Annotated in this window: 104 protein-coding genes (1 of these 104 running past the window's edge); 65 read left to right on the top strand and 39 right to left on the bottom strand. The window is 69.1% G+C overall.

Annotated elements, in window-relative coordinates:
• The first annotated feature begins 15 nt into the window (after window positions 1-15).
• The 4 genes from EZ313_RS23315 to recD all read left to right on the top strand — a co-directional run bounded on the left by EZ313_RS23315 (window position 16) and on the right by recD (window position 9,552).
• Window positions 16-162 (top strand): hypothetical protein, encoded by a 147-nt coding sequence (locus tag EZ313_RS23315; RefSeq protein WP_167772585.1) that lies wholly within the window; start codon window positions 16-18, stop codon window positions 160-162.
• 179 nt (window positions 163-341) lie between these two features.
• Window positions 342-3,890: an exodeoxyribonuclease V subunit gamma gene (recC, locus tag EZ313_RS14580; protein ID WP_135264012.1), complete on the top strand. Its 3,549-nt coding sequence runs from the start codon at window positions 342-344 to the stop codon at window positions 3,888-3,890.
• 23 nt (window positions 3,891-3,913) lie between these two features.
• The gene (recB, locus tag EZ313_RS14575; RefSeq protein WP_240788655.1) at window positions 3,914-7,552 is read left to right on the top strand and encodes an exodeoxyribonuclease V subunit beta; all 3,639 of its coding nucleotides are present in this window, start codon (window positions 3,914-3,916) and stop codon (window positions 7,550-7,552) included.
• A complete protein-coding gene (recD, locus tag EZ313_RS14570; RefSeq protein WP_135264010.1) occupies window positions 7,549-9,552 on the top strand; it encodes an exodeoxyribonuclease V subunit alpha in 2,004 nt (667 codons plus the stop codon). Before recB ends, recD begins: the two co-directional genes overlap by 4 nt.
• Here recD and EZ313_RS14565 read toward each other — a convergent pair.
• The 3 genes from EZ313_RS14565 to argH form a co-directional block, all read right to left on the bottom strand.
• Entirely contained in the window at window positions 9,520-10,203 is a 684-nt protein-coding gene (locus EZ313_RS14565) for a response regulator transcription factor (protein ID WP_135264009.1), read from the bottom strand. The genes recD and EZ313_RS14565 overlap by 33 nt on opposite strands.
• 10 nt (window positions 10,204-10,213) lie before the next feature.
• Window positions 10,214-11,539: a tetratricopeptide repeat protein gene (locus EZ313_RS14560; protein WP_135264008.1), complete on the bottom strand. Its 1,326-nt coding sequence runs from the start codon at window positions 11,537-11,539 to the stop codon at window positions 10,214-10,216.
• 193 nt (window positions 11,540-11,732) lie between these two features.
• Window positions 11,733-13,124, bottom strand: coding sequence for an argininosuccinate lyase (gene argH / locus EZ313_RS14555; RefSeq protein WP_135264007.1), 1,392 nt, complete (start codon window positions 13,122-13,124; stop codon window positions 11,733-11,735).
• 87 nt (window positions 13,125-13,211) lie between these two features.
• On the opposite strand from argH, the gene EZ313_RS14550 reads away from it, so the two are divergent.
• From EZ313_RS14550 to EZ313_RS14535, 4 genes are read left to right on the top strand one after another with little or no spacing between them, the layout of a single operon-like run.
• Complete coding sequence (locus EZ313_RS14550; protein WP_135264006.1) at window positions 13,212-14,252, top strand: sensor histidine kinase; 1,041 nt, start codon at window positions 13,212-13,214, stop codon at window positions 14,250-14,252.
• A gap of 16 nt (window positions 14,253-14,268) precedes the next feature.
• Window positions 14,269-15,012 (top strand): LytR/AlgR family response regulator transcription factor, encoded by a 744-nt coding sequence (locus tag EZ313_RS14545; protein ID WP_135264005.1) that lies wholly within the window; start codon window positions 14,269-14,271, stop codon window positions 15,010-15,012.
• Between the two features lie 39 nt (window positions 15,013-15,051).
• A complete protein-coding gene (locus EZ313_RS14540) occupies window positions 15,052-16,245 on the top strand; it encodes an AI-2E family transporter (RefSeq protein WP_135264004.1) in 1,194 nt (397 codons plus the stop codon).
• 23 nt (window positions 16,246-16,268) lie between these two features.
• A complete protein-coding gene (locus tag EZ313_RS14535; protein ID WP_135264003.1) occupies window positions 16,269-17,033 on the top strand; it encodes a TerC family protein in 765 nt (254 codons plus the stop codon).
• 6 nt (window positions 17,034-17,039) lie between these two features.
• On the opposite strand, the gene ppc is transcribed toward EZ313_RS14535, so the two are convergent.
• A complete protein-coding gene (gene ppc / locus EZ313_RS14530) occupies window positions 17,040-19,859 on the bottom strand; it encodes a phosphoenolpyruvate carboxylase (protein ID WP_135264002.1) in 2,820 nt (939 codons plus the stop codon).
• A gap of 82 nt (window positions 19,860-19,941) precedes the next feature.
• Here ppc and hemC point away from each other — a divergent pair, with 82 nt between their 5' ends.
• The 4 genes from hemC to EZ313_RS14510 are packed head-to-tail and all read left to right on the top strand — an operon-like array spanning window position 19,942 to window position 23,951.
• Window positions 19,942-20,844 (top strand): hydroxymethylbilane synthase, encoded by a 903-nt coding sequence (hemC, locus tag EZ313_RS14525; RefSeq protein ID WP_135264001.1) that lies wholly within the window; start codon window positions 19,942-19,944, stop codon window positions 20,842-20,844.
• Window positions 20,845-20,851: 7 nt separating this feature from the next.
• The gene (locus EZ313_RS14520; RefSeq protein ID WP_135264000.1) at window positions 20,852-21,616 is read left to right on the top strand and encodes a uroporphyrinogen-III synthase; all 765 of its coding nucleotides are present in this window, start codon (window positions 20,852-20,854) and stop codon (window positions 21,614-21,616) included.
• Window positions 21,616-22,692 (top strand): uroporphyrinogen-III C-methyltransferase, encoded by a 1,077-nt coding sequence (locus EZ313_RS14515; protein ID WP_135263999.1) that lies wholly within the window; start codon window positions 21,616-21,618, stop codon window positions 22,690-22,692. The genes EZ313_RS14520 and EZ313_RS14515 overlap by 1 nt, the downstream gene beginning before the upstream one ends.
• A 5-nt stretch (window positions 22,693-22,697) precedes the next feature.
• On the top strand, window positions 22,698-23,951 hold the full coding sequence (locus EZ313_RS14510; RefSeq protein WP_135263998.1) for a heme biosynthesis protein HemY: 1,254 nt from the start codon (window positions 22,698-22,700) through the stop codon (window positions 23,949-23,951).
• A gap of 82 nt (window positions 23,952-24,033) precedes the next feature.
• Here the strand turns inward: EZ313_RS14510 and EZ313_RS14505 are convergent, their stop codons facing one another.
• On the bottom strand, window positions 24,034-27,048 hold the full coding sequence (locus EZ313_RS14505; RefSeq protein WP_135263997.1) for an Rne/Rng family ribonuclease: 3,015 nt from the start codon (window positions 27,046-27,048) through the stop codon (window positions 24,034-24,036).
• Window positions 27,049-27,555: 507 nt separating this feature from the next.
• On the opposite strand from EZ313_RS14505, the gene EZ313_RS14500 reads away from it, so the two are divergent.
• From EZ313_RS14500 to EZ313_RS14485, 4 genes are read left to right on the top strand one after another with little or no spacing between them, the layout of a single operon-like run.
• A complete protein-coding gene (locus tag EZ313_RS14500) occupies window positions 27,556-28,578 on the top strand; it encodes an RluA family pseudouridine synthase (protein ID WP_135263996.1) in 1,023 nt (340 codons plus the stop codon).
• Window positions 28,556-29,218, top strand: coding sequence for an HAD family hydrolase (locus tag EZ313_RS14495; protein ID WP_135263995.1), 663 nt, complete (start codon window positions 28,556-28,558; stop codon window positions 29,216-29,218). Before EZ313_RS14500 ends, EZ313_RS14495 begins: the two co-directional genes overlap by 23 nt.
• A gap of 5 nt (window positions 29,219-29,223) precedes the next feature.
• Complete coding sequence (locus EZ313_RS14490) at window positions 29,224-29,586, top strand: Rieske (2Fe-2S) protein (protein WP_205960398.1); 363 nt, start codon at window positions 29,224-29,226, stop codon at window positions 29,584-29,586.
• Window positions 29,587-29,596: 10 nt separating this feature from the next.
• Window positions 29,597-30,586: a S49 family peptidase gene (locus EZ313_RS14485; protein ID WP_135263994.1), complete on the top strand. Its 990-nt coding sequence runs from the start codon at window positions 29,597-29,599 to the stop codon at window positions 30,584-30,586.
• On the opposite strand, the gene EZ313_RS14480 is transcribed toward EZ313_RS14485, so the two are convergent.
• Window positions 30,583-31,344, bottom strand: coding sequence for an SAM-dependent methyltransferase (locus tag EZ313_RS14480; RefSeq protein ID WP_135263993.1), 762 nt, complete (start codon window positions 31,342-31,344; stop codon window positions 30,583-30,585). The genes EZ313_RS14485 and EZ313_RS14480 overlap by 4 nt on opposite strands.
• Window positions 31,344-31,922: a Maf family protein gene (locus EZ313_RS14475; protein WP_135263992.1), complete on the bottom strand. Its 579-nt coding sequence runs from the start codon at window positions 31,920-31,922 to the stop codon at window positions 31,344-31,346. Before EZ313_RS14475 ends, EZ313_RS14480 begins: the two co-directional genes overlap by 1 nt.
• 26 nt (window positions 31,923-31,948) lie before the next feature.
• Between EZ313_RS14475 and EZ313_RS14470 the strand changes: the two genes are divergently transcribed.
• The 22 genes from EZ313_RS14470 (at window position 31,949) to nagZ (ending at window position 50,943) form a co-directional block, all read left to right on the top strand.
• Window positions 31,949-32,491, top strand: coding sequence for a YceD family protein (locus tag EZ313_RS14470; protein WP_135263991.1), 543 nt, complete (start codon window positions 31,949-31,951; stop codon window positions 32,489-32,491).
• 134 nt (window positions 32,492-32,625) lie between these two features.
• Window positions 32,626-32,808: a 50S ribosomal protein L32 gene (rpmF, locus tag EZ313_RS14465; RefSeq protein ID WP_027101192.1), complete on the top strand. Its 183-nt coding sequence runs from the start codon at window positions 32,626-32,628 to the stop codon at window positions 32,806-32,808.
• Between the two features lie 136 nt (window positions 32,809-32,944).
• A complete protein-coding gene (gene plsX / locus EZ313_RS14460) occupies window positions 32,945-33,994 on the top strand; it encodes a phosphate acyltransferase PlsX (protein WP_135263990.1) in 1,050 nt (349 codons plus the stop codon).
• The gene (locus EZ313_RS14455) at window positions 33,991-34,968 is read left to right on the top strand and encodes a beta-ketoacyl-ACP synthase III (RefSeq protein WP_135263989.1); all 978 of its coding nucleotides are present in this window, start codon (window positions 33,991-33,993) and stop codon (window positions 34,966-34,968) included. Before plsX ends, EZ313_RS14455 begins: the two co-directional genes overlap by 4 nt.
• 54 nt (window positions 34,969-35,022) lie before the next feature.
• Window positions 35,023-35,973, top strand: a complete 951-nt coding sequence (fabD, locus tag EZ313_RS14450; RefSeq protein WP_135263988.1) for an ACP S-malonyltransferase — start codon at window positions 35,023-35,025, stop codon at window positions 35,971-35,973.
• A 2-nt stretch (window positions 35,974-35,975) separates the two neighbouring features.
• The gene (fabG, locus tag EZ313_RS14445) at window positions 35,976-36,716 is read left to right on the top strand and encodes a 3-oxoacyl-ACP reductase FabG (RefSeq protein WP_205960432.1); all 741 of its coding nucleotides are present in this window, start codon (window positions 35,976-35,978) and stop codon (window positions 36,714-36,716) included.
• Between the two features lie 90 nt (window positions 36,717-36,806).
• Window positions 36,807-37,046, top strand: coding sequence for an acyl carrier protein (acpP, locus tag EZ313_RS14440; RefSeq protein WP_013902185.1), 240 nt, complete (start codon window positions 36,807-36,809; stop codon window positions 37,044-37,046).
• A gap of 7 nt (window positions 37,047-37,053) precedes the next feature.
• The gene (fabF, locus tag EZ313_RS14435; RefSeq protein WP_135263986.1) at window positions 37,054-38,298 is read left to right on the top strand and encodes a beta-ketoacyl-ACP synthase II; all 1,245 of its coding nucleotides are present in this window, start codon (window positions 37,054-37,056) and stop codon (window positions 38,296-38,298) included.
• Window positions 38,299-38,323: 25 nt separating this feature from the next.
• Complete coding sequence (locus tag EZ313_RS14430) at window positions 38,324-38,782, top strand: hypothetical protein (protein WP_135263985.1); 459 nt, start codon at window positions 38,324-38,326, stop codon at window positions 38,780-38,782.
• A complete protein-coding gene (gene rpoE, locus EZ313_RS14425) occupies window positions 38,779-39,414 on the top strand; it encodes an RNA polymerase sigma factor RpoE (RefSeq protein ID WP_135263984.1) in 636 nt (211 codons plus the stop codon). Before EZ313_RS14430 ends, rpoE begins: the two co-directional genes overlap by 4 nt.
• A 28-nt stretch (window positions 39,415-39,442) precedes the next feature.
• The gene (locus EZ313_RS14420) at window positions 39,443-40,039 is read left to right on the top strand and encodes a sigma-E factor negative regulatory protein (RefSeq protein WP_240788654.1); all 597 of its coding nucleotides are present in this window, start codon (window positions 39,443-39,445) and stop codon (window positions 40,037-40,039) included.
• A gap of 8 nt (window positions 40,040-40,047) precedes the next feature.
• The gene (locus EZ313_RS14415; RefSeq protein ID WP_135264659.1) at window positions 40,048-41,061 is read left to right on the top strand and encodes a MucB/RseB C-terminal domain-containing protein; all 1,014 of its coding nucleotides are present in this window, start codon (window positions 40,048-40,050) and stop codon (window positions 41,059-41,061) included.
• Window positions 41,062-41,154: 93 nt separating this feature from the next.
• Window positions 41,155-42,642 carry a DegQ family serine endoprotease gene (locus EZ313_RS14410; protein ID WP_135263982.1) on the top strand — a complete coding sequence of 496 codons (1,488 nt, stop codon included), beginning with the start codon at window positions 41,155-41,157 and terminating at the stop codon, window positions 42,640-42,642.
• A 506-nt stretch (window positions 42,643-43,148) separates the two neighbouring features.
• Window positions 43,149-44,960, top strand: a complete 1,812-nt coding sequence (gene lepA, locus EZ313_RS14405; protein ID WP_135263981.1) for a translation elongation factor 4 — start codon at window positions 43,149-43,151, stop codon at window positions 44,958-44,960.
• A 7-nt stretch (window positions 44,961-44,967) separates the two neighbouring features.
• Window positions 44,968-45,936 (top strand): signal peptidase I, encoded by a 969-nt coding sequence (gene lepB, locus EZ313_RS14400; protein ID WP_135263980.1) that lies wholly within the window; start codon window positions 44,968-44,970, stop codon window positions 45,934-45,936.
• 33 nt (window positions 45,937-45,969) lie between these two features.
• Window positions 45,970-46,332 (top strand): DUF4845 domain-containing protein, encoded by a 363-nt coding sequence (locus tag EZ313_RS14395; RefSeq protein ID WP_135263979.1) that lies wholly within the window; start codon window positions 45,970-45,972, stop codon window positions 46,330-46,332.
• A 4-nt stretch (window positions 46,333-46,336) separates the two neighbouring features.
• Entirely contained in the window at window positions 46,337-47,029 is a 693-nt protein-coding gene (rnc, locus tag EZ313_RS14390; RefSeq protein ID WP_135263978.1) for a ribonuclease III, read from the top strand.
• Window positions 47,026-47,982, top strand: coding sequence for a GTPase Era (gene era / locus EZ313_RS14385; RefSeq protein ID WP_135263977.1), 957 nt, complete (start codon window positions 47,026-47,028; stop codon window positions 47,980-47,982). Before rnc ends, era begins: the two co-directional genes overlap by 4 nt.
• A complete protein-coding gene (gene recO, locus EZ313_RS14380) occupies window positions 47,969-48,715 on the top strand; it encodes a DNA repair protein RecO (RefSeq protein ID WP_135263976.1) in 747 nt (248 codons plus the stop codon). Before era ends, recO begins: the two co-directional genes overlap by 14 nt.
• Window positions 48,712-49,464: a pyridoxine 5'-phosphate synthase gene (locus EZ313_RS14375; protein WP_135263975.1), complete on the top strand. Its 753-nt coding sequence runs from the start codon at window positions 48,712-48,714 to the stop codon at window positions 49,462-49,464. The genes recO and EZ313_RS14375 overlap by 4 nt, the downstream gene beginning before the upstream one ends.
• 16 nt (window positions 49,465-49,480) lie before the next feature.
• Window positions 49,481-49,888 (top strand): holo-ACP synthase, encoded by a 408-nt coding sequence (acpS, locus tag EZ313_RS14370; RefSeq protein WP_135263974.1) that lies wholly within the window; start codon window positions 49,481-49,483, stop codon window positions 49,886-49,888.
• Window positions 49,885-50,943: a beta-N-acetylhexosaminidase gene (nagZ, locus tag EZ313_RS14365; RefSeq protein WP_135263973.1), complete on the top strand. Its 1,059-nt coding sequence runs from the start codon at window positions 49,885-49,887 to the stop codon at window positions 50,941-50,943. The genes acpS and nagZ overlap by 4 nt, the downstream gene beginning before the upstream one ends.
• A 13-nt stretch (window positions 50,944-50,956) precedes the next feature.
• Here the strand turns inward: nagZ and lysS are convergent, their stop codons facing one another.
• Entirely contained in the window at window positions 50,957-52,492 is a 1,536-nt protein-coding gene (gene lysS / locus EZ313_RS14360) for a lysine--tRNA ligase (protein WP_135263972.1), read from the bottom strand.
• Between the two features lie 87 nt (window positions 52,493-52,579).
• On the opposite strand from lysS, the gene EZ313_RS14355 reads away from it, so the two are divergent.
• The 12 genes from EZ313_RS14355 to EZ313_RS14300 are packed head-to-tail and all read left to right on the top strand — an operon-like array spanning window position 52,580 to window position 66,314.
• Window positions 52,580-54,037: a lipid II flippase MurJ gene (locus EZ313_RS14355; RefSeq protein WP_135263971.1), complete on the top strand. Its 1,458-nt coding sequence runs from the start codon at window positions 52,580-52,582 to the stop codon at window positions 54,035-54,037.
• 11 nt (window positions 54,038-54,048) lie between these two features.
• Window positions 54,049-54,858 (top strand): aldolase/citrate lyase family protein, encoded by an 810-nt coding sequence (locus tag EZ313_RS14350; protein ID WP_135263970.1) that lies wholly within the window; start codon window positions 54,049-54,051, stop codon window positions 54,856-54,858.
• Window positions 54,855-55,409, top strand: coding sequence for a sugar transferase (locus EZ313_RS14345; protein ID WP_135263969.1), 555 nt, complete (start codon window positions 54,855-54,857; stop codon window positions 55,407-55,409). Before EZ313_RS14350 ends, EZ313_RS14345 begins: the two co-directional genes overlap by 4 nt.
• Complete coding sequence (gene asnB, locus EZ313_RS14340) at window positions 55,409-57,202, top strand: asparagine synthase (glutamine-hydrolyzing) (RefSeq protein ID WP_135263968.1); 1,794 nt, start codon at window positions 55,409-55,411, stop codon at window positions 57,200-57,202. Before EZ313_RS14345 ends, asnB begins: the two co-directional genes overlap by 1 nt.
• Complete coding sequence (locus tag EZ313_RS14335; RefSeq protein ID WP_135263967.1) at window positions 57,199-58,392, top strand: glycosyltransferase family protein; 1,194 nt, start codon at window positions 57,199-57,201, stop codon at window positions 58,390-58,392. The genes asnB and EZ313_RS14335 overlap by 4 nt, the downstream gene beginning before the upstream one ends.
• Complete coding sequence (locus EZ313_RS14330; RefSeq protein ID WP_135263966.1) at window positions 58,383-59,411, top strand: hypothetical protein; 1,029 nt, start codon at window positions 58,383-58,385, stop codon at window positions 59,409-59,411. Before EZ313_RS14335 ends, EZ313_RS14330 begins: the two co-directional genes overlap by 10 nt.
• Before the next feature lie 12 nt (window positions 59,412-59,423).
• Window positions 59,424-60,101 (top strand): class I SAM-dependent methyltransferase, encoded by a 678-nt coding sequence (locus tag EZ313_RS14325; protein ID WP_135263965.1) that lies wholly within the window; start codon window positions 59,424-59,426, stop codon window positions 60,099-60,101.
• Window positions 60,102-60,108: 7 nt separating this feature from the next.
• Complete coding sequence (locus EZ313_RS14320) at window positions 60,109-60,822, top strand: acylneuraminate cytidylyltransferase family protein (RefSeq protein ID WP_135263964.1); 714 nt, start codon at window positions 60,109-60,111, stop codon at window positions 60,820-60,822.
• Complete coding sequence (gene neuB, locus EZ313_RS14315; protein WP_135263963.1) at window positions 60,812-61,867, top strand: N-acetylneuraminate synthase; 1,056 nt, start codon at window positions 60,812-60,814, stop codon at window positions 61,865-61,867. The genes EZ313_RS14320 and neuB overlap by 11 nt, the downstream gene beginning before the upstream one ends.
• Complete coding sequence (gene neuC / locus EZ313_RS14310; protein ID WP_167772584.1) at window positions 61,867-63,006, top strand: UDP-N-acetylglucosamine 2-epimerase; 1,140 nt, start codon at window positions 61,867-61,869, stop codon at window positions 63,004-63,006. Before neuB ends, neuC begins: the two co-directional genes overlap by 1 nt.
• Window positions 62,996-64,507, top strand: a complete 1,512-nt coding sequence (locus tag EZ313_RS14305) for an aminotransferase class I/II-fold pyridoxal phosphate-dependent enzyme (protein ID WP_276606964.1) — start codon at window positions 62,996-62,998, stop codon at window positions 64,505-64,507. Before neuC ends, EZ313_RS14305 begins: the two co-directional genes overlap by 11 nt.
• Window positions 64,494-66,314, top strand: a complete 1,821-nt coding sequence (locus EZ313_RS14300) for a polysaccharide biosynthesis protein (RefSeq protein ID WP_135263962.1) — start codon at window positions 64,494-64,496, stop codon at window positions 66,312-66,314. The genes EZ313_RS14305 and EZ313_RS14300 overlap by 14 nt, the downstream gene beginning before the upstream one ends.
• Here the strand turns inward: EZ313_RS14300 and EZ313_RS14295 are convergent.
• Window positions 66,311-66,946, bottom strand: coding sequence for an LON peptidase substrate-binding domain-containing protein (locus EZ313_RS14295; RefSeq protein WP_135263961.1), 636 nt, complete (start codon window positions 66,944-66,946; stop codon window positions 66,311-66,313). The genes EZ313_RS14300 and EZ313_RS14295 overlap by 4 nt on opposite strands.
• 56 nt (window positions 66,947-67,002) lie before the next feature.
• On the opposite strand from EZ313_RS14295, the gene EZ313_RS14290 reads away from it, so the two are divergent.
• Window positions 67,003-67,545, top strand: a complete 543-nt coding sequence (locus EZ313_RS14290) for a YggT family protein (protein ID WP_135263960.1) — start codon at window positions 67,003-67,005, stop codon at window positions 67,543-67,545.
• A gap of 10 nt (window positions 67,546-67,555) precedes the next feature.
• On the opposite strand, the gene accD is transcribed toward EZ313_RS14290, so the two are convergent.
• The 17 genes from accD to EZ313_RS14205 form a co-directional block, all read right to left on the bottom strand.
• Window positions 67,556-68,428 carry an acetyl-CoA carboxylase, carboxyltransferase subunit beta gene (accD, locus tag EZ313_RS14285; RefSeq protein WP_135263959.1) on the bottom strand — a complete coding sequence of 291 codons (873 nt, stop codon included), beginning with the start codon at window positions 68,426-68,428 and terminating at the stop codon, window positions 67,556-67,558.
• A gap of 30 nt (window positions 68,429-68,458) precedes the next feature.
• Window positions 68,459-69,268, bottom strand: coding sequence for a tryptophan synthase subunit alpha (trpA, locus tag EZ313_RS14280; protein WP_135263958.1), 810 nt, complete (start codon window positions 69,266-69,268; stop codon window positions 68,459-68,461).
• Complete coding sequence (gene trpB / locus EZ313_RS14275; protein WP_135263957.1) at window positions 69,265-70,509, bottom strand: tryptophan synthase subunit beta; 1,245 nt, start codon at window positions 70,507-70,509, stop codon at window positions 69,265-69,267. The genes trpA and trpB overlap by 4 nt, the downstream gene beginning before the upstream one ends.
• The gene (locus EZ313_RS14270) at window positions 70,487-71,212 is read right to left on the bottom strand and encodes a phosphoribosylanthranilate isomerase (protein WP_135263956.1); all 726 of its coding nucleotides are present in this window, start codon (window positions 71,210-71,212) and stop codon (window positions 70,487-70,489) included. Before EZ313_RS14270 ends, trpB begins: the two co-directional genes overlap by 23 nt.
• On the bottom strand, window positions 71,209-71,991 hold the full coding sequence (truA, locus tag EZ313_RS14265; protein WP_135263955.1) for a tRNA pseudouridine(38-40) synthase TruA: 783 nt from the start codon (window positions 71,989-71,991) through the stop codon (window positions 71,209-71,211). Before truA ends, EZ313_RS14270 begins: the two co-directional genes overlap by 4 nt.
• Window positions 71,992-72,016: 25 nt before the next feature.
• Complete coding sequence (locus EZ313_RS14260) at window positions 72,017-74,770, bottom strand: motility hub landmark protein FimV (RefSeq protein ID WP_240788653.1); 2,754 nt, start codon at window positions 74,768-74,770, stop codon at window positions 72,017-72,019.
• A gap of 217 nt (window positions 74,771-74,987) precedes the next feature.
• Window positions 74,988-76,136 (bottom strand): aspartate-semialdehyde dehydrogenase, encoded by a 1,149-nt coding sequence (gene asd / locus EZ313_RS14255; RefSeq protein ID WP_135263953.1) that lies wholly within the window; start codon window positions 76,134-76,136, stop codon window positions 74,988-74,990.
• Window positions 76,137-76,218: 82 nt separating this feature from the next.
• The gene (gene leuB / locus EZ313_RS14250; protein WP_135263952.1) at window positions 76,219-77,307 is read right to left on the bottom strand and encodes a 3-isopropylmalate dehydrogenase; all 1,089 of its coding nucleotides are present in this window, start codon (window positions 77,305-77,307) and stop codon (window positions 76,219-76,221) included.
• A gap of 4 nt (window positions 77,308-77,311) precedes the next feature.
• Window positions 77,312-77,962 carry a 3-isopropylmalate dehydratase small subunit gene (leuD, locus tag EZ313_RS14245; protein ID WP_135263951.1) on the bottom strand — a complete coding sequence of 217 codons (651 nt, stop codon included), beginning with the start codon at window positions 77,960-77,962 and terminating at the stop codon, window positions 77,312-77,314.
• Between the two features lie 13 nt (window positions 77,963-77,975).
• Window positions 77,976-79,397, bottom strand: coding sequence for a 3-isopropylmalate dehydratase large subunit (leuC, locus tag EZ313_RS14240; RefSeq protein ID WP_135263950.1), 1,422 nt, complete (start codon window positions 79,395-79,397; stop codon window positions 77,976-77,978).
• A 130-nt stretch (window positions 79,398-79,527) separates the two neighbouring features.
• Window positions 79,528-80,838, bottom strand: a complete 1,311-nt coding sequence (gene gltA / locus EZ313_RS14235) for a citrate synthase (RefSeq protein WP_135263949.1) — start codon at window positions 80,836-80,838, stop codon at window positions 79,528-79,530.
• 30 nt (window positions 80,839-80,868) lie between these two features.
• A complete protein-coding gene (locus EZ313_RS14230; protein ID WP_135263948.1) occupies window positions 80,869-81,135 on the bottom strand; it encodes an FAD assembly factor SdhE in 267 nt (88 codons plus the stop codon).
• 7 nt (window positions 81,136-81,142) lie between these two features.
• Complete coding sequence (locus tag EZ313_RS14225) at window positions 81,143-81,847, bottom strand: succinate dehydrogenase iron-sulfur subunit (protein ID WP_135263947.1); 705 nt, start codon at window positions 81,845-81,847, stop codon at window positions 81,143-81,145.
• Window positions 81,848-81,903: 56 nt separating this feature from the next.
• A complete protein-coding gene (gene sdhA / locus EZ313_RS14220) occupies window positions 81,904-83,712 on the bottom strand; it encodes a succinate dehydrogenase flavoprotein subunit (RefSeq protein WP_135263946.1) in 1,809 nt (602 codons plus the stop codon).
• Window positions 83,713-83,716: 4 nt separating this feature from the next.
• Window positions 83,717-84,103, bottom strand: coding sequence for a succinate dehydrogenase, hydrophobic membrane anchor protein (sdhD, locus tag EZ313_RS14215; RefSeq protein WP_135263945.1), 387 nt, complete (start codon window positions 84,101-84,103; stop codon window positions 83,717-83,719).
• A gap of 20 nt (window positions 84,104-84,123) precedes the next feature.
• Window positions 84,124-84,558 (bottom strand): succinate dehydrogenase, cytochrome b556 subunit, encoded by a 435-nt coding sequence (gene sdhC, locus EZ313_RS14210; protein ID WP_135263944.1) that lies wholly within the window; start codon window positions 84,556-84,558, stop codon window positions 84,124-84,126.
• Between the two features lie 139 nt (window positions 84,559-84,697).
• Window positions 84,698-85,480, bottom strand: coding sequence for a GntR family transcriptional regulator (locus tag EZ313_RS14205; protein ID WP_135263943.1), 783 nt, complete (start codon window positions 85,478-85,480; stop codon window positions 84,698-84,700).
• A 207-nt stretch (window positions 85,481-85,687) separates the two neighbouring features.
• On the opposite strand from EZ313_RS14205, the gene EZ313_RS14200 reads away from it, so the two are divergent.
• Genes EZ313_RS14200 through EZ313_RS14185 form a run of 4 tightly spaced genes read left to right on the top strand, consistent with a single transcriptional unit; the run spans window position 85,688 to window position 91,007 of the window.
• Window positions 85,688-86,674 carry a malate dehydrogenase gene (locus EZ313_RS14200; RefSeq protein ID WP_135263942.1) on the top strand — a complete coding sequence of 329 codons (987 nt, stop codon included), beginning with the start codon at window positions 85,688-85,690 and terminating at the stop codon, window positions 86,672-86,674.
• A complete protein-coding gene (locus tag EZ313_RS14195; RefSeq protein ID WP_135263941.1) occupies window positions 86,671-87,669 on the top strand; it encodes an HpcH/HpaI aldolase/citrate lyase family protein in 999 nt (332 codons plus the stop codon). Before EZ313_RS14200 ends, EZ313_RS14195 begins: the two co-directional genes overlap by 4 nt.
• A gap of 23 nt (window positions 87,670-87,692) precedes the next feature.
• The gene (locus tag EZ313_RS14190; RefSeq protein WP_205960397.1) at window positions 87,693-88,394 is read left to right on the top strand and encodes a hypothetical protein; all 702 of its coding nucleotides are present in this window, start codon (window positions 87,693-87,695) and stop codon (window positions 88,392-88,394) included.
• A 27-nt stretch (window positions 88,395-88,421) separates the two neighbouring features.
• Window positions 88,422-91,007, top strand: a complete 2,586-nt coding sequence (locus EZ313_RS14185; protein WP_135263940.1) for a bifunctional aconitate hydratase 2/2-methylisocitrate dehydratase — start codon at window positions 88,422-88,424, stop codon at window positions 91,005-91,007.
• 52 nt (window positions 91,008-91,059) lie between these two features.
• Here EZ313_RS14185 and EZ313_RS14180 read toward each other — a convergent pair whose 3' ends face one another.
• Both EZ313_RS14180 and EZ313_RS14175 read right to left on the bottom strand, forming a co-directional pair.
• Window positions 91,060-91,686 (bottom strand): hypothetical protein, encoded by a 627-nt coding sequence (locus tag EZ313_RS14180; protein WP_135263939.1) that lies wholly within the window; start codon window positions 91,684-91,686, stop codon window positions 91,060-91,062.
• Window positions 91,687-91,714: 28 nt separating this feature from the next.
• Window positions 91,715-92,212, bottom strand: a complete 498-nt coding sequence (locus EZ313_RS14175; RefSeq protein WP_135263938.1) for a pyridoxamine 5'-phosphate oxidase family protein — start codon at window positions 92,210-92,212, stop codon at window positions 91,715-91,717.
• A gap of 162 nt (window positions 92,213-92,374) precedes the next feature.
• Between EZ313_RS14175 and sbmA the strand changes: the two genes are divergently transcribed.
• The gene (gene sbmA, locus EZ313_RS14170) at window positions 92,375-93,391 is read left to right on the top strand and encodes a peptide antibiotic transporter SbmA (protein WP_135263937.1); all 1,017 of its coding nucleotides are present in this window, start codon (window positions 92,375-92,377) and stop codon (window positions 93,389-93,391) included.
• Window positions 93,392-93,395: 4 nt separating this feature from the next.
• On the opposite strand, the gene EZ313_RS14165 is transcribed toward sbmA, so the two are convergent.
• Window positions 93,396-94,220 (bottom strand): helix-turn-helix domain-containing protein, encoded by an 825-nt coding sequence (locus EZ313_RS14165; protein ID WP_240788652.1) that lies wholly within the window; start codon window positions 94,218-94,220, stop codon window positions 93,396-93,398.
• A gap of 111 nt (window positions 94,221-94,331) precedes the next feature.
• Between EZ313_RS14165 and EZ313_RS14160 the strand changes: the two genes are divergently transcribed.
• The 5 genes from EZ313_RS14160 (at window position 94,332) to EZ313_RS14140 (ending at window position 101,286) form a co-directional block, all read left to right on the top strand.
• The gene (locus tag EZ313_RS14160) at window positions 94,332-94,742 is read left to right on the top strand and encodes a hypothetical protein (protein ID WP_135263935.1); all 411 of its coding nucleotides are present in this window, start codon (window positions 94,332-94,334) and stop codon (window positions 94,740-94,742) included.
• 70 nt (window positions 94,743-94,812) lie between these two features.
• The gene (serC, locus tag EZ313_RS14155) at window positions 94,813-95,895 is read left to right on the top strand and encodes a 3-phosphoserine/phosphohydroxythreonine transaminase (protein ID WP_135263934.1); all 1,083 of its coding nucleotides are present in this window, start codon (window positions 94,813-94,815) and stop codon (window positions 95,893-95,895) included.
• A complete protein-coding gene (locus EZ313_RS14150; protein WP_135263933.1) occupies window positions 95,888-97,075 on the top strand; it encodes a phosphoglycerate dehydrogenase in 1,188 nt (395 codons plus the stop codon). The genes serC and EZ313_RS14150 overlap by 8 nt, the downstream gene beginning before the upstream one ends.
• A 115-nt stretch (window positions 97,076-97,190) precedes the next feature.
• A complete protein-coding gene (locus EZ313_RS14145) occupies window positions 97,191-100,058 on the top strand; it encodes an aconitate hydratase (RefSeq protein ID WP_205960396.1) in 2,868 nt (955 codons plus the stop codon).
• A gap of 58 nt (window positions 100,059-100,116) precedes the next feature.
• On the top strand, window positions 100,117-101,286 hold the full coding sequence (locus EZ313_RS14140; RefSeq protein WP_135263931.1) for an FAD-dependent monooxygenase: 1,170 nt from the start codon (window positions 100,117-100,119) through the stop codon (window positions 101,284-101,286).
• Here EZ313_RS14140 and EZ313_RS14135 read toward each other — a convergent pair.
• From EZ313_RS14135 to EZ313_RS14115, 5 genes are all read right to left on the bottom strand, one after another.
• Window positions 101,283-102,338 (bottom strand): STAS-like domain-containing protein, encoded by a 1,056-nt coding sequence (locus EZ313_RS14135; protein ID WP_135263930.1) that lies wholly within the window; start codon window positions 102,336-102,338, stop codon window positions 101,283-101,285. The genes EZ313_RS14140 and EZ313_RS14135 overlap by 4 nt on opposite strands.
• A gap of 47 nt (window positions 102,339-102,385) precedes the next feature.
• Window positions 102,386-103,234, bottom strand: coding sequence for a tryptophan 2,3-dioxygenase (gene kynA, locus EZ313_RS14130; RefSeq protein WP_135263929.1), 849 nt, complete (start codon window positions 103,232-103,234; stop codon window positions 102,386-102,388).
• Window positions 103,231-104,493, bottom strand: coding sequence for a kynureninase (gene kynU, locus EZ313_RS14125; protein ID WP_135263928.1), 1,263 nt, complete (start codon window positions 104,491-104,493; stop codon window positions 103,231-103,233). The genes kynA and kynU overlap by 4 nt, the downstream gene beginning before the upstream one ends.
• Window positions 104,490-105,116 (bottom strand): arylformamidase, encoded by a 627-nt coding sequence (kynB, locus tag EZ313_RS14120; RefSeq protein WP_135263927.1) that lies wholly within the window; start codon window positions 105,114-105,116, stop codon window positions 104,490-104,492. Before kynB ends, kynU begins: the two co-directional genes overlap by 4 nt.
• Window positions 105,117-105,190: 74 nt before the next feature.
• Complete coding sequence (locus tag EZ313_RS14115) at window positions 105,191-105,511, bottom strand: YkgJ family cysteine cluster protein (RefSeq protein WP_135263926.1); 321 nt, start codon at window positions 105,509-105,511, stop codon at window positions 105,191-105,193.
• An 80-nt stretch (window positions 105,512-105,591) separates the two neighbouring features.
• Here EZ313_RS14115 and EZ313_RS14110 point away from each other — a divergent pair, with 80 nt between their 5' ends.
• Entirely contained in the window at window positions 105,592-105,972 is a 381-nt protein-coding gene (locus EZ313_RS14110; RefSeq protein WP_135263925.1) for a hypothetical protein, read from the top strand.
• 3 nt (window positions 105,973-105,975) lie between these two features.
• On the opposite strand, the gene argF is transcribed toward EZ313_RS14110, so the two are convergent.
• A complete protein-coding gene (gene argF, locus EZ313_RS14105) occupies window positions 105,976-106,926 on the bottom strand; it encodes an ornithine carbamoyltransferase (RefSeq protein WP_420849322.1) in 951 nt (316 codons plus the stop codon).
• A gap of 2 nt (window positions 106,927-106,928) precedes the next feature.
• Window positions 106,929-108,122, bottom strand: coding sequence for an aspartate aminotransferase family protein (locus EZ313_RS14100; protein WP_135263923.1), 1,194 nt, complete (start codon window positions 108,120-108,122; stop codon window positions 106,929-106,931).
• Between the two features lie 235 nt (window positions 108,123-108,357).
• Here EZ313_RS14100 and EZ313_RS14095 point away from each other — a divergent pair, with 235 nt between their 5' ends.
• Entirely contained in the window at window positions 108,358-108,666 is a 309-nt protein-coding gene (locus EZ313_RS14095; protein ID WP_135263922.1) for a DUF3579 domain-containing protein, read from the top strand.
• 117 nt (window positions 108,667-108,783) lie between these two features.
• On the opposite strand, the gene rpsT is transcribed toward EZ313_RS14095, so the two are convergent.
• Entirely contained in the window at window positions 108,784-109,092 is a 309-nt protein-coding gene (gene rpsT, locus EZ313_RS14090) for a 30S ribosomal protein S20 (protein ID WP_135263921.1), read from the bottom strand.
• Window positions 109,093-109,190: 98 nt separating this feature from the next.
• Here rpsT and murJ point away from each other — a divergent pair, with 98 nt between their 5' ends.
• Together murJ and EZ313_RS14080 are read left to right on the top strand one after the other, a co-directional pair.
• Window positions 109,191-110,756: a murein biosynthesis integral membrane protein MurJ gene (murJ, locus tag EZ313_RS14085; RefSeq protein ID WP_135263920.1), complete on the top strand. Its 1,566-nt coding sequence runs from the start codon at window positions 109,191-109,193 to the stop codon at window positions 110,754-110,756.
• Between the two features lie 60 nt (window positions 110,757-110,816).
• Window positions 110,817-111,674: a SirB1 family protein gene (locus tag EZ313_RS14080; protein WP_135263919.1), complete on the top strand. Its 858-nt coding sequence runs from the start codon at window positions 110,817-110,819 to the stop codon at window positions 111,672-111,674.
• 4 nt (window positions 111,675-111,678) lie between these two features.
• Here EZ313_RS14080 and EZ313_RS14075 read toward each other — a convergent pair whose 3' ends face one another.
• A complete protein-coding gene (locus EZ313_RS14075; RefSeq protein WP_135263918.1) occupies window positions 111,679-112,350 on the bottom strand; it encodes a GNAT family N-acetyltransferase in 672 nt (223 codons plus the stop codon).
• A 10-nt stretch (window positions 112,351-112,360) separates the two neighbouring features.
• A protein-coding gene (purM, locus tag EZ313_RS14070) for a phosphoribosylformylglycinamidine cyclo-ligase (RefSeq protein WP_135263917.1) crosses the window boundary here: on the bottom strand, window positions 112,361-112,748 show its 3' portion. It continues 659 nt past the right edge of the window; 388 of the gene's 1,047 nt are visible here — the last part of the coding sequence; its start codon lies off the right edge, out of view; the stop codon is at window positions 112,361-112,363.

The following is a 112,748-nucleotide window of genomic DNA, read 5'->3' as shown; positions in this document are numbered from 1 at the left end:
CCAGGAGAGATGGCCATGTTCGACGCACACGACCGGTTTGTTCCCCGCAGCGCCGACTTCGGGGCCGAAGATGCCGGCCTGGTGGGCACGCCGTATTTCAAGGTCGGCATCGCCGGTGCAGTGATCGCCTGGGCGGCCCTGATGCTGTCGCTTTGGTGGTGACGCCGGCGCTTTCGCGCCAACGAATGCGCGCGCCGACCGAATCGCCATCCTGACGCCGGATCCCTGCCCCGCACGAGCGGGTACGATGCCCGGGCGCCGCAAGCGGCGCTCGAGTTCGTTCCCGCGATGCCCTTTTCTCCAGCGACGATCCGGCTGATCCCTTCCGCGGAGCGCCCGCGATGACCCGGCGCCGATCCGCCCCTCCATCCGCTGACAGCGCGCAAGCCGCGTTCGACTTCGACGCGCCCGCTGCCCAGGGGTGGAGCGGCGGCTTCATGGTCGTCCACGGCAACCGGCCCGAATCGCTGCGCGACCTGATGCTGGCCTGGATGCGCGGCCATCCGCTCGCGCCGCTGGAGAACGAGCTGGTGCTGGTGCAAAGCAACGGCATCGCGCAATGGCTCAAACTGTCGCTCGCGGCGGACCCGGCCCACGGCGGCGCGGGCATCGCCGCCGCACTCACGACCGCGCTGCCCGCGCGCGCGCTGTGGGACGTGTATCGGGCGGTGCTGGGCCGCGATCGCGTGCCCGCCGAGTCGCCTTTCGACAAGGCGCTGCTGTCGTGGAGGCTGATGCGGCTGCTGCCGGCGCTGCTGGAGCGCCCCGAGTTCGAACCCCTGCGCCGCTTCCTGCGCGACGACGACGATTTGCGCAAGCGCCACCAGCTCGCGCTGCGCCTGGCCGACCTGCTGGACCAGTACCAGGTCTACCGGGCCGACTGGCTGGCGCGCTGGGGGGCGGGCCACGACGTGCTGCCGCGCGCCGACGGCCGCGGGCAGCCCGTGCCCGATGCGGTTCGCTGGCAGCCGCAGCTGTGGCGCGAACTGCTGGCCGACGTGGGCCCCGAGGGCGCGGCGGGCAGCCGCGCGGAGGTGCACCGCCGCTTCCTCGAAACCGTGGCCACGTGGCAAGGGCCGCCGCCCGCGGGCCTGGCTCGCCGCATCACGGTTTTCGGCATCTCGACGCTGCCGCGCCAGGTGCTGGAGGTGCTGCATGCCGCATCGCGCTGGTCGCAGGTGCTGCTGTGCGTGCACAACCCGTGCGAGCACGACTGGTCGCACATCGTGGCGGAGCAGGACCTGCACCGCGCGCGGCGGCAGGCGCGGCGTCCCGGGCTGCGCGGCGAGCCTCGCGACGACGCGCTGCACCTGATCACGCATCCGCTCCTGGCCGCTTGGGGGCGCCAGGGGCGCGACTTCATCCGGCTGCTGGACGACTACGACCAGCCCGCGCAATACAGCGGCCGCTTCGTGGCGATCGGCCAGAGGGTCGACCTGTTCGAGGCCGGGCCGCAGGACACGCTGCTGCGACAGCTGCAGGACGACATCCGCGAGCTGCGGCCGCTGGGCGAGACGCGCGAGCTCTGGCCGGCGGTGGACCCGGCGCAGGACGCATCCATCACGTTCCACGTTGCGCATGGCCGGCAGCGCGAGGTGGAGGTGCTGCACGACCAGCTGCTCGCCGCCTTCACCGCCGACCCGACCCTGCGGCCGCGCGACGTGATCGTGATGGTGCCCGACGTGGCCGATTACGCCGCGCACGTGCAGGCGGTGTTCGGCCTCGTGGAGCCGGACGACGACCGCCACATCCCGTTCGGGCTTTCGGACCAGAGCCAGCGGATGCGCGAGCCGCTGCTGGCCGCGCTGGACCACCTGCTCTCCTTGCCGCAGTCGCGCATCGCGGCCGGCGAAGTGCTGGACCTGCTGCAGGTGCCGGCGCTGCGCGAACGCTTCGGCATCGCCGAGGAGCAGTTGCCGCTGCTGCGTCAGTGGCTGGACGCGGCGGGCGTGCGCTGGGGCCTGCACGCGGACCACCGCGAGTCGCTCGGGCTGCCGGCGGGACTCGAACAGAACAGCTGGGCCTTCGGCTTGCGCCGCATGGTGCTGGGGTACGCGGTCGGGGCGGGCGAGGCCTGGAACGGCATCGAGCCGATGCAGGAGGTGGGCGGGCTCGAAGCCGCGTTGCTCGGCCCGCTGGTGCGGCTGGCGCAGTCTCTGGAAGCGCTCTGGCGCGCGCTGCGCGAGCCGGCCCCGCCGGCGGTGTGGGCGGCGCGGTTGCGGAGCCTTCTCGATGATTTTTTCGTTGCGCCGGATGGCAGTGCGGAAGGCCTCACCCTGCTGCGCGCGCGAACGGCGCTCGACGATTGGGAGCAGACCTGCGCCGGCGCCGGACTCCACGAGCCGCTGCCGTTGTCCGTCGTGCGCGAGCACTGGATGTCGGCGCTGGAGCCGCCGGCGCTGCAGCAGCCTTTCTTTGCGGGCGGCGTCACCTTCGCTTCGCTGATGCCGATGCGTGCGATCCCGTTCCGCTGGGTGGCGCTGCTCGGGATGAACGACGGCGACTATCCGCGCAGCCGCACGCCGATGGACTTCGACCTGATGACGGGCGACCACCGGCCCGGCGACCGGTCGCGGCGCGAGGACGACCGCTACCTGTTCCTCGAGGCGCTGCTGTCCGCGCGCGAGCACCTGCACATCAGCTGGGTCGGCCGCAGTGCGCAGGACAACCAGGAGCGCCCGCCTTCGGTGCTGGTGGCGCAGCTGCGCGACCACATCGCCGCGGGATGGTCGATGTCGCGTGCGCGCGATGAAACGAACGCAGGCGCGCAGCTGCTGGCGGCGATCACGGTCGAGCACCGGTTGCAGCCGTTCCATCCCGCGTACTTCGACGGCGGCACGCCGCGGCTTTTCAGCTATGCGCGCGAGTGGCGCTCGAGTCTTGAACCGGCCGTGGCGAGAGCCGGGACTGAGCTGCTGCCGCCCCTGGTTCCCACGCAGCCGCTCACGCTCAAGAAGCTCGGTGACCTGCTCAAGCATCCCGCGCGCGCGTTCCTCGAACAGCGGCTGAACGTCGCGTTCCGCGACGACGACCCGGTGGCGGAGGACGAGGAACCCTTCGTGATCGACGGGCTGCAGAACTGGACGCTGCAGGGCGAGTTGATCCGCGTGCAGCGCACGGCCGTGGACCGCGGTTTGCCGCGCGAGGACGCGATGCGTGCGCAACTGGAGCGCATCTCGCGGCGCGGCGAGTTGCCCCATGGGGCTTTCGCGCGGCAGGTCCGGGACGAGTTGATGGAGCCCATGGAGCGGCTGTTCGAGGGCTATGCGCGGGTGCTCGCCGAATGGCCGCAGCGACTGGACGATGAACCTGTCGCGCAGGACGAGCCGCTGCCGGTCGAGGACTGGCTCGACGCGTTGCGCAGCGATGGCTCGGGCCGGCGCGCCCGGCTCGTGCTCGACTACAGCGGCATCGTGGACAAGGGCTGCTGGCGGTACGAACGCCTGGTGCCGCACTGGGTGGCGCACCTGGCCGGGCACCTGGATGGCGAGCCGCTCACGACCATCGTGCTGAGCAAGGCGGGCACGGCCCGCTTCCAGCCGCTCGCGCCTGCCGAAGTGCAAAAGCACTGGGACGCGGTGCTGCGGGCCTGGCAGGAGGGCATGCGCAGGCCGCTGCCGTTCGACGTGCAGGTGGCGGCGGCGTGGATGCGCAAGCTGGAACGCGGCGATGAGGCGGCCGCGGAGGAAGCCGCGCGCGATTGCTATCGCACTCAGGTCGAGCCGGACGCGAAGGGGAACAGGCGAGGCGGCGCCGATGCCTTGCAGCGCGCCCATCCCGATTTCGAATCGCTCTGGGCCGGTGACGAGTTCAGGGAGTGGGTGCGAGAGCTGCTGCAACCGGTCAGCGATGCGGTGGGCACGCCGCCCACGAACGGGGGAAGCGAGTGACGAGCGCAGCACTGCCCCGCCCTTTGGATCCGCTCACGCTGCCGTTCGGCCGCAACGCGCTGATCGAGGCCAGCGCCGGCACCGGCAAGACGTTCACGATCGCCGCGCTCTACCTGCGGCTGGTGCTGGGCCATGGCGGCGAAGCCGCGGCCGGCCCGCTGACGCCGCCGGAGATCCTGGTCGTCACCTTCACCGAGGCGGCCACGCAGGAGCTGCGCGATCGCATCCGCGCGCGGCTCGCCGACGCTGCGCAAGCGTTTCGCCGCGACGCGGCCCAGGTCGAGCCGCGCGAGCCCGGCCAGGACCTGCTGCACGACCTGCGCGCCGCCTACCCGCCGCAGGAATGGCCCGCGTGCGCGCGCCGCCTGCAGCTGGCGGCCGAGTGGATGGACGAGGCCGCGGTGTCCACGATCCACGGCTGGTGCTACCGGATGCTGCGCGAGCACGCGTTCGACAGCGGAAGCCTGTTCACGCAGACCTTGCAGGCCGACCAGCGCGAGCTGCTCGACGAGGCGGTGCGCGACTACTGGCGCACGTTCTTCTATCCGCTGCCGCTGGAGGATGCGCAGCGGGTGCGCGAGTGGTGGGGCGGGCCGGACGTCCTGCGCGAGCGGCTGATGAAGCTGCTGCCGCACGTGGGCCAGTTGGCAGAAGCTCCGGAGCCCGCGCGGGCCTTGCTGGAGGCACGCGAAGCGTCGACCCGGCGGCTCGGCGAGTTGAAGGCGCCGTGGGCGCAGTGGGCTGATGAACTGCGCGGGCTCCTCGAGCGGGCTTGCGCGGCCAGGCAGGTGGACGGCAAGAAGCTCCAGCCGCGGTATTTCAATGAGTGGCTCGACAGGTTCGCGGCCTGGGCGCGAAACGAAGATTTGTGGCCGGTCGCCGAAGACAAGAAAGTCTGGGGGCGGCTGACACCCCGTGGCCTGGCCGACGCGTGGAAAAGCGGCACGCCTTTCGACCACCCCGGCCTCGCGGCCATCGAAGCACTCCCGGCCGAACTGCGCTCGCTGCCCGATGGCCGGGATCGCGTGCTGACCCACGCGGCCAGGTGGGTCGCGGGCCGGCTCGCGAAGGAGCAGCGGCGGCGCGCCGAGATGGGCTTCGACGACCTGCTCACGCAGCTGCATCGTGCGCTGCACGACCCGGCCAACGGCGAGCGGCTCGCGGCGCTGATCCGCCGGCAGTTCCCGGTCGCACTGGTGGACGAGTTCCAGGACACGGACCCGGTGCAGTACGGCATCTTCCGGCGCATCTACGGCGACACGCCCGATGCGTCGATGGTGCTGATCGGCGACCCCAAGCAGGCGATCTACGCCTTCCGCGGCGCCGACATCTACACCTACCTGGCCGCGCGGCGCGACATGGCGGGACGGCTGTTCACGCTGGGCACCAACCATCGCTCGTCGCAGGAGATGGTCGATGCGGTGAACCACCTCTTTGGACTTGCCGAGCGGCGCGCCGGGCCGGGCGCCTTCCTGTTCCGGGATGCGTCGCAGGATCCGCTGCCGTTCCTTCCGGTCGGCGCCCGCGGACGCAAGGAGCGCTGGCAGGTCCAGGGTGCGGACGCCCCGGCGCTCACTGCGTGGTGCCACGATCCTGGGGGCCGCGCACCGAAGGCCAGCGAGTACCGCGAAGCGATGGCCGGCGCCTGCGCGGGCGAGATCGTGCGGCTGCTGAACCTCGCGAAGCAGGGCGGCCAGGCAGGTTTCGTGGATCAGCATGGTGCGCCGCAGCCGCTGCGTCCTCGCGACATCGCGGTGCTGGTGAACAATCGCATCGAAGCGGCCTGCGTGCGGCATGCACTTCGCTCACGCGGCGTGCGCAGCGTCTACCTGTCGGAGAGCGACACGGTGTTCCGCACGGCCTCGGCCGGCGAGCTGCAGCGTCTGCTGCAGGCCTGCGCGGAGCCCGACGATCCGCGCCGGCTGCGCGCCGCGCTGGGCACGCGGCTGCTGGCGCTGGACTGGGCCGCGCTGGAGCGCCTGAACCAGGACGAGCTGCACTGGGAGGAACGGCTCCAGCAGTTCCACGAGTACCGGCGCCAGTGGCGGCGCCAGGGCGTGCTGCCGATGCTGCGCCGCCTGCTGCACGACTTCGGCGTGCCCGCACGATTGCTGGCGCAGGACGACGAGCGCCAGCTCACCGACGTGCTGCACCTGTCGGAACTGCTGCAGCACGCGAGCACGCTGCTGCAGGGCGAGCATGCGCTGGTGCGCTGGCTCGCCGAGCAGCGGGAGGACGACCTCGTCACGGCCGAGGAGCGCCAGCTGCGACTGGAAAGCGACGCCGACCTGCTCAAGGTGGTGACGGTGCACAAGTCCAAGGGGCTTGAGTACCCGCTGGTGTTCCTGCCGTTCGCCGTCGCGTGCCGGCGCGAGGAGGGGAACTCGCCGCCGCTGCGCTGGCACGACGAGTACGGCGCCGTGCGGCTCGAACTCGCGCCCGATGCACAGGCCGTGCAGCGCGCCGATCTGGAACGTCTGGGCGAGGACCTGCGCAAGCTGTACGTCGCGATGACGCGGGCGCGGCATGCCACCTGGATCGGGCTGGCGCCCGCCGAGGCCTGGGCGAACACCGCCATCGGATGGCTGCTCGGCGAGGGCCGCGAAGTGGCGCCGGGACAGTTGCGCCCGCTGCTGGAGAACGCGTTCGCCGGCTGCGATGCCGTCGCTGTTGCCACTCCGCAGCTCGAATCGGATGAAAGCTATGCCGCTGCCACCCGGCCGCCGCTCGTGCCCGGCGAAGAGCTGCATGCGAAGGCGCAGCGTGAGCGCTGGTGGATCTCCAGTTATTCACGGCTGCTGGCCGGGTCCGCCAACACGGCGGCTCCGCAGACGCCGGAAGAGGCGAACTACCTGGAAGAAGAGGGCGAGGAGGCTGCGCCGGCTGCGAATGCAGGTGGTGCAGACGCCGGAAGCCTGCATGCGTTCCCGCGCGGCGCGGCGGCCGGAACGTTCCTGCATGGGCTGCTCGAGTGGGCCGGGCGCGAGCGCTTCGAGTCCGTGGCGGCGGCGCCCCAGGGATTGCAGGCGCAGCTTGCGCGCCGCTGCCGCCCGGCGCCCTGGTCCGTGCACGAGGCCACGCTGCGCGATTGGCTGGCCGCGTGGTTGCGCACGCCGCTGGACCTTTTTCCGCTGGCGCCCGGCAGCATGCCGGTCGCCCCGGCAGCGCTTCGCGCCTACCAGGTCGAGATGGAGTTCTGGATCGGCGCGTCCGGCGTGAACGTCGCGGCCCTCGATGCGCTGGTGACCCGGCACACGCTCGGTGGGCTGGCGCGGCCTCCGGTCGCGCCGCAACAGCTCAACGGAATGCTCAAAGGCTTCATCGACCTGGTGTTCGAACACGAGGGGCGCTACTACGTCGCCGACTACAAGTCGAACTGGCTCGGGCCGAATGACGCCGCGTACACGCCTCGTGCGATGCGGGACGAGGTGCTCGGCAAGCGCTACGAGCTGCAGTACGCGCTGTACCTGTTCGCGCTGCACCGGCTGCTGCGCTCGAGGCTGCCGGACTACGACTACGACCGCCACGTGGGCGGCGCGGTGTACCTGTTCCTTCGCGGCCATGCGGGGGCAGGGCAGGGGCTGCACATGGAGCGGCCGCCGCGCGAGCTGATCGAAGCCATGGACCGGCTGTTCGCCGGGCACGCTGCGGAGGCCGCATGAGCGACGTGCTCGAAGCGCTGCGCGCCTGGGTGGATGCAGGCTGGCTACGCGAAGTCGATTACGCGTTCGCCGCGTTCATCGCCGCTGAAGCTCCGGACGCGCCCGGGCGGCTCCTGCTCGCGGCGGCTCTGGCCAGCCACCAGCTCGGCCGCGGCCACGTCTGCCTCGATCTGGCGGCATTGGCCTCGGATGCGGGCGAGACCCTGGCGCTGCCGCCCGACGACGAGGTGGACACGCTCGAGCCAGCGCAAGGGCTGCTGCGCGAAGTTGGTTCCACCTCGTTGCGCGAGTGGCGCGCGGTTCTGACGCAGCAGCACCTGGTCGCCGCCGGCGAGGGCGCCACGCCGCTGGTGCTGGCCGGCACGCGGCTGTACCTGCGGCGTTACTGGCAGCACGAGCAGTCCGTGCGGAAGGCGTTGCAGGCGCGGCTCGTGTCCGACGACGGCGCTGCGTCGCCGCCGCGGCTGCGCGGAGCGCTCGATCTTCTGTTCCCCGGCAGCGGCGAGGGCCCCGACTGGCAGAAGGTGGCCTGCGCATTGGCGACGCGCTCGCGCTTCGCGGTGGTCACCGGCGGGCCCGGCACGGGCAAGACCACCACCGTGGTCAAGCTGTTAGCGCTGCTGCAGCACATCGCAGCCCGGGGCGCCGATGGCGGTGCGCGGCGCCTGCGCATCCGGCTGGCCGCGCCCACGGGCAAGGCGGCTGCGCGGCTGAACGATTCCATCTCGCGTGCCGTGGATGCGCTGCCGCTGGCGCAGCTCGGCTCGCCTGAACTCATGCGAGCCGCGATTCCGTCGCAGGTCGAGACCGTGCACCGTCTGCTCGGCAGCTCGCCGATGCGGCGCGGCTTCCGGCACGACGAGCACAACCCGCTGCCGCTGGACGTGCTGGTGCTGGACGAGGCGTCCATGGTCGGACTCGAGGCGATGGCGGCGTTGGTCGCCGCGCTGCCGCCGCGCGCGCGGCTGATCCTGCTCGGCGACAAGGACCAGCTCGCTTCCGTCGAAGCCGGCGGCCTGCTGGGCGAGCTGTGCCGGCGCGCCGATGGCGGGCACTTCCTGCCGGAGACGGCGCGCTGGGTTCTGGACGCCACCGGGGAAGTCGTGCCGCCTGCGCTGGTCGACAAGAACGGCGAGCCGCTCGACCAAGCGGTGGTGATGCTGCGGCGAAGCCATCGCTTCGACTCGAAGAGCGGCATCGGGCAGCTGGCCGATGCGGTGAACGCCGGCGACGTGGCCCAGGTGCGGCGGCTGCGCGAGCAGGGCCGCGAAGGCGTCGCCTGGCGCGAGTTGGCGACCGACGCGGCGCTGCGGCCGCTGGTGCTCGATGGCGGCGAACCGGACGGGCGGGTGGGATTGCGGCATTACCTGGAGGTCGTGCAAGCGCAGCGGCCTGCCGCGGAGGCGGGTCCCGAGGCGTTCGAGGCCTGGGCGGCGAACGTGCTGGCCGCCTACTCGCGCTTCCAGCTGCTGTGCGCGGTGCGGCGCGGCCCCCATGGCGTCGAGCGGATGAACGAGCGCGTCGCGCAGCTGCTCCATCGCGAAGGACTGCTGCCGGCTTCGCAGGGCTGGTATTGCGGGCGGCCGGTGATGGTCACGGCCAACGACTATTCACTTGGCCTCATGAACGGCGACGTGGGCGTGACGCTGGAACTACCGGGGCCGGACGAGCGGGGAGTGTTGCGCGTGGCGTTCCCCTCGGGCGAAGGGCGCGTGCGCTGGGTTCTGCCCAGCCGGCTGCAGTCGGTGGAGACGGTCTTCGCGATGACCGTCCACAAGTCGCAGGGATCGGAGTTCGAGCATGTGGCGCTGCTCCTGCCGGAGCGGGATTCGCGCGTGCTCACGCGCGAGCTGGTCTACACGGGCATCACGCGGGCAAGACGGTGGTTCACCGTGGCCGGATCGGCGGGGTTGCTGGAAGTGGCGGTGCAGCGGCCGACGCGGCGCAGCGGCGGCCTGCTGCTGCGCTCAGACGAACAGGCTCACCAGCTTGGACCGTGAGGGGACGCCGAAGACGACGAACAGGCCGGAGATGTAGTTCTTCACCGTCCCGAGCTTCAACCCGGTGGCAACCACGATCTCCTGGTTCGTCTTGCCCTGCAGCACGAGGTCGAGGATCTCGATCTCGCGCGGCGAGAGCGTGTTCGCCGCCGATGGCGAGCGGCGCGTGGACGCGCTCGCCGCTGCGGCGTCCCTGCGCGCCTGGAACATCGGCTCCAGAAGGTCCGACAGGGTGGCGGCGAGCAGGGCCCGGTCGGCGCCCTTGTGCAGGAACTTCTCCGCGCCGAGCACGCAGGCTTCCGCCGCGACCGCATCGTCGAAGGCACCCGAGAGCACCAGGATGCGGCTGCGCGGAAACCGGCGCTTGAGCGTCAGCAGGGAAGCGAAGCCCTTGCTGTCGGGCAGGTTCAGGTCCAGCAGCACGAGCTGGATCGACCCTTCGAATCGCTCGTAGAGCGCCAGCGCCGCGGCGAGCGACGTGGCCTCCAGCACTTCGACGTCCTTGAAGGCGGAAGCGCAAACGTTCACGACCGACATGCGCACGAGGGCGTGGTCGTCCACCAGCAGGATGCGGCGGGGTCCGGCTTCCTTCACTCCAGGTGGGTCGAAGCGGGGGAGCTCGGCATCGAAAGGTCTGGATTGCGTCAACATGGCAGTGCCCTCAGGGGTTTGCGCGGACCGGGGCCACGCGGGTGGAAAGCCTTCTCACGGCGGGGCTGTGCGGCCGCCTTGAGGCCCGTTCGGCGACGAGCGCGGAAGCGATGGAGTCCTGTCCCGACCGGATCGCGGCTTCGATCAGGGTCAGGTCGATCAGGTCGCGCTGGGCATGGCTGCCGCCGAACCGGTGCGCGTAGTGGCGCAAGGGACGCAGCAGGTCCACCGTGTCCGAAAAGCGGCCGGAGCCGAATGCGAGGACGGCATGTGCGGCATCGAGACCGCACTCCTTCGCGAAGAGCGCCGCGTCGCCGCCGTTCAGGCTGGCGGCCTTGAGCGAGTTCAGCGTCTCGCGCTGGGCGCGCTCCCGGCCGGCGCCGACGAAGGCCATCATCGCGTGCCATGCATTGAAGGCGTAGTCGGCGACGGGACCCGCCGCCAGCCACTTGTCCGCGACGAGATCCCATCTGTTGCCGACGTCCACCCCGAGCAGCCGCAGCCGCCACAGGAGGGCCGACGCGTCCACGAGATCCAGGATCACTTGCGACCGGGAACCGAAGATCGGCCCGTCGAACAGGCGCAGCGCCTCTTCCGTGTCGCCCTGTTCTAGGTGGTACAGGGCGAGGTGCCACCAGTTGTGCACCGAGAACATGTTCTCCTTCGACCACGCCTCGATGCCGCCGCGCAGCCACCCGATGCCCTCCTCGGTCCTGACCTGCATCTCCATGACGTGGGCCACGGAATGCCAGGCCCACGCGTCCCGCGGCTGCAGTTCCACGGCCTGGCGGCCATACCGCTCCGCCTGCCCGTAGTCGCCCGTTTCCTCGAGGCCGAACGCATACATGCCGAGCACGGCGTGGTAGCCCGATCGGCCTGCGGACCAGGCGGGGAGCGCCCGGGCCACCCGGTCGCGCAACATGCGCGAGTCACCCACGTAGAAATCGATCAGGTGACCGGCCTGCAGCGCCAGGCCATCGGTCGGGTGTTCGGCGGTCAGTTCTTCGAGAACCCGGCCGGCGGCCCTCCACTGGCCTTGCGTCACCAGTTCGATGGCCCTCAGGTGACGGCGCTCCCGCTCGGTCGCCTTCAGCTTGCGGGCTGACCGGAGGCATTCCCGGGCCACGGGGATCCCCGAAGGCTCGGTGCCCAGCAGGTGCAGCCAGCCCTTGAGCGCGTGGCCCATCGGCATGCCGGGGCTGAGCTCCAGCGCCTTGTCGATGCTGGCGACGGGGTCGCCGATGTAGCACCTGAACTGGTGGCCGGCCGCCTCGTAAAACGACACGGCCTCTGGACTGGCGCCAGTCATGACCAGTCCGGCATCTGTTACTTCCATCCTCATCTCCTCGAAGTGCGAGTGACGAAAGTTTTAATGCGACCGCAGGGAAGTAGTTTGAAAGTTCTTTGATGCGTCCAGAATTTTTGTCATCCGGCGGGACGCATCCGGGTGACTGCCTGCGGCGTAGCCCGCCTCCGGCGGCCGAAAAAAAAGCCCGCGAGTGCGGGCTCTTGTTGCTTCGGAGGCCCGGTCAGCCCAGTCGCTGCCGGTGCCGGGCGATCTGCGCACGCACCTGCGCCGGCGCGGTGCCGCCTTGGACCTTGCGCGCATCGAGCGAGCCGCGCAGCGACAGCACATCGAACACGTCGGGCCCGATGGAGGCGTGGAACTGCTGCAGCGCCGCGAGCGGCAGCTCCGACAGGTCACAGCCCTGCTGCTGCGCCGCCTTGACCGCGCGCGCCACCGTCTCGTGCGCATCGCGGAAGGGCAGGCCCTTCTTGACCAGGTAGTCCGCGAGGTCGGTGGCCGTGGCGAAGCCCTTGCGCGCCGCCTGCTCCATGGCTTCCGTGTTGACCGTGATGCCGCCCATCATCTCCACGAAGATGCGCAGCGTGTCCTTGAGCGTGTCCACCGTGTCGAACAGCGGCTCCTTGTCTTCCTGGTTGTCCTTGTTGTAGGCCAGGGGCTGCCCTTTCATCAGCGTGATCAGGGCAACCAGGTGTCCCGCCACGCGGCCGGTCTTGCCCCGCGCCAGCTCCGGCACGTCCGGGTTCTTCTTCTGCGGCATGATCGACGAGCCGGTGGTGAAGCGGTCGGCGATGCGGATGAAGCCGAAGTTCTGCGACATCCAGAGCACCAGTTCCTCGGACAGCCGGCTGACGTGCACCATCGCCAGCGTGGCGGCGGCGGTGAATTCGATGGCGAAGTCCCGGTCGCTCACCGCGTCCAGCGAGTTCTCGCACACGCCATCCATTCCCAGCGCCTTCGCGACGGCCTGCCGGTCCAGCGGGTAGCTGGTGCCCGCCAGCGCCGCGGCGCCCAGCGGCAGGCGGTTGACCCGCTTGCGCGCGTCCGCCATGCGCTCGGCGTCGCGCGCGAACATCTCCACGTACGCCAGCATGTGGTGACCGAAGCTCACGGGCTGTGCGACCTGCAGGTGCGTGAGGCCGGGAAGGATCACCTCCGCGTTGTTCTCCGCCAGGGCGAGCAGCGCCTTCTGCAGTTCCGCCAGCAGCCCGGCGATCAGGTCGATCTCGTCGCGCAGCCAAAGGCGCACGTCCGTAGCCACCTGGTCGTTGCGGCTGCGGCCGGTGTGCAACCGCTTGCCGGCGTCGCCCACGAGCTGCGTGAGCCGCGCCTCGATGTTCAGGTGCACGTCCTCCAGGTCCAGCTTCCATTCGAAGCCGCCGGACTCGATCTCCTGCTGGATCTGCGCCATGCCGCGACGAATGTCCGCCACGTCCTGGGCCGGGATGATTCCCTGCGCCGCCAGCATGCCGGCGTGGGCCAGCGACCCCTGGATGTCGGCGCGCCACAGGCGCTGGTCGAAGCCCACGCTGGCCGTGTAACGCTTGACCAGGTCGCTCATGGGTTCGGAAAAAAGAGCCGACCAGGCCTGGGATTTGTGATCGAGTTGAGACATACGGGGGCCGCGCGGGTGGTGGGCGAGCACGGAAGCAGCTTCTGGCTCGGCAATTCACCAATAATTTGGGCTCCAGCCCGCCTCACGATGAAAGACTCGCAAATTTTATCGGCCTTCTCGGACCTGCCGGACCCGCGGCGGGTCGCGGCCGCGCGCCGCCAGGTGCTGCTGTTCGACGCCTGCCAGGTCGGCGTGGTGCTGCGCGCCGTGCTGTTCGTCGAGTCCGTGGTGGGGGTGGGCGCGATGTTCGGCGCGGCCGACACCCGCGAATGGCTGGTGCGCGTGGGCATCCTGAGCGGCGCCGCGCTGCCCGCCACGCTGGCCTGGCTGGTGGTCGCGTGCAGCCTCAAGCGGCTGCTGGCCCGCCTGCCCGCCTGGGGGCAGCACGTGTTCGGGATCGCGCTGGGGGCTCTCGCCGGCGTGTTCGGCTGCGGACAGGTCGCGATGGTGACGATCCAGGGCTCGGTGCCCTGGGTCGCTTGCGCGTTCTCGGGGGCGCTCCTGGCCAGCGCGCTGATGGTGGCCCTGGTGCTGCGCGCCAAGGGCCGCATGCCGGCCCAGACGGCGGCGCGGCTGTCTGAACTGCAGGCGCGCATCCAGCCGCATTTCCTGTTCAACACCTTGAACAGCGCCATCGCGCTGGTACGCGAGGACCCGGCTCGCGCCGAGACGATCCTGGAAGACCTGAGCGATTTGTTCCGCCATGCGCTCACGGAGCAGGGCGAGGCGGTCACGCTCAAGGAGGAGGTGGCGCTCGCGCGCCGCTATCTCGCCATCGAGGAGGTCCGCTTCGGCGACCGCCTGCGCGTCGAGTGGTCGATCGATCCGGCCGCCGGGTCGGCCAAGGTGCCGCCCCTGTTCCTGCAGCCGCTGGTGGAGAACGCGGTCAAGCACGGTGTCGAGCCCAGCGCGAACGGCGCGGAAGTCAAGATCAGCACGCAGCGCCGTGCCGGCACCGTCGTCATCAAGGTCACCAACACGGTGCCGGCGGGCCAGGGCCGGCCGGGGCACGGCGTGGCGCAGGACAACGTGCGCGACCGCCTTCGCCTCCTGCACGACCTTGAGGCGCAGTTCCGCACGGTGCTGAAGGACGGCATCTACCAGGTCAGGATGGAGGTTCCGGGATGAGCGCGGAGGTATTCAGATGATTGAGGGGCTGCGGGTTCTGGTTGTCGACGACGAAGCGCTGGCGCGATCGCGCCTTCGGACCTTGCTGGGCGACTGCCGCTCGCCGGCAGCGGTGGTGGCGGGCGAGGCGGCCAACGCGACGGAGGCCATGGAGGCCCTGCGCCGAGGCAGCTTCGATGCGGTGCTGCTGGACGTGCGCATGCCCGGCGCGGATGGGCTGGCCCTCGCGCAGGCGCTTCGCGGCACGTCGCTGGAGCCGGCCATCGTCTTCGTCACCGCGCATTCGGAACACGCGGTCGCCGCGTTCGACCTGGAAGCGGTCGACTACCTGACCAAGCCGGTGCGTCTCGACCGCCTGCAGCTCGCCTTGCAGAAGGTGGAGCGGCTGCTCGCCGCCCGCCGCGCGGCGACCGGCGACGGCGAGCAGACGCTGGTGATCCAGGACCGGGGTAGGACGGAGCGCGTTCCGCTGTCGGAGGTTCTCTATTTCAAGGCCGAACTGAAGTACATCACCGTCCGCACGGCAGGCAGAAGCTATATCCTTGACGCCTCGCTCAGCGATCTCGAGGAGCGCCACGCAACGCAGTTCCTGCGCATCCATCGCAACGCGCTGGTGGCCAGGCGGGCGGTGCGGGCGCTCGAAAAGCACGACGACCCCGAAGAGGGCGAAGGCTGGGCGGTGCGGCTCAACGGCATCGATGAGCTGCTGGCGGTGTCGCGGCGGCAGCTCACGGCGGTGCGGGACGCGCTGACGCGGTAGGGAGGGCATGGGGGCTCGGAACGGCGAGGCATTGTCCCCATGAACCAGGAGCAGCAGGTCGAAACGGTCCTCGAGGCGGTGCCGCCGCGCGAGGCGATCGATCCCACGGCCCCTCCGCACGTGGTGCTGCACGGGACGGCCGACGTCCGCAACCTCGCGCTTGTCGTGCTCGCCACCATCGCGGTGCTGGCCGTGCTGCGCTGGGGCAGCGCCTTCTTCATCCCCCTGATGCTCGGATTCGTCTTCTACTACGCGCTCTCGCCGGTGGTGGAGGCGATGGTGCACTTGCGAATCCCGCGCTCGCTTGGCGCCGGCGTGCTGATCCTGGCCATCCTGTTCGGCGGCGGTGCGGCGATCTGGTCACTGGCCGACGACGCCAATGAACTCATCGAATCGCTCCCCGCGGCGGCCGAGCGCGTGAAGGACAAGGTGCAGCAGCGCGCCAGCGGCAAGCCCACGCCGCTGGAGCCGGTGCAGAAGGCCGCGGCCGAACTGGAAAAGGCGGCGGAAGCCGCAAACAACAACGGCCAGGCGGGCCCGCAGACGCCGCGTGGCGTGCAGCGGGTGGTGGTGGAGAAACCGCGCTTCGACATCCGCGAGCACCTCTGGTCGGGCACCGTGGGGCTCGTCAGCCTGGTGGGGCAGGTCGTGCTGGTCACCTTCCTCACGTACTTCCTGCTCCTGTCGGGCGATATGTTCCGCCGCAAGCTGGTGAAGATCACCGGGCCCGGCCTGACGCAGAAGAAGCTGACCGTGCAGGCGCTGGACGAGATCAACGTGCAGATGCAGCGCTACCTGCTGGTGCAGCTGCTCGCGAGCGTGGGTGTCGGGGTCGCGACGGGCGCCGTCTTCGCATTGCTGGGGCTCAAGCACGCGGCCGTGTGGGGCGTGGCCGCCGGCATCCTGAACCTTGTGCCGTACGTCGGGTCGATCCTGGTCACCCTGGCCGCGGGCGTGGTGGCGTTCATGCAGGCCGGCGAGCTCGAGCTGCCCCTGATGGTGGCCGGCAGCTCGCTGCTGATCAACACGGTCGAAGGCTACCTGCTGGTGCCCTGGCTCACGAGCAAGGCCAGCCGCATGAACGCCGTGTCGGTGTTCATCGGCGTGCTGTTCTGGGGCTGGCTGTGGGGCGTGTGGGGACTGCTGCTGGGCATTCCCATCATGATGGTGATCAAGGCGGTCTGCGACCGCGTGGACCACCTCAAGCCCGTGGGCGAACTGCTGGGAACCTGACCGAAGAACCGGGGAAGAACGGGATGATGGAACTGCTGACCGATCCGCAGGCGTGGATCGCGCTGCTCACGCTGACGGCGCTCGAACTAGTGCTGGGGATCGACAACATCGTGTTCATCTCCATCCTGGTGGACAAGCTGCCGCCGGAGCGCCGCGAGACGGCACGGCGTATCGGCCTGTTCATGGCCATGTTCATGCGGCTGGGGCTGCTGATGGTGCTGGCCTGGATCATCGGGCTGACGGCGCCGCTGTTCACGGTGCCGCTGTTCGATCACGAGATCTCCGGCCGCGACCTGATCCTGATCGCGGGCGGCCTGTTCCTGATCTGGAAAAGCACAGGGGAGATCCACGCCTCGCTCACGGGCGAGGAGCACCACGAGCAGACGAAGGTTCGTTCCACCTTCGGGGCCGTCATCATCCAGATCATGCTGGTCGACGTCGTCTTCTCGCTCGATTCCATCATCACCGCGGTCGGCATGGTCGACGAGCTGGCGGTGATGATGGCCGCCGTGGTGCTGTCGGTGGGGATGATGATGCTGTTCGCCGGGCCGATCGGCCGCTTCGTGTCGGCGCATCCGACCATCAAGATGCTGGCGCTGTCGTTCCTGATCATGGTCGGCATGGTGCTGGTGGCCGACGGGCTGGAGTTCCACGTGCCCAAGGGCTACGTGTACTTCGCGATGGCGTTCTCGGTGGCGGTGGAGATGCTCAACCTGCGGCTGCGCCGCCGCATCACGGTGCCGATCGCCGACCGCCAGGAATACGAGCGCCGCGCGCAGCAGCGCTGACCGCCCTCAACCGGTATTGCGCAGCCCCGCCGCGATGCCGTTGATCGAGATGTGGATGCCGCGCTGCACCCGGTCGTCGGACTGGCCGGCGCGGTAGCGTCGCACCAGCTCCACCTGCAGGTGGTGAAGCGGGTCGATGTACGGGAACCGGTGGCGGATCGACCGCTGCAGCGCAGGGTTGCCGGCCAGCCGCTGCCGCTCGCCGGTGACCTGGGCCAGCGCATCCACGGTGCGGTGCCACTCGGCCTCGATGGCCGCGAAGATGCGCTTGCGCAGCCGCGCGTCGGCCACCAGCCCTGAGTAGCGCGAAGCCAGCGCCAGGTCGCTCTTGGCCAGCACCATGTCCATATTGGACAGCAGCGCGCGGAAGAACGGCCACTGGCGGTACATCTTCTGCAGCAGGGCCAGCGCTTCCTTGCGGGGCAGTGCCGGGTCGCCGTGCAGGAAGGCCTGAACGGCCGCGCCGAAGCCGTACCAGCCGTTGAGCGTCGCGCGGCACTGGCCCCAGCTGAAGCTCCAGGGAATCGCCCGCAGGTCCTCGATGCGCTGGCTGGGCTTGCGCGACGCGGGTCGCGAACCGATGTTCAGTTCGGCGATCTCGCGGATCGGCGTCGCGCCGAAGAAGTAGTCGGTGAACCCCGGCGTCTCGTACACCAGTGCGCGATACGCCTTCATGCTCGCGGCCGACAGCTTCTCGGCGGCATCCAGGAAGGCCTTGGGCGCGGGCTTGGTCGGCTGCAGCAGCGTCGCCTCCAGCGTCGCCGCGACCAGCGTCTCCAGGTTGCGCCGTCCGATCTCCGGATTGGCGTACTTGGAGCCGATCACCTCGCCCTGTTCGGTCAGGCGGATCTGGCCGCGAACGGTGCCCGGCGGCTGCGCCAGGATGGCCTGGTAGCTCGGCCCGCCGCCGCGGCCCACCGTGCCGCCGCGGCCGTGGAACATGCGCAGCTGTATCCGGTGGCTGGCCGCCAGTCCGTCGAACAGTTCCACCAGTGCGATCTCGGCGCGGTACAGCTCCCAGTTGCTGGTGAAGATGCCGCCGTCCTTGTTGCTGTCGCTGTAGCCGAGCATCACGTCCTGCTCGGCGCCCGAGCGCTGCACCATGCGCGCGACGCCCGGCAGCGCGTAGAACTCGCGCATGATCGGCGCGGCCTGGCGCAGGTCCTCGATGGTCTCGAACAGCGGCACCACGATCAGATCGGTGATGGCGGCGTCGTCGAGCGTGCCCCGCAGCAGTCCCACTTCCTTCTGCAGCAGCAGCACTTCCAGCAGGTCGCTCACCGCCTCGGTGTGGCTGATGATGTAGTGGCGGATCGCGTCGCGGCCGTACTGCGCGCGCATGCGCAGCGCCGTCTCGAAGATGGCGATCTCGCCGCGGGCGTGTTCGGAGTAGGTCGCACCCACCACGCGCAAGGGCCGCGCGTCGCACAGCAGGCGCATCAGCAGCTCGCGCCTCGCAGGCTCCGGCAGCCTTGCGTAGTCGCGCTCGATGCGTGCGACCGAAAGCAGCTCCGCGATGACCGCCTCGTGCTGGTCCGAACTCTGTCGCAGGTCCATGGTGGCGAGGTGGAAGCCGAACACCTCCACCGCGCGGATCAGCGGCTGCAGCCGATGCGTCACCAGCGCGCCCGAGTGGCCGGCCAGCAGCGAAGCGCGGATGGTGCAGAGATCCCGGTGGAACTCCTCGGCCGTTCGGTAGGGGTTCTGCGGGGGCAGCAGGTGCCGCGCCGCGTCGCCCCCCGTGAACTCGTTCAGCGTGGCGGCCAGCCGCGAGTACATCGCGGCCAGCGCGCGCCGGTACGGCTCGTCCTCGCGGTGCTCGTTGTGGTCGGGCGATCTTTCCGCGAGGTCCCTCATCTCGGGGGTGACGTCCACCAGCATCGCGGAGATCGACAGCTCGCGGCCGAGGAAGTGCACCTCCGTCAGGTAGTGCCGCAAGGCGACCTCGCATTGCCGGCGCAGAGCCTGGTCCAGCGTCTGGGCGCTCACGTTCGGGTTGCCGTCGCGGTCGCCGCCGATCCACATGCCCATCCGAAGGAAACTCGCCACGGGCTGCGAGCCCAGCTCGCGTTCCAGGTGGGCGTACAGGCGCGGGATCTCGCGAAGGAAAGTCGCCTCGTAGTAGGAGAGGGCGTTCTCGATCTCGTCTGCGACCGTGAGCTTGGAAAAGCGCAGCAGCCGCGTCTGCCACAGCTGCATCACGCGGGCCTTGATCTGCGCCTCGTTGGCCGCGAGCTCGCGCGGTGCGAGCGCGTCCTTCGGCAGCGCTCGCGACTTGATCTCGTCCCGCTCGGCCAGCAGCTGCGCGATCTCCCGCTCGGCGTCCAGGATGCTCTTGCGCTGCACCTCGGTCGGATGCGCGGTGAGCACGGGCGACACGTAGCTGGTCGCCAGCATCTGCGAGATGGCGCGCGGCGCGATGCCCGCCCAGCGGAGGCGCGCCAGGGCCACCTCGATGCTGCCTTCCTGCGTGTCGCCCGCGCGTTCGTGCACGGCGCGGCGGCGGATGTGGTGGCGGTCCTCGGCCAGGTTGGCCAGGTGGCTGAAATAGGTGAAGGCGCGGATCACGCTCAAGGCCTGGTCGCCGCTGAGCGTCTTGAGCAGGGACTTGAGCGCCTGGTCGGCCTCGTGGTCCGCATCGCGGCGGAAGGCGACCGACAGCTTTCGGATGCGCTCGACCAGCTCGAAGGCGGCCACGCCTTCCTGCTCGCGGATCACGTCGCCCAGGATGCGCCCGAGGAGCCGGATGTCTTCGACCAGCGGACGCTCGTTGTCGCGTGCGCGCCGGGCCGGCGTGTCCGGGGCGGCCGGCGTGGATGGGGCCATGGTCTTCTCCGCGCTGCTGAATTTTTGGGCAGCGCGGATGCTAGCATCGGCTCCCTTCGCAGATTGACAGGCAGGTTACGACGTGAGCCGGTTCACCATCGCCACCCGTGAAAGCCGGCTCGCGCTCTGGCAGGCCGAGCACGTGAAATCGCTGCTCGCGCAGCACGGTCACGACGTGTCGCTGCTGGGCATGACGACCAAGGGCGACCAGATCCTGGACCGCAGCCTCAGCAAGGTCGGCGGCAAGGGCCTGTTCGTGAAGGAGCTGGAGACCGCGCTCGAGCAGGGACGCGCCGACCTCGCGGTGCATTCGCTCAAGGACGTGCCGATGGACCTGCCGCCGGGCTTCGAGCTGGCCTGCGTCATGGAGCGCGAGGACCCGCGCGACGCGTTCGTCTCGCCGAAGTTCGACAGCGTCGAAGCGCTGCCGCAAGAGGCGGTGGTGGGCACGTCCAGCCTGCGGCGCGTGGTGCTTCTTCGCGCATTCCGGCCCGACCTGCGCATCGAGCCGCTGCGCGGCAACCTCGACACCCGCCTGCGCAAGCTGGACGAGGGCGGTTACGACGCCATCGTGCTGGCCGCCGCGGGCCTCAAGCGCCTTGGCCTTGCGCAGCGCATCCGGCGGGTGTTCGAGCCGGCGCAGATGCTGCCTGCGGCCGGGCAGGGCGCCCTCGGGATCGAGGTCCGCAGCGGCAGGCCCGACGTGGTGCAGGCGCTCTCGCCACTGGTGCACCGGACGACCTGGATGGCGGTCGAGGCCGAGCGCGCCGTGAGCCGCGCGCTGGGCGGCAGCTGTTCGATGCCGCTCGCGGCGCATGCCACGCTCGAAGGCGAAGTGTTGCGATTGGATGCCGCCTGGGGCGATCCGGACCAGCCCGGCCAACTCGTGCGGGCGAAGGCCAGCGGCACCGTGGGCAGCCTCGAGGAAGCCGCCGCGCTCGGCGCCGAAGCGGCGGCCCGCCTGCGGGCCGGCGGCGCGCATTGAGGCGGCGATGCGGGTGGTGCTGACCCGCCCCCGGCAGGAGGCTTCGCGGTGGGAGCAGGCGCTGCGCGCGCAGGGCCACGACGTGCTGCTGCTGCCGCTGATCGAGATCGGACCGGCGCACGACGCGGAGTCGCTGCAGCGCGCCGGCGCCGGGCTGACCGGGTACGACGCCGTCATGTTCGTCAGCGGCAGCGCGGTCCACGGCTTCTCCCGCGACGCGCGGCTGCAGGCTCCGTGGCCTGCTGGCACGCGCGCCTGGTGCACCGGTCCGGGCACCGCGCAGGCGCTGCTCGCCGCGGGTGTTCCGGCCAACCGCATCGATTCGCCGTCGACGGATGCCGCGCAGTTCGATTCCGAAACGCTGTGGACCCAGGTGGCCGCGCAGGTGCGGCCTGGTTTTCGCGTGCTCCTGGTCCGCGGCGCCGGTGCCGACGGGCGTGCATCCGGCCGCGACTGGCTCGCCTCGCAACTGCAGGCCGCGAATGCCGAAGTGGACACGGTCGTCGCCTACACGCGCCGTCCGCCCGTCTGGAGCGACGCGGAGCGGGCCACCGCAGCGGCCGCCGCTGAAGATGGATCGATCTGGCTGTTCAGCAGTTCGGAAGCCATCGCCAACCTGCTGCAATTGCTGCCGCACTGCTCGTGGTCACGGGCCCGAGCGCTCGCCACCCACGAACGCATCGCGCAGTCTGCGCGAGACGCCGGTTTCGGTGTTGTTTGCCTGTCACGACCGGCCGAGGAGGCCGTGATCGCCACCCTAGAATCGTCTTGATGAGTGCCGAGACTGAACGCGAGTCCCCCGCCGCACCGCCCATCCCCGCCCTGGAAACGCAGCCCGTCACCGCCGACGAACGCGGCGGCGCCCGGCTGCGCCGGGTCGCGTACGGAGTGCTGCTGGGCGTGTCCGCGCTCGCCCTGATTTCGAGCGCGCTGCTCTGGCAGAAGCTGTCCACCATCCAGGAGCAGCTGGCGCGCCAGAGTGCCGATGCCGGGACCAACGCGGTGGAGGCGCGCGCGCTGGCTCGCCAGGCGCAGGAGCTGGCCCGCGACATCGCCGCGCGCCAGGCCGTGCACGAGACGCGCCTGAACGAAGTGGCGCTGCAGCGCACCCAGCTCGAGGAGCTGATCCAGAGCCTTTCGCGGTCGCGCGACGAGAACCTGGTCGTGGACATCGAGGCGGGGCTCCGTCTGGCCCAGCAGCAGGCGCAGCTGACGCTCAGCGCCGAGCCGCTGCTGGCCGCCCTGCGCACGGCCGACCAGCGCCTGGCCCGCGCCGGCGAGCCGCGCCTCGCGCGCATCCGCAGCGCGATCACGCGGGACATCGACCGCATCAAGTCGGCGGCGGTCGCCGACGTGCCGGGCATCCTGCTGCGGCTGGATGAAGCGGCGCGTCAGGTCGACGAAGTGCCTCTGGCCAACACGGTCGGACCGGCCGCAGCCCGCGGCGCCACGCGCGCCGAAATGGCGGCGCCGGCGGCCGCTCCCAGGTGGTGGCAGCAGCTGCTGGCGGGCGTGCGCGACGAAGCGCGCTCGCTGGTGCGCGTCAGCCGGGTCGACCAGCCCGAGGCGGCGCTGCTCGCGCCCGAGCAGGGCTTCTTCCTGCGCGAGAACCTCAAGCTCAAGCTGATGAATGCGCGGTTGGCGCTGCTCTCGCGCCAGATCGACGCGGCGCGCGCCGACGTGGTGGCGGCGCAGGTCGCGCTGAACAAGTACTTCGATCCGTCGGCGCGGCGCACGCAGGCGCTGTCGGCCTCGCTGCAGCAAATGCAGTCGCAGCTGCAGGTCGTCGACGTGCCGCGCATCGACGAGACGATGGCCACGCTGGCCACCGCCGGCGCGGGACGCTGAGGCCGATGCGCGCCGCCCTCTGGCTCCTGGCCCTGTTCGGCATCGCCGTCGCGGTGGCGCTGTTCGCGGGCAACAACCAGGGCACGGTCACGGTGTTCTGGCCGCCGTACCGCATCGACCTGTCGCTCAACCTCGTCCTGCTGCTGCTGCTCGCCGCGTTCCTGTTCCTGCATGCGGCGCTGCGCGCGCTGGCGGCGCTGTTCAACCTGCCGCAGCAGGCGCTGCGCTGGCGCACGCAGCAGAAGGAGCGGGGCATGCACGCGTTCCTGCTGGACTCGCTCTCGCACCTGCTGGCCGGGCGCTTCATCCGCGCCCGCAAGTCGGCCGAGGCCGCGCTGTCGCAGGAAGCCTCGCTCAGTGCAGGCGGCGCCGCGCCGGCCAACGCGGCGCAGGTGCGCACGCTCGCGCACCTGCTGGCCGCGGAGAGCGCACAGGCGCTGCAGGACCGCGCGGCGCGCGAGGAGCACCTGAAGCGGGCGCTGGAACAGGCCGGCTCGCGCGAAGGGCAGGGGACGCACGAAGGCGCGCTGATGCGCGCGGCCCGCTGGTCACTGGAGGACCGTGAGCCGCAGGCCGCCATCGGCTGGCTGCAGGGCCTGCCCACCGGCGCCGGGCGCCGCACGCTGGCCCTGCGAATGAAGCTGAAAGCGGCGCGGCTGGCGCGCCACACGGGCGAGGCGCTGGAGACTGCGCGGCTGCTGGCCAAGCACCGCGCGTTCTCCGAGGTCGCGGCGGGCAGCCTGGTGCGCGGGCTCGCCGTCGACCTGCTGAACGGCGCTCACGATCCCGCGCAGCTCAAGCGCGCCTGGGCCGAGCTGGAGCCGGCCGAGCGCCAGATGCCGGAACTGGCCATCCATGCCGCGCAGCGGATGGCCGTGCTCGGCGGCGACGCGCACCTGGCGCGCGACTGGTTGCTGCCGGTGTGGGAGCGGCAGCACCAGCTGCCCGATTCGCTCAAGGTCAAGCTCGTTTGCGCGCTCGAAGAGGGACTGGACTCCATCGACGGCGCCTGGCTGGCGCGCATCGAGGCCGCGCAGCGAGCCAACCCGCGCGATGCCACGCTGCAGTACCTGGCGGGCATGGCCTGCATGAAGCGCCAGCTATGGGGAAAGGCCCAGCAGCTCTTGCGGCAGGCCGCGCTCGGCTTGCAGGACGCGCGGCTGCACCGCAACGCCTCCAGGGCGCTGGCGCAACTGGCCGAGGAGCGCGGCGACGAGGAAGCCGCAGCCGCGGCGTGGAAGCAGGCGGCGCAGGACTGAGGGAGATGCCGTCGTCCCCGCCTTCGCGGGGGTGACGATCGCAATGAAGAAAGGGAGCCGAAGCTCCCTTTCTTCTTGCCCCTTACTGCAGCGGCGCCTGAGGCGGCTGCTGCTCGAACGGCAGTTTCATGTCGCGAAGGTCGCGGCGCGTCTCCACCAGCACCAGCGGGCCTTCGTCGATCACCACCGCGGGCGGGCGCTCGCGCGGCACGCGGATCGGCTTGGGCTCCGCGGCGATGGCCGCCTGCACCGCGGCGATTTTGTCGGCGTCGGAGTTCACCCATTGCAGGCCGGAACTGGCCGCCACTTCAGCGAGCTGGTCCACCGGCAGCTCGAACGGCTGCACCTTCGGCAGTCCAGCCGGCGCAGCGGGCGCGGCGGACGGCTGGACTGCGATCGGCGCGATGGCCGCCGGGGCCCGCTGCTCGGCCGGGGCGGCGTGCGCGGACTCCTCCGAGACGAAGCCGGTGGCGTAGCGGGGACGGCGGTCGGACGACGGCTCGGCGTCGGCGCCGGTCGCTTCCGGCGCCGGCGCGCCTTCGTTGCTCGCCGTTTCCTCGCGGGCGCCGCGCTCGCGACGGTCACGGCCGTAGCGGTCGCGCGAGCGGCGCGGGTCGCGGCGGGCTTCGGGACTGGAGCCCTCGACCGCCTCGGCCTGCTCGCCTGCGCCCAGCAGCTGGACCGCGTCCTGTCCTTCGACGGCTGCGCCCTCGGTCAGGGTCTGCGGCACGCCCTCGCGCGGGCGGCGCTCGCCGCGGCGGCCTTCGCCACGTTCACCGCGTTCACCGCGTTCACCACGCGGCGGGCGATCACCGCGCTGCTCGGCGCCGGTCTGGGCGGCCTCGGCTTCCTGGCCGGGACGCGCTTCGTCGCGGCGCGGGCGATCCCCACGCGGCTCGCGCGGCTCACGTTCGGCGCGCGGCTCGCGGGGTTCGCGCGGTTCGCGCTCGGCGCGGGCCTCGCGGGCTTCACGAGGCTCGCGCCCTTCGCGAGGTTCACGCGTCTCGCGCGGCTCACGCGCCTCGCGCGGTTCACGGCCTTCCCCGCGCTCGCCACGTTGCTGGCGCTCACGGCGCTGCTCGTCGCCACCGCGGCCTTCACCCCGCCCGCGGCCTTCGGCAGGGCGGCCTTCCACGCCGCCGGCTTCACCACTGCGAGTGGGTTGCGCCTGCGCGCCTTCACCGGCGGCGGCGCGCTCGCGCCGCTGCTCCTGGTCGCGTCCGCGGCCTCCTCGATCGCGACCGCGTCCACCCCGGCGGCTTTCGCCTCCACGCTCGCCGCGAGTTTCGCGCTTCTCTTCCGCTTTCGCGGCCCCGGCCGCTGCAGCAGGCGCGGGAGCCGCCACGGGCGGCGGGCTGAAGAGGCTGCGGAACCATGCGAAGAAGCTCGGCTCTGCGTGCGGAGCAGGCGTCGGCGCCGGCGCAGGAGCGGGCGCGGCCGCTTGCGGCGCGGGCTCGACCGGCTTCTCCGGCCGCACCGGGGCGATCGGCGCCGGCGCGTCAGGCAGCACGCCCTTGATCAGCGGCTCCTGGCGGTTGGCGCGCTCCTGCGAGCGGCGCGTCACCTCGGTCTTCTCCTCGATGTCCTCGGCCATGTGGTAGCTGGCCTTGAGGTTGTCCAGGCGCGGGTCGTCGTGCTTCAGGCGCTCGAGCTTGTAGTGAGGCGTCTCCAGGCCCTTGTTGGGGACCAGCAGCACGTTCAGGCGCTGCTTCAGTTCGATCTTGGTGATCTCGGTGCGCTTCTCGTTGAGCAGGAAGGAAGCGACCTCCACCGGCACCTGCACGTGCACGGCCGCGGTGGAGTCCTTCATCGACTCTTCCTGGATGATCCGCAGGATCTGCAGCGCCGAGCTTTCCGTGTCGCGGATGTGGCCGTGGCCGCCGCAGCGGGGGCAGGGGATCGACGCGCCTTCGGAGAGCGCGGGCCGCAGGCGCTGGCGGCTCATCTCCATCAGGCCGAACTTGCTGATGGTGCCGAACTGCACGCGCGCGCGGTCCTGGCGCAGCGCGTCGCGCAGGCGGTTCTCGACCTCGCGGCGGTTCTTCGACTCTTCCATGTCGATGAAGTCGATGACGATCAGGCCGCCCAGGTCGCGCAGGCGCATCTGGCGCGCCACCTCGTCGGCGGCTTCCAGGTTGGTGCGGGTGGCGGTCTCCTCGATGTCGCCGCCCTTGATGGCGCGCGCCGAGTTGACGTCGATGGAGACCAGGGCCTCCGTGTGGTCGATGACGACGACGCCGCCCGACGGCAGCTTCACCTCGCGGGCGTAGGCCGACTCGATCTGGTGCTCGATCTGGAAGCGGGAGAAGAGGGGTGCGTCGTCCCGGTAGCGCTTCACCTTGGCGGCGTGCTCCGGCATGACATGCGACATGAACTGGTGCGCCTGGTCGTAGATCTCGTCCGTGTCGATCAGGATGTCGCCGATGTCGTTGTTGAAGTAGTCGCGGATGCAGCGGATGACCAGCGACGACTCCTGGTAGATCAGGAAGGCGCCCTTGCCGCCCTTGGCCGCGCCGTCGATCGCGTTCCACAGCTTGAGCAGGTAGTTCAGGTCCCACTGCAGCTCGGGCGCGCTGCGGCCGATGCCGGCCGTGCGCGCGATGATGGACATGCCGTTGGGGTACTCCAGCTGGTCCATCGCCTCCTTGAGCTCGGCGCGGTCGTCGCCCTCGATGCGGCGCGAGACGCCGCCGCCGCGCGGGTTGTTGGGCATCAGCACCACGTAGCGGCCGGCCAGCGAGATGAAGGTCGTGAGCGCCGCGCCCTTGTTGCCGCGCTCTTCCTTCTCCACCTGGACCAGCAGTTCCTGGCCCTCCTTGATCACTTCGTTGATGCGCGCCTGCGAGGGCGACACGCCGGGCGCGAAGTAGGTCTTGGAGATCTCCTTGAACGGCAGGAAGCCGTGGCGATCCTCGCCGTAGTCGACGAAACAGGCTTCCAGCGACGGCTCGACGCGCGTCACGACGGCCTTGTAGATGTTGCCCTTGCGCTGCTCGCGCCCTTCGATCTCGATTTCGTAGTCGAGGAGCTTCTGCCCGTCGACGATGGCCAGCCGGCGCTCTTCGGCCTGCGTGGCATTGATCAGCATCCGCTTCATTGCGTCACCTTCTTGTTCTCTCACATTCGACCCGCGGACGGGTCCACGATGCCGGGCAGACGCGGTGCGAAACGGGAAGCGGAAGCGGCGCGACAGCGCTGCCGACGGCCGGAAGGCCTAAGTCAGCAATCGCAGGGGCGGCGCGTGGAGGCGGGCGAGGCGGGGGGCCGGGCGCAGGATCGCAGGCAACAAGGCCTGGGGGGCGCGCAGCGGTTGCCGCGGCGGGCCGAAGCCGGCGGCCGGGGGCATCAGCCACCGCCAGCAGGCCAGGAGAAGCGCCATCAGCACAGGAGACTCGCTTGTCCGCCGCCAGCATGGACGCTGGCGGCTGTATTCCGGTTCAGGGTTTCGGTTCGCGTCGGCGGCATCGGCGCCTTGGCTGCCAGTTGCGTCCGTGCGGGCCCGCAATCTTGCGCCAAGGTCGACGACGGCATCGACCTGCCAGCGCTTCCCGGTGTAGTGGCGGACTAAACTCCAGCCAAATCAAACACTTACGGCGAAACGCTAGTGAAACGGATTATAGGGGGCGAGACGCCTTCCGCCAAAGCCGGAGTGAAAGGCATGCAGGCCGCAACGGCCAAAAGCCTGCAGGTCGGGGAGGAATCGGCCGGACAGCGGCTCGACAACTTCCTCTTGCGCGAGCTCAAGGGCGTTCCCAAGACACACGTCTACCGGATCATCCGCAGCGGTGAAGTGCGCGTGAACAAGGGCCGCGCGGCGGCGGACACGCGGGTGGAAGTGGGCGACGTCGTCCGGGTTCCGCCGGTGCGGCTGCCCGAGCGTGTGGAAGACGCGGCAGCGCGGCCGGCGCCCGCGCGCGAATTCCCGGTGCTGCTCGAAGACGACCACCTGCTCGCGGTCGACAAGCCCGCGGGCGTGGCCGTGCATGGCGGAAGCGGCGTGAGCTTCGGCGTGATCGAACAGCTGCGGCAGGCGCGGCCGGGCGCGAAGTTCCTGGAGCTCGTGCACCGGCTGGACCGCGAGACCTCGGGCGTGCTGCTGGTTGCCAAGCGCCGCTCCGCGCTCACCGGCCTGCAGGAGCAGTTCCGCGGTCGAGAGACCGGCAAGACCTACCTGGCGCTCGTGAACGGCGCGTGGCCGGCGCAGAAGAAGGTGATCGACCTGCCGCTGCACAAGTTCCTGGCGGGTGACGGCGAAGCCGCCGGCGAGCGCCGGGTGCGCGTCGTCGGCAAGGACGACCCGGAAGGCATGCGCTCGATCACGCTGGTGAAGGTGGCGCGCCGGCTCGGCGCGTTCACGTTGCTGGAAGTGACGATCAAGACCGGCCGCACGCACCAGATCCGCGTGCACCTCGCATCGCAGGGGCACCCGATCGCGGGCGACGACAAGTACGGGGACTTCGAGCTGAACAAGTCGCTGCAGCGGCAAGGCCTCAAGCGCATGTTCCTGCACGCGTGGCGATTACAGTTCCGCCATCCCGCCACCGCGGAGCCGCTCGCGCTGGAAGCGCCGCTGCCCGCCGACCTGCGCCAATTCGCCGAACGCCATGCCCAGCCCACGACGGTTTGACCTGATCGCCTTCGATTGGGACGGCACGCTGTACGACTCCACCAAGGTGATCGTGCGCTGCATCCAGCGCGCGGTGGTGGACGTGGGCGGCGCGATGCCGACCGAGCGCGCCGCGGCCTTCGTCATCGGCATGAGCCTGACCCAGGCGCTTGCGCGCGCCGCGCCCGACGTGCCGCCGGAAAAGTACGGCGAGCTAGGCGAGCGGTATCGCCACCACTACTACCAGCACAAGGACGACCTCAGCCTGTTCGACGGCGTGCTGCCGATGCTGCGCGACCTACGCGCGCGGCACCACTGGCTGGCCGTGGCCACCGGCAAATCGCGGCGCGGCCTGGACGAAGTGCTGCGAACCGAGGAACTGCACGGCGTGTTCGACGGCTCCCGCACCTCGGACGAGACGGCGGGCAAGCCGCACCCGCGCATGCTCAACGAACTGATGCGCGAATCCGGCGCCGAGCCCGGGCGCACGCTGATGATCGGCGACACCACGCACGACCTGGAGATGGCGCGCAACGCGGGCTGCGCAAGCGTGGGCGTGAGCTACGGCGCGCACGAGCCCGCCGAGTTCCACGAACTCGGTCCGGTGCACATCGCGCATTCCGTGCGCGACCTGCACGATTGGCTGCTGGCCAACGCCTGAGCGCCATGGAGCAGGTGCCCCTGTGCAACAGCAAGGACCTCGTGGACGGCGGCCTGGCCGTGCCTTTCGACGTCGTGTACGGGGGGTACACATGCCGTGCGTTCGCGATTCGCTGGAAAGGCTCCGTGCACGCCTACCTGAACCGTTGCGCGCATGTCGCGATGGAACTGGACTGGCAGCCCAACCGCTTCTTCGACGACACCGGGCAGTGGCTGCTGTGCTCCACGCACGGCGCGGTGTACCGGCCGGACACCGGCGCATGTGCGGGCGGCCCCTGCCGCGGCGGGCTTGTGCGCATCGAGCTGAGCGAGCGCGACGGCGTGGTGCACTGGCATACTGACTGGAACCTGCAACCCGTCTCCTTCTGACTCCCCCGACATGACCGACCCGCTGACTCCCGGTACGCCCGAACCCGCGCCGCCTTCCGCCACTTCCGGCCTCAAGCCCGGCTGGGAGCGCGAGACCATGGAGCGCCTGGTGTTCGAGACGCTGAAGGAGCAGCGCGCCGCGCGCCGCTGGCGTAACTTCACGCGGCTCGCCTGGCTGGTGTTCTTCATCTTCCTGATCTGGGCCGTGGGCTTCCGCGGCGCCGCGGGCAAGGACAAGTCGCTGCCCCACACGGCGGTGGTGGAAGTCAAGGGCGAGATCTCGTCGGACTCGGACGCGAGCGCCGAATTCATCGTCGCCGCCATGCGCGCGGCGTTCGAGGACCCGGGCGCGCAGGGGATCGTCCTGCTGATCAACTCGCCCGGCGGCAGCCCGGTGCAGGCCGGCATCGTCAACGACGAGATGAAGCGGCTCAGGGCCAAGTACAACAAGCCGGTGTATGCGGTGGTGGAGGAGGCCTGCGCTTCCGCGGCGTACTACATCGCCGCCGGCGCCGATCGCATCTACGTGGACAAGGCCAGCATCGTGGGCAGCATCGGCGTGCTGATGGATGGCTTCGGATTCACCGGGGTGATGGACAAGCTGGGCGTCGAGCGCCGCCTGATGACGGCGGGCGAGAACAAGGGCTTCCTCGACCCGTTCAGCCCGCAGACCGAGCGGCACCGCGTGCACGCCCAGGCCATGCTGGACCAGATCCATCGCCAGTTCATCGACGTGGTGAAGGCCGGCCGCGGCAAGCGCCTGAAGGACGGACCGGAGCTGTTCACCGGACTGTTCTGGACCGGCCAGCAGGCGGTGGACCTGGGTCTGGCCGACCAGATGGCCAACCTGGACTTCGTGGCGCGCGAGGTGATCAAGGCCGAGGAACTGGTCGACTACACCCGGCGCGAGAACGTGGCCGAGCGCCTGGCCAAGCGCTTCGGCGCTTCGATCGGCGAAGGCGCCATGCGCGCGGTGCGCGCGATCCCGGCGCTGCGCTAGACACCGATCAGGAACACGGCCGGCGTGTCCGAAGGCGGACCGCCGGCCTTTTGCTTCCACTGGGCCGCGGTGCGACAGGCCACCTGCGCGTGCGGCAACGTGAGGCCCGTGGCCACCGCCAGCCGCGTGCCCGGCCTCAGCGTTTCCAGCAACGATTGCCAGAGCGCTGCGTTGCGATACGGCGTCTCGATGAACAGCTGGGTCTGGCCGCTGCGCAGGGCGAGCGCTTCCAGCTCACGGATCCGCTGCGCGCGCGGGCCGGGCTGCTGCGGCAGGTAGCCGACGAAGGCGAAATTCTGGCCATTGAGGCCCGCCGCGGCGAGCGCCAGCACCAGCGACACCGGCCCCACCAGCGGCACCACGCGCAGGCCAAGCTCGTGCGCCGCGCGCACGACCGAGGAGCCCGGATCGGCGATCGCCGGCATGCCCGCTTCGCTCACGAGACCGATGTCGTGCCCGTCGAGCGCGGGGGCGAGCAGCGGCTTCGCATCGAAGCCGCCGGCGTGGTCGCCCTTCTTGTGCACATCGCGCGGGAGTTCCTGCAGGGACAGCGACTGCAGCGCTTGGGTGAGCGGCTGGACTTCGCCGACGCGCTTGAGATAGGCGCGTGTCGATTTCGCGTTCTCGCAGATCCAGTGCGACAGCCGTGCCGCGACTTCGAGCGTGCCCGCCGGCATCACCTGCGTGATCGGCGCCTGCTCTGTGCAGCCGAAATCCAGCGGCGCGGGGACGAGGTACAGCGTGCCCGGGCCGGCCATCAGGGCACCTGCAGCCCGGCGGCGCGCAGCATGCGGCAGGTGCGGATCAGCGGCAGGCCGACCAGGGCCGTCGGGTCGTCGCTGTGGATCGCGTCGAGCAGCGCGATGCCCAGGCCTTCGCTCTTGGCGCTGCCGGCGCAGTCGTACGGCCGCTCGGCCTGCAGGTAGCGCTCGATCTCCTCGTGAGAAAGCCGGCGGAATTCGACGCGCACCGGCGCCAGGTCCTGCTGCACGAGGCCCGAGCTTCGGCACACGACGGCCACCGCGGTCTGGAAGATGACGGTGCGTCCGCTCATGCGGCGAAGCTGGGCGGTGGCGCGCCCGTGATCGCCAGGCTTGCCGAGCGGCTCGCCGTCCAGGTCGGCCACCTGGTCGGAGCCGATCACCACCGCTTCGGGATGGCGCTGCGCGACGTCGTGCGCCTTTGCGAGAGCAAGACGCCGCGCAAGCTCCGCCGGGGGCTCGCCCGGCCGCGGCGTTTCGTCCACCTCGGGCGCGGCCACTTCGAAAGGCAATCCGAGACGGCCCAGCAGTTCCCGGCGATAGCGGGAAGTCGAGCCGAGGATGAGGGTTCGCACGGGGCGATTCTCTTACACTGACCCCGATGAAACGGCAGTTCAACGCGCAGCGGCTCGACGTGCAGGCGTTCGCCGAAGACGGCGCGGAGTTGTCCGGCCAGGCCGAACTGCGCAGCTTCGCGCGCCTGTCCGGGGAATCGGGCGGCCGAGGCGCCGAGCGCCCCGTGGAATGGAGCGCGCAAGGCGAATTGCTCAATCCCCGCCATGTCCACCCCGAAGTCTGGCTGCACCTCACTGCTTCGGCGGTGATGCCCCTGACGTGCCAGCGCTGCCTGGAACCGGTGGATGTTCCCGTGTCCGTGGAGCGCTCGTTCCGCTTCGTCGCCGACGAGGAGACCGCCGCCGCCGAGGACGACGAATCCGAGGAAGACCTGCTGGCGATCAGCCGGGCCTTCGACCTGCTGGGCCTGGTCGAGGACGAACTGCTGATGGAAGTGCCGGCCGTGCCCCGGCACGAGGTCTGCCCGGAGCCGGTGCAATTCTCGGCGGCCGATCCTGGCTTCGAGGAAGCGGCCCCGGCGGAGAATCCGTTCGCCGCCCTGAAGGTGCTCAAGGGCGGCAAGGGCTAGCCCGGCGCGGATCGTCTATAATGGCGGGCTTCGCGCCGGTGGCACTTGCATAGTGCGCCCGCGCAATCCCACCCACCCGATCAACAGCGCCAGAGCGGCTTTCCGCGGCGCCACGCAACTCCAGGAGCCCCGGCATGGCCGTCCAGCAAAACAAGAAGTCGCCCTCCAAGCGGGGCATGCATCGTTCGCACAACGCGCTGACGGTGCCCGGCATCGCGGTGGAACCCACCACCGGCGAAACCCACCTGCGCCACCACATCAGCCCGACCGGCTTCTACCGTGGCCGCAAGGTGCTCAAGACCAAGAACGACGCCTGATCGACGTCGCGGATGCAACGCCGCGGCGAGCATCGCGGCAAGAGAAGGCCCGCCGCTGCCTGCGCAGCCCGGGCCTTTTTTCCGGCCGCAGCAAGCGTAGCGGATCGGCCACGCGCCAAGCTCTACATTTGAGGACATGACGATCCTGTCCGTCGATTGCATGGGGGGCGACCACGGGCCGGCGGTGACGCTGCCGGCCTGCCGCCGGTTCCTGGACGAGCATCCCGAAGCCCGACTGCTGCTGGTGGGCGGCGATGCGCTGGGATCCTTCAACCACCCGCGCGCCACGCACGTGCCCGCCTCCGAGGTGGTGGCGATGGACGACGCCGTCGAGGTGGCGCTGCGCCGCAAGAAGGATTCGTCCATGCGCGTGGCGATCCAGCAGGTCAAGGAAGGCAAGGCCCAGGCGGCGGTGTCCGCCGGCAACACCGGCGCTTTGATGGCGCTTGCGCGCTACCTGCTCAAGACCGTCGACGGCATCGACCGCCCGGCGATCGCGTACCCGCTTCCCAACGCGAAAGGTGGCGCCACCACGGTGCTCGATCTGGGCGCCAACGTCGATTGCACCGAGCAGCACCTGCTGCAGTTCGCCGTCATGGGCTCGGCCCTGGTCGCCGCACTGAAGAACCAGGAACAGCCCAGCGTCGGCCTGCTGAACATCGGCGAGGAGATCATCAAGGGCAGCGAGGTCATCAAGCGCGCCGGCGAACTGCTGCGCTCGGCCGCCGCGGCCGGCGACCTCAACTTCCACGGCAACGTGGAGGGCAACGACATCTTCAAGGGCACCACCGACATCGTGGTCTGCGACGGTTTCGTCGGCAACGTGGCCCTGAAGACCAGCGAGGGCCTGGCCGGCATGATCGGCGGCTTCCTGCGCGAGGAGTTCTCGCGCAACCTGCTGACCCGGCTCGCGGCCCTGATCGCCTACCCCGTGCTGTCGTCCTTCAAGAACCGCGTGGACTATCGCCGCTACAACGGCGCGGCATTGTTGGGACTCCGCGGCCTCGTGTTCAAGAGCCACGGCTCCGCCGATGCTTTCGCGTTCAGCCAGGCATTGGCCCGGGCGTATGATGCAGCCCGAAACAACCTGCTCGATCGCGTCCAGGCCCGCATCGCACACGCCCGGCCCCTGCTGGCCGGGTCTCCCGCGGAACCGCAGCCGGCCGAGGCGATCGCTTCCGAATGAGCCGTTACTCGCGCATCACCGGCACCGGCAGCTACCTTCCGCCGCGCCGCGTGACCAACGCCGACCTCACCGCCGAACTGGCGGTCCAGGGCGTCGAAACCTCGGACGAGTGGATCGTGGAACGCACCGGCATCCGGGCGCGCCACTTCGCCGCGCCCGACGTCACCACCAGCGACCTGGCCGCGCACGCGGCGCGCCATGCGATGGAAGCTGCGGGCTGCGGCCCGGCCGACATCGACCTGATCATCGTGGCCACGTCCACGCCCGACATGGTGTTCCCCTCGGCGGCCTGCATCCTGCAGAACAAGCTCGGCATCGCGGGCTGTCCCGCGTTCGACGTGCAGGCGGTGTGCAGCGGCTTCGTGTACGCGCTCACCGTGGCCGACGCGATGATCAAGACCGGCAGCGCCAGGCGCGCGCTCGTGGTCGGCTCCGAGGTGTTCTCGCGAATCCTCGACTTCAAGGACCGCACGACCTGCGTGCTGTTCGGCGACGGCGCCGGCGCGGTGGTGCTCGAAGCATCGGAGACGCCCGGCATCCTGGCGACCGAACTGCATGCGGACGGCAAGCATGTCGGCATCCTCTGCGTACCCGGCACGGTCGCCGGCGGCAAGGTGCTGGGCGATCCTTTCCTGAAGATGGACGGCCAGGCCGTGTTCAAGCTCGCCGTCGGCGTGCTGGAAGACGCCGCACGCGCCACGCTGGCCAAGGCCGGCCGCACGGACGCCGACATCGACTGGCTGATCCCGCACCAGGCCAACATCCGGATCATGCAGGGCACGGCGAAGAAGCTGAAGCTTCCGCTGGACAAGCTGGTCGTCACGGTGGACCAGCACGGCAACACCTCGGCGGCCTCGATCCCGCTGGCGCTCGACGCGGCGGTGCGGCAGGGCAAGGTGCGCAAGGGCGACACGCTGATGCTCGAAGGCGTCGGCGGCGGCTTCACCTGGGGCGCGGTGCTGCTGGACTTCTAGCCCGCGCGCCCGCTTCATCTCTCTTTTCATTCCCCTCGACGGCAGGCACGCAAGATGAAACCGTTCGCATTTGTCTTTCCCGGCCAGGGCTCGCAGGCCGTGGGCATGCTGGACGCCTGGGGCGATCACCCGGCGGTCCGCGAAGTGATTGCGCAGGCGTCCGACGCGCTCGGCGAAGACGTCGGCCGCCTCATCAAGGAAGGCCCGAAGGAAGCCCTCGCGCTCACCACCAACACGCAGCCCGTCATGCTGGCGGCCGGTGTGGCGGCCTACCGCGCCTGGATCGCCGAAGGCGGTGTGGAGCCGGCCGTGGTGGCGGGCCATTCGCTGGGCGAGTATTCGGCGCTCGTCGCGGCAGGCGTGCTGAGCCTTGCCGACGCTGCGCCGCTGGTGCGATTCCGCGCCCAGGCGATGCAGGAGGCAGTGCCGGTGGGCGAGGGCGCAATGGCGGCCATCCTCGGCCTGGACGCCCAGAAGGTGGTCGAGGGCTGCGCCGAAGCGCAGCGCACGTTCGGCACCAACACGATGGAAGTCGTGGAGGCGGTGAACTTCAACGATCCCGCGCAGACGGTGATCGCCGGCAGCAAGGAGGCGGTGGACAAGGCCTGCGAGGTGCTGAAGGCCAAGGGCGCCAAGCGCGCGCTGCCGCTGCCGGTGTCCGCGCCGTTCCACTCGAGCCTGATGAAGCCGGCGGCGGATCGCCTGCGCGAGCGGCTGGCGCAGGTCGCTTTCAACGCGCCGACGATCCCGGTGGTGAACAACATCGAAGCGAAAGTGGAGAGCGAACCCGGCCGCATCCGCAACGCGCTGTACGAACAGGCGTTCGGCCCGGTGCGCTGGGTGGACTGCATCAAGGCGATCCAGGCGCGCGGCGTGCAGGTCGTGCTGGAGTGCGGGCCCGGCAAGGTGCTGCAGGGACTTTGCAAGCGCATCGACCCGGCGCTGGCCGCCGGGGCGGTGTACGACCCGGCCAGCCTGGCCGAAGCCAAGGGACTGCTGCAATGAGCATGGAAACTTTGAAGGGGCAGGTCGCGCTGGTCACCGGTGCATCGCGCGGCATTGGTGCCGCCATCGCCCAGGAACTTGCGCAGCGCGGCGCCACGGTGATCGGCACCGCGACCACCGATGACGGCGCGGGCAAGATCACGCTGGCGCTTCAGGCGCAGGGCGGCCGCGGCGTTCGCCTTGACGTCAACGATGCGGCCTCGGCCGAAGCCGTGATCGAGGACATCGTCAAGCAGCGTGGCGGCCTGCAGGTGCTGGTGAACAACGCCGGCATTACGCGAGACATGCTCGCCATGCGCCTGAAGGACGAGGACTGGGACGCGGTCATCGACACGAACCTGAAGGCCGTCTTTCGCATGAGCCGCGCGGTGATGCGCACGATGATGAAGCAGCGATACGGCCGCATCGTCAACATCACATCGGTGGTGGGCGCATCCGGCAATCCGGGCCAGGCCAACTACGCGGCGGCGAAAGCCGGGGTCGCGGGCATGACGCGCGCGCTCGCCCGCGAACTGGGCAGCCGCGGCATCACGGTCAACTGCGTGGCCCCCGGCTTCATCGAAACCGACATGACGGCCGCCTTGCCCGAGGATCAGCAGAAGGCGCTGCTGGGCCAGATCCCGCTCGGCCAGCTCGGCAAGCCGGCCGACATCGCACACGCCGTCGCCTATCTCGCTTCCCGCGAGGCCGGCTACGTCACGGGGCAGGAACTGCACGTGAACGGCGGCATGTTCATGGCCTGACGTTCAGGCGCCGCCTGCGCGAGCTCGGCGGTGCGAACAAGCTGCCAAGCTAAAATCGCGGATTCATTCAACAACCCCCAGAGGGAACCCATGAGCGATATCGAAGCACGTGTCAAGAAGATCATCGCCGAGCAACTCGGCGTGGAGGAGTCGCAGGTGACGAACGAGAAGGCCTTCGTGGCCGACCTGGGCGCCGACTCCCTTGACACGGTCGAGCTGGTGATGGCGCTGGAGGACGAGTTCGGCATCGAGATCCCGGACGAGGACGCCGAGAAGATCACCACCGTGCAGAACGCCATCGATTACGCCAACGCGCACCAGAAGGCCTGATACGACAATGAGCCGTCGCCGAGTCGTCGTCACCGGCCTGGGCTGCGTCAGCCCCGTCGGCAACACGGTCGCCGAATCGTGGGGCAACCTGCTGGCGGGCAAGCCCGGCATCGACTTCATCACGCAGTTCGACGCGGCCAACTTCGCCTGCCGCTTCGCCGGCGAGGTCAAGGGCTTCAACATCGCGGACTACATCCCCGAGAAGGAAGCCCGGCACATGGACCGGTTCATCCACCTCGGGCTGGCGGCGGCCTGCCAGGCGGTGGCCGACAGCGGCCTGCCCTCGGGTGAAGCGCTTCCGGCCGAGCTGGCCGAGCGCATCGGCGTCAACATCGGCGCCGGCATCGGCGGCCTGCCGATGATCGAGCAGACCCACGCCGAACTCACCAGCCGCGGCCCGCGCCGCGTCTCTCCCTTCTTCGTCCCCGCCTCGATCATCAACATGATCTCGGGGCACGTGTCGATCAAGTACGGATTCAAGGGGCCGAACATCGCGGTGGTCACGGCCTGCACGACGGGCCTGCATGCGATCGGCCTGTCGGCTCGCATGATCGAGAGCGGCGACGCCGACGTGATGGTCTGCGGCGGCGCCGAGTCTTCCGTGTCGCCTCTGGGCATCGGCGGCTTCGCGGCGTCGCGCGCGCTGTCCACCCGCAACGACGATCCCAAGACGGCTTCGCGCCCTTGGGACAAGGACCGCGACGGCTTCGTGCTGGGCGAAGGCGGCGGCGTGGTGGTGCTGGAGGAATACGAACACGCCAAGGCGCGCGGCGCGAAGATCTACGCCGAGCTGGTCGGCTTCGCCATGTCCGCCGATGCGTACCACATGACGGCGCCCGATATCGACGGCCCGCGCCGCGCCATGGTCGGTGCGCTGCGCAATGCCGGCATCAACGCCGACGAGGTCGACTACCTCAATGCGCACGGCACGTCCACGCCGCTGGGCGACCTGAACGAGACGAATGCGATCAAGGCCGCGCTGGGCGACCACGCGAAGAAGATCGTCGTCAGCTCCACCAAGTCCATGACCGGCCACCTGCTGGGCGGCGCGGGCGGGATCGAGTCGGTGTTCACCGTGCTGGCCGTGCACCACCAGAAGGTGCCGCCCACGATCAACATCTTCAACCAGGACCCCGAATGCGACCTGGACTACTGCGCCAACACCGCGCGTGACCGCAAGGTGAACTTCGCGGTGAAGAACAACTTCGGTTTCGGCGGCACCAACGGCACGCTGGTTTTCAAGCGGGTCTGATCCGGCCAACCTGCAAAGCCATCCCATGCACGGCGCCCCATCGGTGAGTTATCCGGTGGGGCGTTCGCTTTTTGCGGGTGCGCTTCTGACGGCGGCCTGGCTGCTTGGACTCGCAGGCGTCATCGCATTCGCGTGGCACGGCGCATCGCCTGCGCGTCTCGCGGTGGCCGCAGCCGCATGCATCGCCTGCGGCTGCTGGGCGGGCGCGTGGTGGCGGCGGCAGGAAGCGGGACTGCTGGCCTGGGACTCGGCCGCATGGTCCTGGTCGGCGGCGGGGCCGGGGGTGGAAGCGGGGGCTGTGCAGGTCGTCCTGGACCTGCAGTCGGTGCTGCTGTTGCGTTGGAACGCGCAGGGACGAACCCGCTGGATATGGGTCGAGCGCGCCCGCCTTCCATCGCGCTGGGACGCGCTGCGCCGTGCGGTATATTCCCGCGCCAACCCTGAGGCGCCGCCCCGGGCCGAGCCGCCTTCGGCCACACCATGACCCAGAGCCCGCCCGCCCCCGCGCCTCCCGCCGCCGACTCCGACCAGATGCTGGTGGCGCGCGCCGTGGCCGGCGACCAGCGCGCCTACGAACTGCTGGTACTGAAGTACCAACGCCGGATCGAAAGGCTGATCGGGCGCATGGTGCGCGACTCGGACCTGGTCGAAGACATCGCGCAGGAAACCTTCATCCGGGCCTGGCGGGCCCTTGGCCAGTTCCGCGGCGAGGCGCAGTTCTACACCTGGCTGTACCGGATAGCCGTCAACACCGCCAAGAAGGCCCTGGTCGACCTGAAGCGCGATCCGCTGGTTTCCGAGAGTGCGCTTCGCGGCGGCGACGACGACGATGAAACTTCCTCGGTGGAGAACGAACTAACCAGCCCGGAAACGCCGGAGACGGTGCTCGCCGCCAAGGAAATCGCCGCCACGGTCAACTCGGCCATGGAGGCGTTGCCCGAGGAATTGCGGCAGGCCGTCACGCTGCGCGAGATCGAAGGGCTGAGCTACGAGGAGATCGCGGAGGCGATGAACTGCCCGATCGGCACCGTCCGATCGCGCATCTTTCGCGCCCGCGAGGCGATTTCGGCCAAGGTCAAGCCCCTGCTGGAGAACCAGTCGGGCAAGCGCTGGTAGTCGCGAGGTGGTTGCGATGGACGACACGATGCAAGACAAAGAACTGATTTCCGCGCTGGCCGACGGCCAGCTGCGAGGCGACGCGTTCGCGCGCGCCATGCAGGCGTGCAGCGGCCGCGAGGCGCTGGACACCTGGCACGCCTACCACCTCATCGGTGACGTGCTGCGTTCGGGCGAGTTGGCCCGCGGCGCGTCCGCGGCGCCGTTCCTCCAGAAGCTATCGGCCCGGCTCGCGCAGGAGCAGGCCGGCGCGCGGCCGCAGGCGGCCACGCTGCCGCCGATCGCGGTGCGCAATTCCCAGGAGCCGGCGGCAAACGATGGCGCCTTCCGCTGGAAGATGGTCGCCGGCGTGGCTTCGGTCGCAGCCTTCGCCGCTGTCGGCTGGTCGATGCTCGGCGCGGCGGGCTCTCCCACCGGCCCGGTGCAGCAGCTGGTTGCCGCGCCGCAGCAAGCTTCTGCGAGCGAAGCGGGCACCCTCGTCGCCAGGACCGAGCCCCGCGTGATGATCCGCGACCCCAAGCTCGATGAGATGCTGGCGGCGCACCGCCAGTTCGGCGGCGCCTCGGCGCTGCAGATGCCCTCGGGATTCCTGCGCAGCGCCACCTTCGAAGGGCCGGCCCGCTGACCATGCGGATGACCTTGCCCCCGTTGCGAGCCGCCGCCGGGACGTGCCTGCTCGCGCTCTACGCGCTGGCAGGCGCCGCTTCGGCGCAATCGAAGGGCGCCTCCGCACCCCTGGTTCCGGAGCGCAGCGTCAACGAGTGGCTCATGCGCATGCAGGACGCCTCGCGCCTGCGCAGCTACGTCGGAACCTTCGTGGTGTCCTCCAGCGGCGGCGCGCTGTCCAGCGCCCGCATCTGGCATTCGGGAGATGCGGCGCAGCAGGTCGAGCGCGTCGAAGTCTTGTCCGGCGCGCCGCGTTCGACCATCCGCCGCAACGACGAAGTGCTGACCTTCCTGCCGGAGCACCGCGTGGTGCGCGCGGAGAAGCACGATTCGCTCGGACAGTTCCCGCACCTCCTGCAGTCCTCCGATACGTCGATCCCCGAGTTCTATTCAGCCCGCCGCCTGGGCAACGATCGCGTGGCGGGTTTCGACGCCGACGTGGTCCAGCTCGCGCCCAAGGATGCGCTGCGGTTCGGCTACCGCGTGTGGAGCGAGAAGCGATCCGGCCTGGTGGTCAAGCTGCAGACGCTGGACGCCGAGGGCAAGGTGCTCGAGCAGGCGGCGTTCTCCGAACTGCAGCTCGATGCGCCGGTGCGGGCCGACCGGCTGGCGCAGATGATGCAGACGCCGCAAGGCTGGCGCGTGGAGCGCGCCAATGCGGTCAAGACCGACCCTGCCGCGGAAGGCTGGGCCATGAAGTCCGCAGTGGCCGGCTTCAAGCCGATGAGCTGCTACAAGCGCGTCGCGGCGCCGGGTGCGCCCGAGGGCAGCATCCACTGGATCTTTTCGGATGGGCTGGCCGCCGTGTCGCTGTTCGTCGAGCCCTACGACAGCCAGCGGCACCTGCAGGAAGGCCTGTTCGCCAGCGGCGCCACCCACACGCTCGCGCGCCGCGTCGAGGGTTGGTGGCTGACGGTGGTCGGGGAAGTTCCCGCCCAGACGCTCAAGGCTTTCGCGCAGAACCTTGAGCGGCGCCGGTGAGTCCCCATCTTCGGGCGTGCCGCGGCCGAGTGAACCAATCCGGCCGCGTACGGTTCTGAGTCTGAGGTTCAGCTGTCGAAGGAAGAGGTCCCCATGATCCGCATCCATTGGAATTCGCTGCGCAGCCATGCGCTCGCCGGCGTGCTGGCGGTGGCCGCGGGCGGCGCGGTGCTGCTGCCTGCCGCCCCGGCGCTCGCGCAGTCCGCCCCGCAGCCGCGCACCGGCCTGCCCGACTTCGTCGACCTGGTGGAGCAGGTCGGCCCGGCGGTGGTGAACATCCGCACGATGGAACGCGCCCGCAGTTCGTCGCAGGGTCCGCAGATGGACGAGGAGATGCAGGAGTTCTTCCGCCGCTTCTTCGGTCAGCCCATGCCCAACGTGCCCCGCGGCCCGCGCTCCGCGCCCGATGACGAGCAGCGCGAGCGCCCGCGCGGCGTGGGTTCCGGCTTCATCATCACGGCCGACGGCTACGTGATGACCAATGCGCACGTGGTCGAAGGCGCCGAAGAAGTGCTCGTCACGCTGCCGGACAAGCGCGAGTTCAAGGCCAAGGTGGTCGGCACGCCGGACAAGCGCACCGACGTGGCCGTCATCAAGATCGACGCGGGCGGCCTGCCGTTCGTGAAGATCGGCGACGTCAGCAAGCTCAAGGTGGGCGAGTGGGTGATGGCCATCGGCTCGCCCTTCGGTCTCGAGAACACCGTCACCGCCGGCATCGTCAGCGCGAAGGCGCGCGACACGGGCGACTACCTGCCGTTCATCCAGACCGACGTGGCGATCAACCCCGGCAATTCCGGGGGCCCGCTGATCAACCTGCGCGGCGAGGTGGTGGGGATCAACAGCCAGATCTATTCGCGCTCGGGCGGCTTCATGGGCATCTCGTTCGCGATCCCGATCGACGAGGCCATCCGCGTGGCCGACCAGCTGCGCGGCCCGAACGGCCGCGTCTCGCGCGGGCGCATCGGCGTGCAGATCGACCAGGTCACCAAGGACGTCGCCGAATCGATCGGCCTTGGCAAGCCGCAGGGCGCGCTGGTGCGCAGCGTCGAACCCGGTTCGCCAGCGGACAAGGCCGGCGTCGAGGCCGGCGACATCATCACCAAGTTCAACGGCCAGCAGATCGACAAGGCCACGGACCTGCCGCGCATGGTCGGCAACACCAAGCCGGGCACGCGCTCGACGATCACGGTGTTCCGCCGCGGCGGCTCGCGCGACCTGAACGTGCAGATTGCCGAGTTCGAGGCGGAGAAGCCGGTGCGCCGCGCGCAGGCGCCCGATGACAAGCCCAAGGGCGGCTCACCCGCGGCGCAGTCGCTCGGTCTCGCGGTGGCTGAACTCACCGAGGCGCAGAAGAAGGAGCTCAAGGTGAAGGGCGGCGTGCGGGTCGAGGGCGTTGCCGAGACCGCTGCACGCGCGGGCATCCGCGAAGGCGACGTGATCCTGCAGATCGGCAACACCGAGATCAGCAACGTGCGCGAGTTCGATGCCGCGGTCGGCAAGGCCGATCGCACCAAGCCGATTCCCGTCCTGCTGCGCCGGGGCGAGCTGGCGACCTACCTGCTGATCCGGCCGGCCCGCTGATCCAGACCGTCCAGGAGCCCCGAACCCGTACGCGGGTCGGGGCTTTTGCGCGATTGGAGGAGGCGCGATGCAACTCGACAATATTTTTTTCTTTCGGAAAGCTGAGCCCTTCCGGTTGGCGTCCGCTAACTTCCTGGCGAGGCCGACCCCTCCAAATGGATAGAATCCGCTCCCGTCAGGGCGGCTTTTACGCATAACGAAGGTCCGAAAGTCCACCATACGGGATGCCTCGGACCGGGCGCCTGCTGATCCACAGATCGCCCACAAGTTGTCCTGCACACCCCCTTCGCATTCTGTTGATATCCTGTGGATGAATTTCTCGTTGTGGGGCTGCAACGGGCCTTTTGCGGCGGACCGTCGGCTGTACGTGCCGGGCTTTTTGCCTACAATGAAGCTCCAACTATCGCAGTTGCCATAGATTGTTGGTTCAGGGCGCGTCGCCACTCGACGCGCCCTTTTTTCTTTGGGTTCGCCCAGATGAATCAATCACTTAAGCGTTCCCGTTGATGAATCACATCAGAAATTTTTCGATCATTGCGCACATCGACCACGGCAAGTCGACGCTCGCCGATCGACTGATCCAGCGTTGCGGAGGACTCTCCGACCGCGAGATGGAAGAGCAGGTCCTCGACTCGATGGATCTCGAAAAAGAGCGTGGGATAACCATCAAGGCGCAGACCGCCGCATTGCAGTACACGGCCCGCGATGGAAGCGTCTACAACCTGAACCTGATCGACACGCCGGGCCATGTCGACTTCTCGTATGAAGTGAGTCGCTCGCTGTCCGCATGCGAGGGCGCGCTGCTGGTGGTGGACGCGAGCCAGGGCGTCGAAGCGCAGACCGTCGCCAACTGCTACACGGCGCTCGACCTCGGCGTCGAGGTGCTGCCGGTGCTGAACAAGATGGACCTGCCGCAGGCCGATCCCGAGAACGCCAAGGCGGAGGTCGAGGACGTGATCGGCATCGATGCGTCGCAGGCGATCCCCTGTTCCGCCAAGACCGGCATGGGCATCGACGAGATCCTCGAGGCGATCGTCGCCAGGGTGCCGGCGCCGCGCGGCAATCCCGACGGCCCGCTGCGCGCGATGATCGTCGACAGCTGGTTCGACAGCTACGTGGGCGTGGTGATGCTCGTGCGCGTCGTCGACGGCCGCCTTGCCAAGGGCGATCGCATCAAGCTGATGGCCACAGAAGCGACGTACGAAGCCAACCAGCTCGGCGTGTTCACGCCGGCCAACGTCCAGCGCGACTCGCTGCAGGCCGGCGAAGTCGGCTACATCATCGCGGGCATCAAGGAACTGCAGGCGGCCAAGGTGGGCGACACCGTCACCATGGTCAAGGCGGGGACCGGCGGCGCCGCGTTCACGGCAACCGAACCGCTGCCCGGCTTCAAGGAGATCCAGCCGCAGGTGTTCGCGGGCCTGTATCCCACCGAGGCCAACCAGTACGACAGCCTTCGCGACGCGCTGGAGAAGCTCAAGCTCAACGATTCCTCGCTGCGCTACGAGCCCGAGGTGAGCCAGGCGCTGGGCTTCGGTTTCCGCTGCGGCTTCCTGGGCCTGCTGCACATGGAGATCGTGCAGGAGCGCCTCGAACGCGAGTTCGACCAGGACCTGATCACCACCGCCCCGAGCGTCGTCTACCAGGTCGTGAAGGGCGACGGCGAGGTGATCATGGTCGAGAACCCGTCCAGGATGCCGGAGCAGGGCCGCATCGAGGAGATCCGCGAGCCGATCGTGACGGTGCACCTGTACATGCCGCAGGAATACGTCGGCCCGGTGATGACGCTGGCCAACCAGAAGCGCGGACTGCAGATCAACATGGCCTACCACGGCCGGCAGGTGATGCTCACCTATGAGCTGCCGCTGGGCGAGATCGTGCTGGACTTCTTCGACAAGCTGAAGTCCGTCAGCCGCGGCTACGCGTCGATGGACTACGAGTTCAAGGAGTACCGCGCGTCCGACGTGGTGAAGGTCGACATCCTGCTCAACGGTGACCGCATCGATGCGCTGTCGATCATCGTGCACCGCAGCCAGGCCCAGTACCGCGCCCGGGCGGTGGTGGCCAAGATGCGCGAGATCATCAGCCGGCAGATGTTCGACGTGGCCATCCAGGCGGCCATCGGCGCCAACGTCATCGCCCGCGAGACCGTCAAGGCGCTGCGCAAGAACGTGCTGGCAAAATGTTACGGCGGCGACATCACCCGCAAGCGCAAGCTCCTCGAAAAACAGAAGGCAGGCAAGAAAAGAATGAAGCAGATCGGCTCGGTCGAAGTCCCCCAGGAAGCTTTCCTCGCCATCCTGCAAGTCGAGGAATAGGACGGTGATGCCGATCCTGACAGCCGCGGTGCTCGCGGCCTTCGCCGGGTATGCGGGCGCCTGGTACCTGGGCTTCGTCGAAGGCAATTTCGCGCTGCTGCTTTTCCTGGCCACCGTGGTCACCGGTGCCTACTGGGTCGCCGAGCGGTTCTGGTTCCTGCCGCAGCGCCGCCGCGTGGCCGAAGGCGTGGCGGTCCAGGCGCAGGAGCGGCGCACCCAGCTGGCCGCCCAGGGCATCACGCAGGTCGACGGACCGGACGTGGAGCAGACCCGCCAGAAGCTGCTGATGCAGCCGTGGTGGCTGGACTGGACCGCAGGGCTGTTCCCCGTGATCGTGGCCGTCTTCGTGCTGCGCTCGTTCCTCTTCGAGCCGTTCAAGATTCCTTCCGGGTCCATGATCCCCACGCTGCTGGTGGGCGACCTGATCCTGGTCAACAAGTTCACCTACGGGCTGCGGCTGCCGGTGCTCAACACGCGCATCACCGACGGCACGCCTCCCACGCGCGGCGACGTGATGGTGTTCCGCTACCCGCCCAAGCCGAGCCTCGACTACATCAAGCGCGTGGTCGGCGTGCCGGGCGACGAGATCGCATACCTGAACAAACGTCTCACGGTGAACGGCCAGCCGGTCCCGCGCCAGCCGATGTCCGACTTCTTCGACGAGGACTCGATGCGCTATTCGCGCCAGTTCGCCGAGTCCCTGGGTAGCAAGTCCTATCGAGTGTTGAACGATGACGACAGACCCGCGTTCATCCCGGGGGCGGAGGACTTCCCCTACAAGGAGAATTGCCGCTACAGTGTCGAGGGTGTCGTATGCAAGGTGCCGCCAGGGCACTACTTCATGATGGGGGACAACCGGGACAACTCGCTCGACTCGCGGTTCTGGGGTTTCGTTCCGGACCGCAACATCGTCGGCAAGGCGTTCCTCATCTGGATGAATTTCGGCGACCTGGGGCGGATCGGTTCCTTCGAATAAAGAGATTTCTCAAGGCAGGAGCGAGGGGTAGAAATGAAGCATGGTTCCAGGGCCCGGCAGGCCGGCATTTCCTTCTTCGGATTCATCATCGTCATGGCCGTGCTGGCGGCGCTCGGCGTGCTGGTGGCGCAGGCCGTTCCCAGCATGCTGGAATTCCAGGCGGTGGTGAAGGCGATGGAGAGGGCCAAGGACGCGGGCACCCCGCAGGACGTGCGCTCGGCCTTCAACAGGTCCGCGAACATCGACGACATCAAGTCGGTCGACGGCAAGGACCTGGAGATCGTGAAGGTCAACGACCGCACGGTGCTCAAGGTCGCCTACGACAAGCAGATCCACATGTTCGGCCCCGCGTACCTGCTGCTCAAGTACGTCCACCAGACCAACCCGGGCAAGTAGCGTCTTGGATGGTGATGCGTCCGTCCTTGCCGCCCTGCAGGCGCGGCTGCAGCACCGCTTCTCGCAACCGAAGCTGCTGGCGCGAGCGCTGACGCATCGCAGTTTCTCCTCCGAACACAACGAGCGCCTGGAGTTCCTGGGCGATTCGGTCCTCAACCTGGCCGTCGCGGCCATGCTCTACGAGCGGCTCGGCGCCTTGCCCGAAGGCGACCTCTCCCGCGTGCGCGCCAACCTCGTCAAGCAGGAAACCCTGCACCAGATCGCGGCAGGCCTCGGCTTGTCGGACGTGCTGAAGCTGGGCGAGGGCGAGGCCCGCTCCGGCGGGCAGCGCCGGCCGTCCATCCTGGCCGACGCACTGGAGGCGGTGATTGGCGCCGTCCACCTCGACGCCGGCTACGACGCGGCCGAGGCGCTGGTCCACCGGCTCTACCGTGACGTCGAGATCAACCCCGGCATGCAAGCCGCGGCCAAGGACCCGAAGACCGAACTGCAGGAATGGCTGCAGGGACGCAAAATGAAGCTCCCCGTCTACCGCGTCGCGGGCGTGCTGGGCGCCGCCCACAAGCAGACCTTCGACGTGGAGTGCGAGATCCCGGAGCTGGGCGCCACCGAGCGCGGCATCGGTCCCTCGCGCCGGGCGGGCGAGCAGGCGGCCGCGGCCGCCATGCTGCAGACGCTGAAATCCAGGCAGAAATGAACCCGCAGGAGCAGGATCCGGCCGGCCCGCAAGAGGCCGGCAAAGCCACCGCCGCCGCCACGCAGCGCTGCGGCGTGATCGCCATCGTCGGCAAGCCCAACGTCGGCAAGTCGACCCTGCTCAACGCGCTGGTGGGACAGAAGATCAGCATCACCTCGCGCAAGGCGCAGACCACCCGCCATCGCATCACCGGCATCCGCACGATCGGGGCGACGCAATTCATCTTCGTGGACACGCCGGGTTTCCAGACGCGTCATGCGAAGGCTTTGAACCGGTCCCTCAACAAGACCGTGATGGGCGCGGTGGGCGACGTGGACCTGGTGCTGTTCGTCGTCGAGGCCGGGCGCTTCACGCTCGGCGATGCCAAGGTGCTGTCGCTGCTGCAGCCGGGCGTGCCGGCCGTGCTCGTGGCCAACAAGCTGGACCAGGTGCACCGCCGCGCGGAGCTCGCGCCTTGGCTGCGCGACATGCAGGAGCGCCATGCGTTCGCCGAGTTCGTGCCGATGTCGGCCAAGAACCCGAAGGACATCGAGCGACTGTTCGCGATCTGCGGCAAGTACCTTCCCGAGCAGCCCTGGTGGTACGCGGAGGACGAGCTTACCGACCGCAGCGAGAAGTTCCTCGCGGGCGAAACCGTGCGCGAGAAGCTGTTCCGCCTCACCGGCGAGGAGCTGCCCTACACCTCGACCGTGGTGGTGGACAAGTTCGAGGAGGAGCCGAGCCCGCAGCATGGCCGCTTCGTGAAGATCGCCGCCACCATCGTGGTCGAGCGCGACAGCCACAAGGCCATGGTCATCGGCGACAAGGGCGAGCGGCTCAAACGCATCGGCACGGAAACCCGCGTGGAGCTGGAGAAGCTGCTCGGCGCCAAGGTCTTCATCGAGCTGTGGGTCAAGGTGCGAGCCGGCTGGGCCGATGACGAGGCACGGGTGCGCAGCTTTGGCTACGAATAAGCGGATCTCCGATGAACCGGCCTTCGTCCTCCACCGCTACGACTGGAGCGAATCCAGCCTGATCCTCGAGGTGTTCTCGCGCCACCACGGGCGGGTGGCGCTGGTGGCACGCGGGGCCAAGCGTCCCAGCTCCAACTTCCGTCCCGTGCTGCTGCCGCTGCAGCCCCTGCGCCTGGCCTTCGGCGGCGACGCCGAGATCCGCGCGCTCAAGTCGGCGGAGTGGGTCGGCGGGCAGGTGATGCCCACCGGCGACGCACTGCTGTCGGGCTACTACGTCAACGAATTGCTGCTGCGGCTGCTGGCCCGCGACGATCCGCATCCGCGCCTGTTCGACGCGTACGCGCAGGCGGTGCGCGTCCTGGCGTCCGAGCACGGCGAGGCGCTGCAGCCGGCGCTGCGCGCGTTCGAACTGCTCCTGCTGCGCGAAGTGGGGCTGCTGCCCGCCCTCGACATCCAGACCGCCACGCTGGCGGCGCTGCAGCCGCAGGTCCGCTACTCGCTGCAGCCGGAGGGAGGGCTGGCCGAAACCGCGCCGGACCGGCCCGGCCTGGCCGGCGCCGACTGGCTGCAATTGCAGGCGGCGCTCGATGATCCCGCGCCCTTCGGCGCCACCCTGCGCGCGGCGGCGTCGATGGCCGAGCTGAAGCCGCAGCTGCGCCACCTGCTGCACTACCATTGCGGCGTCGCCACGCTGCGCACCCGGCAGCTGATGCTGGATCTCCAATCGCTATGACCGCTTCCAAGACGGCGCTCTCCGTCAACCTGAACAAGGTCGCGCTGGTGCGCAACACGCGCCACCTGGGCATCCCCAGCGTGGTCCGCGCCGCGTCGATCTGCCTGCAGGCCGGCGCGCACGGCATCACGGTCCATCCCCGGCCCGACGGCCGCCACATCCGCGGCGACGACGTGCCCGCGTTGAGCGAGCTGGTCGGTCACCACGCGGGCGCCGAGTTCAACATCGAGGGCAATCCGTTCCACAACCTCATGGAACACGTGCGGCTGCTGCGTCCGCACCAGTGCACCTTCGTGCCCGACACGGAAGGCCAGTTCACCAGCGACCACGGCTGGGAGTTCCCCGCCGATGCGCAGAGGCTGCGGCCGGTGGTGCAGGAAGCGCGCTCCCTCGGCGTGCGGGTGAGCCTGTTCATGGACCCGCGCCCGGAGCTGATGGCGGCGGCACGCGAAGTCGGCGCCGATCGCGTGGAGCTGTACACCGAGAGCTATGCGCGGGCCTGGGGCACGGTGCGGCAGGACGAAGTGCTGGGCAGCTTCGCCGAGGCGGCCCGCGCGGCCCAGGCGGCCGGCTTGGGCGTGAATGCGGGACATGACCTCAACCGCGACAACCTCACCGATTTCCTTCGCGCCGTGCCCGGCGTGCAGGAGGTCTCGATCGGCCATGCCCTGATCTCCGATGCGCTGGAGCTCGGCTACGAAGCGACGGTCAAGGCCTACCTGGCCCGCATCGACGCGGCGTTCGCCTGAAGGCCGGCGGTCCCGCATGGTGTACGGCATCGGCACCGACGTCTGCGACGTGCGCCGCATCCGCGAGTCGCTGGAAAAACATGGCGACCGCTTCGCCCGCAAGATCCTCGCCGAAGGCGAATTCGCCACCTGGCGCAGCCGCACGGCGCGCTGGCCGGAGCGCGGCGTGCGCTACCTCGCGACCCGCTTCTCCGCCAAGGAGGCCTTCAGCAAGGCCGTGGGCCTGGGCATGCGCATGCCGATGACCTGGCGCAGCTGCGAGGTGGCCAAGCTGCCCAGCGGCCAGCCGGTGCTGGTGCTGCACGGTGCGCTCAAGGACTGGTTCGACTCGCGCGGGCTGGTCGCCCACGTCAGCGTCACCGACGAAACCGACTACGCCGCCAGCTTCGTGGTGGTGGAACGAAAACAAGAAGCCCGGGAATGAACGAACACGCCCCCCTGATCCTCGACATCGCCGGCACGGAACTCACCGACACCGACCGCCGCCGGCTCCAGCATCCGCTCACCGGCGGGCTCATCCTCTTCTCGCGCAACTGGCACGACCGCAAGCAGCTCACGCGCCTTTGCGCCGACATCAAGTCCGTTCGCGACGACCTGCTGATCTGCGTCGACCACGAAGGCGGCCGCGTGCAGCGTTTCCGCCAGGGCGGATTCACGCATTTGCCGCCGATGCGGGTCCTGGGCGAACTCTGGATGCGCGACGCGCTCGGCGCCACCAATGCTGCGACGGCCGCGGGATACGTGCTGGCGTCCGAACTGCGCGCGTGCGGCGTCGATTTCAGCTTCACCCCGGTGCTCGATCTCAATTGGGGCGAAAGCGGCGTCATCGGCGACCGCGCCTTCCACCGCGACGCGCGGGTGGTCTCGGTCCTTGCCAAGAGCCTGATGCACGGCCTGCTGCAGGCCGGCATGGCCAATTGCGGAAAGCACTTTCCCGGCCACGGCTTCGTCAAGGCGGACTCGCACACCGAGGTGCCGGTCGACAACCGGGCGCTGAAGGCGATCCTGGGCGAGGACGCCGCTCCGTACGGCTGGCTGAACACCAGCCTGACCAGCCTGATGCCGGCCCACGTGATCTATCCCAAGGTCGACAAGCTGCCCGCCGGCTTCTCGCCGCGCTGGCTGCAGGCCATCCTGCGCGAGAGCCTCGGTTTCCAGGGCGCGATCTTCAGCGACGACCTGAGCATGGAAGGCGCCCGCCGCATCGACGGCCGCGAGGTCAGCTACACCGAAGCGGCCGTGGCCGCGCTCAATGCCGGCTGCGACATGGTGCTGCTGTGCAACCAGTCGGTGGGCGAGGGCAAGCCGGTCGACGAACTGCTGGACGGACTGGCGGAGGCCCAGCTCAAGGGCGACTGGCACGGCGAGCCCGCGAGCGAGCAGCGCCGCCTGGCGCTGCTGCCGGTGGGCGAGGCGCCCGCCTGGGACGACCTGATGGTGCACCCGCGCTACATGCAGGCCTTGCGCCTGCTGCCGTAGCACGCGGGCCGGTTCACTCGCGCCGCAGCGCCGGGAACAGGATCACGTCGCGGATGCTGGGGCTGTCGGTCAGCAGCATCATCAGCCGGTCGATGCCGATGCCGCAGCCGCCGGTGGGCGGCATGCCGTATTCCAGCGCGCGCACGAAGTCGTGGTCGAAGAACATGGCCTCGTCGTCGCCTGCGTCCTTGGCGTTGACCTGTGCCGCAAAACGCGCGGCCTGGTCCTCGGCGTCGTTCAGCTCCGAGAAGCCGTTGGCCATCTCGCGGCCGGTGATGTACAGCTCGAAGCGCTCGGTGACCTCGGGGCGCTCGTCGTTGGCGCGGGCCAGCGGCGAGATCTCGGTCGGGTGCTCCATGATGAAGGTGGGCTGCCAGAGCTTCTCCTCCACGGCTTCCTCGAAATAGAGCACCTGCAGGCTCGCGAGCGAGCGGCCCGAGAGGCGATCTTTCTCCTCGGACAGGCCGAGCTTGCGCACCGCGGAGATCAGCCAGTCGCGGTTGTCCACGTTGTCGCCGGCCTCGGTGTGCCGCACGATGGCTTCGCGGATCGTCAGGCGCTCGAATGGCGCCGCCAGGTCCACCGGCTTGCCCGAGTAGCTCAGCTGCAGGGTGCCGACGGACTTGTGCGCCGCGTCGCGCAGGAGCGCCTCGGTGAAGTCCATCAGGTCGCGGTAGTTCCAGTAGGCCGCGTAGAACTCCATCATCGTGAACTCGGGGTTGTGGCGCACCGAGATGCCTTCGTTGCGGAAGTTGCGGTTGATCTCGAACACGCGCTCGAAGCCGCCCACCACCAGGCGCTTGAGGTACAGCTCCGGCGCGATGCGCAGGAACATCTGCTGGTCCAGCGCGTTGTGGTGCGTCGAGAAGGGCCGCGCGTTGGCGCCGCCCGGGATGGGATGGAGCATCGGCGTCTCCACCTCCAGGAAGTCGTGCTGCACCATGAAGTCGCGGATGCCGGAGATCGCCTTGCTGCGCGCGACGAAGCGCTTGCGCGCCTGCTCGTCGGTCATGAGGTCGACGTAGCGCTGGCGGTACTTCACCTCCTGGTCAGCCACGCCATGGAACTTGTCCGGCATCGGCCGCAGGCTCTTGGTGAGCAGGCGGATCGAAGTGGCGTGCAGCGAGAGTTCGCCGGTGCGCGTCTTGAACACCTTGCCCTCGGCGCCGACGATGTCGCCCAGGTCCCAGTGCTTGAAGGCGGCGTAAGCCTCCTCACCGACCGCGTCCCGGGTGACGTAGACCTGGATGCGGCCGCTCTGGTCCTGCAGCGTGGCGAAGCTGGCCTTGCCCATCACGCGCTTGAGCATCATCCGGCCGCCCACGCGGGCCATGGCGCCCTCGGCTTCCAGCTGTTCCGCCGCCTTGCCGCCGTGCGCCGCATGCAGGTCGGCCGCATGGTCGGCGGGCTTGAAGTCGTTGGGGAACGCGACTCCCTTGCCCTGCCGCTGGGCATCGCGCAGCGCCTTGAGTTTCTCGCGCCGCTCGGCGATCAGCTGGTTCTCGTCGACGGGTGCGGCGGGGGCCGCGGGCGTGTTCTGCTGGGACATGAATGCGGGTGGGCTCGCTGGGGGCAAACCGCCGATTCTAAGTTTCCAGCCCGTTCGCTCCTGCCGCGCTCCGTATGATCCGCTGCCATGTTCCTCCGCGCCGGCGCCTTGTCCCTGGCCTTGCTCCTGGCCAGCCGGCTGCTGGGGGTGGCGCGCGAGTCCTCGCTGGCCGCGGCTTTCGGCAGCAGCGGCCTCGCCGACGTGGCCGTACTGGCCTTGTCCTTGCCGGACTGGATCGCGTCGGTGCTCGCCAGCGGCGCGCTGGCCTACGTGCTGCTGCCGGCGTGGGCGGCGCAGGACGGGCCGGCGGTGGCGGCGCTGCAGCGCCGGGTGGCCATCGCCCTCATCGGCGGCGGTTCGCTGCTGGCGATCGGCCTCGCATCCTTGAGCGGACCCGCGGCGCGCTGGCTGGCCGCGGGAGTGCCGCCGCCGATGCAGCCGCTTGCGGTGAACGCGCTCTGGTGGAGCGCAGCCGCGGTGCCTGCGGCCTTGCTCGCTTCGCTGTGGGCGACGCGTGCGCAGCATGAACGCGACTTCACGGGCCTGTACGGCGCCAACCTCGTCGTCAACGCGAGCCTCATCGCCGCCATCACGGCGGCGGGTTTGAGCGGGTCCTCGCAATCGGCCGTCCTCGCCCTGGGCGTCGGCCTGCTCACGGCGATGGGGCTGCGCCTCCTGTGGCTCAAGACGCGGCTGCCGTCCGTACCCATGCCCGCAATGCGAGGCGTCGCCGCTCCGGCCGCGCCGGTCTGGCTGTGGGCGGTGCTCAGCGCCGGACTGCCGCTGGCGCTGCCGTTCGTCGCCCGTTCGGCGGCGTCCCACGCGGGCGAGGGCGCGCTGGCGACGTTCAACTACGCATGGAAGCTGGTGGAGTTGCCCCTGATCCTGGCCATCCAGCTGGTGGCGGCGCTGGCCTTTCCGCCGATCGCCCGTGCCGTGGCCGCAGGCGGCGAGCAGGTTGCCGCACCCGTGCGCCAGGCCTTCGCGCTGGCGTGGACCCTGGCGTGCGCCGCGGTCGCCGCGCTCGCGATCGGCGCGCCTGCCCTGGCCCGGCTGCTGTTCGGCTGGGGCCGCATGGACGCGTCTTCGCTGGAGCAGGTGTGGCGCTGGGGCCTGGCGGGCAGCTGGGGCCTGTTGCCGCAGGCGCTGGCGGCCGTCGCGCTGACGGTGCTCGCGGCCCGAAGCCGCATGCGGTGGGCCGTCGCCGCTTACGCCGCCGCGTTCCTGCTGCTCCTGGTCGCCGCGGCCGCGGGCGTGGCCGATGGCCTGCTGCTGATGCAGGTGCTGAACGCCGGCTACACGCTCGTTGCGGTGGCCTGCCTGGCGGCCTTGGGTCGCGATGCGCTGCGGTGGCTGCCTTCCGCCGGCATGGCCTGGTCCGCGGCAGCCCTCATCGGAGTGCTGCTGGCGCGTACCGCACTGCCGGCCCCATGGCAGCAGGACGGCCTCGTTGCCCCGCTGCTCGCCGCCGCGTTCGCCGCGGCCCTGGTCCTTCTGTTCACCCTCTGGCGAAGCCCCGACCTGCGCGAAGCCCTGCGGCGATAATTTCCGCGGCCATGCTCGATCTGCTCCAGATCACCAACGACCCGGCTTTCGCCGGCCGCTGCGACGCACTCGACGGCATGCGCCTCTTCGTCGACCTCGAACGGATGGGCAAGGCCGAGCGGCAGGCGGGCCGCGACACCTTCATCAGCCAGCACACCGTGGCCGACGTCGGCCGGATCCGCGAGGCCGCCCGCCGCAGTCCCTTGATGGTCCGGGTCAATCCGCTGAATCCCGGCACGGCCGAGGAAGTTGAAGCCGTGCTCGCGGAGGGCGCCGACCTGCTGATGCTGCCCATGTTCCACCGCGCCGCGCAGCTGCGTGAGTTCGCCGCGATCGTCGGGGGGCGCGCACCCATCGTCGCGCTGCTGGAGACGGCGGCGGCACTCGAGACGCTGGACGAGTGGATCACCACGCCCGGCCTGCACGAAGTCTTCCTGGGCCTCAACGACCTGCACCTGGCCCTCGGCCATCGCTTCATGTTCGAGCCGCTGGCGCTCGGCCTGGTCGACCACGTGGCGCAGGCCGCGCGCAGTTGTGGCCTGCGCTTCGGCTTCGGCGGCATCGCGCGGCTGGGCGAAGGGCTGCTGCCCGGGCGCGACGTCCTGGCCGAGCACCTGCGGCTCGGTTCGCAGGCGGTGATCCTCTCGCGCACCTTCCACCGGCAGGACGAGGGGGAAGGGCGCTTCGAGCTCGAGGTGCAGGCCCTGCGGCGGGCCGAGGTGGAACTCGCACAGCGCACGCCGCAGCAGATGCAAGCCGATGCCCGCCGGATCGCCGCGAGCATCGAGGCGATCGCGGCGGGCCTGCCGCGGCGCGCATGAAGCGGCTGTTCGACGTGGTGGTCGCGCTGTTCGCGCTGGTGCTGCTCTCGCCGCTGTTGCTGGGCGCCGCGCTGGCCATCGTCCTCGAAAGCGGCCGGCCCGTCCTGTTCCGCCAGCAGCGCGTGGGCCTGGGCGGGCGGACGTTCGAGATGCTCAAGTTCCGCAGCATGGTGACCGACGCGGCGGCGCGCGGCCCGCACTTCACTTCGGATGGCGACCCGCGCATCACTCGCGTCGGGCGCTTTCTTCGCCGCAGCAGCATCGACGAACTGCCGCAGCTCTTCAACGTCCTGCGCGGCGACATGAGCCTGGTGGGTCCGCGGCCCGACCTGCCGGTGCAGGCTCGCGACTACCGGCCGGAGGACTGGGCCCTGCGCTGCAGCGTGCGGCCTGGCCTGACGGGCCTGGCGCAGGCGACGCTGCGCTCGCAGGCCACGCCCGAACAGCGCCTGGCCGCCGACCTGGCCTACGTGCAGCGCGCGACGCTTGCCGCGGACCTGCGCATCCTTCTGCTGACGCTCCGCCGCCTCGGCGGCGCGGGAGCGAACTGATGTGCGGCATCTTCGGCCACTGGAGCCGCGACCGGCAGGCGCTGGACGCCGCGCACGTCGCTGCGATGGCGCAGGCACTGCGGCACCGCGGTCCGGACGATGAAGGCGTGTGGCAGCCGCGAGGCAGAGGCGTCACGTTGGGCAACCGCCGGCTGGCCATCATCGACATCGCGGGAGGCCACCAGCCCTTCGTCTCCGACGATGGCCAGGTCGCGCTCGTGCAGAACGGCGAAATCTTCAACTACGTCGAACTGGCGGCCGAACTGCGCACGCAGGGCGTGCAGCTGCGCACCGGCTCCGACACCGAGGTGCTGCTGCGGCTGTACGAACGCGAGGGCATCGCGTTCCTGCGGCGGCTCAACGGGATGTTCGCGATCGCCATCGACGACGCGCGCGAGGACGCGATGTACCTCGTGCGCGACCGCGTCGGCGTCAAGCCGCTGTACTGGTGCGAGAACGGCGGAGAAGTGCTGTTCGGTTCCGAAATCAAGGCGATGCTTCCGGTGCTTCGCGCCCGTGGCGCGGCGCCGGCGCTGGACATCGAGGCGATCCACCATTACCTGACGTTCAACTACATCCCTGCGCCGTGGAGCGTGTGGCAGGGCATCCGCCACGTCATGCCGGGCACCTGGATGAAGCTGACGCGCTCCGGTGTGTCGACGCAGCGATGGTGGTCCCTCGCTGACCAGCGCGAGCGCGCGATGCCGTTCGAGGATTGGTCGCAAGAGTTCCTGTCCCTGCTGGACGACGCGACCCGCATCCGCCTGCGCGCCGACGTGCCCTGGGGCGCCTTCCTTTCGGGCGGCGTCGATTCGAGCACCATCGTCGGCCTGATGGCGCGCCACGTCGCGCGGGCGGTGCGCACGTTCTGCATCGGCTTCGAGGACCCGCGCTTCGACGAGTCGCGGTACGCGGCCGATGCCGCGCGGCGCTTCGGCTGCGATCACACGATGGAGATCGTCGACCCGGACATGCTGGACCGCTGGCCCACGGTGCTGCACCACCTGGACCAGCCGCACGGCGACGCCTCGTTCATGCCGACGCTGCGCGTGAGCGAACTGGCCGCCCGTCACGTCAAGGTGGTGCTCACGGGCGACGGCGGCGACGAGCTCTTCGCCGGCTACGAGAAGTACGCGGAGTTCTTCGCGCGGCCCGGTGTCGCCGGCCTGGAAACGAGCGAATTCCGCAGGCAGTACTTCGACTCGATCTCGCTCTTCTCTGCCTCGTGCAAGCTCGATCTCTACCGCCCGGAGATCGCCCGGCAGCTGGCTGGCATCGACAGCTACGCGGCCGCGGCCCTGCCGTGGCTGGAGGAGGCCGCGCATTTGGACCGCGTGAACCAGGCGCTGTACCTCGACATGCAGCTGCTGCTCTCGGGCAACAACCTGGTCAAGCCCGATCGCATGGGCATGGCCGTGTCCATCGAGGCGCGCACGCCCTTCCTCGACTGGCGGGTGATGGAGTTCGCCTTCCGCTCGCCGGGCGACACCAAGCTGTCCGCTGCGGGCGACAAGAAGCATTGGTACAAGCGCGCGGTCGTGCCGTTGATCGGCCACGAACTCGCCTACCGCCCCAAGCAGATGTTCACCGTGCCGGTAGGCGAGTGGTTCCGGCACGGGCTGCACGGCTGGCTGTCGAACCTGTTGCACGAGAGCGAGCTGGTGCGGCAGCTGTTCGAACCCGTGCGGATCGATGAGCTGCTGCAGGCGCATCGGACCGGCGCGGCCAACCGGACGCGCGAGCTGCGTGCGCTCGCCGCGCTGGCTTTGTGGCACCAGGGAGTGCAGGCATGAAGCGCGTGCTGTTCGTCGGCTACGGCGGCGGGCACGTGCGCATGCTGCTGCCGGTGGCGCGGCTGCTGCGGGAGCGCGGGCTCGGCGAGCCGGTGTTCCTGGGGCTCACGACGGCGCGGGCCGAAGTGGAGGCTGCGGGCTTCGCATGCCTTGGCTTCGCCGACTTCCTGCGCGCTGACGACGCGGCCGCGTTGCAGCAGGGCAGGGCGCTGGCGGCGAAACTTCCGGCGCATGCGATCAGCTTCGAGGAGAGCGCGGCCTATCTCGGCCTGTCGTACGCGGATCTCGTGCGCGAGCACGGCGAGCAAGGCGCCGCGGCGCTGTATGCCCAGCATGGGCGCCAGGCCTTTCTTCCGGTCCCGACGCTCGAACGCATCCTCACCAAGGTGCAGCCCGATCTCCTCGTGGCGACCAGCGCGCCGCGCGCCGAACGGGCCAGTTTTCTGGCGGCACGGCGCCTCGGGGTTCCGGCCGTGTGCCTAGTGGACCTGTTCGCCGCCTACGAGATCGAGTGGCTGCGCGAGCCCGGTTTTGCCGATCGCATCTGCGTGTTGAATGAGCGCGTGCGCGACCGCCTCGTCGCCACGGGCCGCCGTGCGGAAGAGGTCATCGTCACCGGCAATCCGGCGTTCGATGGGCTGCTCGATCCCGGCGTCCGCGAGCGCGGCGCTGCGCTGCGAAAGGCGCGAGGCTGGGATGGCCGCCGCGTCTGGCTCTGGGCCTCGCAGGTGGAGCCCGAAAGCCATCCCTGCCAGCCCGGTCGGGGCGACACGCTGCTGCCGCGGCGGATCGCGCAGGAACTGCAGCGCATCACGCGGGCCCGGCCCGACATGGAACTGGTGATCCGGCCCCATCCGTCGGAAGGCGACTACCGAATCGAGTTGGGCGCCCGCGAGTGGTTGTCTCCACGGACCGAGAACCTGCACGAGCTCCTGCATGCCTGCGACGGCGCGGTCGTGCTCACGTCCACTGTCGGGCTCGAGGCCAGCATCGCGGGTTGCGCGGTCGTGCAGGTGACCGGCTCGCTCTATACGCTCGATGCGCCCTACCTGGCGTATGGGATCGCGGATGCGGCGGTGGCCCTGGAAGGGCTGGCCGTAGCGCTCGATGCCGCGCCGCCCCGCCGAGCGGCCGTCGACCTGGCGCCGGCCGCGCCCCGGGTGCTGGAAGCGCTGGCACGGTGGCTGTGACGCGCTCGCTCGAACTGAGACCCGAAGAGGCGATGGCGTGGTTCCAGTCCATGCCGCGCACGCAGCGGCTGCGCAGCCTGGCGCCCGATTTCGGCCAGGCCGACACGCGCCGCGCGCCGGGGCTGACGTGCTTTCACGTGGGCTACGAGGAAGGACCGTCGCGCTGGCTGCACACGCTGCACCTACGCGACGTGCCGGGCCTCGGACAGGCAGCGATTTCGCCCTACGGCTATGGCGGGCCGCTGTGCAGCAACGAGGAGCCGGCCTTCATCGAAGGCGCCTGGACCGCGTACCAGGCCTGGGCGCGGGGCCACAGCGTCCTGGGCGAGTTCTGCCGCTTCCACCCGGAGGCGGAGCACCAGCGCTTCTTCCTCGGCGACGTGCGCGCGAATCGCGTCACCGTCAGCGTGGACCTGCAGGTGCACCCTGTCGAAGGCCAGTACAACACGCTCGCCCGCCGCAAGCTCAAGCGTGCGGCCCGGATCCCGGTGCGCTGGTCGCGCGAAGCCGCCGACTGGCGGGCCTTCGGCGACTTCTACCGGCGCGCGATGGCGGCGATGGGTGCGCACGAGCGCTACCACTTCGGCGACGCCTACTTCGAGGCGATCTCGGCGCTCGAAGGCATCGAGCTGTGCATCTGCGGCGAAGGCGGCGAGTGGTTGTCGGCCGGCGTCTACCTGTTCCAGCAGCGAAGCGCGCGAGACGCCGCGCCGGGCGGCACCATGGAATACCACCTGGGCGCCAGCAGCGAAGCCGGACACGCGATCGGCACGGCCTATCTCCTGCAGCACGCCGCCGCGCTGGAGGGTGCGGCCCGGGGCTTGTCCAACCTGTACCTGGGCGGAGGCACCAGCACCGACGCGGACAACCCGCTCCTGTTCTACAAGCGCGCCTTCTCGCGGCGGGAGCGCATCTTCCACGTCGGCAACGCGATCCACCACGAGGCGCTCTACTCGGCATTCGCGCAATCGCGCGGGTACCATCGCGAGAGCCTGCCGCCCCACCTGCTGTTCGACTGAACGAACCCGACCATGGCCCTGGACCCCCGCTGGGAAGAGATCTTCCGCACCCGTGCCTGGGGCAAGTACCCGCCGGAGGAGTTCATCCGCTTCATGGCGGGCCACTTCTACCGTCATCCGGCCCGCCACGAGGTGAAGGTGTTCGAGGCCGGCTTCGGCACCGGCGCCAACCTCTGGTATGCGGCACGCGAGGGCTTCACCGTGTTCGGCCTCGAAGGTTCGCAAGCCGGATGCGAACTGACTGGTGCGCGGCTGGACGCCGAAGTGCCCGGCTGGCGGGATCACGGCGCCCAGCTGCGGGTCGGCGACATCTGCAAGCCGCTGCCGTGGCCGGACGGCAGCTTCGACGCGGTGCTGGACAGCGATGCGGCCACCTGCAACAGCCATGAAGAAGCGCGATCGCTCTACCGCGAACTGCATCGCGTGGCCAGGTCGGGTGGACGGCTTTACGTCCGCACGCCCGCCACGGGGAGCTGGGGCGAAGGCACCGGCACGCCGCACGGCCGCGGCCAGTGGGAATGCGCGCAGGGGCCGTTCGCGGGCACCGGGGTGGTTCGCTTCGCGAGCGAGCAGGACATCCGCGAACTGCTCGCGGACTGGAAGATCGAGCAGCTCGAGGAAGTCACCCGCACCATGGACAACCGGGCCCATGTCGTCCGCGAGTGGGTGGTGGACGCGGTGAAGGCCTGAGCTAGCCATGGCCCGCACCATCGCCACCATCTGCGCCCGCGGCGGCAGCAAGGGCCTGCCGGGCAAGAACCTGCGGCCGCTGGCGGGCAAGCCGCTGATCGTCCACACGATCGAGCAGGCGCTGGCCGCGCGCGGTATCGAAGGCGTTTTCGTCTCGACCGACGATCCGGCCATCGCCGAAGTCGCGCGCGGGGCGGGCGCGAAGGTGCCGTACCTGCGGCCTGCGGAACTGGCCACCGATGAAGCGCCCAAGCTGCCCGCGATCGAGCACCTTGTTTCGCGCCTGGAAAGCGAAGGCCTTGCAGTGGACACGGTGGTGGACCTGCAGCCGACCTCGCCCCTGCGCGCGCCGCGGGACATCGAAGCCGCACTGGCATTGCTGGGCGATGCCGACCTCGTCGTGAGCGTGACGGAGCCCTCGCACAACCCGTACTACACGATGGCGGAGGCCGATGCCCAAGGCTGGCTGCGGTTGAGCAAGCCGGGTTCAGTCGCGCGCCGGCAGGACGCGCCGGCGGTGTGGGGATTGAACGGCTCGATCTACGTCTGGCGACGGTCGGCCCTGCCCAGGGCCATTGCGCAAGGGTTCTGGAGCGTGCTCGCCAAGCCGTACGCCATGCCGCGCAGCCTTTCCCTCGACATCGATGACCTGGAGGATTTCGAGCTGGCCGAGTGGCTGTTGCAGCGTTCCCGATCAGCAGGAGCAGCGCATGGCCGCTAGTGCGCCGCGAACCTTCGTCATCGCGGAAGCCGGGGTCAACCACAACGGTGATCCGGAGATGGCCATCGCGTTGGCCGATGCCGCACTGGCGACCGGCGCCGACGCGGTCAAGTTCCAGACCTTCCGCGCCGAGGACGTGGTGAGCGCCTCGGCGCCGACCGCCGACTACCAGCGCACCAACACCGGTGCCACCAGCCAGTTCGAGATGATCAAGGCGCTCGAACTGGACGAGGAAGGCCACCGGCGCGTGGCGCGGCATTGCGCCCGCATCGGCATCGAGTTCTTCTCCACGCCCTTCTCGCCGCAAGCCGTCGACCTGCTGGTAGGGCTGGGCGTGCGGCGGGTCAAGCTGCCTTCGGGCGAGATCACCAACCGGCCGCTGCTGCAGAAGGCGGCGATGACGGGGCTGCCGCTGCTGCTGTCCACCGGCATGTCGACGCTCGAAGAAGTGCGCACCGCCGTGGGCTGGATCGAAGCGGCGTGGGCGCGCGGCGCGAGGCCATCCGCTTCTCCGGCGCTGGTGCTGCTGCATTGCACGTCCGCGTATCCGGCGCCCGCCGAAGCGCTCAACCTGCGCGCAATCGGCGCGCTGGCCGGGGCGTTTCCGGCGCTGCCGATCGGCTACTCGGACCACAGCCAGGGCATCGAAGCGGCACTCGCGGCGGTCTCGCTCGGGGCGGCCGTGGTCGAGAAGCACCTGACGCTGGACAAGAAACTTCCCGGACCCGATCACCGCGCGTCCGCCGATCCCGCGGAGTTCGCCGCGATGGTTTCGGCGCTCCGCCGGCTGGAGCCGATGCTCGGCGACGGCATCAAGCGTCCTCATCCGGTCGAGGAGAACACGCGCGACGTTGCGCGACGCAGCGTCGTGAGCACGCGCAGCCTGCCCGCCGGCCATGTGCTCGCCGCGGACGACCTCGCGCTGCGCCGGCCGGGCACCGGCATCGCGCCGGATCGGCTCGAGGCTCTTCCCGGCCGCCGCTTGCGCGAACCGGTGGCGGCCGACGTGCCCTTGCAGTGGTCGATGCTGGAGGAGGGCGGCTGATGCGCCGCATCGCCTACCTCACCGGGACCCGCGCCGATTTCGGCTTGATGGTGTCCACCCTGCGGCGCCTGCAAGCGATGCCGGGCGTCGAGGTGAGCACGTTCGTGACGGGCATGCACCTGAGCGCGGCGTACGGCGACACCGTGCGTGAGGTCGAGGCTTCCGGCCTGCCCATCGCGGCCAGCGTGCCGGTGAACATCGACGAGCGCACGCCGGAGGCGATGGCGAACGCGATCGGGGACACCGTCCAGGGCCTGACGCGCGCATTGGCCGTCCACCGGCCCGACCTGCTGCTGCTGCTCGGAGACCGGGGAGAGATGCTCGCCGGCGCGATCGCGGCGCTGCACCTCGGAATTCCGATCGCGCACCTGCACGGTGGCGAGCGCTCAGGCACGGTGGACGAACCGGTGCGGCACGCGATCACCAAGCTCAGCCATCTGCATCTGGTGGCGAGCGAAGAGTCACGCGATCGCGTCATTCGCATGGGCGAATTGCCGGAGCACGTTCACGTGGTCGGCGCGCCGGGCCTGGACGAGATCGTCGGCCGCAAGCCGTCCGCGCGCGAGGCGCTGCTGCACCGCCTGGGCCTGCCTGCGGGCGCGCGCTACGCCCTGGTGCTGTTCCATCCCGTCGTGCAGGAAGCCGGCGACGCCGGCGCGCAGACCCGCGCGCTGCTGCAGGCCGTGCGCGACGAAGTGCTTTCGCAAGGCCTGCATGCGGTCTGGCTGGCCCCCAATGCCGACGCCGGTTCGGGCGCGATCGTGCAGGAGATGCAGCGCGCAACGGGCGACCGCCTGCACTGCCTCACCCACGTGCCGCGAGCCGACTACCTCGATGCGCTCGAGGGCGCGGAACTGCTGGCCGGCAATTCCTCGTCCGGAATCATCGAGGCCGCCTCCTTCGGCACGCCGGTGGTGAACGTGGGCACGCGCCAGCGGCTGCGGCAGCGCAACGCCAACACCATCGACTGCGGCACCGACACCGCACAGATCGCCGCGGCGTTGCGCGAGGCCGTGGGGCACGGCCGTTACTCGCGCGAGAACGTCTACGGCGACGGACGCGCGGGCGAGCGCATCGCCGAGCTGCTGGGGACGCATCCCTTGCCGCGCAGCCTGCTGGACAAGACCAATGCGTACTGAAGCCGCCAGCCCGCTCGTTACGCGCCTGCTGGTGCCGCTTTCGCTCACCTGGACCGAGGCCGTGCAGCGGATGGACAGCGAGGGCGAGGGCATCCTGCTGGCCGTCGACACGCAAGGCGTGCTGCGACGCACGGTCACCGACGGCGACCTGCGCCGCGCCATGCTGGCCTCGGCAGCGCCGGGCGCGACGCTGGCCGACCTGCCATCGAACCCGCCGATCTGTGTGCGCGACGACGCGGACGCGACGGCTGCCCGCCGGCTGATGGAGCAGCACCGCATCAGCCATGTCCCCGTGGTCGATGCGCAGGGCCGCCCCATCGACCTGATCCACAGCCGGGAACTCGCGGGCCGCATCTGGCTGTCGCCGCCGCACCTGGGGGAAGAGGAAACCGCCTTCGTGGAGGACGCGTTCCGCTCGAACTGGATCGCGCCGCTCGGGCCGCACGTCGACGGCTTCGAGCGCGAGGTGGCGGCCTTCACCGGCGTCGGCCACGCCGCCGCGCTCAGCTCCGGGACGGCCGCGATCCACCTCGGGCTGCTGCTGCTGGGCGTGCAGCCGGGCGATACGGTGTTCTGCTCGTCGCTGACGTTCGTCGGGAGCTGCAATCCCATCCTGTACTGCGGCGCGAAGCCGGTGTTCATCGATTCGGAGCCGGGCAGCTGGAACATGTCGCCCGCCGCCCTGGAACGCGCCTTCGAATGGGCGCGGCGCGAGAACCGGATGCCACGCTGCGTGGTGATCGTGAACCTCTACGGCCAGAGCGCTGACATGGACGCGCTGCTGCCGGTGTGCCGCCGTCACGGCGTCCCGGTGCTGGAAGACGCGGCCGAATCCCTGGGCGCGACGTACCGGGGACGCGCCAGCGGGAGCTTCGGCGACGTGGGCGTGTTCTCCTTCAACGGCAACAAGATCATCACCACCTCCGGCGGCGGCGTGCTCGTGTCGGATGACGCTTCGCTGGTGGCGCGTGCGCGCAAGCTGGCGACGCAGGCGCGGGAGCCGGCGGGCCACTACGAGCACCGCGAGATCGGCTTCAACTACCGCATGAGCAACGTGCTGGCGGGCATCGGCCGCGGCCAGCTCAAGGTGCTGGCGCAGCGCGTGCAGCGTCGGCGCGAGGTGTTCGAGACCTACCGCCAGGCACTTTCCGGCTGCGAGGGCGTCGAGTGGATGCCCGAATTCGCGGGCAGCGTGTCCACCCGCTGGCTGAGCTGCCTGGTGCTGCGCGGCCCCGATGCGCAGGCACGGCGCGACGCGGTCGTGCGGCAGCTGGAGCGCCACGCGATCGAGGCGCGGCCCGTGTGGAAGCCGATGCAGGTGCAGCCCTTGTACGCCGGCGCGCCGTTCTTCGCGCACGCAGAGGGCGCCGACGTGTCGGCCGGTCTGTTCGAAGGCGGCCTGTGCCTGCCCTCGGGATCGAACCTGAGCGGGGCGCAGTTGGAGCGGATCGCCCTGCACCTGCGGCACGCGCTGGGCGCGACATCGAATGCAGTGGCCTAGGCGCGCTGCCCGCGTCACGCTCGACCTCGCGCTGGTCGCGCTGGCGTGGTGGCTGGCGTTCTGGCTGCGCTTCAACCTGGAGGTGCCGGGCGAGTTCATCGGCCTCGCATCGGAGGGCCTGGGCATCTGCGTCGTGGCTTACGCAGCCGCTTTCGTGGTCGCGCGCGTGTGGCGCCATGTCTGGAGCTACACCGGGCTCCCCGAGCTGCGCCAACTCGTGGTCGGCATCGTGGTGGGCGGCGCGATCACGGGGGCGCTGCTCCTGGCCCTGCGGTTGCCCAACTTCCCGCGTTCCGTGCTGCTGCTCCAGCCGGTGCTGGCCCTGGTGCTGCTGGGCGCGGCGCGCGCGGGCTGGCGCACGGTGGTCGAAAGCCGCTCGGCCCACGGGGGCGGCCGCCGCGTGCTGATCGTGGGGTCGCTGCAGGATGCCGCCGATGCGCTGCGAGCCCTGAAGGGGTCGCATGAGTGGCTGCCGGTCGGCATCGTCAGCCCGATCCCGAGCGATGTCGGCCGATCGATCCAGGACGTCCGGGTGCTCGGGGGTGTCGACGCGATGGCGCAGGCCTGCGCCGAAGTGCAGGCGCAGACCGCGCTCGTGGCCAGCCCGCCGGGCTCGGACGATCGGCGCCAGGCCTTGCTGGGGGCGACGGACGCGGGCATCCCGCTGCTCACGCTGCCCAGGCCCGACGAGTGGCTCAAGGCGCAAGGCGCCGGGCCGCGCCGGGTCGAACTGGAAGACCTGCTGGGCCGCGAACCCGTGCAGCTGGATGAAGCCGGCCTCTCGGACCTGATGTCCGGCCAGACGGTGCTGGTGACCGGCGCCGGCGGCTCCATCGGCTCCGAGCTGTGCCGCCAGATCGCGCGTTTCGGCGCGGCCCGGCTGGTCTGCCTCGACATCTCGGAATACGCGATCTACGAGCTCGAACAGGAGCTCCGGGCCAGCCACCCGCAGATGCGCGGCCTCTACTACACCTGCAACGTGCGGGAGCCGCAGCGCCTGGCCGCGATCGCCCAGCGCCACCGGCCCGCTGTGGTCTTCCACGCCGCTGCCTACAAGCATGTGCCGCTGATGGAGCAGCTCAACGAGATCGAGGCGCTGCGCACCAACGTCATCGGAACGCTGAACGCCGCGCGTGTGGCGGGCGAGTGCGGGGCGCGCCGCTTCGTCATGATCTCCACCGACAAGGCGGTCAATCCCACGAACGTGATGGGCGCGAGCAAGCGCCTGGCCGAGATGTTGGTGCAGGCGGTCGCGGGCCGGTATCCGCAGACGCGGTTCGTGTCGGTGCGGTTCGGCAACGTGCTGGGGTCGAGCGGATCGGTGGTGCCGCTCTTCGCTTCGCAGATCGCGCGCGGCGGGCCGGTGACCGTCACGCATCCGGAGATCGTTCGCTACTTCATGACCATTCCGGAGGCGGCGCAGCTGGTGCTCCAGGCCGGGCTGATGGGGCAGTCCGGCGAGATCTTCGTGCTGGACATGGGTGAGCCTGTGCGCATCGTGGAGCTCGCGCGCATGCTGATCCGGCTTTCGGGGCACTCCGAGCAGGAGATCCCCATCAGCTACATCGGCCTGCGGCCCGGCGAGAAGCTCTACGAGGAACTGCTCGCCAACGACGAGACCACGGTGCCCACGCCGCATCCGAAGCTTCGCGTCGCCAAGTCGGGTGGCGCGTTGCCGGACATCGAAGCCGTGGCGAAATGGATCGAAGGGGCCGGCGCCGCGCCGGCGGGAGAACTGCTGCGAGGGTGGTTGCGGGAGCAGGTGCCGGAGTACAGCCCGCCCGGCACCGTCGACCAGGCGGCCTAGGTCGAGATCCCCGTCTTCACGAGCACGTCGCTCACCAGCTCGAGCCGGACCAGCGGATTGTCCAGTTCCATCAGGCGCTGCTTGAGCGACACGGGCAGCGGCAGCAACTCGCACCAGCGATTCGCCACCCATCCGCAATCGTCCAAGCGCCAGGGCTGCGCCACGGGCATCTGCTCCGGCGTCGCGGCGCGTTCCTGCAGCGAGTGCAGCACCTTGGCCAGCGCCAGCGAGGTGGCCTCCAGATCGTCTGGCACCGGCACCGCCTTGTCGGCGTCCATGCGCTCCACGTCGGCGATCCACAAGCCATGCTTGAGCTGGTCGCTCGCACGGATGCGAAAGCGCTGCTGGCCGGCGGCACGGATCATCATCAGGCCGGGCCGCGGATGCTCGAGCGCGTCGATGGTGGCCAGCGTACCCACCGCCGCGAAGGCTTCGGGCCCGCCGCCGGGTTGCCGAACTTCATGGCCCTGCGTGAGCGCCACCACGCCGAACGGCGCGCCGGCCTTGTGGCAGCGCCCGATCATGTCGAGGTAGCGCACCTCGAAGATGCGCAGCGGCAACACGCCCCCGGGGAACAGAACCGTGCCCAGCGGGAACAGCGGGAGCGACTGGAGTGTGAGCGCGGTGGCCAAGCTGAGGTTGCGAGGTGACGCCGCTATGATCCCACGCCAACACGAAGGCGGGAGCGATGGCGCAAGAAATCCTTTCTTTTCTGCTGGACGTCGCGGCCGGCCTGCTGGGCGGCGCGTGCCTGCTGCGCCTGTACATGCAGCACCAGCGCGTGCCGTTCGGCAACCCGGTGGGACGCTTCGTGTTCGCCATCACCGACTGGCTGATCCTGCCGCTTCGCCGCGTGCTGCCGTCGATCCGCCGGGTGGACACGGCCAGCCTGGTGGCGGCGTACCTCGTCGAGCTGGCGCAGTACACGATCCTGTGGGCGCTGTTCAGCCGCGGCGATTACACGGCCGTTCCGCTGATCGCGCTGTTCGGGCTTTTGCAGCTGGCCGTGGCGGCGCTGACGGCGCTGGTGATCGTTTACGCGATCCTGTCGTGGGTGCAGAGCGAATCACCGCTGGCCGATGTGATCGACCGCCTCTGCGCACCGCTGCTGCGGCCGTTCCGCCGGGTGATCCCGTTGGTGGGCGGGATCGACCTGTCGCCGCTGGCGCTGCTGGTAGTGCTGCAGGTGATCTCGATGGTGCTGCGCGCCGCGGCGAACTCCGCCCTCTAGCCTCGCGCCGTCAGATCACCGCGTCGGCGGGCTGGCGCTGCAGCATGGCCAGCACGTGGGCCACCTTCATCCGCAGCTCGCGCCGGTCGCAGATGAAATCGACGCCGCCCTTCTGCTGCAGGAACTCCGCGCGCTGGAAGCCTTCCGGCAGCGTGACGCGAACCGTCGACTCGATCACGCGCGGCCCGGCGAAGCCGATCAGCGCCTTGGGTTCGGCGATGACCACGTCGCCCATGAAAGCGAAACCGGCGCTCACGCCGCCCATGGTGGGATCGGTCAGCACGCTGATGTAGGGCAGCCCCTTCTTCGCGAGGCGTGTGAGCGCGGCGTTGGTCTTGGCCATCTGCATCAGCGACAACAGGCCTTCCTGCATGCGCGCGCCGCCGGTCGCGGTGAAGCAGACGAACGGCACCTTCTGCTCGAGGGCACTTTCCACGCCGCGCGCGAAGCGCTCGCCGACCACGCTGCCCATGCTGCCGCCCATGAAGTCGAACTCGAAGGCCGCGGCCACCAGGCTGATGCCGTGCACCGCGCCGCCCATGACGACCAGCGCATCGGTCTCGCCGGTGTTCTCGAGCGCTTCCTTCAGCCGCTCGGGATAGCGGCGGCTGTCCTTGAACTTGAGCGCGTCGACCGGCAGCACTTCCTGTCCGATCTCCCAGCGGCCTTCGGGGTCGAGGAAGCCGTTGAGCCGGGCTCGCGCGCCGATGCGGTGGTGGTGGCTGCAGCTCGGGCAGACGTTCTGGTTGTGCTCCAGGTCCGTCTTGTAGAGGACCGTCTCGCAGCTCGGGCACTTGACCCACAGGCCCTCGGGCACGCTGCGGCGCTCGGTCGGGTCGGTCTGTTGGATCTTGGGGGGCAGCAGCTTTTCGAGCCAGCTCATGCGGTGCGCTCCGTTGTGTTTGATGGGATTCTAGTGATCCAGCGCCTGGCGGATTTCGCGCAGGAAGGCCGCGACTTCGGGTACGACCCGCTCGCGCGGCTGCTGCTCGACGAGCTGGACGATCTTCGTGCCGATGATCACCGCGTCGGCCACTTTCGAGATGGCCTTCGCGCTGGCCGCATCGCGGATGCCGAAGCCGACCCCGACGGGAACCTTCACGTGCTCGCGGATGCGCGGCAGCATCTGCTCGACCGTCGCGGTATCCAGGTGGCCGGCGCCGGTCACGCCCTTGAGCGCAACGTAGTAGACGTAGCCGCTCGCCACCTCGGCCACCTGCTGCATGCGGCGGGCGGTGCTGGTGGGCGCGAGCAGGAAGATCAGGTCCAGGCCGGCTTTCTTCAGGTCGCTAGCGAACTGGCCGCATTCCTCCGGCGGGTAGTCCACGATCAGCACGCCGTCGACGCCGGCACTGGCCGCATCCCGGATGAAAGTGCCCTGGCCGTGCACCAGGTCGTAGCGCTCGACGGGATTGGCATAACCCATGAGCACGACCGGCGTCTGCGAATCCCGCTCGCGGAAGGCGCTCACCATGGCGAGCACTTGCGTCATGCCGACGCCCAGCGCCAGCGCCTTCTCGCCCGCTTTCTGGATCACCGGCCCGTCGGCCATCGGGTCGGAGAAAGGCACGCCGAGCTCGATGACGTCGGCCCCGGCTTCCACCATGCCGTGCATCAGCTCCGGCGTGATGTCGGCGAACGGGAAACCGGCGGTGACATAGGGAATGAGGGCCTTGCGGCGCGCGGCGGCGAGTCGTGCGAACGTGGCGGAGATGCGGCTCATTTGCCGCCCTTCAGCTTCAAGCCGCGCATCGAGGGCCGGTCGTAGAAATCGACGCCCGCCAGGTCCGCGACGGTGCCGATGTCCTTGTCGCCGCGGCCGGACAGGTTGACCAAAAGGTGCTGGTCGGGCCGCATCGTCGGCGCGAGCTTCATCGCATAGGCCACGGCATGGCTGGATTCCAGCGCGGGGATGATGCCTTCGGTGCGGCACAGGTAGTGGAAGGCTTCCAGCGCCTCCTGGTCGGTGATGCCGACGTACTCGGCGCGGCCGATGTCCTTGAGCCAGGAGTGCTCGGGGCCGACGCCGGGGTAGTCGAGGCCGGCGCTCACGCTGTGCGTTTCGGTGATCTGGCCGTTGGAATCCTGCAGGATGTAGGTGCGGTTGCCGTGCAGCACGCCGGGGCTGCCGCGCTGCAGCGAAGCGGAGTGCTTGCCGCTCTCCAGACCTTCACCGGCCGCTTCCACGCCGATCAGGCGCGTGGCTTCGTACGGGATGTAGGGATGGAAGATGCCCATCGCGTTGCTGCCGCCGCCCACGCAGGCGATGACGGCATCCGGCTGGCGGCCGGCCATCTTCGGCATCTGCTCCAGGCATTCGTTGCCGATCACGCTCTGGAAGTCGCGCACCATCATCGGGTAAGGGTGCGGGCCGGCCACCGTGCCGATGATGTAGAAGGTGTTCTCGACGTTGGTGACCCAGTCGCGCATCGCCTCGTTGAGAGCGTCCTTCAGCGTCCTGCTGCCAGATTCCACCGGCACGACACGCGCGCCCAGCAGGTTCATGCGGTAGACGTTGGGGCTCTGGCGCTTGACGTCCTCGCTGCCCATGTAGACCACGCATTCGAGTCCGTAGCGCGCGCAGATGGTGGCCGTGGCCACGCCGTGCTGGCCGGCGCCGGTTTCGGCGATGACGCGCGGCTTGCCCATGCGGCGCGCCAGCATGGCCTGGCCGATCACGTTGTTGATCTTGTGCGCGCCGGTGTGGTTGAGGTCTTCGCGCTTGAGGTAGATCTGCGCGCCGCCCATCTCGCGGCTCATTCGCTGCGCGTGGTAGACGGGCGAGGGGCGGCCGACGAAGTGGGCCAGCTCGTAGCGGAATTCGGCCAGGAACTCGGGGTCGTTCTGCCAGCGCGCGTAGGCCTCGCGCAGCTGCTCGATCGCGTGGGTCAGCGTCTCGCTGACGAAGCTGCCGCCGTAGGGGCCGAAGTGGCCGGACGGATCAGGTTGTTGATAGGAGGGCATTCGGGCACCTTGCAAGGAGAGCGTCGGCGGCGCGCACGGCCGCGACGAACTGATGGATCTTTTCGGGGTCCTTCACGCCCTTGGCGGCTTCGACCCCGGAGCTCACATCAACGGCCAGCGTCCTGCAACGCGGCCGCACTTGCACGATGCCATCGGTCACGTTTGCAGGCGTCAGTCCACCAGACAAGACGAGGTGAGCGTTGACGCTTGGAGGAAGCCGTGACCAATCGAATGCCTTGCCGCCGCCGCCATACCCTTCGACGTGCGCATCGAGGAGCAGGGCCCGGGCTTGTTCGTGGAGGGTCGCAAATTTTATCAAGTCGAACGGCTGGGCCGCGTCGAGGGGGATGCGGGCGGCGCGCATCCAGGGACGCGCGCCGTTGCCGCTGGCGGCGCGGCACTGTTCAGGCGTTTCGTCCCCGTGGAACTGAAGCATCGCCGCGGGCACCTGCTCGCAGGCCGCGATCACGTTCTCCGTCGGCTCGTTGACGAACAGGAGCACGGGCGTGACGAAGGGCGGCAGCCGAAGCGCGAGTTGCGCGGCCCGTTTCGCATCCACGAAACGTGGGCTTTTCGGGTAGAGCACGAAACCGACGGCGTCGGCGCCGGCCTGCACGGCGGCATCGACGTCCTGCTCACGGGTGAGGCCGCAGATCTTGATCCGCGTGCGCTGGCTCAGGGGGTTGTGCGAGGCAGCGGTCATGGCAGCCAATCATAGGCGGCGGTGCGATCGGGCAAGCCCCAGCGGGGCTCGTAGATCGGACCGAGGAAGTACAGGCCGTCGGGCGGAAAGGTGGGCGCGGCCGCATCGCGATCGCGCGCCGCGAGCACCTCGGCGATCCACTCAGGCGTCCGCTGTCCCTGGCCGACCGCGAGGAGGCAACCCATGATGTTGCGGATCATGTGGTGCAGGAAGGCGTTGGCTTCGAACTCGAAGCGCCAGTACGGGCCATGCCGCGTGATGTCGATTCGGCGCATCGTCTTCACCGGCGACTTCGCCTGGCACGCAGAAGCGCGGAAGGAGGTGAAGTCGTGTTCGCCGAGCAGCCGCGTGGCGGCTTCACGCAAGGCGGCTTCATCGAGCGGCCGGAACACCCAGCCGGCGCGGCCGCTTTCGATGCTCGGTCGCACCGGCGATTCCAGCAGCACATAGGCGTAGCGGCGGGCGAGGGCGCTGGCGCGCGAGTGGAATTCGTCCGGGACGGCCTGCGCCCACTGCACGGCGATATCGGGTGGCAGGAAGCTGTTGGTGCCGCGAACCCAGGAAAAGGGCTCCCGCGTCACTTCGGTGTCGAAGTGGACGACCTGCATCAGGCCGTGCACGCCCGCGTCGGTGCGGCCTGCGCAGACGGTGGACACCGGTTGCGCCGCGAACTGGGCGAGGGCGGATTCGAGGTGGTCCTGGATCGTCCGGCCCGACGGCTGGCTTTGCCAGCCGTCGTAAGCCTGTCCGAGGTAGCTGATGCCGAGGGCCCACCTCACGGCCGGCCTTTGCGCGAAAGCGGGATCAGCCGATCTCCGCCAGGAACTTCTGGGCCTTGCTCTTGAGGTCGCCGGAGGCCTCGGCGATGACTTCCTGGGCCAGGCTGCGGGCGCCGTCGGCGTCGCCGATGGCGTTGAATTCCTGCGCGAGCGCGAGCTTGGTGGCGAGCGGGTCTTCGCCGCCGGCATCCACCACCTCGAGGCCGGTGGTGCTCATGGCGGAGTCGCCGGGTTCGGAGGCTTGCTTGGCCGCAGGCGCGGTGGACGCACCGGGCAGGTCGAGCGAGAGGCCGCCAAGGTCGAACTCGAGCATGCCATCGGCAGGGGCCGAAGCCACCGGAGCAGAGGCTGCGGCGGGCGAGGCCTTGACCGGCTCGGGCTTGAAGTCGAGGCCGTTCTCGGGCAGCGTCAGCTGCGGTGCCTCGAGGGAAACGGCGTTTGCTTCAGCCGCTTTCGAAGTGGCGCCCGCGAAATTCGTGTCCAGCGAGGGCGTAGCCGCCGCCGGCCTGGTGGCCGTGAAGCTGCTCGTCTGCAGTGCGCCCGGAGCCGTGCTGGCCGCGGCGGGAGCATCGTCCAGCGAAAAGTCCAGGTCCAGATCGACGGCGGAGGAGCCGGTGTCTTGGGCTGCCTTCGCGCTGGCGCCCGCCAGTGCGGCCGAAGCAGCCACGGCTGCAACCGGCGCCGCGGCAGGCGCGAGAGGCGCGAGAGGCGCGCCGCCCGAGGGATGGCCGCCCGGCTGGTACATCGGATTGGAAGGATCGAGTTCCAGCCCGAGTTCGCAGACCCGGGCCCACTCGGGACCTTCGCCGCGGGTGATGCTGTACGCGTCGCCGGCCAGGTGTTCGAACGCCTTGGCGTCCCGGCGCTTGGAGTAGATCTCCAGCAGCTTGACGTGGATGGCGATGCGCTGCGGGTTGATCCGCAGGGCTTCCTTGAGGATTTCCTCGGCCTGCAGGTCGCGGCCGTAGGCCAGGTACACGTCGGCTTCGGCCACGGGGTCGACGTCACCGGCCGCGTCGAGCTGGCTGGGCGAGTAGACCATCGAGGAGCCGGTGGGCGCGCCTTCGGCCGTGTCGATGCGCTGCCCGCCGCTGGCGCCGAAGAACGAATCGGGCTGCAGGCGGCTCTCGAGGAAGGAGCTGTCGACCTGCGCCGACTTACGCCGCTGGTAAGTACGCCAGCCCCCGACACCCAGCAGAAGCGCCAGGATACCGCCGAGCGCGGCCGGGACCATCGGGTTGCCCAGCAACTCGTCGATGAAGCTGGGCTCCTCGACTGCGGGAGCAGGCGCGGGCGGGCGTGCCGCCGTCGCTGGGACGGCAGGGGCGGAGGCGGGCGGCGTGGATGCAGCGGCGGCGCTGGTGTCCGGAGCCGAAGCCGGCGTTGCAGGCGTGACCGAAGTTGCAGCCGGGGCGGAAGCCGGGGTCGCAGCAGGCGTCGCGACCGGTGCGCTGGCAGGCGCCGCAGCGGCAACGGGAGTGCTGGCCTTGGCCGGGGCGGAAGCAGCCGCCGCTTGGGCGGGGGCCGCCGTGGTTGCGGCAGAAGGCAGCGCGACGGACGGCAACGCGGGACCCGACGCCGGACGGGCCGCGGCAGTTGCGGACGGCGCGGGTGCCCAGGTGTTGGCCTTGGGCGCACTGGCCGAGGCGGCCGGAACGGAGCCCGTGAGCTTGTTCAGCTCGCTGATGTTGCGGTCGAGTTCGGCGACGCGGGTGGCGGCGTCTTGCGACGCGCGGTTCTGCGCGACACGGTCCTCGGCGCCGCGTGCTTGCACGCCGCCCTTGGACAGGGTCAGCTTGTCGGCAGCCGTGGCGGCGGGGCGCTTTTCTTCGACCTGGGCCTGGACGCGTCCGCTGGCTTCGCGGCTGCTGCCCGTGGCGGGCGCGGTCGCCACGCCTTCGGCCAGGCGGCGGCGGAATTCGTTGAAGTCGCGGCTCTGCGCCACCAGCGTCTGGGTGGCTTCGGCCGCCGGAATGGCTTGCGCCTGCTCGATCGTCGGCATGTTGAGCACCGTGCCGGCACGCAGGCGGTTGACGTTGCCGTCGACGAATGCGCTCGGGTTGCCGCGAAGCAGCGCGACCAGCATCTGGTCGAGCGAAACGGTTTCGTGCTTGTTGGCTGCCGCGATGCGGCCGGCGGTCTCGCCGGCCTGCACGGTGACCTGCTTGCCTTCGCCGGAAGTTGCGGATCCGGCAGCGGGAGCCGACGCCGGAGCGGCGGGGCCGCGAGTGACGGGGGCTGCAGCCGCCGGGGCCGCGCGTGACTCAGTCTTGGCCGTTGCGCTGCCCGACTGGACCGGCGAAGTGGACGGCGTGACCTGCGCGGTCATCGGCGTCTGGCCCTGCCGCATGCTCGGCGGGTCGAAGAGCATCGTGAAGTCGCGCACGATGCGGCCGGAAGCCCACGCAGTCTCCAGGATCAGGTCGACGAAGGGCTCCTGCACGGGCCGATCGCTGGCCAGCCGCAGGTAATAGCGGCCGTCGGAGCGGCGCTGCAGCGAAACGTTGATGCCGGAAAGCGCCGGGCTGTATTCCAGGCCCGCCGCACGGAAGGCTTCCTGCGGGGCGACGTTGACCTTCAGGCTGGCGACCTCATCCGGAGTGATCTCGGGAACGTCGACTTCCACCCGCAGCGGTTCGCCCAGGGCCGACTGGACCGTGACGCGGCCCAGCGCGAGCGCCTGCGCGGGAGTGGACGGCAGGCTCAACAGCGCGGCGGCGGCAAGCGCGACGGCAGTGGCTTGCCACTGCCGCGTGTTCGTCGTTGTTGAGGCCCCCACTGCTCGGTCTGCAGGCAGTTTTGTTCTCTTCATGCGGACATTCGCCTTGAGACGGAAATAGCTAAAAGGACCATAACATCAATGTGTTAGGGCGACAAGCTGAGACAGCGCTTAATGCATGAAGCGCCAGATTCACCCCAACAGGGCCGACTGTCCTGTTGCCCCTCGACAACGTGCCGTAACGGAACGAAACGGCACGGTCCCGCTCAGGCCGGCATCAAGCGTCGAGCAGGATGCGCAGCATTCGGCGCAACGGTTCGGCCGCACCCCACAGCAGCTGGTCGCCGATGGTGAAGGCGCCGAGGTACTCCGGCCCCATCGCCATCTTGCGAAGGCGACCGACCGGAATGTTGAGCGTGCCCGTGACCGCCACGGGTGTCAGGTCCTTCAACGTCGCCTCGCGCGTGTTCGGCACCACCCGCACCCACCCGTTGTCGGCGGCGATCATGGCTTCGATGTCGGCCAGCGGCACGTCCTTCTTGAGCTTGAAGGTCAGCGCCTGGCTGTGGCAACGCATCGCACCCACGCGCACGCAGAAGCCGTCGACCGGAACGGCCGCGCTGCCGAAGCCGGGACCCTGGCCGAGGATCTTGTTGGTCTCCGCGCCGGCCTTCCATTCCTCACGCGAGACGCCACCGCCGAGGTCCTTGTCGATCCAGGGGATGAGCGAGCCGCCCAGCGGCACGCCGAAGTTCTCCATCTCATGATCCGCCATCGACTGCTGGCGGCCGAGCACCTTGCGGTCGATCTCGAGGATGGCCGACTTGGGGTCGTCCAGCAGAGCCTTCACTTCCGCGTTGAGCGCGCCGAACTGCGTGAGCAGTTCGCGCATGTGCTGCGCGCCGCCGCCGGACGCGGCCTGGTACGTCATGCTGCTCATCCACTCGACCAGCCCGGCCTTGTAGAGCGCGCCGACGCCCATCAGCATGCAGCTCACCGTGCAGTTGCCGCCGATCCAGTTGCGTCCGCCCTTGGCGAGCGCGTTCCTGATGACCGGCATGTTCACCGGGTCCAGGATGATGACGGCGTCGTCCTTCATCCGCAGCGTGGAAGCGGCGTCGATCCAGTGCCCGGTCCAACCCGCGGCGCGCAGTTTCGGGTACACCTCAGTGGTGTAGTCGCCGCCCTGGGCGGTGATGACGACGTCGCACTTCTTCAGCGCCTCGATGTCGAAGGCGTCCTTCAGGAGCGCCTCGTTCTTCGCCTGTGAGGGCGCCTTGCCACCGGCATTGGAAGTGGAGAAGAAGACCGGCTCGATCAGGCCGAAGTCGCCTTCGGCCTGCATGCGGTCCATCAGGACCGAGCCGACCATGCCGCGCCAGCCGACCAGGCCGACGAGCGGTTGTTGTGCCTTGTTGAGTGCCATCGTCAAACGCCTTTCGAGAAGAAGAATCCTGGTTCCCCCGGCTCGTCAGGCCCGGGGGAGGCGCGCGACGAACCGGAGCTGGCTAGCCCTTGGTGGTTTTCTTGGTAATCGCGGCCACGACGGCGTCGCCCATCTCGCGGGTGCCGACTCTCGTGGTGCCATCGGAGTGGATGTCCGCCGTGCGCAGCCCGGACGCGAGCACGTGCTTCACCGCGGATTCGATCCGGTCGGCGGCTTCGGGCTGGTTCAGGGAGAAGCGGAGCATCATGGCAGCGGAAAGGATTGTAGCCAAAGGGTTGGCGATTCCCTTGCCGGCGATGTCCGGCGCGCTGCCGTGACTCGGTTCGTACAGGCCCTGGTTCCCGGCGTTCAGGCTCGCCGAGGGCAGCATGCCGATGGAGCCGGTGAGCATCGCCGCTTCGTCGGACAGGATGTCGCCGAACATGTTGCCGGTGACCACCACATCGAACTTCTTGGGCGCCTTCACCAGCTGCATGGCCGCGTTGTCCACGTACATGTGGTCCAGCGCCACGTCCGGGTACTGCCTGCCGATTTCGGTGACCACGTCCTTCCACAGCTGGAACGTCTCGAGCACGTTGGCCTTGTCCACGCTGGTCACGCGCTTGCTGCGCTTGCGGGCGGCCTGGAACGCGACGTGCGCGATGCGCTCGATCTCCGGGCGCGTGTAGCGCATCGTGTCGAACGCTTCTTCGGTCCCGGGGAAGTGACCATCGGGCGCGGTGCGGCGGCCGCGCGGCTGGCCGAAGTAGATGTCGCCGGTCAGCTCGCGGATGATGAGGATGTCCAGTCCCGCCACCAGCTCCGGCTTGAGGCTCGAAGCATGCGTGAGCTGCTCGTAGCAGATCGCCGGACGGAAATTGGCGAACAGGCCCAGGTGCTTTCGCAGGCCGAGGATGGCCTGCTCCGGACGCAGCGCGCGTTCGAGCTTGTCGTACTTCCAGTCGCCCACCGCGCCGAACAGGATGGCGTCGGCCGCCTTCGCGAGCTTGAGCGTCGACTCGGGCAGCGGATGGCCATGTGCCTCGTACGCCGCGCCGCCGACCGGCGCCGTCTCCATCTCGAACTTGAGGTCCAGGACCTTCAGGACCTTGACTGCCTCGGCCACGATCTCGGTGCCGATGCCATCGCCCGGCAGCACTGCAATCTTCATCTTGTCATCCGTTCAGGGTGTGGGCGAGCCAGGGCTTGGCGGCCAGGCGCTCGGCTTCGAAGGCCTTGATCTTGTCCCTGTGCCGCAGCGTCAGGCCGATGTCATCGAATCCGTTGATCAGGCAGTACTTGCGGAAGGGCTGCACATCGAAGGCGATCTCCTCGCCCTGCGGCCTGACGATCACCTGCCGCTCGAGGTCGATGGTGAGCTCGTAGCCCGGGAAGGCGTTCACCTCGTCGAACAGGCTGGAGACCGTGGCCTCCGGCAGCACGATCGGCAGGATGCCGTTCTTGAAACTGTTGTTGAAGAAGATGTCGGCGTAGCTCGGCGCGATCAGCGCGCGGAAGCCGTACTGCTCCAGCGCCCAGGGCGCGTGCTCGCGCGAGGAGCCGCAGCCGAAGTTCTTGCGCGCCAGCAGGATCGAGGCGCCGCGGTAACGCGGCTGGTTCAGCACGAAGTCCGGGTTCGGCTTGCGGCTGGCCGGGTCCTGCCCCGGATAGCCCGGGTCGAGGTAGCGCCACTCGTCGAACAGGTTGGGGCCGAAACCGGTCTTGCGGATCGACTTGAGGAACTGCTTGGGGATGATCGCGTCGGTGTCGACGTTCTCCCGGTCCATGGGGGCGACCACGCCCTTGTGCACGGTGAACTTGTTCATGCTCCTGGGGTCCTCAGGCGAACTGGCGGACGTCGACGAAATGGCCGTGCACCGCCGCGGCGGCCGCCATCGCGGGGCTCACGAGATGGGTGCGGCCGCCCGCGCCCTGCCGGCCTTCGAAGTTTCGGTTGCTGGTCGACGCGCAGCGCTCGCCGGGCTCCAGCCGGTCCGCGTTCATCGCGAGGCACATCGAGCAGCCCGGCTCGCGCCAGTCGAAGCCCGCGGCCTTGAAGATCTCGTGCAGGCCCTCGCGCTCGGCCTGCTCCTTCACCACGCCCGACCCCGGGACCACCATCGCCAGCTTGACGTTGCGGGCGACCTTCTGCCCCAGCTTCTTGACCATCGCGGCGGCCTCGCGCATGTCCTCGATGCGGCTGTTGGTGCACGAGCCGATGAACACCTTGTCGACGAAGATGTCGTTGATCGGCTTGCCGGGCTCCAGGCCCATGTAGTCCAGGGCGCGCTCCATCGCACCGCGCCGGTTGGCGTCCTTCTCCTTGTCGGGATCGGGCACACGGCCGTCGACCCCCAGCACCATCTCGGGCGAGGTGCCCCAGGTAACCTGCGGAACGATCTGCGAGGCATCGAGTTCGACCACGGCGTCGAACCTGGCGTCGGGATCGGAGCGCAGCGTGCGCCAGTAGGCGGCGGCCTGGTCCCACTCCACGCCCGACGGCGAGAGCGGCCGGCCCCTCAGGTACTCGATCGTCTTTTCGTCGACGGCAACCATGCCCGCGCGCGCGCCGGCCTCGATCGCCATGTTGCAGACCGTCATCCGGCCTTCCATCGTCAGCGAGCGGATCGCGGAGCCGCCGAATTCGATCGTGTAGCCAGTGCCGCCGGCGGTGCCGATGCGGCCGATGATGGCCAGCACGATGTCCTTGGCCGTCACGCCTCGGCCCAGCTGGCCGTCGACGCGGATCAGCATGTTCTTCGCCTTCTTGGCCAGCAGCGTCTGCGTGGCGAGCACGTGCTCCACCTCGCTGGTGCCGATGCCGTGGGCGAGGGCGCCGAACGCACCGTGCGTGGACGTGTGCGAGTCGCCGCAGACGACTGTCATCCCGGGAAGCGTCGCCCCCTGCTCGGGACCGATCACGTGCACGATGCCCTGCTGCTTGGACAGGAACGGGAAGTAGGCCGCCGCACCGAACTCCGAGATGTTGCGATCGAGCGTGGTCACCTGCTCCTTGCTGATCGGGTCTTCGATGCCGTCGTAGCCGCGCTCCCAGCCGGTCGTCGGCGTGTTGTGATCGGCCGTGGCGACGACGGAGCTGATGCGCCAGACCTTGCGGCCCGTCTCGCGCAGGCCTTCGAACGCCTGCGGGCTGGTGACTTCGTGCACCAGGTGGCGGTCGATGTACAGGATGGCGGTCCCGTCTTCCTCGGTGTGGACGACGTGCTCGTCCCAGATCTTGTCGTAGAGGGTGCGTCCCATGGCGTGCTTCCGGCTGAAGGATGGGATTTTATTCGCCGGGGACTCACGCGCCCTTCCTTAGGGGCAGTCCCAAGAAGAAAGGCCGCTTGCGCGGCCTTCCTGTCGAGAGCCGCCGAAGCGGGCTTGTGACTCAACGCTGGGCGAGGGGCTTGACGTCGCGTTTCGTCGCGCCCGTGTACAGCTGGCGCGGGCGCCCGATCTTGTACTCCGGGTCGCCGATCATCTCGTTCAGCTGCGCGATCCAGCCCACGGTGCGGGCCAGCGCGAAGATGCCCGTGAACAGGTTGACCGGGATGCCGATGGCGCGCTGCACGATGCCCGAATAGAAATCCACGTTGGGGTAGAGCTTGCGCGAGACGAAGTACTCGTCTTCGAGCGCGATCTTCTCGAGCGACATCGCCAGCTTGAACAAGGGATCGTTCTCCAGCCCCAGCTCGTCCAGCACCTCGTGGCAGGTCTCGCGCATCAGCTTGGCGCGCGGGTCGTAGTTCTTGTACACGCGGTGGCCGAAGCCCATCAGGCGCACGCCCGAGTTCTTGTCCTTGACCTTGCCGACGAACTCGCCGATCTTGGCCACGCCGCCCATCTGCTGGATGTCTTCCAGCATGTTCAGCGCCGCCTCGTTGGCGCCGCCGTGCGCCGGGCCCCAGAGGCACGCCACGCCGGCCGCGATGGCGGCGAACGGGTTGGTGCCCGAGCTGCCGCACAGCCGCACCGTGGACGTGGAAGCGTTCTGTTCGTGATCGGCGTGCAGGATGAAGATGCGGTCCATCGCGCGCACCAGCACGTCGTTGGGCTCGTACTCCTCGCACGGCGTCGCGAACATCATCCGCATGAAGTTCGCGGTGTAGGACAGCGAGTTCTTCGGGTAGGTGTACGGCTGGCCGATGCCGTACTTGTAGGCCATGGCGACCAGCGTCGGCATCTTGGCGATCAGCCGGATGGCCGAGATCTCGCGGTGCTGCGGGTTATTGATGTCGGTGCTGTCGTGATAGAAGGCCGACAGCGCGCCCACCAGGCCAGTCATCACCGCCATCGGGTGCGCGTCGCGGCGGAAGCCGCGCAGGAAGAACTGCATCTGCTCGTTGACCATGGTGTGGTTGGTCACGCGCGAGACGAACTCCTTCTTCTGGGTCTCGTTCGGCAGCTCGCCGTATAGCAGCAGGTGGCAGGTCTCCAGGAAGTCGCACTGGGTGGCCAGCTGCTCGATGGGATAGCCGCGGTACAGCAGCTCGCCCTTGTCGCCGTCGATATACGTGATGGTCGACTGGCACGACGCGGTCGACATGAACCCCGGGTCGTACGTGAACATGCCGGTCTGCGCGTACAGCTTGCGGATGTCGATCACGTCCGGGCCGATCGTGCCCTGGTAGACGGGCAGCTCGACGTTGGGGCTGCCGTTGCTGAACGACAGGGTGGCTTTGTTGTCGGCGAGTTTCATGTCGGTTCCTTCTTCAAATCGGTGGCCGCCTCAGCGGCTGCGCAGCAGCTGCAGCAGCTGCCTCATCTCGGGGCGGTCCAGCTCGCCCGCGGGCTCGCGGCGGCACAGCAGCAGGTCCATCAGGTCATTGTCGGACAGCTGCATCAGCTCCTCGAGAAGCTGGCCCTGCCGCGGCGTGAGACAGGCGCCGTGCCGCGCGAAGAACCGCTCGAGGAACAGGTCGTTCTCCAGCAATCCGCGGCGGCAGCGCCAGCGCAGCTTGCCGACCGCATGTTCGTCGAGCAGGGCTTCGCCCATCGCGGCTTCAGACGGCCCGGCGGACCATCAGCTCCTTGATCTTGCCGATCGCCGCGGTGGGGTTGAGGCCCTTGGGGCAGACGTCGGTGCAGTTCATGATCGTGTGGCAGCGGAACAGGCGGTACGGGTCCTCGAGGTTGTCGAGGCGCTCGGCGGTCGCCTGGTCGCGGCTGTCGGCGATGAAGCGGTAGGCCTGCAGCAGGCCGGCGGGGCCGACGAACTTGTCCGGGTTCCACCAGAAGCTCGGGCAACTGGTCGAGCAGCTGGCGCACAGGATGCACTCGTACAGCCCGTCGAGCTCCTCGCGCTCCTCGGGCGACTGCAGGCGCTCCTTCTCGGGCGGGATGCTGTCGTTGACGAGGTAGGGCTTGATCGAGTGGTACTGCTTGAAGAAGTCCGTCATGTCCACGATCAGGTCGCGGACCACCGGCAGTCCCGGCAGCGGCTTCAGGACGATCGTGCCTTTCAGCGTGAGCATGTTGGTCAGGCAGGCCAGGCCGTTCTTGCCGTTGATGTTCATGGCGTCCGAGCCGCACACGCCTTCGCGGCAGGACCGCCGGAAGGAGAGAGTCGGGTCCTGCGCCTTGAGCTTCATCAGGGCGTCCAGCAGCATCCGCTCGTTTCCCTCGAGCGTGATCTCGACCGTCTGCATGTACGGCTTGGCGTCCTTGTCCGGGTCGTAGCGGTAGATCTGGAAAGTGCGTTTTTGCATGTCGTAGGGCAAATGTAGGAGCTTCGTGCCGCCGTGGAATTACGTAAGGGCTGCCGTCAGAAGGTGCGCACCTTGGGCGGCACGCTCTCGACGGTCAGGGGCTTGAGATTGACCGGTTTGTAGGTCAGGCTGTTCGTCCTGCTGTGCCAGAGGGAGTGCTTCATCCAATTGGCGTCGTCGCGGCCCAGCGGGGCGACCGGGTCATCGGCCGGGCGCTCGTAGTCGCTCACCGTGTGAGCGCCGCGGCATTCCTTGCGGGCGGCGGCCGACACCATCGTGGCCTGCGCGCACTCGATCAGGTTCTCCACCTCCAGCGCCTCGACGCGCGCGGTGTTGAACACCATGGACTTGTCCTTCAGCGCGATGGCATTCACCCGCTCGCGGATGGCGGCGATCTTGCGCACGCCTTCGTCCATGCCGGCCTGCGTGCGGAACACGCCCGCGTGCAGCTGGATGCTGGCACGGATGTCGTTGGCCACGTCCTGGGCGTATTCGCCGGAGCCCGCCGCGTCCAGGCGCGCCAGGCGCTCCAGCGTGATGTCGGCGGCGCCCGAAGGCAGCGGCTTGTGCGCCTTGCTGTTCTTCGAGAACTCCACGATGTGGTTGCCCGCAGCGCGCCCGAACACCAGCAGATCCAGCAGGGAGTTGGTGCCCAGTCGGTTGGCGCCGTGCACGCTCACGCAGGAGCATTCGCCGACCGCGTAGAGGCCGTTGACCACCGCGTTGTGGCTGTCCGCGTTCTGCACCACGACCTGGCCGTGGATGTTGGTCGGGATGCCGCCCATCTGGTAGTGGATGGTGGGCACCACCGGGATCGGCTCCTTGGTGATGTCGACGTTGGCGAAGTTGACGCCGATCTCGTACACCGAGGGCAGCCGCTTGTGGATCGTGTCGGCGCCCAGGTGGTCGAGCTTGAGCAGCACGTAGTCCTTGTTGGGGCCGCAGCCGCGGCCTTCCTTGATCTCCTGGTCCATGGAGCGGGAGACGAAGTCGCGCGGCGCCAGGTCCTTCAGCGTGGGCGCGTAGCGCTCCATGAAGCGCTCGCCGTTGCTGTTGAGCAGGATGGCGCCTTCGCCGCGGCAGCCTTCCGTCAGCAGCACGCCCGCGCCGGCCACGCCGGTCGGGTGGAACTGCCAGAACTCCATGTCCTCCAGCGGGATGCCGGCCCGCGCCGCCATGCCCAGGCCGTCGCCGGTGTTGATGAAGGCGTTGGTCGAGGCCGCGAAGATTCGGCCCGCGCCGCCGGTGGCCAGCAGCGTGGTCTTGGCTTCCAGGATGTGCAGGTCGCCGGTTTCCATCTCCAGCGCCGTCACGCCCACCACGTCGCCTTCGGCATCGCGGATCAGGTCCAGCGCCATCCACTCGACGAAGAAGCTGGTGCGGGCCTTGACGTTCTGCTGGTACAGCGTGTGCAGCATCGCGTGGCCGGTGCGGTCGGCCGCGGCGCAGGCGCGCTGCACCGGCTTCTCGCCGTAGTTGGCCGTGTGGCCGCCGAAGGGACGCTGGTAGATCGTGCCGTCGGGGTTGCGGTCGAACGGCATGCCCATGTGCTCGAGGTCGTACACGACCCGGGGCGCTTCGCGGCACATGAACTCGATGGCGTCCTGGTCGCCCAGCCAGTCGGAGCCCTTGACGGTGTCGTAGAAGTGGTAGTGCCAGTTGTCCTCGGACATGTTGCCCAGCGACGCGCCGATGCCGCCCTGGGCCGCGACGGTGTGCGAGCGGGTCGGGAAGACCTTGGAAAGCACGGCCACGTTCAGGCCGGCGCGCGCCAGCTGGAGCGAGGCGCGCATGCCGGAGCCGCCGGCGCCGACGATCACGACGTCGAAGCGGCGGCGGGTGATGTTCTTGCTGCTGTAGGCCATTGCTTCAGACTCTCCACAGGACTTGGACCGCCCAGCCGGCGCAGCCGGTGAGCCACACGATCACGAACACCTGCAGCGACAGCCGCAGCCAGATCGGCTTGACGTAGTCCATGAGCACGTCGCGCATGCCGACCCACACATGCCAGAGCAGCGCGGCGATCACCGAGAAGGTCAGCACCTTCATCCACTGGCTGGCGAAGATGCCGGCCCATTTGTCGTAGCCGATGGGGCCGCGCGACAGGATCACCTGCGCGAGCACCAGGACGGTGAACACCGCCATCAGCACCGCCGTGACGCGCTGGCTCAGCCAGTCGCGCATGCCGTAGTGGGCGCCGACCACGGTGCGGCGCGATCCGTAGTTCACCGGACCTTGTCTCTTGGGGACAGCCATCGTTTGTTTCTTTCCAGGGATCAGTACAGGCCGAACAGCTTCGCGCCCAGCATGACGGTGAGGGCGAGGCTGAGCACCAGCGTCACCTTGGCCGACGAGCCGCCGAACTGCTTGGTCGTGGCGGCGTGGCTCACGTCCATCCAGACGTGGCGCACGCCGGCGATGAAGTGGTGCAGGTAGGACCAGATCAGGGCCAGCGCGACCAGCTTGATGAACCAGCCTGGGACGAAGCCCAGTCCGCTTTCGAAGGCGGAGCGGAAACGCGCGAAGGAGAGTTCGGACGAGATGGAGGTGTCGAACATCCAGATGATGAACGGCAGCAGCAGGAACATCAGCACGCCGCTGATGCGGTGCAGGATCGACACCCAGCCCGGCGCCGGCAGCCGGTAGCTCGGGAGGTCCCGAAACGCGTTGATGTTCCTGAATTCCGGCCGCTGCTTCTGGGCAACTGTCATGGGGGGCTTGGCTTTCTGGGGGAGTCGGGTTGGCGCGTGACGCCCGCGATGCGCGGACAACCCAAAATTCTATTGCAACGCAACAAACCGATACGTTCACTCGAAAAACGCGACGCGTTTTTTTCGAGAGAAGACCGGCTCAGCTGAGCTCGTTGCGGTAGTGCCGGTTGTCGGTGCGGTAGAGGCCGCGGCGCAGCTCCATCGGCACGTCGTTGTACGTGAAGGCGATGCGCTCCACGCTCAACAAGGGCGAGCCGGTCGGCACCCGCAGCAGCTGCGCCTGCTGCGCATCGGCCGCGACGGCGCGGATCTTCTCTTCGGCGCGGACCATGCGCACACCGAACTCGAGCTCGAACATCGCATAGGTCGGCCCCTGGAAATCCGCCATCTGCTCGGCCGACAGGCCCTTGAATGCGCTGCCGGGCAGCCAGATGTCCTCCAGGATGGTCGGCACGCCCGCGAACGCGAGCACGCGCCGCACCTGCACCACCGCGTCGGAGGTGCGCAGCCCGAGAGCGCGGGCGACTTCGGCCGAGGCCCGGGTGCGGCGGCACTCCAGGATCGAGCGCTCGGCCGGCCCTTCCTCATCGCGGTCGCCACTGTCGGGCACCAGCTTCAGGAACCGGTACTGGACATGCTGCTCGGCATGCGTCGCGACGAAGGTGCCCTTGCCCTGGCGGCGCACGACCAGGTTCTCGGCCGCGAGCTCGTCGATGGCCTTGCGCACGGTGCCCTGGCTGACGCGGAAGCGCGATGCCAGGTCCATCTCGCTGGGAATGGCCTCGCCGGGCTTCCATTCGCCCGCCTGCAGGCTCTGCAGGATCAGGCCCTTGATCTGCTGGTACAGCGGGCTGAAGGACGGTGCAGCCTGCACCGGCACGGCATCTGGCGCGGCGTCGTCGAAAGGGGGCAGGGCGGGCATGGTCGTCAGCTTTCGGCAAGCCGGATCATATCTTATATAAGACATAAGACAAATTGACCGGCGCTGTCCCGAGCGGGTAAACTCGCCGCCTGTTCCGTCCGGGCACTGCCCACCGGTTCCGCCGGTCCGACGAGCCACAGCCGCTCCCCTTCCGGTCACGCGCCGCACGCGCCACCTGTCGCTTTAACCCACTTTCGGAGAACCTCCATGAGCAAGAAGCCCGTTCGCGTCGCCGTCACCGGCGCCGCCGGCCAGATCGGTTACGCCCTGCTGTTCCGCATCGCCTCCGGCGAGATGCTGGGCAAGGACCAGCCCGTGGTCCTGCAGCTGCTCGAGATCCCGGACGAGAAGGCGCAGAAGGCGCTCAAGGGCGTGATGATGGAACTGGAGGACTGCGCCTTCCCGCTGCTGGCCGGCATGGAAGCGCACGGCGACCCCAACACCGCCTTCAAGGACACCGACTACGCGCTGCTCGTGGGCGCCCGGCCGCGCGGCCCCGGCATGGAGCGGGCCGACCTGCTGGCCGCCAACGCCCAGATCTTCACGGCCCAGGGCAAGGCGCTGGACAAGGTCGCCAGCCGCGGCGTGAAGGTGCTGGTGGTCGGCAACCCGGCCAACACCAACGCCTACATCGCCATGAAGAGCGCGCCCTCGCTGCCGCGCGAGAACTTCACGGCGATGCTCCGCCTGGACCACAACCGCGCGCTGTCGCAGGTCGCGGCCAAGACGGGCACCAAGGTCGGCGACATCGAGAAGCTGTGCGTCTGGGGCAACCACTCGCCCACCATGTACGCGGACTACCGCTTCGCCACCGTGGGCGGCAAGAAGGTCAAGGACCTGATCAACGACCAGGTCTGGAACGCCGACGTGTTCCTGCCCACCGTCGGCAAGCGCGGCGCCGCCATCATCGAGGCGCGCGGGCTGTCCTCCGCCGCGTCGGCCGCCAACGCCGCCATCGACCACATGCGCGACTGGGCCCTGGGCACCAACGGCAAGTGGGTCACGATGGGCGTGCCCTCCAACGGCGACTACGGCATCCCGAAGGACGTGATGTTCGGCTTCCCGGTCACCACCGCCAACGGCAAGTACGAGGTCGTCAAGGGCCTGGAGATCGACGCGTTCAGCCAGGAACGGATCAACAAGACGCTCAAGGAGCTGCAGGAAGAGCAGGCCGGCGTCGCCCACCTGCTTTGAAGCCAGCCACGCCCGCGCATCCCCGCGAAGTCCTGCTGGGCGCCCAGGCGCAGACCGGATCGCTTCCGGTCTGCGACCACTACAGCGGCGTCGAGTCGCGGATGCGCAAGAGCCTGCAGCTGCAGGCTGAGATGACGCGCGAGTTCGGCGCCTGCGTGTTCGACGTCTCGCTCGATTGCGAGGACGGCGCGCCGGTGGGCGGCGAGGCGGAGCATGCGGCCTTGGTCGCGGAGCTGGCGCTTGGCGCCGATCCGCAGGCGCGCGTGGCGGTGCGAGTGCATCCGGTGGACCATCCCGCGTTCGCCCAGGACATCCAGACCATCGTCGGCCGCGCAGGAACGCGCCTGGCGCACGTCATGCTGCCCAAGGTGGAGTCGACCGCCGACGTCGACATCGCCTCGCGCGCGCTGGACGAGGCCCGGGCCCCGCAGCTGCCGCTGCATGCGCTGATCGAGTCGCCCGCGGCGGTGCATCGCGCGTTCGACATCGCCGCCCATCCCCGCATCCAGTCCCTCAGCTTCGGCCTGATGGACTTCGTGTCCGCCCATGGTGGCGCCATCCCGGAACACGGCATGGGCGCGCAGGGCCAGTTCACGCATCCGCTGGTGGTGCGCGCCAAGCTGGAGATCGCCTCGGCCTGCCACGCGCACGGCAAGGTGCCTTCGCACAGCGTGGTCACCGAGTTCCAGGACCGCGACGCGATGCGCGCGGCCGCGCGCCGCGCCAATGCGGAGTTCGGCTTCACGCGCATGTGGAGCATCCATCCCGACCAGATCCGCCCGATCCTGGAAGCGCTTGCGCCGACCGAAGGCGAGATCGCCCAGGCCGTGCGCATCCTCGAGAAAGCCGAGCAGGCTGACTGGGCGCCGATCAGCTTCGAAGGCAAGCTGCACGACCGCGCCAGCTACCGGTTCCATTGGCAGGTGCTCGAAAGGGCGCACCGCACGACGAGCCGGATGCCGGCCGAGGCCCAGCGCTGGTTCGCCGGCGCATGAACACATTGAAGACGGAGACAAGCATGCAAGCCACCCTCATCGGCGCCGCTGCGGCGCTGTGGATCGCCGCGGCCGCGCCGGCCCTGGCCCAGACGGTCACGGCCCCGGCCGAAAAGAAGTCGCAGGCCGCTTCCTCGCCCGCGGCGAACAAGGCGAGCGGCACCAAGCCGGCCCTGGCGCGCTCCGCGCAGAAGGCGGTCGAGGAAGTCACGCCGATCGACGACGACCCCAGCATCAAGATCAGCGACGCCGACCTCGAGATCGCCAAGCAGGTCTACGTCGGCGACATGCCGTGCGAGCTCGGCGCCACGGTGAAGGTGCGCGGGGCGCGCCGCACCGGCCTCTTCGTCGTGAGCACCAAGGGCTATCGCTTCCTGATGCACCCGGTGGAAAGCCGCACGGGCGCGATCCGCCTCGAGGACCCGAAGCGCGGCGCGATGTGGCTGCAGCTGGGCAACAAGTCGATGCTGATGAGCCAAAAGCTCGGCCGGCGCCTGGCCGACGAGTGCCAGAGCCCGCAGCAGATCACTTTCGCCGAGGAACTCAAGCGCAATCCGCGTCCCAGCATCCTCGACGCGCCGACGCCCGCGCAGGCCGGAGCCGCCGCGCAGCCGCCCGGCACGCCGGCTTCCGCGCCCGCGTCCGCGACCGTCACCTTCCCGGCCGGCTCGTCCGCACCGGCAGCCCCTGCGCCGGCGCCCGAATCGCCCGCCCGTACCAACTAACACCAACGCACCCAAGACGGAGAATCCATGCTGCAAGCCTATGTGTCCCACGTCGCCGAACGCGCGGCGCTCGGCATCCCGCCGCTGCCGCTGACCGCGCAACAGACGGCCGGCCTGATCGAGCTGCTGAAGAACCCGTCGGCCGCGGAGGCCGACTTCCTGCTGGACCTGATCACCCACCGCGTGCCGGCCGGCGTGGACGATGCCGCCAAGGTCAAGGCCAGCTACCTGGCCGCCGTGGCGCTCGGCAGCGAGAAGTGCATGATCATCAGCCGCGAGAAGGCCACGCAGCTGCTGGGCACTATGCTGGGCGGCTACAACATCGGCCCGCTGATCGACCTGCTGGACGACGCGGAAGTCGGCGCCGTCGCGGCGGAAGCGCTCAAGAAGACGCTGCTGATGTTCGACCAGTTCCATGACGTCAAGGAAAAGGCCGACAAGGGCAACGCCAACGCCAAGGCCGTGCTGAAAAGCTGGGCCGACGCCGAGTGGTTCACCTCGCGTCCCGAGGTGCCGAAGTCGATGACGCTCACCGTGTTCAAGGTGGGCGGCGAGACCAACACCGACGACCTGTCGCCTGCGCCCGATGCGTGGAGCCGCCCCGACATCCCGTTGCACGCGCTGGCGATGCTGAAGAACCCGCGCCCGGGCATCGTGCCGGACGAGGAGGGCAAGCGCGGCCCGATGAAGCTGCTGCAGGAGCTCAAGGCCAAGGGCCACCTGGTCGCCTATGTCGGCGACGTGGTGGGCACCGGCTCCTCGCGCAAGTCGGCCACCAACAGCGTGCTGTGGTGGACCGGCGAGGACATCCCGTTCGTTCCGAACAAGCGCTTCGGCGGCGTGTGCCTGGGCGGCAAGATCGCGCCGATCTTCTACAACACGATGGAAGACGCGGGCGCGCTGCCGATCGAGCTGGACGTCTCGAAAATGGAGATGGGCGACACGATCGAGCTGCGCCCCTACGAAGGCAAGGCGCTGAAGAACGGCCAGGTGATCGCCGAGTTCAGGGTCAAGAGCGAAGTGCTGTTCGACGAGGTGCGCGCCGGCGGCCGCATCCCGCTGATCATCGGCCGCGGCCTCACGGCCAAGGCGCGCGAAGCGCTGGGCCTGCCGCCTTCGACGCTGTTCCGCCTGCCCCAGGCGCCCAAGGACAGCGGCAAGGGCTTCACGCTGGCGCAGAAGATGGTCGGCCGCGCCTGCGGCCTGCCGGAGGGGCAGGGCATCCGCCCGGGCACCTACTGCGAGCCGAAGATGACGTCGGTGGGTTCGCAGGACACCACCGGGCCGATGACGCGCGACGAGCTGAAGGACCTGGCGTGCCTGGGCTTCTCGGCCGACCTCGTCATGCAGTCGTTCTGCCACACGGCGGCGTACCCGAAGCCGGTGGACGTCAAGACGCACCATGAGCTGCCGGAGTTCATCTCCACCCGCGGCGGCGTCTCGCTGCGCCCGGGCGACGGCGTGATCCACAGCTGGCTCAACCGCTTCCTGCTGCCCGACACGGTGGGCACGGGCGGCGACTCGCACACGCGCTTCCCGATCGGCATCAGCTTCCCGGCCGGCTCCGGCCTCGTGGCCTTCGCCGCCGCCACCGGCGTGATGCCGCTGGACATGCCCGAGTCGGTGCTGGTGCGCTTCAAGGGCAAGATGCAGTCCGGCGTGACGCTGCGCGACCTGGTCAACGCGATCCCGCTATACGCCATCAAGCAGGGCCTGCTGACGGTGGCCAAGGCCGGCAAGAAGAACGTCTTCTCCGGCCGCATCCTGGAGATCGAGGGCCTGCCCGACCTGAAGGTGGAACAGGCGTTCGAGCTGTCCGACGCCTCTGCCGAGCGCTCCGCCGCGGCCTGCACCGTGCATCTGAACAAGGAACCGGTGATGGAGTACATCCAGAGCAACATCACCCTGATGCGCTGGATGATCGCCAACGGCTACGCCGACGCCCGCACGCTGGCCCGCCGCATCGCCGCGCAGGAAGCCTGGCTGAAGGATCCGAAGCTGCTCAAGGCGGACAAGGACGCCGAGTACGCCGCCGTGATCGAGATCGACCTGGCCCAGATCACCGAGCCCATCGTCGCCTGCCCGAACGACCCGGACGACGTGAAGACGCTCTCCGACGTCGCGGGCGCCAAGATCGACGAAGTCTTCATCGGCTCGTGCATGACCAACATCGGCCACTTCCGCGCCGCTTCGAAGCTGCTGGAAGGCAAGCGCGACATCCCGGTCAAGCTGTGGGTCGCGCCGCCGACCAGGATGGACCAGAAGCAGCTCACCGAGGAAGGCCACTACGGCGTGCTCGGCGTCGCGGGTGCGCGCATGGAGATGCCCGGCTGTTCGCTGTGCATGGGCAACCAGGCGCAAGTGCGCGAGGGCGCGACGGTGATGTCCACCAGCACGCGCAACTTCCCCAACCGGCTGGGCAAGAACACCAACGTGTTCCTGGGTTCCGCCGAACTGGCGGCGATCTGCTCGCGCTTGGGCCGCATCCCGACACGCGATGAGTACATGGCCGACATCGGCGTGATCAACGCCAACGGCGACAAGATCTACCAGTACATGAACTTCGACCGGATCGAGGACTTCCGCAAGGTGGCCGACACCGTGCCCGCCTGACGCTCGCAGCGCAGGAAAGGACAAGCGGCCCTCGGGCCGCTTTTTCTTGGCGTCAGCGGCTCGGCAACCGGGTGCCGCTCGGGCCCCCGGCCGGAGCACCGCCCAGCGTGCCGGTCGAACCCGTGGAACCGGTGTCCGTGCCCGCGGTCGTGGCCGGGGCGCTGCCCGGTCCGGCGGTATTGGTGCCCGCCGCACCCGACCCGGTGCCGGGTACCGCGACGCCGGCATCCGCGCCCGCGCCGGCGGAATCACCGCCGGTCCCGCCACCTGCGCTCGTTCCAGCGCCGCCTCCCGTTCCGCCGCTCGTTCCGGCTCCAGCGCCGGCCGAAGTACCCGCTGCGCCGGTTCCGCCGGATGAACCGGTCCCGCCGGCGGCGGTCCCGCCGCTCGCAGCACCGCCAGTGCCCGCAGCGCCGGTGCCCGCGCCGCCACTGGCAGCAGCGCCTCCAGCCGCGCCGCCGCCCGCAGCTCCGCCGGTCGCCGTGCCGCCGGTGGTTCCGCCAGCCGCCGTTCCACCGCCGGCCGCGCCACCGGTGGCCGTGCCGGTACTTGCCGCGCCGCCGCCTGCCGCCCCCGCCGCAGCCCCGGCGCCGCCGCGCGCCCAGGCCGCGCCGCCGGCGATGGCGGTGATCGTCAATGCAATCGCGGCCGCGCACAGCCGCTGGCTCGTCGTCTCCATGGTGCTTCCTTCGGTTCGGGTTGGGGGGTCAGACCGCGACTTCCTTGTGCTCGCCCAGCTTGGGCCGCTCGCCGCTGATGGCCGCGGCCGCCATCTTGAACAGCTGGGTCGGCTTGCTTTCCTTCACGTCCCAGTACTCGGCGTGGGTGATGTGCACCTCCACCAGTTCCAGGTCGGGATCGGTGGGGCCGCCCGGGAACCAGGCCTTGGCCATCGGGTTGAACAGGCGCTGCTTGGCATCCATGTCCTCGCTGACCACGGCACGGCCGGTGATGGACACGTAGACGTCCTTGTGCGGATCGGAATAGGAGACGTTGACGTTGCCGTCGGTGCGCAGGCGCTGGCCGACTTCCGTCGCGCGTGAGACGAAGAAGTACAGCACGCCCTTCTCGCCCAGCGCCTTGCCCTGTGTCGTGAGGGGATGGGCATGCAGGCCGCCTTCGGGATGGCGGTGGGTCAGCATGCCGAAGCGGATGTCCTTGATCATTTCCCACAGGCGCTCGTGGGGGGTCTTGTCCTTGCTCATGGGTATTCCTTCGATCTGTCGGGGAGGTTGCCGCGAGTGTGGGCGCCGGTCCGCAGCCCCGGCAGTCGGAAGCGTCCGCCGACGGATGTGCGGCCGCTCCGACACCTCGTGCGCAGACGAGCAGCGGTTAGCATCTGCGACCCCGAACCGAGGATCGCCAGAATGTTCAAGTCCTTCTTCCTGTCGCGCCAGTGGTTCCACTGGTCGATCGCCGGTACCGCGCTCATCCTCTTCGCCACCTGGTACCGGGTGCAGCTCGACGTGAAGATCAACGAGTGGTTCGGCACCTTCTACGACGTGGTGCAGAAGGCGCTGGCCAAGCCCGGCAGCATCACCATCGCCGAGTACTGGGACCAGCTGCAGACCTTCCTGAACATCGCGATGATCTTCGTCATGGTGGCCGTCGTGCTGGACTTCTTCATCAAGCACTACATCTTCCGCTGGCGCACGGCGATGAACGACTACTACATGGCGCACTGGGACAAGCTGCGCCACATCGAGGGCGCGGCGCAGCGCGTGCAGGAGGACACGATGCGCTTCGCCTCGATCATGGAGGGCCTGGGCATCGAGTTCATGCGCAGCCTGATGGTGCTGTTCGCCTTCCTGCCGATCCTGGCCGGGCTGTCGGCCAAGGTCACCGAGCTGCCGTGGATCGGGCCGGTGCACTACTCGCTGGTGTGGGTGGCCATCGGTTTCGCGCTCGGCGGCACCGTGCTGCTGGCGGTGGTCGGCATCAAGCTGCCCGGCCTGCAGTTCCAGAACCAGCGCGTGGAGGCGGCCTACCGCAAGGAGCTGGTGTACGGCGAGGACCACCACGACCGGGCTCAGCCGCCGGAAGTCGGGCGCCTCTTCGGCAACGTGCGGCGCAACTACTTCACCCTGTTCTTCCACTACCTGTACTTCGACGTGGCCAAGTGGTCCTACCTCCAGGTCGGCGTGCTCGTGCCCTACGTGGCGCTCGGGCCGACTCTGGTGGCCGGCGTCGTCACCCTCGGCGTGATGCAGCAGATCGTGCGCGCCTTCGGCCGGGTGGAGAGCGCCTTCCAGTTCCTCGTGCTCAGCTGGAGCACCATCGTCGAACTGATGTCGGTCTACAAGCGCCTGCGCGCCTTCGAGATGCAGATCAAGGCCGGCGGCCCGCCGGCGGACGCGCAGCCGCAACCCGCCGGCGCGGCCTGACGCATCACGCGGAGGCGATGCGCCGCAGCGCCTCGCCTGTCGCGGCATCCAGCGGGAAAAAGGTTTCCAGCGTCAGCTCCTGCACCGTCACGTCCACCGCGGTGCCGAACACGGTCGTGGTGCTGATGAAGGTGAGCACGCTGCCGTCGGGCGTTCGCATCTGCAGCGGCAGCGCCACGCCCACGTGCTCGCCTTCCAGCCGTGTGTCGTGCGCGCCTTCCGGCACGGGATAGGCGCGCAACTCCTCCAGCAATGCCGCGAGCGTCGAGTCGCCGGTGGCCTGCACCTGCTGGCGAAGGCGCTCGAACAGATGCTCGCGCCACTGGCCGAGGTTGACGATCCTCGGCGCCAGCCCGCCCGGGTGCAGGCTCAGGCGCAGCACGTTGACGCGGCCCTGCAGCAGCTGCGGGTCGGCACCGGCCATCACGTGCGGCAGCATCCGGTTGCCGGCCACCAGGTTCCAGTGCCGGTCCACGGCGAGCGCCGGGTTGGGCTCGTGCGCCCGCAGGATCAGCTCCACGGCCTCGCGAGCTGGTGAGAGCGCCGGATCGTCCAGCGGCCGCTCGCGGTACATCGGCGCATAGCCCGCCGCGACCAGCATCGCATTGCGCTCGCGCAGCGGCACGTTCAGGCGCTCCGCCAGCCGCATCACCATCTCGCGGCTGGGCAGGGCCCGCCCGGTTTCCACGAAGCTCAGGTGGCGGGTGGAGATTTCGGCCTCCTCGGCCAAACCTTGTTGCGACAGTCGGCGGTGCTGCCGCCAATGGCGCAAGTGCGCCCCGAAGGGCTGCGGGGCGGCGGGGCGGGCAAGCGCGGTGGCGGAGCTCATGGGGCGAATGCTAGGCCCTGCGCGCGGCGCTTCCATGACCTGGGACGTCATGGACCGGGTGAGGGGGCGCGACCACGATGAAGGCCTGTCCAACCCACCGGGAGCTTCTCCATGTCCACTTTCGCTTCTTCCCCCCGATTCCTTCGCGGCGTGCTCTGGGCCGACGCGGCCTCGTGCCTGGCGACGGGCACGCTGCAGCTGAGCGCGATCGATGCGCTGCCGCGCCTCTTCGGCTTGCCGCAAACGCTGCTGCTGGACAGCGGCATCTTCCTCGTCGCGTATGCGCTGATGGCTGCGTGGGCGGCGACGCGTGAAGTGCCGCCGCGCGGCTGGGTCGCCCTGTTTGCCATCGGCAATGTGGCGTGGGCGATCGGTTGCGCTGCGGTGGTCGCGCTGCTGCAGCCCACCGCCCTGGGCATCGCCTGGATCGCCGCGCAAGCGGTCGCCGTGCTGGTGCTGGCGGACCTGCAGTGGATGGGTTTGAGGCGCGGCGCTGCCACGCCTCGCACCGCGCTGGGCTGAGCCCGGCAGGGGCATGGGGGCTTCTTGTATGCTGTCCGACTCCCTTTCAACACTGCCCGAGAAGCCCTTCATGCCCCGCGTCTTCAACTTCAGCCCCGGACCCGCCACCCTGCCCGAAGCCGTCCTGCGCCAGGCCGCCGAGGAGATGCTCGACTGGCACGGCAGCGGCATGTCGGTCATGGAGATGAGCCACCGCGGCAAGGAGTTCATCGCTATCCATGCCGAGGCCGAGGCGATGCTGCGCGAGCTCATGGGCATTCCGTCCAACTACAAGGTGCTCTTCATGCAGGGCGGCGCGATCGGCGAGAACGCGATCGTTCCGCTCAACCTGATCGGCCGCACCGGCACGGCCGACTACGTGGTCACCGGCGACTGGTCCAAGAAGTCGGTCAAGGAAGCGAAGAACTACGGCAAGGTCAACACGGCCGCCACCGGCGAGGCCAGCAAGTTCACCGCGATCCCGAAGCAGTCGGAGTGGAAGCTGGACCCCCAGGCCGCCTACGTCCACATCTGCTCGAACGAAACCATCGGCGGCGTCGAGTACCACTGGACGCCCGACACAGGCAGCGTGCCGCTGGTGGCCGACATGTCGTCCAACATCCTCTCGCGGCCGATCGACGTCAGCCGCTACGGCCTGATCTACGCCGGCGCGCAGAAGAACATGGGCCCGTCCGGCGTGACCGTGGTGATCGTGCGCGACGACCTGCTCGGCCATGCGCTGCCGATCACGCCCTCTGCCTTCAACTACCAGCTGCAGGCCGAGAACGACTCCATGTACAACACGCCGCCGACCTACGCGATCTACATCGCCGGGCTGGTCTACAGGCACGTCAAGGCGAATGGCGGCCTGGCGGCGATGGAAGAACACAACCGCGCCAAGGCGCGCATCCTCTACGACTACCTGGACGCGAGCAGCTTCTACCGCAACCCGGTCGCGAAGGAGGACCGTTCGCTGATGAACGTGCCCTTCAAGCTCAAGGACGACTCGCTCGACGAAGCCTTCCTCAAGGGCGCGCAGGCGCGAGGAATGATCCAGCTCAAGGGCCACCGCTCGGTGGGCGGCATGCGCGCGTCGATCTACAACGCGATGCCCATCGAAGGCGTGAAGGCGCTGGTCGCCTACATGCAGGAATTCGAGAAGCAGCATGGCTAATGCCGCGCGGCCGTTCCAGGTCCTGGTGCTGAACCAGATTTCCGAGCTGGGCCTGCAGCGGCTGCCGGCCGGCCGCTATCAGGTCGGCAAGTCCATCGACGCGCCGGATGCGGTGCTGGTGCGCTCGGCCGACATGCATTCGATGGACATCCCCGCCAGCGTGCAGGCCATCGCGCGCGCCGGCGCGGGCACCAACAACATCCCCGTCAAGGTCCTCAGCGCGCGCGGCGTTCCGGTCTTCAATGCGCCAGGCGCGAATGCCAACGCGGTCAAGGAGCTGGTGCTGGCCGGCATGCTGCTGGCGGCGCGCAACCTGCCCGGGGCATTGCGCTTCGTCGAGTCGCTGGACCCGGCAGCGCCAGGCCTGGACGAACAGGTCGAGAACGGCAAGAAGCCCTTCGCGGGTTTCGAGCTTGCCGGCCAGACGCTCGGCGTGATCGGTCTCGGCAAGATCGGCTGCCTGGTCGCGCACGCCGCGATCCAGATGGGCATGAACGTGCTGGGGCACGACCCGGAGATCACTGTCGATGCGGCCTGGAGCCTGCCTTCGCAGGTGCGCAAGGCGGCCAGCGTGTCCGAGGTGCTGAGGAACGCGCAGTTCGTGTCGCTGCACGTCCCGCTGGTCGACGCCACGCGCCACATGGTGAACGCCGACAACGTTCGCCTGATGAAGCCCGGCGCGGTGCTGCTCAATTTCTCCCGTGAAGGCGTAGTGGACGATGCCGCGGTGCTGCGTGCGCTCGATTCCGGCCACCTGGGCCGCTATGTGTGCGACTTCCCGAGCGCGGCGGTCCTGCGCCACCCGAAGGTGATCGCGCTGCCGCACCTGGGTGCGTCCACGCGGGAAGCCGAGGACAACTGCGCCGTCATGGTGGCGGAGCAGCTGCGCGACTACCTGGAGAACGGCAACATCGTCAATGCCGTGAACTTCCCCGCCGTGTCGATGGCGCGCGAATCGGCCTATCGCGTGGGCATCGCCAACGCCAACGTGCCGAACATGGTGGGCCAGATCTCCACCGCGATGGCGCACGCGGGCCTGAACATCCACAACATGGTCAACAAGTCGCGCGGCGAGATGGCGTACACGCTGGTGGACGTGGACAGCGCGGTGAGCGACGACGTGCTCGAGACCCTTCGCGCCATCGACGGAGTGCTCGCCGTCCGCTACCTGCCCGCCTGATTCGCGCCCCCGGCGGGCACGTCCCTCCTGTCCCCATGCCGACGCCCGCGGCGGCACAATGCTTGCCCCGAGCAGCCCTGCTCCAACCAAGAACTCATCACGGCAGGAGGACCCGATGCCCCACGCGTTTGCCCACACCCTGAAGAGCTTCAAGTTCGGCCGCAAGACCGGCAGCCTGTACTCGCTGCCGGTGCTCGCGGAAGAGTTTCCCAACATCCGCCGCCTGCCGGTCTCGATGCGCATCGTGCTCGAGTCGGTGCTGCGCAACTGCGACGGCCTGAAGGTGACGGCCGAGCATGTGCGGCAGGTCGCCAACTGGTCGCCCAACGCATCGCGCACCGAGGAGATTCCCTTCGTGGTGGCGCGCGTCGTGCTGCAGGACTTCACCGGCGTGCCGCTGCTGGCCGACCTGGCCGCGATGCGCAGCGCCGCCGCGCGGCTGGGCCGCGACCCCGGCCGCATCGAACCGCTGGTGCCGGTCGACCTGGTGGTGGACCACTCCGTGATGGTGGACCACTACGGCACCAAGGATGCGCTGGACCTCAACATGCGTCTCGAATTCAAGCGCAACCGCGAGCGCTATGAATTCATGAAGTGGGGCATGCAGGCCTTCAAGACCTTCGGCGTGGTGCCGCCGGGCTTCGGGATCGTGCACCAGGTCAACCTGGAGTACCTGGCACGCGGCGTGTACAGCACGCCGCAGGGCGTGTACTACCCCGATTCGCTGGTGGGCACCGACAGCCACACCACGATGATCAACGGCGTCGGCGTGGTGGGCTGGGGCGTGGGCGGCATCGAGGCCGAGGCGGCGATGCTGGGCCAGCCGGTCTACATGCTCACGCCCGACGTCGTGGGCTTCGAACTCACCGGCCGCCTGCGCGAAGGCTGCACGGCCACCGACCTGGTGCTCACCGTCACCGAGCTCCTGCGCAAGCACAAGGTCGTCGGCAAGTTCGTCGAGTTCTTCGGCGAGGGCACGCGCACTCTCGCGGTGCCGGACCGCGCCACCATCGGCAACATGGCGCCCGAGTACGGCGCCACCATGGGCTTCTTCCCCGTGGACGAGAAGACCATCGAGTACTTCCGCGGCACCGGCCGCGGCAAGGAGGAGATCGACGCGCTCGAGGCTTACTTCCGCGCGCAGGGCCTGTTCGGCATCCCGCTGGCGGGCGAGGTCGATTACTCGCAGGTGGTGAAGCTGGACCTGGGCGACGTCACGCCCAGCCTGTCGGGCCCCAAGCGCCCGCAGGACCGGATCGAACTGGGCAGCGTCGCCAGGCAGTTCACCAGCCTGTTCAGCAAGCCGCCCACCGAGAACGGCTTCAACAAGCAGGCCGAGACGCTGCAATCGCGCCACCTCCTGCACGCGGGCGGCGAGACGCCCGACACCAAGGTGCCGGCCAACCCGCCGCTCAAGCCGGCTGCGCTCGTGTCCGAGACCGAGATGGAATACAACAAGCCGACGCTGGCCTCCGCGCAGCACGAGGCGCCGTCCACTCCGTCGGCCGCGCAGCACATCACGATCGGCAACGGCGACGTGCTGATCGCGGCGATCACCAGCTGCACCAACACCTCCAACCCCGGCGTGCTGCTGGCCGCGGGGCTGCTGGCCAAGAAGGCGGTCGAGGCGGGCATGAAGGTGCAGCCGCACATCAAGACCTCGCTCGCGCCCGGCTCCCGCATCGTCACAGAATACCTGGAGAAGGCCGGACTGCTGCCGTACCTGGAGCAGCTCGGTTTCACGGTGGCCGGCTACGGCTGCACCACCTGCATCGGCAACTCGGGCGACCTGGCGCCGGAGATCAACGAGGCGATCGCCAAGAGCGACCTGGTGTGCTGCGCGGTGCTGTCGGGCAACCGCAATTTCGAGGCGCGCATCCACCCCAACATCAAGGCCAACTTCCTGGCCAGCCCGCCGCTGGTGGTGGCGTACGCGCTGGCAGGCACCGTGCTGCGGGACCTGATGACCGAGCCGGTGGGCAAGGGCCACGGCGGCAAGGACGTGTGGCTGGGCGACATCTGGCCCTCGAGTGACGAGATCCACCGCCTGATGCGCTACGCGATGGACGGAGACGCCTACCGCCGCAACTACGAGAAGGTGAAGGCCGAGCCCGGCGAGCTGTGGAAGGGCATCCACGGCGTCTCGGGCGAGACCTATGCCTGGCCGGCCAGCACCTACATCGCCGAGCCGCCGCTGTTCACGACGTTCGATCCGCAGCCGCCGGCCAACGATCCGCAGCAGGACGTGTCGGTGCGCAACGCGCGCATCATGGCGCTGTTCGGCGACTCGATCACCACCGACCACATCTCGCCCGCCGGCTCCATCAAGGAGAGCTCGCCGGCCGGCCAGTGGCTGCTGGCGCACGGCGTGATGAAGCCGGACTTCAACAGCTACGGCGCTCGCCGCGGCAACCACGACGTGATGATGCGCGGCACCTTCGCCAACGTGCGCATCAAGAACCTGATGATCCCGGCGATGCCGGACGGCTCGCGCGAGGAGGGCGGGCTGACGGTCTACCGCGGCGCCGAGGGCCGGCCGGAGAAGATGTTCATCTTCGACGCGGCCATGAAGTACATGGCCGAAGGCCGTCCCACGGTGATCTTCGCGGGCGAGGAATACGGCACCGGCTCCTCGCGCGACTGGGCGGCCAAGGGCACGCAGCTGCTGGGCATCAAGGCGGTGATCGCGCGCAGCTTCGAGCGCATCCACCGCAGCAACCTGGTGGGCATGGGCGTGCTGCCGCTGCAGTTCAAGGGCGCGGACACCTGGCAGTCGCTGCGGCTGGACGGCTCGGAACTCGTGGACGTGATCCCCGACCCGGCGCTACGTCCGCAGAGCGACGCCACCGTGGTGGTGCGCCGCTCGGATGGGAGCCGGCAGGAGATCAGCGTCACGCTGCGCATCGACACGGCGATCGAGGTGCAGTACTACCGCCACGGCGGGATCCTTCCGTTCGTGTTGCGGCAGCTGCTCGCGGCCTGATGCCTGAAGCGGCAAGCGCCGGCTGAATCCGCATCACATCGCGGCACAATGCGCCGCGATGGCACACGACATCCTCGTCGCGGGAGGCGGCATCGCGGGGCTCGCGGCCGCGGTGGGCGCGCGTGCGGCGGGCTGGGAGGTCCGCGTGTTCGAGAAGGCCGCGGCTTTCGCGGAAGCGGGGGCCGGGCTGCAACTCGGGCCGAACGCAACGCGCATCCTGCGCGAGTGGAACCTGCTGGATCATCCCGCGCTGCGGCCCTATGAGCCGCCGCGCCTCTCGGTGCGTGACGCGGTCGACGGACGCGAGCTCGGCGTCCTGCGCCTGGGCGCCACGGCACGAGAGCGCTACGCGGCGCCTTACCTGACCCTGCACCGCGCCGACCTGCACACGGTGCTGCTGGATGCGGCCGCGCAAGCCGGCGCGCACCTGCACGCCGGCCACGCCATCGCGGGCGCGCGGGTCGATGGCGAAACGGCGCAGGCGGACCTGGTGGGCGGCACGATGGTGGAAGCCGACGCGCTCGCGGTGGCCGACGGCGTGTGGAGTGCGCTGAGAACCCAGCTGCTTGGCGATGGCCCAGCGCCGGCCAGCGGGCACGTCGCCTACCGCGCTTTGCTGCCGATGGCGCAGCTGCCTGCTTCCTTGCGCCAGCAGGAAGTCCAGGCCTGGCTCGGGCCGCGCATGCACCTGGTGCGCTACCCCGTCCGCGGCGGCGAGGCGCTGAACATCGTCGCCTTCATCGAAGGCCGCGCCGAAGCGGCGTGGGACCAGGACGCGGGCGACGGCGAACTGCGTGCGGTCGCGCGAGCGTCTTGCCGAGAACTACAGGCGCTGGTCGAAACCGTGGATCACTGGCGCCTATGGCCGGTCCACGACCGCCCCCCGCTGCGCAGCGAGAACGCAATGGCCCTAGGCCGCGCCGTCCTGCTGGGCGATGCCGCGCATCCCATGCGACCTTATCTCGCGCAGGGGGCCGGCATGGCGCTGGAGGACGCGCTGGCGCTGCAAAAGGTGCTGGCCGCCTGCAGCGACCGGGTGCTCGACGTGCCGACCTCCCTGCGCCGATTCGCGCTGGACCGCTGGCAGCGCTGCGCCCGGGTGCAGGCGCGCTCGCGACGCAATGGCTGGATCTTCCATGCCGATGGCGCGCTGCGCTTGGCGCGGAACCTGTCGATGCGGATCGGGGGCGAGCGGCTGCTGGACCTGCCCTGGCTGTACGGCGCCTAGGCTGCGCGAACGCGGCGGATCATGCCGTCCACGTAGCTGGAGGTGTTCTTCGGGACCAGCTGCACCTCGGTGTGGGCTCGCGCGAACACACGGAAGATTTCGTCTGCGAACGCCTGGCCGATTTCGTCGACGCCCGAGAAGTCCAGCTCCACGACCTTGAACTGGTCGATGCGATTCACGAGGCGCTTCGCCTGCGAGCGCGAAAGCAGGTTCCCGTTGCCCAGGCTGGCGAGCTTGACGGGCACCACGGTCCTGGCAAACGACAAGTCGTCCGGCGCGTCCGGCGTGAAGCGCTCGAAGACGGAGCGGGTCGTGCGCGTGCTGTCCGCGTCGATGAACATCATGACGCCGGTGCCGAGCGGCTGGCCATCATGGTCGCGCAAGGTGAGATCCTGCGATTCGAGCCGCCCTTCCTGGTCGCCGACATTGAACTTGCGATAGCCCAGCTGGTTCGCCTCGAGAAAGAAGGCATCGAACATCCTCGAGGTGAAGAAGATGCCTTCCCCCGAGTGCTGGCGTGCGTCCGAGGTGAACTTTCCCTTCGAGAGTTCCAGCAGGGAAAACCGGGGATCAGGCAGCCGCAGGGTATCGGCGATCTTGCGGAAGATGCCGACACCGTCGTCCATGATCCCGAGAAAGATGAACTCGGCGCTGGCCTGGAAGTCGATCTGGAGCTCATGGCCGCCGGAATGGTCGTTGGCGTTGTTGACGATTTCGGTGAACCCGTGGTGCAGGATGTTCAGGATGTTGGGCGCCGCGGACATCCACGGAAGGAAATCGCGCTCCCAGAGCAGTTGCTCGTCCGCTTGTGGAAGCGTGTAGCGGCGGCTGATCCAGCGGGCGGGGCCCGCCGTGAAGCTCGGGCGTGTGCCTCCCTTGGTACGCAGGACGTAGCCGTGGGCCTCGAGCTGCTTCACCGCTCCTGCCGCTGCAGCGCGGGTGACCCCGAACCGGCGTGCCAATGCCGCAGTGAGGTCGTCCGGGTTCGACGACACGTGCTCCGTCGTCCACTGGGCGACGACTTCTCTGGGGAGGCGGGAGGGACGCGGCATCGGAAACTTGACAATCTCGCTCGATTGTAAAGTTTCGAAGCGCGAACTCACAAGTCGGTGCGCAGCTTCCAGATTTCCGGGAACAGCACCACGTCCAGCATCTTGCGCAGGTAGGACACGCCGCCGGTGCCGCCTGTCCCGCGCTTGAAGCCGATGACGCGCTCCACGGTGGTCACGTGCCGGAAGCGCCAGAGGCGGAAGGCGTCCTCCAGGTCGGTGAGCTCCTCGCCCAGCTGGTAAAGGTCCCAGTGGCGCTCGGGGTCGCGGTAGACCACCAGCCAGGCCTGCTCGACCTGCGCGCTCTCGACGTAGGGCTGCGTCCAGTCCCGCTCGATGTATTCGGCGGGCATCGGGAGGCCGCGGCGCGCCAGCAGGCGCAGCGACTCGTCGTACAGCGAAGGCGCCTCGTAGGCGGCGCGCACTTGCGCCAGCAGGTCGGGCCGGTGCTCATGCGGCTTGAGCATCGCCGCGTTCTTGTTGCCCAGCGCGAACTCGATGCAGCGGTACTGCGCGCTCTGGAAGCCGCTGGAGCTGGCCAGGTAGGGCCGGATCGCGCTGTATTCCGGCGGCGTCATCGTCGCCAGCACGTCCCAGGCGTGGACCAGCTGCTCCATGATGCGCGACACCCGCGCCAGCATCTTGAACGCGCTCCCCAGCTGGTCGCGCGAGACGCACTCGATGGCCGCGCGCAGCTCGTGCAGCATCAGCTTCATCCACAGCTCGCTGGTCTGGTGCTGGATGATGAACAGCATCTCGTTGTGGTCGGGCGAGAGCGGCTTCTGCGCGGTGAGGATGCGGTCCAGCTGCAGGTAGTCGCCGTAGCTCATCGCACGGCTGAAATCCAGCTGCGCGCCTTCCGCGTGCACGATGTCCTCGGGTTTGCGGTGCTCGCTCATGTCACGGCCTGCTGGCGGTTGAACTCGGGCCGGCGCCACTCGCCCGTCTCGAGGACTTGGCGCAATTGCTCCACGGCTTTCCATACGTCTTCATATTCGAGGTACAGCGGCGTGAAGCCGAAACGCAGGATGTCGGGCGCGCGGAAGTCCCCGATCACGCCGCGCGCGATGAGCGCCTGCACGATCGCGAACGCACCCTCCGCACGGGCAAGACAGACCTGCGAGCCGCGCCGGCCGTGCTCTCTCGGCGTGACGAGCGAAAGGCCTTGGCCGTCGCAGCGCTGCTCGACGAGCGCGATGAACAGGTCGGTGAGCGCGAGCGACTTGGCCCGCAGCGCCTGCATGCCGCCCAGCGGTCGCGCGGCATCGATCGCGTCCAGCCCGCAGTCGAGCGCCACCATGCTCAGCACCGGCTGCGTGCCGCAAAGGTAGCGCGCGATGCCGGGCGCGGGCCGGTACTCCGGCGTGAACTCGAACGGCGCGGCATGGCCCCACCAGCCGGCCAGCGGTTGCCAGAAGCGGTCCGCGTGGCGTGGATGGACCCACGCGAACGCGGGCGAGCCCGGACCGCCGTTCAGGTACTTGTAGCCGCAGCCGATCGCGAAGTCGGCGCCGGCTGCGTGCAGGTCGACCGGCACCGCGCCCGCGCTGTGGGCCAGGTCCCAGATCGCCAGCGTGCCGTGACGGTGGGCGAGGGCGGTGAGCCCCGCCATGTCGTGCATGGAGCCGGTGCGGTAGTTGACGTGCGTGAGCATCAGCACGGCGACGTCGCCGGTGCGCAGCTCCGACTCCAGCTGCCCTGCGTCAACGAGCCGCAGCGACCAGCCGCGCTCCTCGCACAAGGCCTGCGCGATGTAGAGATCGGTCGGGAAGTTGCTGCGCTCGCTGAGCACCACCTTGCGGCCGGGCGCGTCGGCGGACGCGATGCGAGTCGCGGCGCTCAGCACCTTGTACAGGTTGATCGACGTGGTGTCGGTGGCCACGACTTCGCCTTCGCGCGCGCCGATCCACGCGCCGATGCGATCGCCCACGCGGCGCGGCATCTCGAACCAGCCCGCGGTGTTCCAGGAGCGGATCAGGCCCTGGCCCCACTCCTGTTCCACGGCGGCCGCGACGCGCGCGGCGGTCGCCTTCGGCAAAGGACCAAGCGAGTTGCCGTCGAGGTACACGACCCCTTCCGGCAGAACGAAAAGATCGCGCAGCTTGCGCAGCGGATCGTTCTGGTCCATCGCGCGGCAGTCTTGCAGGGTCGTGGTCATGGGCGGCGCAGGACGGCGCGCACGGGAGAGGCGTCGGCCGTCATCAGTTTGAGGGGCAGGGCGATCAGCTCGTAGTCGCCTTCCGGGACGTCGTCGAGCACGAGGTTCTCGAGTACGCGAAGGCCGCGGCGGCGGATCACCTGGTGGCTGGCGAGCGCCTTGCTGTCGGCGGGATCGATGCTGGCCGTGTCGATGCCGACGAGGCGCACGCCGGCATCGGCGAGTCGCTCGATGGTCTCCGGCGCGAAGGCGCTCAGGTCGTTGTCGAACCGATCGAGCAGTGCGCGTTCGTAGGTGCGCACCAGCACGCGCGGCGGCAGGTCGCCCACAGCGTGCGCGAGGTCGCTCCACTCAACCAGCGGCCGCTTGCCGATCGCATGGATCACGCGGCAGCGGCCGAGGTAGGGATCCAGATCGAGCGCGCCGACGGGCACGCCCTCGGGGTCGTAGTGCAGCGGCGCATCCGCATGCGCGCCGACGTGGGGCGAGAGGGTGATGCTGCTCACGTTGACCGGACAGCCGGGCGCGATCTGCGCGGCCCACGACTGGCTGTACGGCGTGTCGCCGGGGAAGACGGGGGAACGCGCATCGACCGGGGGCGAGATGTCCCAGAGGCGTTGCATGCGCCGAGTGTGGACCGCCCGAAAACCGCGTGGTGTCGGTTAATGCCAACAGGACCCGGATTTACCGGAGCGCATCAGAAGGCCGGCAGCGGCGGCAGTCCGTGACGCGCCCGCGCCTTCTCGCAACCGTGACTGCCCGGCTCGAGCTCGCGGCAGGGATTGGGCCGCCACTCGTAGATGCCGCACGCGGCGTTCTCGCCGACCTTGCCCATGAGCGCCGCGCAACGCATGGGGACGTGGTCGGTGCCGCGCATGCGCCAGGTGCTGCCGCTGACCTCGACCGCCAGCCCGGCCGGCACGCTGCCGCCCATCTCATCCAGTTCGTGGACGGCGAAGTCGACGCGGAAAGCGGCGCAGCAGGCGCCGCAGCTCAGGCAGGGGTGGGGGTCCGACATGCTGTCAACGCCAGGCCCATCCGGGCCGTTGCGGACGGGCTGTATGGAGATACAGCTTTTCTTCTTCGAAAGGGAGAACCATGGAACTGCAAACTGCGCGCGAGATTATCGGCACCCCGGCCCAGGGCATCCATCCGGTCACCGGCGAGGTGATGCCGGAGGACAGCCCGTACAAAGCACCCCCGGTGATCCGGGCGTTGTTCGTGGCGGCGCAGGCGCTCGAGGGCGCGAATGGGATGGCGAAGCCGCGCCGCATGAAGGCGGATGCGCCGCCGAACACGGGCAAGCCCTGGGCGCCGGATGACGATGAACAACTGCGGCTCGGGTTCGATGCGGGGACGCCGACGAAGGACCTTGCGGCTGCGCTGGGGCGCACGCGGTGGGCCATCGAGTCCAGGTTGGTGAAGCTGGGCTTGATGACGTTGGCTGCGGCGCCGGCTGCGCAGCGTGCGGCGCAATGAAGGTCAGCTCGAAACGCGTCCGAGCAGCAAGAACTCCATCAGCGCCTTCTGCACGTGCATCCGGTTCTCCGCCTCGTCCCAAACCACGGACTGCGGCCCGTCGATCACCTCGGCGGAAACCTCCTCGCCGCGATGCGCCGGCAGGCAGTGCATGAACAGCGCGTCCGGCTTGGCGGCCTTCATCATCTCCTCGTCCACGCACCAATCGGCAAAGGCCTTGCGGCGTTCCTCGTTCTCGGCCTCGTACCCCATGCTGGTCCACACATCGGTCGTCACCAGGTCCGCGCCGCGGCAGGCGTCCATCGGGTTCTTGAACACCTTGTAGCTGTCGCGGCTGCGCACGCCGGCGACGGCCTGGTCCACCTCGTAGCCGCGCGGCGTGCTCACGTGGACCGTGAACCGCAGCAGGTCGGCCGCCTGCAGCCAGGTGTTGGCCATGTTGTTGCCGTCGCCCACCCACGCCACCGTCTTGCCCGCCAGGCATGCCGGGTCCGGCATGCCTTCCGAATTCAGGCCGCGGTGCTCCAAGAAGGTGAAGATGTCCGCCAGGATCTGGCAGGGGTGGAATTCGTTCGTCAGCCCGTTGATCACGGGGACGCGCGAGTGTTCGGCGAACCGCTCGATCTTGTCCTGCCCGAAGGTGCGGATCATCACGAGGTCGACCATGCGGCTGATCACCTTGGCGCTGTCCTCTATCGGCTCGGCGCGGCCCAACTGGGTGTCACCGGTGGTCAGGTGCACGACGCTGCCGCCCAGCTGGTACATGCCGGCCTCGAAGCTCACCCGCGTGCGGGTCGACGCCTTCTCGAAGATCATGGCCAGCGTTCGGTCGGCCAGCGGGTGGTACTTCTCGTACGACTTGAACTTGCGCTTGATGACCGCGGCGCGCTCGAACAGCCAGGCATAGTCATCGGCCGTGAGGTCGCTGAACTGCAGGTAGTGCTGGATCGGCATGCTCATTCCGCGAGGATCGCTTTCACCAGCGGCGCCAGGATGCCCACGCACTCGTCGGCCTCCGCGCGGGTGAAGATCAGTGGCGGCAGCAGCCGCACCACGGTATCGGCCGTCACGCTGATGAGCAGCCCCGCCTCCGCCGCGCGGTTGACCAGAGCGCCGCAGGGCTTGTCCAGCTCCATTCCGATCATCAGGCCCTGGCCGCGGATCTCCTTGAAACCCTTGACGCTCCCGAGCTCGCGCGTCAGTGCGTCCTTCAGGTAGCCGCCCACCTCGGCCGCGTTCTGCAGGAGCCTGTCCTCTTCCATGATGCGCAGCGTCTCGACGCCCGCACGCATCGCCAGCGGATTGCCGCCGAACGTCGTGCCGTGGTTGCCCGGCTGGAAGATGTTGGCCGCCTTCGGACCGGCGACGACGGCGCCGATCGGCACGCCCGAGCCCAGGCCCTTGGCCAGCGGCATCACGTCCGGAACGATCCCGGCCCACTGGTGGGCGAACCACTTGCCGGTGCGGCCCATGCCGCACTGCACCTCGTCGATCATCAGCAGCCAACCGCGCTGGTCGCACAGCAGGCGCACCTGCTGCAGGTACTCGATGCGCATCGGGTTGATGCCGCCTTCGCCCTGGATGGTCTCGAAGAACACGGCCACAACATCCTTGTTGCCCTCGGTCGCGGCCTTGAGCGCGCCGATGTCGTTGAGCGGGACGCGGATGAAGCCTTCCACCAGCGGGCCGAAGCCCTTTTGCACCTTCTCATTGCCGGTGGCGGAAAGCGTGGCGATGCTGCGGCCGTGGAAGGCCTTTTCGTAGACCACGATCTGCGGGCGTTCGATGCCCTTGTCATGCCCGAACTTGCGCGCCAGCTTGATCGCAGCCTCGTTGGCCTCCAGCCCGGTCGAGCAGAAGAACGCGTTCGTCATGCCAGAGATCTCGACCAGCTTCGCGGCGAGCTTCTCCTGGTTGGGCACGTGGTAGTAGTTGCTGCTGTGGATGATCTTGGCGATCTGGTCCTGCAGCGCGGGGACGAGCTTGGGATGGTTGTGCCCCAGCGTGTTCACCGCGATCCCGGCCAGAGCGTCGAGGTACGGCTTGCCGTTGATGTCCCACACTCGCGAGCCTTGGCCGTGCGACAACGCGATCGGCACGCGGCCGTAGGTGTTCATCGTGTGGGGCGACGCCGCCTCGATAAGGGCCATTGAGCTCTCCAGAAAAGAAAATCGGCTCAACGCGTGAGCCGTTGAGGCCCGATTTTAGGCACACGGTTCGCGCGCGCTGCTTGCCGATTCCGCATCACAGCCATGCATGGCGTTGCGTGGCGAGGGGTGCAAGCAGGCGCTGGGAAGCCGATCGCAGGTCTTATATAAGATAGAATACTTGTGCGTTGCAGCATGGGCGATCCCCAGCGGCGGCGCGCCGATTCGCCACCCCCGAATGCCTTCCTCCGCCGCCAGAGAAATCTTCATCCAGGGCATCACCCGGGATGGGCGCACCTTCCGGCCGAGCGACTGGGCCGAGCGCCTGGCGGGTGTGATGAGCGCCTTCCGGCCCGGCGGCGCGACGCCTGGAAGCCACCTGAGCTACTCGCCCTGGTGCGTGCCGCACGTGATCGACGGCGTGAAGACCGTCGTCGTGCACAGCGACCTGCGCAAGGCGGAGCCGATGGCCTGGGACTTCGTCATGAACTTCGCGAAGGACAACGACCTGAAGGTCGAGGAGCGCGACGTCGGTCCGCCTCGCTGAAAGCAAGCCGCAAAGCAAAAGAGCCGTCTTTCGACGGCTCTTTTGCTTTGCTGGCAGCGCACCCGGTTCAAACGGCGGGCTTCTTTGGAAGCCCGGGCGGGTTCACCTGATTGAAGCTCAGGCGGAAGCTTGCGAGGCGGACAAGGACTTGACCTTGGCCGAGAGGCGGCTCTTGTCGCGAGCAGCCTTGTTCTTGTGGAAGATGCCCTTGTCGGCGACGGTGTCGACGATGCTCTGGGCCTTGGCGAACAGTTCCGTGGCCTTGGCCTTGTCGCCGGAGGCGACGGCCTTCTCCACGTTCTTGACGGCGGTGCGGTACTTCGAGCGCAGCGAGGTGTTCGCGGCGTTCAGCTTGACGTCCTGGCGGGCGCGCTTGCGGCCCGACGCAAGGCGCGGGTTCTTTTTCTTGGGTTTGGCAGAAGCCATGGTGTGATTCCTTCGGTGTCTGAGGATGTTGCCAGCAAAGCCCTCCATTGTAAGCGAAGCGCCCACTTGCCTCCAACTCGGCCGCTACACTTGAGCCGGTGAGTCTTTTCAAAGCCGCTTCCACCGTCTCGCTGCTGACCCTGGCCTCACGCGTGACGGGCCTCCTGCGGGACCTTCTGATGGCGGCCTTCTTCGGCGCCAGCGCAATGACCGACGCCTTCAACGTGGCCTTCCGCATCCCCAACCTGTTCCGCCGCCTGTTTGCCGAGGGCGCGTTCAGCCAGGCCTTCGTGCCGTCGCTGGCGCACACCAAGGCGCAGCAGGGCGACGAATCCACGCGGCGCCTGATCGACTCGGTGGCCACGGTGCTGGCCTGGGTGCTGCTGGCCGCGAGCGTGATCGGCGTCGCCGCGGCGCCGGTGCTGGTCTGGGCGCTCGCCAGCGGCCTGGGCAAGGACCCGCAGGCGTTCGACGCCGCAGTGCTGATGACGCGCTGGATGTTCCCGTACATCGGCTTCATGTCGCTGGTGGCGCTGTCCGCCGGGATCCTGAACACCTGGCGGCGCTTCGCTGTCCCGGCCGCCACGCCGGTGCTGCTGAACATCGCGATGATCCTGGCGGCGTGGCTCGGGGCTCCGTTCTTCCGCGACCGCGGCATCGAGCCGATCTACGCGATGGCCGCGGGCGTCATGCTGGGCGGCGTGCTGCAACTCGGGATCCAGATCCCGACGCTCGCGCGCCTCGGCCTGCTGCCGCGCATCGGCGTGAGCGTCGCGCGCATTCGCGAAGCCTGGCGCGATCCCGGCGTGCGGCGCGTGCTCTCGCTCATGGGGCCGGCGCTGCTCGGGGTCAGCGTCGCGCAGATCTCGCTGCTGATCAACACGCAGATCGCCTCTCACCTGCCCACCGGCAGCGTGACCTGGCTGTTCTACGCCGACCGCCTGATGGAGTTCCCGACCGCGCTGCTGGGCGTGGCGCTGGGCGTGGTGCTGATGCCGCAGCTCGCGGCCGCCCGCGGCGCCGGCGACGACGAGCGTTATTCGGCCATGCTCGATTGGGGCTTGCGGCTGGTGCTGCTGCTCGCCGCGCCCGCATCGGCGGCGCTGCTGGTGTTCGCGCATCCGCTGGTGGCGACGCTGTTCCACTACGGCGCGTTCCGCGACAGCGACGTGCTGCAGGTCTCCCTCGCGCTGGCCGGCTACGGCGTGGGCCTCCTGGGCCTGGTCGGCATCAAGGTGCTGGCCCCGGGCTTCTACGCCAGCCAGGACATGAGGACGCCGGTGCGCATCGCGATCGTGGTGCTCGTGCTCACGCAGCTGATGAACCTCGGGCTGGTGCCGCTGTTCAAGCACGCGGGCCTGGCGCTGTCGATCGGTCTCGGCGCGCTGATCAACGCGGGCTGGCTGCTCGTCGGGCTGCTGCGCCGGGGCAGCTGGCGGCCCGCGCCGGGCTGGGGGCGCTTCCTGTTGCAGGTGATCGCGGCGACCGCGCTGCTGGCCGTGTTCCTGATGTGGGCCTCGGCGCAGTTCCCGTGGACCGAATTGCGCGCGCAAGCGTCGCTGCGGGTCGCGCTGCTCGCGGGCATGCTCGCGGCCGCGGCCGCGATCTACTTCGGCGCGCTCTGGGCCGCGGGAGTTCAGCTGAGGCAGTTTGTCACGCGCTGACAACCCCCCTCGACCGTCGCCTTGACGCTGGGGGAGCGGTCCACTACAAAGGACGACACCATGGCGCTGAATTTCGAAGTCCCGACTCCGCTGGAATACTTCCGTTCCCTGGTTCAGGACGACGACCATTTCCCCCTGCTGGAGACCGCCGCCAGCATCGCCCAGGACGAATACCCCGATCTCGACGTGCAGCAGGTGCTGGGCGATGTCGACCAGCTCCTCGCTCGCCTGAAGCGCCGCCTGCCGGCCGATGCGGCGCCCCTGCAGCGGCTGCGCGCGCTCAACCAGTTCTTCTTCCGCGACCTCTCGTTCGGCGGCAACGTCAACGACTACTGCGACCCGGACAACAGCTACCTCAACGTGGTCCTGCGCACGCGCCGCGGCATCCAGATCTCGCTGGCGGTGCTGTGGATCGAGCTGGCCCAGGGCCTGGGCCTGCACGCGCGGGGCGTGTGCTTCCCCGGACACTTCATGGTGAAGGTCAACCTGCCCAAGGGCCAGGTGGTGATCGACCCGTTCACCGGCCAGTCGCTCTCGCGGGAGGAACTGTCGGAGCGTCTCGAACCGTACAAGCGCCGCAGCGGCCTGGTCGACGACTTCGAGGTTCCGCTGGGGCTGTACCTGCAGGCCGCGCCGCCGCGCGACATCATCGCCCGCATGCTGCGCAACCTGAAGGAGATCCACCGCGCGCAGGAAGACTGGCAGCGGCTGATCGCGGTGCAGGACAGGCTGCTGATCCTGCTGCCCGATGCCTGGGCCGAGTACCGGGACCGCGGTCTTGCGCACGCGGAGCAGGGCCATGCGGCCTTGGCCGTGCTGGACCTGGAAACCTACCTCATCCACGCGCAGGATTCGCTGGACATCGACGCCATCGCGGACCGGGTGGCCGACTTGCGCCGCGCCCGGAATAACGGCTGACGTCTCAGGTCTTCGCGACAACCCGCACGGCGCACGTGCGGTACACCTCGAACCCCAATTGCCGATAAAGGTGCAGCGCCCCCGCGTTGCTGCTCATGACGTGCAGGAATGGCGTTTCGCCGCGCGCGAGCTGGTTGGCGACGATGCGTTTGACCAGTTTTCGCGCGAGCCCGCGGCCCTGGAAGTCGGGGTGGGTGGCGATGGCGCTCACCTCGCGCAGGGCGCCGGCCTGCGTCCGCTCGCCCGCCATGGCCGCCAGGCGTCCTTGCTCGAAGCAGCCCAGGTAGGTGCCGAGCTCCAGGTTGCGCGGCCCGAACGGGCCCGGCTTGGTGAGCGTGGCCAGCTCGACCATGTGCTCGACATGGTCCGCGCCCAGCCGCACGGCCTCGATCGGCTCCTCGGACACGGCGCCGCCGGACCAGACCATCAGCTCCATCGTCGTCTCGAGTTCGATCTGCCAGCCGGGCGGGGCATCGCCCCTCCAATCGGCCGCATAGAAGCGCTCTCCCGGCGCGCAGAACGGCGCCAGTTCGTCCAGGTGCGGATGGCGCGGATCGGCGAACGCCAGCAGCGGCGGCAAGCCGGAGGAATAACGGCGGACGTTCCCGGTGCCGAGCGTCAAGTGACGCTGCGTATCGGACAGCGCGTGCCAGAAGACGTTGTCGAGCACCGCCATCGGCGCGCGCTCAGCCGATGGCCACGGCCGGCCCCGTGCCGCGCTCGGCGATGACGCCGATCTCGTGCACGTTTTCACCTTCGGCGCGCAGCGTGATCGCGACCGCCTGGGCCTGTGCGGCGCCGACCACCACGGCCATGCCGATGCCGTTGTTGAAGGTGCGGTTCATCTCGTGGTCGGAGATGCCCGCGGTCCGCTGCAGCCACGTGAACAGCTCGCTGCGCGGCCAGCTGCCGGCCTTCAGGCGCGCGGCCGTGCCCTCGGGCAGCACGCGCGGGATGTTCTCGAGCAGGCCGCCGCCCGTGATGTGGGCCAGCGCCTTGATGCCGCCGCCGGCAGCGGGATGGCGCGCGAGCGCCGCCAGCACCGGCTTGACGTACAGCCGCGTGGGCGCCATC

Origin of the sequence: Ramlibacter henchirensis (assembly GCF_004682015.1) — a bacterium.
Taxonomy (GTDB): domain Bacteria; phylum Pseudomonadota; class Gammaproteobacteria; order Burkholderiales; family Burkholderiaceae_C; genus Ramlibacter; species Ramlibacter henchirensis.
Note: the sequence above shows the minus strand (reverse complement) of the source record. Positions and strands in the feature narration are given on the sequence as shown.

Coding starts and splice junctions, on each gene's coding strand:
- EZ313_RS23315 (WP_167772585.1), top strand. CDS start 16: ATGTTCGACGCACACGACCGGTTTGTTCCCCGCAGCGCCGACTTCGGG.
- recC (WP_135264012.1), top strand. CDS start 342: ATGACCCGGCGCCGATCCGCCCCTCCATCCGCTGACAGCGCGCAAGCC.
- recD (WP_135264010.1), top strand. CDS start 7,549: ATGAGCGACGTGCTCGAAGCGCTGCGCGCCTGGGTGGATGCAGGCTGG.
- EZ313_RS14565 (WP_135264009.1), bottom strand. CDS start 10,203: ATGTTGACGCAATCCAGACCTTTCGATGCCGAGCTCCCCCGCTTCGAC.
- EZ313_RS14560 (WP_135264008.1), bottom strand. CDS start 11,539: ATGGAAGTAACAGATGCCGGACTGGTCATGACTGGCGCCAGTCCAGAG.
- argH (WP_135264007.1), bottom strand. CDS start 13,124: ATGTCTCAACTCGATCACAAATCCCAGGCCTGGTCGGCTCTTTTTTCC.
- EZ313_RS14550 (WP_135264006.1), top strand. CDS start 13,212: ATGAAAGACTCGCAAATTTTATCGGCCTTCTCGGACCTGCCGGACCCG.
- EZ313_RS14545 (WP_135264005.1), top strand. CDS start 14,269: ATGATTGAGGGGCTGCGGGTTCTGGTTGTCGACGACGAAGCGCTGGCG.
- EZ313_RS14540 (WP_135264004.1), top strand. CDS start 15,052: ATGAACCAGGAGCAGCAGGTCGAAACGGTCCTCGAGGCGGTGCCGCCG.
- EZ313_RS14535 (WP_135264003.1), top strand. CDS start 16,269: ATGATGGAACTGCTGACCGATCCGCAGGCGTGGATCGCGCTGCTCACG.
- ppc (WP_135264002.1), bottom strand. CDS start 19,859: ATGGCCCCATCCACGCCGGCCGCCCCGGACACGCCGGCCCGGCGCGCA.
- EZ313_RS14520 (WP_135264000.1), top strand. CDS start 20,852: ATGCGGGTGGTGCTGACCCGCCCCCGGCAGGAGGCTTCGCGGTGGGAG.
- EZ313_RS14515 (WP_135263999.1), top strand. CDS start 21,616: ATGAGTGCCGAGACTGAACGCGAGTCCCCCGCCGCACCGCCCATCCCC.
- EZ313_RS14510 (WP_135263998.1), top strand. CDS start 22,698: ATGCGCGCCGCCCTCTGGCTCCTGGCCCTGTTCGGCATCGCCGTCGCG.
- EZ313_RS14505 (WP_135263997.1), bottom strand. CDS start 27,048: ATGAAGCGGATGCTGATCAATGCCACGCAGGCCGAAGAGCGCCGGCTG.
- EZ313_RS14495 (WP_135263995.1), top strand. CDS start 28,556: ATGCCCAGCCCACGACGGTTTGACCTGATCGCCTTCGATTGGGACGGC.
- EZ313_RS14490 (WP_205960398.1), top strand. CDS start 29,224: ATGGAGCAGGTGCCCCTGTGCAACAGCAAGGACCTCGTGGACGGCGGC.
- EZ313_RS14485 (WP_135263994.1), top strand. CDS start 29,597: ATGACCGACCCGCTGACTCCCGGTACGCCCGAACCCGCGCCGCCTTCC.
- EZ313_RS14480 (WP_135263993.1), bottom strand. CDS start 31,344: ATGGCCGGCCCGGGCACGCTGTACCTCGTCCCCGCGCCGCTGGATTTC.
- EZ313_RS14470 (WP_135263991.1), top strand. CDS start 31,949: ATGAAACGGCAGTTCAACGCGCAGCGGCTCGACGTGCAGGCGTTCGCC.
- rpmF (WP_027101192.1), top strand. CDS start 32,626: ATGGCCGTCCAGCAAAACAAGAAGTCGCCCTCCAAGCGGGGCATGCAT.
- plsX (WP_135263990.1), top strand. CDS start 32,945: ATGACGATCCTGTCCGTCGATTGCATGGGGGGCGACCACGGGCCGGCG.
- EZ313_RS14455 (WP_135263989.1), top strand. CDS start 33,991: ATGAGCCGTTACTCGCGCATCACCGGCACCGGCAGCTACCTTCCGCCG.
- fabD (WP_135263988.1), top strand. CDS start 35,023: ATGAAACCGTTCGCATTTGTCTTTCCCGGCCAGGGCTCGCAGGCCGTG.
- fabG (WP_205960432.1), top strand. CDS start 35,976: ATGGAAACTTTGAAGGGGCAGGTCGCGCTGGTCACCGGTGCATCGCGC.
- acpP (WP_013902185.1), top strand. CDS start 36,807: ATGAGCGATATCGAAGCACGTGTCAAGAAGATCATCGCCGAGCAACTC.
- fabF (WP_135263986.1), top strand. CDS start 37,054: ATGAGCCGTCGCCGAGTCGTCGTCACCGGCCTGGGCTGCGTCAGCCCC.
- EZ313_RS14430 (WP_135263985.1), top strand. CDS start 38,324: ATGCACGGCGCCCCATCGGTGAGTTATCCGGTGGGGCGTTCGCTTTTT.
- rpoE (WP_135263984.1), top strand. CDS start 38,779: ATGACCCAGAGCCCGCCCGCCCCCGCGCCTCCCGCCGCCGACTCCGAC.
- EZ313_RS14420 (WP_240788654.1), top strand. CDS start 39,443: ATGCAAGACAAAGAACTGATTTCCGCGCTGGCCGACGGCCAGCTGCGA.
- EZ313_RS14415 (WP_135264659.1), top strand. CDS start 40,048: ATGACCTTGCCCCCGTTGCGAGCCGCCGCCGGGACGTGCCTGCTCGCG.
- EZ313_RS14410 (WP_135263982.1), top strand. CDS start 41,155: ATGATCCGCATCCATTGGAATTCGCTGCGCAGCCATGCGCTCGCCGGC.
- lepA (WP_135263981.1), top strand. CDS start 43,149: ATGAATCACATCAGAAATTTTTCGATCATTGCGCACATCGACCACGGC.
- lepB (WP_135263980.1), top strand. CDS start 44,968: ATGCCGATCCTGACAGCCGCGGTGCTCGCGGCCTTCGCCGGGTATGCG.
- EZ313_RS14395 (WP_135263979.1), top strand. CDS start 45,970: ATGAAGCATGGTTCCAGGGCCCGGCAGGCCGGCATTTCCTTCTTCGGA.
- era (WP_135263977.1), top strand. CDS start 47,026: ATGAACCCGCAGGAGCAGGATCCGGCCGGCCCGCAAGAGGCCGGCAAA.
- EZ313_RS14375 (WP_135263975.1), top strand. CDS start 48,712: ATGACCGCTTCCAAGACGGCGCTCTCCGTCAACCTGAACAAGGTCGCG.
- acpS (WP_135263974.1), top strand. CDS start 49,481: ATGGTGTACGGCATCGGCACCGACGTCTGCGACGTGCGCCGCATCCGC.
- nagZ (WP_135263973.1), top strand. CDS start 49,885: ATGAACGAACACGCCCCCCTGATCCTCGACATCGCCGGCACGGAACTC.
- lysS (WP_135263972.1), bottom strand. CDS start 52,492: ATGTCCCAGCAGAACACGCCCGCGGCCCCCGCCGCACCCGTCGACGAG.
- EZ313_RS14355 (WP_135263971.1), top strand. CDS start 52,580: ATGTTCCTCCGCGCCGGCGCCTTGTCCCTGGCCTTGCTCCTGGCCAGC.
- EZ313_RS14350 (WP_135263970.1), top strand. CDS start 54,049: ATGCTCGATCTGCTCCAGATCACCAACGACCCGGCTTTCGCCGGCCGC.
- EZ313_RS14345 (WP_135263969.1), top strand. CDS start 54,855: ATGAAGCGGCTGTTCGACGTGGTGGTCGCGCTGTTCGCGCTGGTGCTG.
- asnB (WP_135263968.1), top strand. CDS start 55,409: ATGTGCGGCATCTTCGGCCACTGGAGCCGCGACCGGCAGGCGCTGGAC.
- EZ313_RS14335 (WP_135263967.1), top strand. CDS start 57,199: ATGAAGCGCGTGCTGTTCGTCGGCTACGGCGGCGGGCACGTGCGCATG.
- EZ313_RS14325 (WP_135263965.1), top strand. CDS start 59,424: ATGGCCCTGGACCCCCGCTGGGAAGAGATCTTCCGCACCCGTGCCTGG.
- EZ313_RS14320 (WP_135263964.1), top strand. CDS start 60,109: ATGGCCCGCACCATCGCCACCATCTGCGCCCGCGGCGGCAGCAAGGGC.
- neuB (WP_135263963.1), top strand. CDS start 60,812: ATGGCCGCTAGTGCGCCGCGAACCTTCGTCATCGCGGAAGCCGGGGTC.
- neuC (WP_167772584.1), top strand. CDS start 61,867: ATGCGCCGCATCGCCTACCTCACCGGGACCCGCGCCGATTTCGGCTTG.
- EZ313_RS14305 (WP_276606964.1), top strand. CDS start 62,996: ATGCGTACTGAAGCCGCCAGCCCGCTCGTTACGCGCCTGCTGGTGCCG.
- EZ313_RS14300 (WP_135263962.1), top strand. CDS start 64,494: ATGCAGTGGCCTAGGCGCGCTGCCCGCGTCACGCTCGACCTCGCGCTG.
- EZ313_RS14290 (WP_135263960.1), top strand. CDS start 67,003: ATGGCGCAAGAAATCCTTTCTTTTCTGCTGGACGTCGCGGCCGGCCTG.
- accD (WP_135263959.1), bottom strand. CDS start 68,428: ATGAGCTGGCTCGAAAAGCTGCTGCCCCCCAAGATCCAACAGACCGAC.
- trpA (WP_135263958.1), bottom strand. CDS start 69,268: ATGAGCCGCATCTCCGCCACGTTCGCACGACTCGCCGCCGCGCGCCGC.
- trpB (WP_135263957.1), bottom strand. CDS start 70,509: ATGCCCTCCTATCAACAACCTGATCCGTCCGGCCACTTCGGCCCCTAC.
- EZ313_RS14270 (WP_135263956.1), bottom strand. CDS start 71,212: ATGACCGCTGCCTCGCACAACCCCCTGAGCCAGCGCACGCGGATCAAG.
- asd (WP_135263953.1), bottom strand. CDS start 76,136: ATGGCACTCAACAAGGCACAACAACCGCTCGTCGGCCTGGTCGGCTGG.
- leuB (WP_135263952.1), bottom strand. CDS start 77,307: ATGAAGATTGCAGTGCTGCCGGGCGATGGCATCGGCACCGAGATCGTG.
- leuD (WP_135263951.1), bottom strand. CDS start 77,962: ATGAACAAGTTCACCGTGCACAAGGGCGTGGTCGCCCCCATGGACCGG.
- leuC (WP_135263950.1), bottom strand. CDS start 79,397: ATGGGACGCACCCTCTACGACAAGATCTGGGACGAGCACGTCGTCCAC.
- gltA (WP_135263949.1), bottom strand. CDS start 80,838: ATGAAACTCGCCGACAACAAAGCCACCCTGTCGTTCAGCAACGGCAGC.
- EZ313_RS14230 (WP_135263948.1), bottom strand. CDS start 81,135: ATGGGCGAAGCCCTGCTCGACGAACATGCGGTCGGCAAGCTGCGCTGG.
- EZ313_RS14225 (WP_135263947.1), bottom strand. CDS start 81,847: ATGCAAAAACGCACTTTCCAGATCTACCGCTACGACCCGGACAAGGAC.
- sdhA (WP_135263946.1), bottom strand. CDS start 83,712: ATGGCCTACAGCAGCAAGAACATCACCCGCCGCCGCTTCGACGTCGTG.
- sdhD (WP_135263945.1), bottom strand. CDS start 84,103: ATGGCTGTCCCCAAGAGACAAGGTCCGGTGAACTACGGATCGCGCCGC.
- sdhC (WP_135263944.1), bottom strand. CDS start 84,558: ATGACAGTTGCCCAGAAGCAGCGGCCGGAATTCAGGAACATCAACGCG.
- EZ313_RS14205 (WP_135263943.1), bottom strand. CDS start 85,480: ATGCCCGCCCTGCCCCCTTTCGACGACGCCGCGCCAGATGCCGTGCCG.
- EZ313_RS14200 (WP_135263942.1), top strand. CDS start 85,688: ATGAGCAAGAAGCCCGTTCGCGTCGCCGTCACCGGCGCCGCCGGCCAG.
- EZ313_RS14190 (WP_205960397.1), top strand. CDS start 87,693: ATGCAAGCCACCCTCATCGGCGCCGCTGCGGCGCTGTGGATCGCCGCG.
- EZ313_RS14185 (WP_135263940.1), top strand. CDS start 88,422: ATGCTGCAAGCCTATGTGTCCCACGTCGCCGAACGCGCGGCGCTCGGC.
- EZ313_RS14180 (WP_135263939.1), bottom strand. CDS start 91,686: ATGGAGACGACGAGCCAGCGGCTGTGCGCGGCCGCGATTGCATTGACG.
- EZ313_RS14175 (WP_135263938.1), bottom strand. CDS start 92,212: ATGAGCAAGGACAAGACCCCCCACGAGCGCCTGTGGGAAATGATCAAG.
- sbmA (WP_135263937.1), top strand. CDS start 92,375: ATGTTCAAGTCCTTCTTCCTGTCGCGCCAGTGGTTCCACTGGTCGATC.
- EZ313_RS14165 (WP_240788652.1), bottom strand. CDS start 94,220: ATGAGCTCCGCCACCGCGCTTGCCCGCCCCGCCGCCCCGCAGCCCTTC.
- EZ313_RS14160 (WP_135263935.1), top strand. CDS start 94,332: ATGTCCACTTTCGCTTCTTCCCCCCGATTCCTTCGCGGCGTGCTCTGG.
- serC (WP_135263934.1), top strand. CDS start 94,813: ATGCCCCGCGTCTTCAACTTCAGCCCCGGACCCGCCACCCTGCCCGAA.
- EZ313_RS14150 (WP_135263933.1), top strand. CDS start 95,888: ATGGCTAATGCCGCGCGGCCGTTCCAGGTCCTGGTGCTGAACCAGATT.
- EZ313_RS14145 (WP_205960396.1), top strand. CDS start 97,191: ATGCCCCACGCGTTTGCCCACACCCTGAAGAGCTTCAAGTTCGGCCGC.
- EZ313_RS14140 (WP_135263931.1), top strand. CDS start 100,117: ATGGCACACGACATCCTCGTCGCGGGAGGCGGCATCGCGGGGCTCGCG.
- EZ313_RS14135 (WP_135263930.1), bottom strand. CDS start 102,338: ATGCCGCGTCCCTCCCGCCTCCCCAGAGAAGTCGTCGCCCAGTGGACG.
- kynA (WP_135263929.1), bottom strand. CDS start 103,234: ATGAGCGAGCACCGCAAACCCGAGGACATCGTGCACGCGGAAGGCGCG.
- kynU (WP_135263928.1), bottom strand. CDS start 104,493: ATGACCACGACCCTGCAAGACTGCCGCGCGATGGACCAGAACGATCCG.
- kynB (WP_135263927.1), bottom strand. CDS start 105,116: ATGCAACGCCTCTGGGACATCTCGCCCCCGGTCGATGCGCGTTCCCCC.
- EZ313_RS14115 (WP_135263926.1), bottom strand. CDS start 105,511: ATGTCGGACCCCCACCCCTGCCTGAGCTGCGGCGCCTGCTGCGCCGCT.
- EZ313_RS14110 (WP_135263925.1), top strand. CDS start 105,592: ATGGAACTGCAAACTGCGCGCGAGATTATCGGCACCCCGGCCCAGGGC.
- argF (WP_420849322.1), bottom strand. CDS start 106,926: ATGCCGATCCAGCACTACCTGCAGTTCAGCGACCTCACGGCCGATGAC.
- EZ313_RS14100 (WP_135263923.1), bottom strand. CDS start 108,122: ATGGCCCTTATCGAGGCGGCGTCGCCCCACACGATGAACACCTACGGC.
- EZ313_RS14095 (WP_135263922.1), top strand. CDS start 108,358: ATGCCTTCCTCCGCCGCCAGAGAAATCTTCATCCAGGGCATCACCCGG.
- rpsT (WP_135263921.1), bottom strand. CDS start 109,092: ATGGCTTCTGCCAAACCCAAGAAAAAGAACCCGCGCCTTGCGTCGGGC.
- EZ313_RS14080 (WP_135263919.1), top strand. CDS start 110,817: ATGGCGCTGAATTTCGAAGTCCCGACTCCGCTGGAATACTTCCGTTCC.
- EZ313_RS14075 (WP_135263918.1), bottom strand. CDS start 112,350: ATGGCGGTGCTCGACAACGTCTTCTGGCACGCGCTGTCCGATACGCAG.